The 115,343-nt window shown below is 67.3% G+C and carries 97 protein-coding genes and 4 pseudogenes; 31 read left to right on the top strand and 70 right to left on the bottom strand.

The window, feature by feature from the left end; translation table 11 throughout:
• Positions 1-42 precede the first annotated feature (42 nt).
• Positions 43-858 (top strand): TorF family putative porin, encoded by an 816-nt coding sequence (locus DD559_RS16545; protein ID WP_116470151.1) that lies wholly within the window; start codon positions 43-45, stop codon positions 856-858.
• 72 nt (positions 859-930) lie between these two features.
• Here DD559_RS16545 and DD559_RS16540 read toward each other — a convergent pair whose 3' ends face one another.
• From DD559_RS16540 to DD559_RS16410, 27 genes are all read right to left on the bottom strand, one after another.
• Positions 931-2,097 carry a deoxyguanosinetriphosphate triphosphohydrolase gene (locus DD559_RS16540; protein ID WP_116470150.1) on the bottom strand — a complete coding sequence of 389 codons (1,167 nt, stop codon included), beginning with the start codon at positions 2,095-2,097 and terminating at the stop codon, positions 931-933.
• Positions 2,098-2,137: 40 nt separating this feature from the next.
• Positions 2,138-3,787 (bottom strand): SPOR domain-containing protein, encoded by a 1,650-nt coding sequence (locus DD559_RS16535; protein ID WP_116470149.1) that lies wholly within the window; start codon positions 3,785-3,787, stop codon positions 2,138-2,140.
• A gap of 83 nt (positions 3,788-3,870) precedes the next feature.
• Positions 3,871-5,331 carry a cell division protein FtsZ gene (gene ftsZ, locus DD559_RS16530; protein WP_116470148.1) on the bottom strand — a complete coding sequence of 487 codons (1,461 nt, stop codon included), beginning with the start codon at positions 5,329-5,331 and terminating at the stop codon, positions 3,871-3,873.
• 110 nt (positions 5,332-5,441) lie between these two features.
• Positions 5,442-6,704, bottom strand: coding sequence for a cell division protein FtsA (gene ftsA, locus DD559_RS16525; protein ID WP_116470147.1), 1,263 nt, complete (start codon positions 6,702-6,704; stop codon positions 5,442-5,444).
• A complete protein-coding gene (locus tag DD559_RS16520) occupies positions 6,704-7,687 on the bottom strand; it encodes a cell division protein FtsQ/DivIB (protein WP_116470146.1) in 984 nt (327 codons plus the stop codon). The genes ftsA and DD559_RS16520 overlap by 1 nt, the downstream gene beginning before the upstream one ends.
• Entirely contained in the window at positions 7,684-8,598 is a 915-nt protein-coding gene (locus DD559_RS16515) for a D-alanine--D-alanine ligase (RefSeq protein WP_116470145.1), read from the bottom strand. The genes DD559_RS16520 and DD559_RS16515 overlap by 4 nt, the downstream gene beginning before the upstream one ends.
• A gap of 139 nt (positions 8,599-8,737) precedes the next feature.
• A complete protein-coding gene (murB, locus tag DD559_RS16510; protein WP_116470977.1) occupies positions 8,738-9,619 on the bottom strand; it encodes a UDP-N-acetylmuramate dehydrogenase in 882 nt (293 codons plus the stop codon).
• A 2-nt stretch (positions 9,620-9,621) separates the two neighbouring features.
• Positions 9,622-11,034 (bottom strand): UDP-N-acetylmuramate--L-alanine ligase, encoded by a 1,413-nt coding sequence (gene murC, locus DD559_RS16505; protein ID WP_116470144.1) that lies wholly within the window; start codon positions 11,032-11,034, stop codon positions 9,622-9,624.
• Positions 11,031-12,185, bottom strand: coding sequence for an undecaprenyldiphospho-muramoylpentapeptide beta-N-acetylglucosaminyltransferase (gene murG, locus DD559_RS16500; RefSeq protein ID WP_116470143.1), 1,155 nt, complete (start codon positions 12,183-12,185; stop codon positions 11,031-11,033). Before murG ends, murC begins: the two co-directional genes overlap by 4 nt.
• Positions 12,182-13,318, bottom strand: coding sequence for an FtsW/RodA/SpoVE family cell cycle protein (locus DD559_RS16495; RefSeq protein ID WP_116470976.1), 1,137 nt, complete (start codon positions 13,316-13,318; stop codon positions 12,182-12,184). Before DD559_RS16495 ends, murG begins: the two co-directional genes overlap by 4 nt.
• A gap of 89 nt (positions 13,319-13,407) precedes the next feature.
• Positions 13,408-14,718, bottom strand: coding sequence for a UDP-N-acetylmuramoyl-L-alanine--D-glutamate ligase (murD, locus tag DD559_RS16490; protein ID WP_116470142.1), 1,311 nt, complete (start codon positions 14,716-14,718; stop codon positions 13,408-13,410).
• Positions 14,715-15,788, bottom strand: coding sequence for a phospho-N-acetylmuramoyl-pentapeptide-transferase (mraY, locus tag DD559_RS16485; protein ID WP_116470141.1), 1,074 nt, complete (start codon positions 15,786-15,788; stop codon positions 14,715-14,717). The genes murD and mraY overlap by 4 nt, the downstream gene beginning before the upstream one ends.
• Positions 15,776-17,161: a UDP-N-acetylmuramoyl-tripeptide--D-alanyl-D-alanine ligase gene (locus DD559_RS16480; RefSeq protein WP_116470975.1), complete on the bottom strand. Its 1,386-nt coding sequence runs from the start codon at positions 17,159-17,161 to the stop codon at positions 15,776-15,778. The genes mraY and DD559_RS16480 overlap by 13 nt, the downstream gene beginning before the upstream one ends.
• A complete protein-coding gene (locus DD559_RS16475; RefSeq protein ID WP_116470140.1) occupies positions 17,158-18,573 on the bottom strand; it encodes a UDP-N-acetylmuramoyl-L-alanyl-D-glutamate--2,6-diaminopimelate ligase in 1,416 nt (471 codons plus the stop codon). Before DD559_RS16475 ends, DD559_RS16480 begins: the two co-directional genes overlap by 4 nt.
• Positions 18,570-20,273, bottom strand: a complete 1,704-nt coding sequence (locus tag DD559_RS16470) for a peptidoglycan D,D-transpeptidase FtsI family protein (RefSeq protein ID WP_116470139.1) — start codon at positions 20,271-20,273, stop codon at positions 18,570-18,572. Before DD559_RS16470 ends, DD559_RS16475 begins: the two co-directional genes overlap by 4 nt.
• Positions 20,270-20,914 carry a hypothetical protein gene (locus tag DD559_RS16465; protein WP_240610307.1) on the bottom strand — a complete coding sequence of 215 codons (645 nt, stop codon included), beginning with the start codon at positions 20,912-20,914 and terminating at the stop codon, positions 20,270-20,272. The genes DD559_RS16470 and DD559_RS16465 overlap by 4 nt, the downstream gene beginning before the upstream one ends.
• Positions 20,914-21,861, bottom strand: a complete 948-nt coding sequence (gene rsmH / locus DD559_RS16460; protein WP_116470138.1) for a 16S rRNA (cytosine(1402)-N(4))-methyltransferase RsmH — start codon at positions 21,859-21,861, stop codon at positions 20,914-20,916. The genes DD559_RS16465 and rsmH overlap by 1 nt, the downstream gene beginning before the upstream one ends.
• Positions 21,858-22,340 (bottom strand): division/cell wall cluster transcriptional repressor MraZ, encoded by a 483-nt coding sequence (locus tag DD559_RS16455; protein WP_116470137.1) that lies wholly within the window; start codon positions 22,338-22,340, stop codon positions 21,858-21,860. Before DD559_RS16455 ends, rsmH begins: the two co-directional genes overlap by 4 nt.
• A 516-nt stretch (positions 22,341-22,856) precedes the next feature.
• Complete coding sequence (locus tag DD559_RS16450) at positions 22,857-23,183, bottom strand: hypothetical protein (protein WP_165831125.1); 327 nt, start codon at positions 23,181-23,183, stop codon at positions 22,857-22,859.
• Positions 23,184-23,289: 106 nt separating this feature from the next.
• On the bottom strand, positions 23,290-24,282 hold the full coding sequence (locus DD559_RS16445; RefSeq protein ID WP_116470135.1) for a cysteine synthase A: 993 nt from the start codon (positions 24,280-24,282) through the stop codon (positions 23,290-23,292).
• Positions 24,283-24,328: 46 nt separating this feature from the next.
• Positions 24,329-24,658: an Mpo1-like protein gene (locus DD559_RS16440; protein ID WP_116470134.1), complete on the bottom strand. Its 330-nt coding sequence runs from the start codon at positions 24,656-24,658 to the stop codon at positions 24,329-24,331.
• Between the two features lie 101 nt (positions 24,659-24,759).
• The gene (locus tag DD559_RS16435; RefSeq protein WP_116470133.1) at positions 24,760-26,922 is read right to left on the bottom strand and encodes a beta-glucosidase family protein; all 2,163 of its coding nucleotides are present in this window, start codon (positions 26,920-26,922) and stop codon (positions 24,760-24,762) included.
• A 148-nt stretch (positions 26,923-27,070) separates the two neighbouring features.
• Entirely contained in the window at positions 27,071-29,065 is a 1,995-nt protein-coding gene (locus DD559_RS16430; protein WP_116470132.1) for an alpha/beta hydrolase domain-containing protein, read from the bottom strand.
• The gene (locus DD559_RS16425; RefSeq protein WP_116470131.1) at positions 29,065-29,391 is read right to left on the bottom strand and encodes an AtuA-related protein; all 327 of its coding nucleotides are present in this window, start codon (positions 29,389-29,391) and stop codon (positions 29,065-29,067) included. The genes DD559_RS16430 and DD559_RS16425 overlap by 1 nt, the downstream gene beginning before the upstream one ends.
• Complete coding sequence (locus DD559_RS16420) at positions 29,392-30,732, bottom strand: acyclic terpene utilization AtuA family protein (protein WP_206364525.1); 1,341 nt, start codon at positions 30,730-30,732, stop codon at positions 29,392-29,394.
• Complete coding sequence (locus DD559_RS16415) at positions 30,729-32,066, bottom strand: CitMHS family transporter (protein WP_116470130.1); 1,338 nt, start codon at positions 32,064-32,066, stop codon at positions 30,729-30,731. Before DD559_RS16415 ends, DD559_RS16420 begins: the two co-directional genes overlap by 4 nt.
• A 398-nt stretch (positions 32,067-32,464) precedes the next feature.
• A complete protein-coding gene (locus DD559_RS16410; protein WP_116470129.1) occupies positions 32,465-33,355 on the bottom strand; it encodes a LysR family transcriptional regulator in 891 nt (296 codons plus the stop codon).
• 354 nt (positions 33,356-33,709) lie between these two features.
• Here DD559_RS16410 and DD559_RS16405 point away from each other — a divergent pair, with 354 nt between their 5' ends.
• From DD559_RS16405 to DD559_RS16385, 5 genes and pseudogenes are all read left to right on the top strand, one after another.
• Positions 33,710-36,601: a TonB-dependent receptor domain-containing protein gene (locus DD559_RS16405; RefSeq protein ID WP_116470128.1), complete on the top strand. Its 2,892-nt coding sequence runs from the start codon at positions 33,710-33,712 to the stop codon at positions 36,599-36,601.
• Between the two features lie 29 nt (positions 36,602-36,630).
• Positions 36,631-38,310, top strand: coding sequence for a carboxylesterase/lipase family protein (locus DD559_RS16400; RefSeq protein ID WP_116470127.1), 1,680 nt, complete (start codon positions 36,631-36,633; stop codon positions 38,308-38,310).
• 404 nt (positions 38,311-38,714) lie between these two features.
• Positions 38,715-39,866, top strand: a complete 1,152-nt coding sequence (locus DD559_RS16395; protein ID WP_206364524.1) for a benzoate/H(+) symporter BenE family transporter — start codon at positions 38,715-38,717, stop codon at positions 39,864-39,866.
• A 103-nt stretch (positions 39,867-39,969) separates the two neighbouring features.
• Positions 39,970-40,178, top strand: a pseudogene (locus DD559_RS20485) (transposase); the annotation flags it as partial.
• A gap of 167 nt (positions 40,179-40,345) precedes the next feature.
• Positions 40,346-40,762 (top strand): annotated as a pseudogene (locus DD559_RS16385) (transposase); the annotation flags it as partial.
• On the opposite strand, the gene DD559_RS16380 reads toward DD559_RS16385, so the two are convergent.
• The 3 genes from DD559_RS16380 to epsC form a co-directional block, all read right to left on the bottom strand.
• Positions 40,678-42,285 carry a TonB-dependent receptor plug domain-containing protein gene (locus tag DD559_RS16380; protein ID WP_133243847.1) on the bottom strand — a complete coding sequence of 536 codons (1,608 nt, stop codon included), beginning with the start codon at positions 42,283-42,285 and terminating at the stop codon, positions 40,678-40,680. The pseudogene DD559_RS16385 and the gene DD559_RS16380 sit on opposite strands and share 85 nt — an antisense overlap.
• A gap of 66 nt (positions 42,286-42,351) precedes the next feature.
• Positions 42,352-42,771, bottom strand: a complete 420-nt coding sequence (locus DD559_RS16375) for a TonB-dependent receptor plug domain-containing protein (protein ID WP_116470124.1) — start codon at positions 42,769-42,771, stop codon at positions 42,352-42,354.
• Between the two features lie 246 nt (positions 42,772-43,017).
• A complete protein-coding gene (gene epsC / locus DD559_RS16370; RefSeq protein ID WP_116470123.1) occupies positions 43,018-44,010 on the bottom strand; it encodes a serine O-acetyltransferase EpsC in 993 nt (330 codons plus the stop codon).
• Positions 44,011-44,262: 252 nt separating this feature from the next.
• Between epsC and DD559_RS16365 the strand changes: the two are divergent.
• Positions 44,263-44,592, top strand: a pseudogene (locus DD559_RS16365) (TSUP family transporter); the annotation flags it as partial.
• Positions 44,593-44,696: 104 nt separating this feature from the next.
• On the opposite strand, the gene DD559_RS16360 reads toward DD559_RS16365, so the two are convergent.
• Both DD559_RS16360 and DD559_RS16355 read right to left on the bottom strand, forming a co-directional pair.
• On the bottom strand, positions 44,697-47,132 hold the full coding sequence (locus tag DD559_RS16360) for a TonB-dependent receptor (RefSeq protein WP_133243845.1): 2,436 nt from the start codon (positions 47,130-47,132) through the stop codon (positions 44,697-44,699).
• Positions 47,133-47,354: 222 nt separating this feature from the next.
• Positions 47,355-48,494 (bottom strand): alpha/beta hydrolase, encoded by a 1,140-nt coding sequence (locus tag DD559_RS16355; protein WP_240610306.1) that lies wholly within the window; start codon positions 48,492-48,494, stop codon positions 47,355-47,357.
• 315 nt (positions 48,495-48,809) lie between these two features.
• On the opposite strand from DD559_RS16355, the gene DD559_RS16350 reads away from it, so the two are divergent.
• Genes DD559_RS16350 through DD559_RS16340 form a run of 3 tightly spaced genes read left to right on the top strand, consistent with a single transcriptional unit; the run spans position 48,810 to position 51,954 of the window.
• A complete protein-coding gene (locus DD559_RS16350; RefSeq protein ID WP_116470121.1) occupies positions 48,810-50,024 on the top strand; it encodes a class I SAM-dependent methyltransferase in 1,215 nt (404 codons plus the stop codon).
• Positions 50,025-50,029: 5 nt separating this feature from the next.
• On the top strand, positions 50,030-50,383 hold the full coding sequence (locus DD559_RS16345) for a hypothetical protein (protein WP_116470120.1): 354 nt from the start codon (positions 50,030-50,032) through the stop codon (positions 50,381-50,383).
• A complete protein-coding gene (locus tag DD559_RS16340; protein WP_116470119.1) occupies positions 50,380-51,954 on the top strand; it encodes an FAD-binding oxidoreductase in 1,575 nt (524 codons plus the stop codon). The genes DD559_RS16345 and DD559_RS16340 overlap by 4 nt, the downstream gene beginning before the upstream one ends.
• On the opposite strand, the gene DD559_RS16335 is transcribed toward DD559_RS16340, so the two are convergent.
• From DD559_RS16335 to DD559_RS16290, 10 genes are all read right to left on the bottom strand, one after another.
• Complete coding sequence (locus tag DD559_RS16335) at positions 51,951-52,457, bottom strand: VOC family protein (protein ID WP_116470118.1); 507 nt, start codon at positions 52,455-52,457, stop codon at positions 51,951-51,953. The genes DD559_RS16340 and DD559_RS16335 overlap by 4 nt on opposite strands.
• On the bottom strand, positions 52,450-53,118 hold the full coding sequence (locus DD559_RS16330; RefSeq protein ID WP_133243844.1) for a hypothetical protein: 669 nt from the start codon (positions 53,116-53,118) through the stop codon (positions 52,450-52,452). Before DD559_RS16330 ends, DD559_RS16335 begins: the two co-directional genes overlap by 8 nt.
• A gap of 75 nt (positions 53,119-53,193) precedes the next feature.
• The gene (locus tag DD559_RS16325; RefSeq protein WP_116470116.1) at positions 53,194-54,000 is read right to left on the bottom strand and encodes an alpha/beta fold hydrolase; all 807 of its coding nucleotides are present in this window, start codon (positions 53,998-54,000) and stop codon (positions 53,194-53,196) included.
• A 1-nt stretch (position 54,001) separates the two neighbouring features.
• Positions 54,002-55,117 (bottom strand): zinc-binding dehydrogenase, encoded by a 1,116-nt coding sequence (locus DD559_RS16320; protein ID WP_116470971.1) that lies wholly within the window; start codon positions 55,115-55,117, stop codon positions 54,002-54,004.
• Positions 55,117-55,977 carry an isocitrate lyase/PEP mutase family protein gene (locus tag DD559_RS16315; protein ID WP_116470115.1) on the bottom strand — a complete coding sequence of 287 codons (861 nt, stop codon included), beginning with the start codon at positions 55,975-55,977 and terminating at the stop codon, positions 55,117-55,119. The genes DD559_RS16320 and DD559_RS16315 overlap by 1 nt, the downstream gene beginning before the upstream one ends.
• Entirely contained in the window at positions 55,970-56,575 is a 606-nt protein-coding gene (gene leuD / locus DD559_RS16310; RefSeq protein ID WP_116470114.1) for a 3-isopropylmalate dehydratase small subunit, read from the bottom strand. The genes DD559_RS16315 and leuD (DD559_RS16310) overlap by 8 nt, the downstream gene beginning before the upstream one ends.
• Positions 56,572-57,969 carry a 3-isopropylmalate dehydratase large subunit gene (gene leuC, locus DD559_RS16305; RefSeq protein WP_116470113.1) on the bottom strand — a complete coding sequence of 466 codons (1,398 nt, stop codon included), beginning with the start codon at positions 57,967-57,969 and terminating at the stop codon, positions 56,572-56,574. The genes leuD (DD559_RS16310) and leuC overlap by 4 nt, the downstream gene beginning before the upstream one ends.
• 80 nt (positions 57,970-58,049) lie before the next feature.
• On the bottom strand, positions 58,050-58,997 hold the full coding sequence (locus tag DD559_RS16300; protein ID WP_165831123.1) for an alpha/beta fold hydrolase: 948 nt from the start codon (positions 58,995-58,997) through the stop codon (positions 58,050-58,052).
• Positions 58,998-59,011: 14 nt separating this feature from the next.
• Complete coding sequence (locus DD559_RS16295; protein ID WP_116470111.1) at positions 59,012-60,364, bottom strand: MFS transporter; 1,353 nt, start codon at positions 60,362-60,364, stop codon at positions 59,012-59,014.
• A gap of 27 nt (positions 60,365-60,391) precedes the next feature.
• Positions 60,392-61,276: an alpha/beta hydrolase family protein gene (locus DD559_RS16290; RefSeq protein WP_133243843.1), complete on the bottom strand. Its 885-nt coding sequence runs from the start codon at positions 61,274-61,276 to the stop codon at positions 60,392-60,394.
• Positions 61,277-61,479: 203 nt separating this feature from the next.
• On the opposite strand from DD559_RS16290, the gene DD559_RS16285 reads away from it, so the two are divergent.
• From DD559_RS16285 to DD559_RS16275, 3 genes are all read left to right on the top strand, one after another.
• Complete coding sequence (locus tag DD559_RS16285) at positions 61,480-62,988, top strand: aldehyde dehydrogenase family protein (protein WP_116470109.1); 1,509 nt, start codon at positions 61,480-61,482, stop codon at positions 62,986-62,988.
• A gap of 127 nt (positions 62,989-63,115) precedes the next feature.
• Complete coding sequence (locus DD559_RS16280; protein WP_116470970.1) at positions 63,116-65,170, top strand: hydantoinase/oxoprolinase family protein; 2,055 nt, start codon at positions 63,116-63,118, stop codon at positions 65,168-65,170.
• A 14-nt stretch (positions 65,171-65,184) separates the two neighbouring features.
• A complete protein-coding gene (locus tag DD559_RS16275) occupies positions 65,185-67,062 on the top strand; it encodes a hydantoinase B/oxoprolinase family protein (RefSeq protein WP_116470108.1) in 1,878 nt (625 codons plus the stop codon).
• A 19-nt stretch (positions 67,063-67,081) separates the two neighbouring features.
• Here DD559_RS16275 and DD559_RS16270 read toward each other — a convergent pair whose 3' ends face one another.
• The 16 genes from DD559_RS16270 to DD559_RS16195 form a co-directional block, all read right to left on the bottom strand.
• Positions 67,082-68,590, bottom strand: coding sequence for an aldehyde dehydrogenase family protein (locus DD559_RS16270; RefSeq protein ID WP_116470107.1), 1,509 nt, complete (start codon positions 68,588-68,590; stop codon positions 67,082-67,084).
• Positions 68,587-69,738, bottom strand: a complete 1,152-nt coding sequence (locus tag DD559_RS16265) for an FAD-dependent monooxygenase (RefSeq protein WP_116470106.1) — start codon at positions 69,736-69,738, stop codon at positions 68,587-68,589. Before DD559_RS16265 ends, DD559_RS16270 begins: the two co-directional genes overlap by 4 nt.
• 93 nt (positions 69,739-69,831) lie before the next feature.
• Positions 69,832-70,731, bottom strand: a complete 900-nt coding sequence (locus tag DD559_RS16260; RefSeq protein WP_116470105.1) for a VOC family protein — start codon at positions 70,729-70,731, stop codon at positions 69,832-69,834.
• Positions 70,728-71,492: an enoyl-CoA hydratase/isomerase family protein gene (locus DD559_RS16255; RefSeq protein WP_116470104.1), complete on the bottom strand. Its 765-nt coding sequence runs from the start codon at positions 71,490-71,492 to the stop codon at positions 70,728-70,730. The genes DD559_RS16260 and DD559_RS16255 overlap by 4 nt, the downstream gene beginning before the upstream one ends.
• Positions 71,489-72,355 carry a polysaccharide deacetylase family protein gene (locus DD559_RS16250; protein ID WP_116470103.1) on the bottom strand — a complete coding sequence of 289 codons (867 nt, stop codon included), beginning with the start codon at positions 72,353-72,355 and terminating at the stop codon, positions 71,489-71,491. The genes DD559_RS16255 and DD559_RS16250 overlap by 4 nt, the downstream gene beginning before the upstream one ends.
• Positions 72,355-73,152, bottom strand: coding sequence for an SDR family NAD(P)-dependent oxidoreductase (locus DD559_RS16245; RefSeq protein ID WP_116470102.1), 798 nt, complete (start codon positions 73,150-73,152; stop codon positions 72,355-72,357). The genes DD559_RS16250 and DD559_RS16245 overlap by 1 nt, the downstream gene beginning before the upstream one ends.
• Complete coding sequence (locus DD559_RS16240) at positions 73,152-73,457, bottom strand: RedY/HapK family protein (RefSeq protein ID WP_116470101.1); 306 nt, start codon at positions 73,455-73,457, stop codon at positions 73,152-73,154. The genes DD559_RS16245 and DD559_RS16240 overlap by 1 nt, the downstream gene beginning before the upstream one ends.
• A gap of 12 nt (positions 73,458-73,469) precedes the next feature.
• Entirely contained in the window at positions 73,470-74,762 is a 1,293-nt protein-coding gene (locus DD559_RS16235) for an amidase (RefSeq protein ID WP_116470100.1), read from the bottom strand.
• Positions 74,759-76,135 carry a phenylacetate--CoA ligase family protein gene (locus DD559_RS16230; RefSeq protein WP_240610305.1) on the bottom strand — a complete coding sequence of 459 codons (1,377 nt, stop codon included), beginning with the start codon at positions 76,133-76,135 and terminating at the stop codon, positions 74,759-74,761. The genes DD559_RS16235 and DD559_RS16230 overlap by 4 nt, the downstream gene beginning before the upstream one ends.
• Positions 76,132-77,433 (bottom strand): MmgE/PrpD family protein, encoded by a 1,302-nt coding sequence (locus DD559_RS16225; RefSeq protein ID WP_116470099.1) that lies wholly within the window; start codon positions 77,431-77,433, stop codon positions 76,132-76,134. Before DD559_RS16225 ends, DD559_RS16230 begins: the two co-directional genes overlap by 4 nt.
• Positions 77,430-78,668, bottom strand: a complete 1,239-nt coding sequence (locus DD559_RS16220; RefSeq protein WP_116470098.1) for an MmgE/PrpD family protein — start codon at positions 78,666-78,668, stop codon at positions 77,430-77,432. Before DD559_RS16220 ends, DD559_RS16225 begins: the two co-directional genes overlap by 4 nt.
• Positions 78,661-79,749, bottom strand: coding sequence for a CaiB/BaiF CoA transferase family protein (locus tag DD559_RS16215; protein WP_116470097.1), 1,089 nt, complete (start codon positions 79,747-79,749; stop codon positions 78,661-78,663). Before DD559_RS16215 ends, DD559_RS16220 begins: the two co-directional genes overlap by 8 nt.
• Complete coding sequence (locus DD559_RS16210; RefSeq protein ID WP_240610304.1) at positions 79,749-80,960, bottom strand: CaiB/BaiF CoA transferase family protein; 1,212 nt, start codon at positions 80,958-80,960, stop codon at positions 79,749-79,751. The genes DD559_RS16215 and DD559_RS16210 overlap by 1 nt, the downstream gene beginning before the upstream one ends.
• On the bottom strand, positions 80,936-82,108 hold the full coding sequence (locus DD559_RS16205; RefSeq protein ID WP_116470095.1) for an acyl-CoA dehydrogenase family protein: 1,173 nt from the start codon (positions 82,106-82,108) through the stop codon (positions 80,936-80,938). The genes DD559_RS16210 and DD559_RS16205 overlap by 25 nt, the downstream gene beginning before the upstream one ends.
• The gene (locus tag DD559_RS16200; RefSeq protein WP_116470094.1) at positions 82,108-82,617 is read right to left on the bottom strand and encodes a MaoC family dehydratase; all 510 of its coding nucleotides are present in this window, start codon (positions 82,615-82,617) and stop codon (positions 82,108-82,110) included. Before DD559_RS16200 ends, DD559_RS16205 begins: the two co-directional genes overlap by 1 nt.
• The gene (locus DD559_RS16195) at positions 82,610-83,440 is read right to left on the bottom strand and encodes an HpcH/HpaI aldolase/citrate lyase family protein (protein ID WP_240610303.1); all 831 of its coding nucleotides are present in this window, start codon (positions 83,438-83,440) and stop codon (positions 82,610-82,612) included. Before DD559_RS16195 ends, DD559_RS16200 begins: the two co-directional genes overlap by 8 nt.
• A 164-nt stretch (positions 83,441-83,604) precedes the next feature.
• Between DD559_RS16195 and DD559_RS16190 the strand changes: the two genes are divergently transcribed.
• The 3 genes from DD559_RS16190 to DD559_RS16180 are packed head-to-tail and all read left to right on the top strand — an operon-like array spanning position 83,605 to position 86,398.
• The gene (locus tag DD559_RS16190; protein WP_206364522.1) at positions 83,605-84,846 is read left to right on the top strand and encodes an MFS transporter; all 1,242 of its coding nucleotides are present in this window, start codon (positions 83,605-83,607) and stop codon (positions 84,844-84,846) included.
• Positions 84,846-86,045, top strand: a complete 1,200-nt coding sequence (locus DD559_RS16185) for a class I SAM-dependent methyltransferase (protein WP_116470966.1) — start codon at positions 84,846-84,848, stop codon at positions 86,043-86,045. Before DD559_RS16190 ends, DD559_RS16185 begins: the two co-directional genes overlap by 1 nt.
• Positions 86,042-86,398 carry a hypothetical protein gene (locus tag DD559_RS16180; protein ID WP_240610302.1) on the top strand — a complete coding sequence of 119 codons (357 nt, stop codon included), beginning with the start codon at positions 86,042-86,044 and terminating at the stop codon, positions 86,396-86,398. Before DD559_RS16185 ends, DD559_RS16180 begins: the two co-directional genes overlap by 4 nt.
• Positions 86,399-86,404: 6 nt before the next feature.
• On the opposite strand, the gene DD559_RS16175 is transcribed toward DD559_RS16180, so the two are convergent.
• From DD559_RS16175 to DD559_RS16165, 3 genes are read right to left on the bottom strand one after another with little or no spacing between them, the layout of a single operon-like run.
• On the bottom strand, positions 86,405-87,451 hold the full coding sequence (locus tag DD559_RS16175; RefSeq protein ID WP_116470092.1) for an alpha/beta hydrolase: 1,047 nt from the start codon (positions 87,449-87,451) through the stop codon (positions 86,405-86,407).
• Positions 87,448-88,515, bottom strand: coding sequence for a DUF3089 domain-containing protein (locus DD559_RS16170; protein WP_116470091.1), 1,068 nt, complete (start codon positions 88,513-88,515; stop codon positions 87,448-87,450). The genes DD559_RS16175 and DD559_RS16170 overlap by 4 nt, the downstream gene beginning before the upstream one ends.
• The gene (locus DD559_RS16165; RefSeq protein ID WP_116470090.1) at positions 88,512-89,915 is read right to left on the bottom strand and encodes a flavin monoamine oxidase family protein; all 1,404 of its coding nucleotides are present in this window, start codon (positions 89,913-89,915) and stop codon (positions 88,512-88,514) included. Before DD559_RS16165 ends, DD559_RS16170 begins: the two co-directional genes overlap by 4 nt.
• Before the next feature lie 240 nt (positions 89,916-90,155).
• On the opposite strand from DD559_RS16165, the gene DD559_RS16160 reads away from it, so the two are divergent.
• A complete protein-coding gene (locus DD559_RS16160; RefSeq protein WP_116470965.1) occupies positions 90,156-90,575 on the top strand; it encodes a c-type cytochrome in 420 nt (139 codons plus the stop codon).
• 66 nt (positions 90,576-90,641) lie between these two features.
• On the opposite strand, the gene DD559_RS16155 is transcribed toward DD559_RS16160, so the two are convergent.
• The gene (locus DD559_RS16155) at positions 90,642-91,487 is read right to left on the bottom strand and encodes a DUF1838 family protein (protein WP_116470089.1); all 846 of its coding nucleotides are present in this window, start codon (positions 91,485-91,487) and stop codon (positions 90,642-90,644) included.
• 14 nt (positions 91,488-91,501) lie between these two features.
• A complete protein-coding gene (locus tag DD559_RS16150; RefSeq protein WP_116470088.1) occupies positions 91,502-92,497 on the bottom strand; it encodes a DUF1838 family protein in 996 nt (331 codons plus the stop codon).
• Between the two features lie 195 nt (positions 92,498-92,692).
• Here DD559_RS16150 and DD559_RS16145 point away from each other — a divergent pair, with 195 nt between their 5' ends.
• From DD559_RS16145 to DD559_RS16135, 3 genes are read left to right on the top strand one after another with little or no spacing between them, the layout of a single operon-like run.
• Entirely contained in the window at positions 92,693-94,303 is a 1,611-nt protein-coding gene (locus DD559_RS16145) for an FAD-binding oxidoreductase (protein WP_116470087.1), read from the top strand.
• Positions 94,300-95,301 carry a zinc-binding dehydrogenase gene (locus tag DD559_RS16140; protein ID WP_116470086.1) on the top strand — a complete coding sequence of 334 codons (1,002 nt, stop codon included), beginning with the start codon at positions 94,300-94,302 and terminating at the stop codon, positions 95,299-95,301. The genes DD559_RS16145 and DD559_RS16140 overlap by 4 nt, the downstream gene beginning before the upstream one ends.
• A 22-nt stretch (positions 95,302-95,323) precedes the next feature.
• Positions 95,324-95,851: a DUF3598 domain-containing protein gene (locus DD559_RS16135; protein ID WP_116470964.1), complete on the top strand. Its 528-nt coding sequence runs from the start codon at positions 95,324-95,326 to the stop codon at positions 95,849-95,851.
• A gap of 51 nt (positions 95,852-95,902) precedes the next feature.
• Here the strand turns inward: DD559_RS16135 and DD559_RS16130 are convergent, their stop codons facing one another.
• Both DD559_RS16130 and DD559_RS16125 read right to left on the bottom strand, forming a co-directional pair.
• Positions 95,903-96,949, bottom strand: coding sequence for a DUF1838 family protein (locus DD559_RS16130; RefSeq protein ID WP_116470085.1), 1,047 nt, complete (start codon positions 96,947-96,949; stop codon positions 95,903-95,905).
• A 63-nt stretch (positions 96,950-97,012) separates the two neighbouring features.
• Positions 97,013-99,577 (bottom strand): TonB-dependent receptor, encoded by a 2,565-nt coding sequence (locus DD559_RS16125; protein ID WP_165831122.1) that lies wholly within the window; start codon positions 99,575-99,577, stop codon positions 97,013-97,015.
• A 275-nt stretch (positions 99,578-99,852) separates the two neighbouring features.
• Here DD559_RS16125 and DD559_RS16120 point away from each other — a divergent pair, with 275 nt between their 5' ends.
• Together DD559_RS16120 and DD559_RS16115 are read left to right on the top strand one after the other, a co-directional pair.
• Complete coding sequence (locus DD559_RS16120; RefSeq protein ID WP_116470083.1) at positions 99,853-101,112, top strand: serine hydrolase domain-containing protein; 1,260 nt, start codon at positions 99,853-99,855, stop codon at positions 101,110-101,112.
• An 11-nt stretch (positions 101,113-101,123) separates the two neighbouring features.
• On the top strand, positions 101,124-102,140 hold the full coding sequence (locus DD559_RS16115; RefSeq protein WP_116470082.1) for a zinc-dependent alcohol dehydrogenase family protein: 1,017 nt from the start codon (positions 101,124-101,126) through the stop codon (positions 102,138-102,140).
• A 12-nt stretch (positions 102,141-102,152) separates the two neighbouring features.
• Here the strand turns inward: DD559_RS16115 and leuD (DD559_RS16110) are convergent, their stop codons facing one another.
• Both leuD (DD559_RS16110) and DD559_RS16105 read right to left on the bottom strand, forming a co-directional pair.
• Positions 102,153-102,749 carry a 3-isopropylmalate dehydratase small subunit gene (leuD, locus tag DD559_RS16110; RefSeq protein ID WP_116470081.1) on the bottom strand — a complete coding sequence of 199 codons (597 nt, stop codon included), beginning with the start codon at positions 102,747-102,749 and terminating at the stop codon, positions 102,153-102,155.
• Positions 102,746-104,155 carry a 3-isopropylmalate dehydratase large subunit gene (locus tag DD559_RS16105; RefSeq protein ID WP_206364521.1) on the bottom strand — a complete coding sequence of 470 codons (1,410 nt, stop codon included), beginning with the start codon at positions 104,153-104,155 and terminating at the stop codon, positions 102,746-102,748. Before DD559_RS16105 ends, leuD (DD559_RS16110) begins: the two co-directional genes overlap by 4 nt.
• 24 nt (positions 104,156-104,179) lie before the next feature.
• Here DD559_RS16105 and DD559_RS16100 point away from each other — a divergent pair, with 24 nt between their 5' ends.
• Positions 104,180-105,004: a GntR family transcriptional regulator gene (locus tag DD559_RS16100; RefSeq protein WP_240610301.1), complete on the top strand. Its 825-nt coding sequence runs from the start codon at positions 104,180-104,182 to the stop codon at positions 105,002-105,004.
• Here DD559_RS16100 and DD559_RS16095 read toward each other — a convergent pair.
• Positions 104,994-106,160, bottom strand: coding sequence for a CaiB/BaiF CoA transferase family protein (locus DD559_RS16095; protein WP_116470079.1), 1,167 nt, complete (start codon positions 106,158-106,160; stop codon positions 104,994-104,996). The genes DD559_RS16100 and DD559_RS16095 overlap by 11 nt on opposite strands.
• 65 nt (positions 106,161-106,225) lie before the next feature.
• Between DD559_RS16095 and DD559_RS16090 the strand changes: the two genes are divergently transcribed.
• The 7 genes from DD559_RS16090 (at position 106,226) to DD559_RS16060 (ending at position 112,326) form a co-directional block, all read left to right on the top strand.
• On the top strand, positions 106,226-107,185 hold the full coding sequence (locus tag DD559_RS16090) for a hydroxymethylglutaryl-CoA lyase (protein ID WP_116470962.1): 960 nt from the start codon (positions 106,226-106,228) through the stop codon (positions 107,183-107,185).
• Positions 107,182-107,886 carry an isochorismatase family protein gene (locus DD559_RS16085; protein ID WP_206364520.1) on the top strand — a complete coding sequence of 235 codons (705 nt, stop codon included), beginning with the start codon at positions 107,182-107,184 and terminating at the stop codon, positions 107,884-107,886. The genes DD559_RS16090 and DD559_RS16085 overlap by 4 nt, the downstream gene beginning before the upstream one ends.
• Positions 107,879-108,754: a polysaccharide deacetylase family protein gene (locus DD559_RS16080; RefSeq protein ID WP_116470078.1), complete on the top strand. Its 876-nt coding sequence runs from the start codon at positions 107,879-107,881 to the stop codon at positions 108,752-108,754. Before DD559_RS16085 ends, DD559_RS16080 begins: the two co-directional genes overlap by 8 nt.
• The gene (locus DD559_RS16075) at positions 108,751-109,662 is read left to right on the top strand and encodes a polysaccharide deacetylase family protein (protein WP_116470077.1); all 912 of its coding nucleotides are present in this window, start codon (positions 108,751-108,753) and stop codon (positions 109,660-109,662) included. Before DD559_RS16080 ends, DD559_RS16075 begins: the two co-directional genes overlap by 4 nt.
• Positions 109,663-109,870: 208 nt before the next feature.
• Entirely contained in the window at positions 109,871-110,668 is a 798-nt protein-coding gene (locus tag DD559_RS16070; RefSeq protein ID WP_116470076.1) for an IclR family transcriptional regulator domain-containing protein, read from the top strand.
• Positions 110,669-110,760: 92 nt separating this feature from the next.
• Positions 110,761-111,675: a polysaccharide deacetylase family protein gene (locus tag DD559_RS16065; protein WP_116470075.1), complete on the top strand. Its 915-nt coding sequence runs from the start codon at positions 110,761-110,763 to the stop codon at positions 111,673-111,675.
• A gap of 18 nt (positions 111,676-111,693) precedes the next feature.
• Positions 111,694-112,326 carry an isochorismatase family protein gene (locus DD559_RS16060; protein ID WP_116470074.1) on the top strand — a complete coding sequence of 211 codons (633 nt, stop codon included), beginning with the start codon at positions 111,694-111,696 and terminating at the stop codon, positions 112,324-112,326.
• A 10-nt stretch (positions 112,327-112,336) separates the two neighbouring features.
• Here the strand turns inward: DD559_RS16060 and DD559_RS16055 are convergent, their stop codons facing one another.
• Positions 112,337-113,083 (bottom strand): maleate cis-trans isomerase family protein, encoded by a 747-nt coding sequence (locus DD559_RS16055; RefSeq protein ID WP_116470073.1) that lies wholly within the window; start codon positions 113,081-113,083, stop codon positions 112,337-112,339.
• Positions 113,084-113,103: 20 nt separating this feature from the next.
• Positions 113,104-114,309, bottom strand: coding sequence for an FAD-dependent oxidoreductase (locus DD559_RS16050; protein WP_116470960.1), 1,206 nt, complete (start codon positions 114,307-114,309; stop codon positions 113,104-113,106).
• A 340-nt stretch (positions 114,310-114,649) separates the two neighbouring features.
• On the opposite strand from DD559_RS16050, the pseudogene DD559_RS16045 reads away from it, so the two are divergent.
• Positions 114,650-115,343, top strand: a pseudogene (locus tag DD559_RS16045) (IS3 family transposase); the annotation flags it as partial.

The raw sequence follows: 115,343 nt of genomic DNA, 5'->3' as shown, positions 1-115,343 counted from the left end.
GCGGGAACCTTCACCTCACTCGCATTCGAGAGGGAATGTTCCATGAAGACCCGTCTCGCCGCCGTAGCCTTGCTCGGTCTGGCCACTCCTGCTTTCGCACAGGAAAGCGATCCGCCTAAGCCGGTAACGGTAACCGGCAGCGTTGCACTCGTATCCGATTACCGCTTCCGCGGTGTCTCGCAGACCGACAAGCAGATGGCGGTACAAGGCGGCGTAACCGCAACCCATGAAAGCGGCCTCTATGCGTCGCTTTGGGGATCCAACCTGTCCGGCTGGGGTACGTTCGGCGGTGCCAATATGGAGCTGGACGTGGTCGGCGGCTACAAGGCTTCGCTCGGCCACGGTGCCGCGCTCGACGTAGGCGTGACCTGGTACATGTATCCGGGCGGCGCTTCCAAGACCGACTTCGCCGAGCCCTATGTCAAGCTCAGCGGCTCGATCGGCCCGGTGTCGGCGCTGGCCGGCGTTGCCTATGCGCCGCCGCAGCAGGCGCTCGGTAACTGGAGCAACACGCCCCAGAGCAAGGCCGGGGACAAGGAAGACAATCTCTACCTGTGGGGCGATGTCAGCACCGCCGTGCCGAAGACCCCGATCACGCTGAAAGCCCATCTCGGCTATTCGGACGGCAACCCCGGCCTCGGCCCGAACGGCACCAGCGTGGCACCGACCGGCAGCTATGCCGATTGGCTGGTCGGCGCGGACCTCGCCCTCGGCAAGGTCGTGCTCGGCGTCGCCTATGTCGATACCAGCATCACCAAGCGCGACGGCGCCTATCTGCAGCCGAATTTCTCCAGCACCAAGGACGGTTCGAGCATCGCAGGCAGCCAGGTGGTCTTCTCCCTGAGCGCCGCCTTCTGATCGCTCACCTTCGGACTTCCCCTCTCGCCTGCGGGAGGGGAAGACCGGTGGGCAACATCATCGTATCCCGCTCTAAAAACCCTCAGGGAGTTCGATCGAACCGCACAGTTCGCGATAGCGGGCAATCGCATAGCGATCGGTCATCCCGGCGATGAAATCGGCGATGTGTCGGCTCCGCCACGGCTCGGCTTCCGGCAGCGCGTCGCGCCATTCCGCCGGCATCCGCGCGGGATCGTCGGCATAAGCTGCAAACAGCCCGGAGACGACTCGCCGCGCCGCATCTGCTGCGGCCAATTGGCTCGGATGGTGATAGAGATTCGCGTACATGAACCGCTTCAGCCCGCGCTCGGCATCCCGCATTTCTGGGGAGAATCCGGCCAGGCACCGCCCCGCCGAACGCACCTCGTCCACGGTCGACACACCCGATTCCGCGACCCGGCGCCGGGTTTCGCCGATAAGATCGTTGACCATCGCGCCGATCTGGGAACGGATCAGCTCGCCGGTCAGCCGCTTCGCGCTCACGCCCGGGAAGCGGCCTTCCACCTCGCGCCAGGCGCCGGCGATCATCGGTACCGCCATGATCTGATCGAGCGAGAGAAGCCCCGCACGCAAACCATCGTCGATATCATGGTTGTCATAGGCGATATCGTCGGCGATCGCCGCGACCTGCGCTTCCAGCGACGGCCAACTGTCCAGCTCCAGTGGGAAGGCGGCGTCGGCAGCCGCCAGAGCCCATTGCGGCTCGTGGATCGGGCCGTTGTGCTTGGCCAGCCCTTCCAGCGTATCCCAGGTGAGGTTCAGCCCGTCCCATGCGGGATAGGGATTCTCCAATACCGTCAGCGTCCGCAGCGTATGGCCGTTATGGTCGAAGCCGCCCTTCCCTGCCAGCGCCGCCTCCAGCGCGTCTTCGCCAGCATGGCCGAAGGGCGGATGACCGATATCGTGCGCCAGGCACAGCGCTTCCGTCAGATCCTCGTTCAGGCCCAGCGCGCGCGCAATCGCTCGGCCGATCTGGGCGACCTCCAGGCTGTGAGTCAGCCGCACGCGGAAATGGTCGCCATCGGGGGCCATGAACACCTGCGTCTTGTGGCGCAGCCGCCGAAAACTGATCGAATGGATGATACGATCGCGGTCGCGCTGAAACGCGTCGCGTGGGCCGCGCGCGCCGCCCCCCGGTTCGGGATGGAGTCGACCGCGAGTCTGGCCGGGCATGCAGGCGCAGGGGGAAATGGGTTTCACCCGGTGCGCCCTAGCGGAGCCGACCGCGCTTGTCGAAGTCTCAAGGCGCGATCTTGCTCACCTTCTGGCCCGCGTCACTCTCTACCACGAACGCGGAAACCCCCTCGCCCGCCAGCTTGTTGACGAAGCCCTGCGCCTCCGCATTGGTCTTGAACGGTCCGGTCATGATCCGATTGGTCGCGCGCACCGGCGTCCACCATCCGCCACGCCCCTTGAACAGCGCAGGGGCCTTGGCGACCACCCCCTTCCAGGCGCGGTTCAGCATATCCTCGTTCGCGCCGCTGGCTACCTGTACCCAGATCCGTGCAGGATCGGCCTTCTTCGGCTCGGGCTTCTTCGGATCGGGCTTCTTGCCCTTCCGCGTATCGCCCTTGGCGGGCTTGGCATCCGCCGTCTCGGCCTTCGCAGGCCGCGAATTCGATCGCTCGACGCCCCGCCCGGACTTGCTCTCCGACGCATCTTCCTCTGCGCTGGCCGCCAAGCGCGGGGCGGGCTTGGGCTTTGCGGCTGCCGACACGCCAGACGGTGTGGTGCGCGCCGTCGTGGTCGGCAGCACCACCGTCACCGGACGGCGCACCAGCTCGCGCTCGCTCTCCGGAACGGAAATGCCGGCGATGATCGATGCAAGCGTCGAGCTCTCCGCGCCCACGCGCGCCGTCTGTGGGGGCGTGGCCGGTCGCACGCGCACCGGTGCCGGTGCCGGTGCCGGCGTAGAGGTGGGTGCTGTCGTAGGAGTCGGTAGCGTCGGCAAGGCGCGGGCCGGAGGGGCGACTTGCGCCTGCGTGGCACGGGATGGAATCGATCGCGGCGTCCGCGTCGCTGGTGCCGCCGACGTGGTCGCAGGCACGGGCACGGTCTGCGCCCGCGCCACCTGCGCCACCGACGCGCCTGGCACATAGGCCGGCATCGATGGGGCGAGCCGGGCATCTGCAAGCCGTGCCGGCGTCGGCGACAATTCGCCGAAGTGCACCGCAAAGGCCCGATCCGCCGCGGACAACGCCTGCAGCCTGCGGAAGAATGGCAGCAGATTCTTGCCCATCGCGCCCGGCATCATCGTCGCCGCGATCTTTTCCGCACCCTGAACATCGCCGTTCATTGCCAGAACGAACGCCCGGGCCCGCCAGGCCGGGCGATCCTGTGACCGTAGCAGCGCATCCAGTTCGCGCTCCGCCTCTGCGCGGTTGCCGCTGATTCCCAGCGACAGCGCATATCGGCGCACGACCTCGTCCTCACGCCGCGTCGCCAGCGCAAGCTTATAGTCGCGCTGGGCGAGCAGGGGTTGCCCCATCAGATCATAGGCGAAGCCACGATCGGCAGCGAACTCGCGGGGATCGACACCGCGCGATTCCGCCTGCTGGAACAGGCGCAGCGCCTCGCCTGGCCGTTCCATCCGTACCAGCACCGCCGCGCGCGCGCTCGCGATCCGTGGATTCGCGGCTTCCACCGCTTCCGCGCGCTGCAGCAGCGCCAGACTGCCCGAAAGATCGCCCAACCGCGTGCTCAGCCGCGCAGCAGCGAGCAGCGCGTCCACATCCCGCGGATTTTCCGCGAGCACCCGCATCTGCGTCGCGAGCGCGTCCGCATCCGGGTTGTGCTGTTGCACAACCTCATTCTGTGCGCGCAACGGAGACGCGCCGAGCAGAAGCGCCGACGCCATCGCGCCGATGCCAAGATGTCTTTTGCCGATCATGCCACGCAACCTGTTAGCGCGGCGCTGAACCGCCGCTGACCTGGGAACGGGTGGCCGGCAAACCGTGCCACCCGTGCGCCATGTTACTGGTTGTTCTGGCCGCGCAGGAAACGCGGGATATCCAGCGGATCCTTGCTCTCCTCCTCGTCGACCTTGCCACGCGAGGCCGAGGCCATGCGCTCGAACAATGTGCCGCCGGTCTTGGCGCGCGGACGCGAATCGGCATCGTCGTCGCCACCGGTCAGCCAGCGACGGCGGCCTGCCGGCGCTTCGGGGGCCGGGGCCGGGGCGGGCGCAGGGGCCGGCACCATCGCATCGGTGCCCAGCAGCAGTTCGTCGGCCGGGGGCGCCGGCGGAGTCGGCTCAGGTGCCACAAACGGCGCCGGAGCCGGAGCCGCCGCCACCGGCTCGGGCGCTGCAACCGGGGCCGGGGCCTCTTGGGGAACGGGGACAGGCGCCGGCGTTTCCGGGGTGGCAGCCGCCGCGGCGACGGAAGCCGCGTCGGCCGTAGTGCGGCGCGGGGTGGAGAAGGAGAAGACGCGCGGCTGCTCGGCCGGCGCCGCCGGACGGTTCTCGACATTGGCGTCGATGCCGGTGGCGACCACCGACACGCGGATGCGGCCTTCCAGTTCCGGGTTGAATGCCGAACCCCAGATGATGTTCGCGTCGGGATCGACCAGTTCGCGGATATGGTTCGCGGCCTCGTCCACCTCGAGCAGGCGCATGTCCTCGCCGCCGGTGATCGAGACGATCACGCCCTTGGCGCCGTTCATGCTCACGCCGTCCAGCAGCGGGTTGGCGATCGCCTTCTGGGCAGCGATCAGCGCGCGGTCGTCGCCGTCCGCCTCGCCGGTGCCCATCATCGCCTTGCCCATCTCCTGCATCACCGAACGGACGTCGGCGAAGTCGAGGTTGATCAGACCGGGCATCACCATCAGGTCGGTGATGCCGCGCACGCCCTGCTGCAGCACCTCGTCCGCCATCTCGAACGCTTCCTTGAAGGTCGTGTTCGCATTGGCGATCAGGAAGAGGTTCTGGTTCGGGATGACGATCAGCGTATCGACATATTTCTGCAGTTCCTCGATGCCCGCCTCGGCCGACTGGGCGCGACGCTTGCCTTCGAAGGCGAACGGCTTGGTGACGACACCCACGGTCAGGATGCCCATGTCGCGCGCCGCCTTGGCGATCACCGGTGCCGCACCCGTGCCGGTGCCGCCGCCCATGCCGGCGGCAATGAAGCACATATGCGCGCCTTCGAGCGACTGCTGGACCTGCTCGATCGTCTCTTCCGCCGCCGCACGCCCGATCTCGGGCCGCGAGCCGGCGCCCAGGCCTTGCGTGATCTTCGCGCCCAGCTGGATGCGCTGGGGGGCAACCGACTGCTTCAGCGCCTGCGCATCGGTGTTGGCGACCAGGAACTCGACGCCCTGCACCTCGGCGCGGATCATATTGGCAATGGCGTTACCGCCGGCACCACCAACCCCGATCACTGCGATCTTCGGCGTCAGTTCGTCCACGTCGGGCGGAAGGAAATCGATACTCATTCTATGGTCTCCCGTGGCAGCGCATCGCGCGCGCTGCACAGCCTGAAATTCTTGTCTGCACGAACCGAGGCGACGACTCTAGCCACTATCACCCCGCCGGACGCATTTCCTTAATAATTCGCCCGGAACGCTGCGATCAACCGCTGGAACAGCGCACCCGGGCTTGCCCGCGTCACCAACTGGTGCCGGCCAGGCTCCAACGCACGCAGATCGATCGGGTCGGCGGCCGCGAACTGGGCGAGGCCCGCCAGGGTCGAGAAAGCCGGTCCGCTATGGGCGCTGGGCATCGCCAGCAATCCCCGCGGCTTGCCCACCCGCACGGCGTTGCCCAGCGCCTGCTGCGCATAGTCGGCAATCCCGGCCAGTTCCGCGCCACCGCCGGTCAGCACGATCTGCCGCCCGACGGGATCCTGGAAATTGAGCCGTTTCAGTTCTTTCTGAATCTCGGTGATCAGCCGTTCCAGCCGTTGGCGGATCACGGTGTTGAGCGAAGCCTTGGTGATCCGTTGCCCCTCGCCGCCCTCCTCGGAGGTGGCGGGCGTTACTTCGATCATCTCGCGATTGTCGCGCGGGCTGAGATTCGCCGAGCCGTGGAAACACTTGGTCCGCTCCGCCCAGGCCCGGGCGGTGCCGAAGGCGGCAGCGATATCGTCGGTGATGTCCGCCGAACCCATCGGGATCGAGGCCAGCCCGGCGAGGACGCCCTGTGCGAACACCGAAACATTGGTGACGCCTGCGCCGATTTCCACCAGCGCGACGCCCAGTTCCCGTTCCTCTTCGGTCAGGCAGGCCAGCCCAGTCGCCACCGGTGCGGCGATGATCGATCGCACCTCCAGATGCGCGGATCGCACGCACAGATCGAGGTTGCGCACCGGCGAGCCATCGGTCGTCACCACGTGCACGTCCACGCCCAGCCGATCGGCATGAAGCCCCAAGGGCCGCTTCACGCCGCCCAGCCCATCCACCGTATAGCGCGTCGGCTGCGCGTGCAGCACCATCCGGCCCTGCGGATCGATGGCATCCTGGCCGGCGCGAAGCAGATCGTCGATGTCGGATTGCTCGACCCGATGGCCACCCAGATCGGCCTCCAGCTTGACGATGCTGGAAACCAGCCCGCCCGCCGAAAAGCTCACCCACACATCCTCGATGTTGAAGCCGGCGATGCGCTCCGCCTGCTCCACCGCCTCGCGGATCGCGATTTCCGTGGTCCGCATATCGGCGACATAGCCGCGCTTCACGCCGCGGCTCTCGCGCTGGCCGGTGCCGAGGACGACGAGATTGCCGTCCTCGCTCCGCTGCGCGATGAGGGCGGAAACTTTCGACGATCCGACGTCGAGCGCGGTGATCAGTCCTTCGGGTGCAACCTTCGCCATCAGCCTTCCCCCTGCCCAATGCCCGCCGAGGCCGGTGCCGCGGCTGGCGCGCCGGATGCCGGCGCCAGTACCGGTCCCGGTGCCGGTGCCGGTGCGGCAGGCTGCGGCGCTTCGATCACGCCCTGCCGCCGGACAACCAACTTGCTCTCGTCGCGCATGTCAAATCCCAGATTGCCGCGACCGAGCAATCGCTGCGCCGCATCGATCGCGGCGAATCGCTTCAGTGCCGCCGCAGCGGCAACCTCTCCCTCGGGCAACTGCAGTTTCTCGCCAGAGGTGAAGAACAGGTCCCATCGGCGATTGCCGACCCAGCTCGTCGCCTTCACCAGCGGCTTCAGGCCAGGCTGGGTATCCAGCAGCCGCTTGCGCGCCGCTTCCTGGAGATTGGCGCCATCGCCGATCATCAGCGGCAGATCGGGCATCGCTTCGGCGGAGACCGGTTCGAGCGCGACGCCATCGGCATCGATCAGCATCAGGCGCCCGTGATTCTGCCAGATCGCCGCGGGCACACGTTCGTCGATATAGATATGCAGCGTATGCGGCAGCCGGCGCGAAACGCGGGCATCCTTCACCCAGGGAAACTTCAGCAGCCGCGCGCGGACATCGCCCAGATCGACCAGCGGCATCGCCCGTGAATCCTGATCGAGCACCTGTTCATACACCGTCGCGCGGTCCATCCGCTTCAGGCCATCGATCTGGATTTCGTCCACGCGCAGGCCGGCATCGCCCACCGCCTGGGCCATGCCGACACCGATCATCTGCGGCACGCCCGCCAGGATTCCCACCGTCAGCACCACCGCGCCCACCGCGCCGACGATGCTCCAGGTGGTAACCTTGTGCAGCGTCTCCGGGCTGATCGGCAATCCGGCGATCGCCTGATCGACGATCCCCGCCCGCTGCGGCCGGCGCGCGGTACCGCGCGGCTTCGGCTTCTCGCCGCGCCGGGTGGTCGCGCGCTGCGCTTGGGCGGGCCTGCGGCTCACAATGCCTCCTCGACGATCCGTTGCACGAGCGTAGCATAGTCGATGCCCAGATGGCGCGCCTGTTCTGGCACCAGGCTCAGCGGGGTCATGCCGGGCTGGGTGTTGACCTCGAGCAGGAACAGCCCGTCGACGCCCTGCGTGTCGTCCCAGCGGAAATCGGCGCGCGAGGCGCCCTTGCAGCCGAGCAGCCGATGCGCATCGAGCGCGATCCGCTTGCACGCCTCCGCGACATCATCGGGGATCTGCGCCGGGAAGACGTGCTCGGTCAGACCGTCGGTATATTTGGCGTCGTAATCGTAGAAGCCGTTCTTTGGCTTCAATTCGGTGACGCCCAGCGCCTGGTCGCCCAACACCGCCGTGGTCAGTTCCCGCCCGCGGATGAACGGCTCGGCGAGCAGTTCGTCGAATTCCTGCCAGGGCCCGCGCGCATCCGGGTGGATCGGGTTGCCGACATTGCTCTCGGGCGTCACGATCGCCACGCCCACCGACGACCCCTCGTTGACGGGTTTCAGCACATAGGGCCGCGGCAGCGGATCCTGCCGGTACAGCTCCTCGCGCGACACCATCCGGCCGCCGGGCATCGGGATGCCATGCGGCACCAGCGCCTGCTTGGTCAGCTGCTTGTCGATCGCGATGACCGAAGTGACCATGCCCGAGTGGGTGTAGCGGATGCCCATCAGGTCGAGCATGCCCTGCACGCTGCCATCCTCGCCCGGCGTACCGTGGAGCGCGTTGAACACCACGTCCGGCTTGGCTTCGGCGAGCTTGGCGGCGACGTCGCGATCGAGGTCGATCCGGGTGACGCGGTGGCCCAGGCTCTCCAGCGCATCGGCGACGCCATTGCCCGACATCAGCGATACCTCGCGCTCGGCCGACCAGCCGCCCATCAGCACGGCGATGTGGAGGCTCATGCGATCCTCCCCCGCCAGGGGGAGGTGGCGCCGAAGGCGACGGAGGGGGCGGACGCACGATGGGCGGCGGGAGTTCCTCCCCCTCCGTCACGCTGCGCGTGCCACCTCCCCCTGGCGGGGGAGGATTTGCAGACCACACTCACTTCGCCACTCCCACGCGCTGAATCTCCCATTCCAGTTCCACGCCCGACTGCGCCTTGACCCGCGCGCGGACGTCCTCGCCCAGCGCCTCGATATCGGCGCTGGTGGCGTCCCCCAAATTGAGGAGGAAGTTGCAATGCTTCTCGCTGACCTGCGCGTCGCCGCGGCGCAGGCCCCGGCAGCCGGCTGCGTCGACCAGCGCCCAGGCCTTGTAGCCCTCGGGGTTCTTGAAGGTCGAGCCGCCGGTCTTGGAGCGCAGCGGCTGCGATTCCTCGCGCGCGGCGGCGATGCGGTCCATCTCGGTCTGAATGTCCTCCGAGGCCTTGGGGAAGCCGCGGAAGGTGGCGCTTACCACGATCGTACCCTCGGGCAGGCTGCTGTGGCGATAGGTATAACCGAGATCGGCATTGGCCAGCACGCGCCGCTCGCCCGAGCGGAGCACGATCTCGCAGTCGACCAGAATGTCGCAGGTCTCGCGACCATAGGCGCCGCCGTTCATCCGCACGAAGCCGCCGACGGTGCCGGGGATCGAGCGCAGGAACTCGATGCCGCCAATGCCCCAGTCGCGCGCCTTGGAGGAGACGAGGATGCCCGACGCGCCGCCGCCGCAGCGCAGCGTGGTGTCGTCGAGCTGCTCGACCGCGGCAAAGGCCTTGCCGAGGCGAACCACCACGCCGGGCACGCCGCCGTCGCGGACGATCATGTTCGAACCGAGGCCGAGGCCCATCACCGGGGTTTGCGGGTCCAGCGCGGCGAGGAACGCGGCGAGGTCGTCGGCATCGGCCGGCTCGAACAGCCACTCCGCCGCGCCGCCGCTCTTGAACCAGACGAGCGGGGCGAGCGGGGCGTTCGGCGTGAGTTTGCCGCGAGGCTGAGGCAGCGTCACGCATCCCCCCGCGCTGCCGCGATCGCCGGAGCCAGACCCGCCGCCCACTTCGTGATATCGCCAGCACCCAGGCACACCACCATGTCGCCCTCGCGCACCGTGCCGGCCAGCGCCTGCGCCAGCGCTGCCGCATCGGGTGCCGCCGCGACCGCGCGGTGCCCGCGATGCGAGATCTGCTCGACCAGCGCATCGGCATCGACGCCTTCGATCGGCGCCTCGCCCGCCGGATAGACGGGTGCCACATACACCATATCGGCGTCGTTGAACGACTGGGCGAACTCGTCCATCAGATTGGCAAGCCGCGAATAGCGGTGCGGCTGCACCACCGCGATCACCCGGCCGCGCACGCTCTCGCGCGCAGCCGCCAGCACCGCTCGGATCTCCACCGGATGATGGCCGTAATCGTCGATGATCGCCGCGCCGGCCACTTCGCCGACCTTGGTGAAGCGCCGCTTGACCCCGCCGAACTTGGCGAAGCCCTGCTGGATCGTCGCATCGGGAATACCCAGCTCCAGCGCCACCCCGATCGCGGCCAGCGCGTTCTGGACATTGTGGCGACCGGGCATCGGCAGCTCGATATTCTCGATAGAGCGCGTGCTGCCGTCGCGATTGCGGATGATCGCCTCGAAGCGATTGCCGCCGGCATGCGGCGTCACGTTCACGCCGCGCACATCGGCGCTCGCCGCGAAGCCATAGGTGACGATCCGCCGGTCGCGCACCCGCGGAATCAGCGCCTGCACTTCGGGATGATCGAGGCACAGCAGCGCCGCGCCGTAGAAGGGGACATTCTCGACGAACTCGACGAACGCCGCCTTCACCTTCTCGAACGAGCCATAATGGTCGAGATGCTCGGGATCGATGTTGGTGACCACCGCGATCGTGCCGTCGAGCCGCAGGAAACTGCCGTCGCTCTCGTCGGCCTCGACCACCATCCACTCGCTGTCGCCGAGGCGCGCATTCGAGCCGTATTGGTTGATGATCCCGCCGTTGATCACGGTCGGATCGACGCCGCCGGCATCCAACAAAGCCGCGACCATCGACGTCGTCGTCGTCTTGCCATGCGTGCCCGCCACCGCGACGGTGGACTTCAGCCGCATCAGCTCGGCGAGCATCTCGGCGCGGCGCACCACGGGGATGCGGTTCTGGTAGGCCGCTTCCACCTCGGGGTTGGTCCGCACGATCGCGGTAGAGACCACCACCACCGCCGCGTCGCCCAGATTCTCGGCAGCATGGCCGATGGTGACCGGGATGCCCCGATCGCGCAGGCCCTGCACGACATAGCTGTCCGCCACATCCGAGCCCTGCACCTTATAGCCAAGGTTGTGCATTACCTCGGCGATGCCGGACATGCCGATCCCGCCGATGCCGACGAAGTGAATGGTACCGATGTCGGTGGCGACGCCCTTCATGCGTAAGCAGGCCTTCCGTTCTTATTGGTTTTCTGCACCTTGCCCACCGGGGCCTTGGGTGCGTGGATCGATTCGACGAGGTCGGCCAGGTCGCGCACCGCGTCGGGCCGGCCGACGCCGCGGGCGCGTGCCGCCGCATTCTCCAGCGCCTTGGTGTCGAGCCCCAGCTTCTGCATCTGCTTGGCCAGTTCCTGCGCGGTGAAGGCGCGCTGGGGGATGGTCCGCGCGCCGCCCGCCTCGGTGATCTCGCGCGCGTTCGCGGTCTGGTGGTCGTCGGTAGCGCTGGGCAACGGCACGAGGATCGCCGGACGGCCCGCGGCGGTCAGTTCGGCGATGGTCGAGGCCCCTGCCCGCGCGATCACCAGATGCGCCCAGGCCAGCCGCTCGGGCATGTCGGGCAGATAGGTGGCGACCTCGGCAGGAATCTCGTGTTCCTGGTATTTGGCGCGAACCATCTCGATATCCTCGACGCGGGCCTGATGCGTCACCTGCAGCCGGCGGCGGAACTGTACCGGTAGCAGCGCCAGCCCATCGGGTACCACCTGGCTGAGGATCGAGGCGCCCTGGCTGCCGCCGGTCACCAGCACGCGGAACAGGCCGTCTTCCTCGAGCATCGGATAGGGCTTGGCGCGCAGTGCCAGCACCGCCTCGCGCACCGGATTGCCGGTGAGGTGAGTCTTCACCGCCCAGCCGGGCTTCATCCGCTCGACCTTGTCGTACGAGGTCGCGATCGCCGCGACCCGGCCCGCGACCAGCCGGTTGACCCGGCCCAGCACCGCATTCTGCTCGTGGATCACGGTCGGGATTCGCGCGCTGAACGCCGCCGCCAGCGCCGGGAATGCAGGATAGCCGCCAAAGCCGATCACCGCCGACGGTCGCAGCTGCTTGTACAGCTTCCGCGCCATCGCCCGGCCGGCCAGCATCTGCCGCGCCGCCTTTAGATAGCCGAGCGGCCCGCCGCCCAGCCTGCCGGCGGGCAGCACATGCGTCTCGACGCCCTCGAACAGGCCGGGGAAGCGCACGCCGCGCTCGTCGCTCACCAGCGCGACATGGTGGCCGCGCCGCGCCAGTTCCACGCCCAGCGCGGCGGCGGGCACCATATGCCCCCCGGTGCCACCGGCGGCGAGGACGTAACTACGGCGTTCGGTCATGGTTTGCTCCAGCGCGCGGTATAGGGCGAGCGCTTCAGATACGGATTTCTCCGCGTGAAAGCGAGCAGCAGCCCATAGCCGATGGAAAGCGCGATCATCGACGAGCCGCCATAGCTGATGAACGGCAGCGTCATCCCCTTGGACGGCGCGATGCCGGTGTTCACCGCCATGTTGATCAGCGCCTGCAGCCCGAACTGCGTCGCCAGCCCGGCCGCCGCCAGCATCCGGAACGGGTCTTCCTCGTCCAGCAATTTGGTCAGCACGCGGATGACGATCGAGAGATACAGCAGCGCGATCACGCCGCAGGCAATCAGCCCGAACTCCTCGCCGATCACCGCGAAGATGTAATCGGTATGCGCCTCCGGCAGGCGGAACTTGATCTGGCCGCTGCCTGGCCCCGCACCGAACAGGCCGCCGGCACTCAGGGTATCGTGCGCCATCTCCACCTGATAGCGATCGGCCAGCGCCGCTTCCTTGGTAGGAAACAGGAAATTGTCGATCCGCGTGCGCGCGGTGCCGTAGAACAGGTACGCAGCGACCACACCCGCCATCGCCACCCCGCCCAGCCCGGCGATCGCCGCCGGCGAAATGCCCGCGATCATGAGCAGGATCACCCAGACGAGCCCGAACACGATCGTCTGCCCGAAATCGGGCTGGAGCATCAGCAGGCCGCCGATCAGCGCCGTCAGCGCGCCCGTTACGATCATCACCGGAAGCTCCGGATCCTTGGCGCGGAACGACAGGATCCAGGCGGTGGTGACGATGAACATCGGCTTCAGGAACTCGGAGGGCTGAAGATCGGAAATGCCCAGGCTGATCCAGCGCTTCGCCCCGTTCACCTCGTGCCCGATTACCGGCAGCAGCGCCATCATGCCGAGGAACACCACCGCACCGGCAACCGAAAGTCGCCGGGCCGCCGCCGTTGGCAGCATCGATACGACGATCAGCACCGGCAAGGACACGCACACCCACATCAGCTGCCGCCAGAAATAATACATCGGCGGCACGATGTGCGACGCGTCCGAATAGCGACGCGCCGTCGCCGGGGACGCCGCAGCGACGGCAACGAGCCCGATCGCGATCAGCAGTACCGCCAGCAGCATCAGCACATGGTCCACTTCCCAGAACCACATGCCTGCGCGCGAGCGGCTCGCCCGGCTCAACTGGTTGGAAAGTCGCGGAAGGCCGCCCCTCGTCTCGCCCACGCCCTCGGCCCGGCGGCTCACCCGAGCGCCTCCACGGCGGCGCGAAATGCATCCCCCCGCGCCTCGAAGTCGCGAAACTGGTCGAACGAAGCGCAGGCCGGAGACAACAGCACCGTTTCGCCCGGTTGCGCGTTGGCAGCGGCGGCGCGCACCGCCGCGTCCAGCGTGCCGGACTGCGCGACGGGCATTTCACTTTGCAGCAGCCGGGCGAACAGCGGCCCGGCCTCACCGATCGTATAGGCGCGCACGACATGGCCGAAACCGGGACGGCACGCCTCCAGGCTGTCGGTCTTGGCGACGCCGCCAAGGATCCAGTGGATCCGCGCATAGGCCGCGAGCGCCGGGGCGGTCGATTCCGGGTTTGTCGCCTTGCTGTCGTTGACGAACAGCACGCCGTTCCGGGTCGCGATCCGCTCCATCCGGTGCGCCAGGCCGGGGAAGGTTTCCAGCCCCTGGTCGATCGCGGCGCGGTCGATGCCCAGCGCCTCGCAGGCGGCGATCGCGGCGAGCGCGTTCTGCGCGTTGTGCGGACCCTGCAGCGCGGGCCAGCGCGACTGGTCCATGCACACGCCCGGCGCGATCTTCGTCACGTCCTCGCTACGGCCGGAAAGCGCCACCTGCCGCGCGATGGTCGCCGAGGCGGCATCGCCGATACCGATGATGGCGGCGTGGCCCCTGGACTGCATCGCGAACAGCCGCGCCTTGGACGCGGCATAGCCCTCGAAGCCATCATAGCGGTCGAGATGGTCGGGTGTGATGTTGAGCAGCACCGCGACGTCGCAGTCGAGGCTGTGGGTCAGGTCGATCTGATAGCTGGACAGCTCCAGCACATAGACGCCGCCCTCGGGCAGCGGCTCCTGACCGAGGATCGGCAGCCCGATATTGCCGCCGAGACGCGTGGGAATGCCTGCCGTCTCGACGATGTGGTGGATCAGCGCGGTGGTGGTCGACTTGCCGTTGGTGCCGGTGATGCCGACCACACGGTGCGCCGGCAGATCGGCGCGCGCCTGCGCGAACAGCTCGATGTCGCCGATCAGCGGCACGCCCGTTTCCCGCGCGACGGTCGCCAGCGGATGTCGGTTGAGCGGAACGCCCGGCGAGAAAACGAAGCCGTCCGCTTCGATCTCAATCCAGTCGGTGAAGTCATCGACGAACAGGCGCTCGGCCTCTCCGGCACTCTTTTGCACGGCTTGCCGCGCCGCTTCGTTCGAATCCCACGCCAGCACTTCCGCCCCGCTCGCCAGCAGCGCGCGCACGGTCGCCGCGCCCGAGCGCGCAAGCCCGAGCACCGCGAAGCGTTTGCCGCGCCAGGCGGGGCTGGTGATCACCGCAGCTTGAGGGTCGCCAGGCCGGCCAGCGCCAGCACGAAGGCGATGATCCAGAAGCGGATCACCACCGTCGGCTCCGACCAGCCGAGCTGTTCGAAATGGTGGTGGATCGGCGCCATGCGGAACACCCGCTTGCCGGTGCGCTTGAAGAAGAACACCTGGATGATGACGCTCAGCGCCTCCATCACGAACAGGCCGCCGATGATGCCGAGCACCAGCTCATGGTGCGTGGTGACGGCGATGGTGCCGATCGCCCCGCCCAGCGCGAGACTCCCGGTATCGCCCATGAACACCGCCGCCGGCGGCGCATTGAACCAAAGGAAGGCCAGCCCCGCCCCGATCATCGCGCCGCAGAAGATGGCGAGGTCGCCCGCGCCCGGCACGTGCGGGATGCCAAGATAGGTCGCGTAGATCTTGTTGCCGGCGAGATAGGCGATCAGCATGAACGCCATGCCCGCGATCACCACCGGCATCGTCGCCAGCCCGTCGAGGCCGTCGGTCAGGTTCACCGCATTGCCGAACGCCACAATCGTGAACGCCGCAAAGGCGATGTAGAAATAGCCGAGATCAGGGTGCACCCAGCTGAAGAACGGCACATAAAGCTGGGTATTGCCCTCGGCGAAAATGATGATCGCGCTGGCGATGCCCGCGATCAGGAACTCGCCGATCAGCCGAACCTTGCCCGATACGCCCGCGGTCTTCTGCTTCCGCACCTTGTCGTAATCGTCGAGGAAGCCGATCATGCCGAAGCCGAGCGTCACGAACATGCACGCCCAGACATAGGCGTTGCGCAGGTCCATCCAGATCAGCAGCGCCAGCGTCAGGCTGGTCAGGATCATCAGCCCGCCCATCGTCGGCGTGCCGCGCTTGGCGAGGTGGCTCTGCGGACCGTCGGTGCGGATCGGCTGGCCCTTCCCCTGGCGCAGGCGCAGCCAGCCGATGAACTTCGGGCCGATCAGCAGGCCGATCAGCAGCGCGGTCGCCACCGAACCGCCGGTGCGGAACGACAGGTACCGGAACAGATTGAGGACGCCGGGGAAGCCCAGCTGCTCTGCGATCAGATAGAGCATGTTTGCCTTTCCGCCAGCGCCGCGACGATCGTCGCCAGCCGCACGCCGTTCGACCCTTTGATGAGAACCGCGTCGCCCGGCGCGAGCGTCGATTCGAGCTCGGCCTTCGCAGCTGCGGCATCGGCCACATGGACGAAATTCAGCCGCCCCTCAAGCGCAGCCGCCAGCGGGGCCATCGCTTCGCCCACCAAAATGGCACGGCTCACCCCAGCCTCGACGATCGGATCGGCCAGTTCGGCGTGCAGCGCATCCGCGTGGGCCCCAAGTTCGCGCATCTCGCCCAGCACCGCCACCCTGCGGCCCGGCTCGCGCGCCAGCACCGCCAGCGTCGCCCGCATCGAACTCGGATTGGCGTTATAGCTTTCGTCGATCACCAGCGCGGTGCCGTTGCCCACCGGCACGCTCAGCCGCGCACCGCGCCCGGCAAGCCCACCCAGTTCCGCCAGCGCGAGGCCCGCCAGTTCCAGATCGCCCCCCACGGCATCCACAGCCGCCAGGATCGCCATCCCATTGGAAACCCAGTGGTCACCGGGCTGGGACATAGTGAAGCTGAGCTCCTTGTCACCGATACGAGACAACACGAAGGTGCCGCCGGCCGGGGTTTGCATCATCTCCATCGCGCGCACGTCCGCGCCTTCACCAAGGCCGAACGTCACAATCCGGGTGGCATAAGGCTCCGCCGCGGCGATCAGCCGCTCCCGATACGGACTGTCGAACGGCACGATCGCGGTTCCGCCGGGTTGCAATCCCTGGAAAATCTCGCCTTTGGCATCCGCGATATCCTCGACGCTGTCGAAGAATCCAAGATGCGCCGGCGCGATCGCCGTCACGATCGCCACATGCGGCCGGACCAGCCGGGTCAGTTCGGCAAGTTCGCCCGCATGGTTCATCCCCATCTCCAGCACGCCGTAACGGGCCTCGCGCGGCATCCGCGCAAGGCTCAATGGCACGCCGGTGTGGTTGTTGTAGCTCTTGACCGATCGATGCGCGCAGCCGGGATCCACCCGATCAAGCGCCGCGAACAGGGCCTCCTTGGTGCCGGTCTTCCCCACCGAACCGGTGACGCCGATGATCTTTGCTGTCGTGCGCGCGCGCGATGCGGCGCCCAGCGCATTCAGTGCGGCAGTCGTGTCGGCGACGGCAACGTTCGGATAAGCGGTCGCGTCCGAAACGACCGCGCCGGCCGCACCCTGCGCGAACGCCTGGTCGAGGAAGCGATGCCCGTCGGTGCTTTCCCCCTTCAGCGCGAGAAACAGGTCTCCGGCGCCGACCTCACGGGAATCGAACGCGACGCCGAATACGGCGAAATCCGCCGAGGCGGTACCGGCGGTGGCCGCTGCGATCTCGTCCGAAGTCCAAAGCGGGCTCGTCACGCCGCGCACTCCCTTGCAACCGAAACATCGTCGAATGGCAGCACCATCTCGCCGACGATCTGGCCCTGTTCATGCCCCTTGCCGGCGATCAGCACGATATCGTGCGGCTCGGCCATCGCGATCGCCGCGGCGATCGCCGCGCCCCGATCGCCGATCTCGGTCGCCTGCGGCGCGCCCTTCAGGATCGCGCGGCGGATTTCCGCCGGATCTTCGGTGCGCGGATTGTCGTCGGTGACGATCGCCACATCGGCACCCACCGCCGCCGCCTGCCCCATAAGCTGGCGCTTGCCGGGATCGCGGTCGCCCCCCGCGCCGAACACCAGAATCAACCGCCCTTCGGTATGCGGCTTCAGCGCCGCGATCGCCGCTTCCAGCGCATCGGGCGTATGGGCGTAATCGACATAGACCGGCGCGCCGTTGGGAGCGATCACCGCACGCTCCAGCCGCCCGCGCACCGGCTGCAGCCGCGCGCAATTGGCCAGCGTCTGCCCGATATCGCCGCCGGTCGCGATCACCAGGCCCGCGGCGGTCAGCGCGTTCGCCGCCTGATAGGCACCGATCAGCGGCAACCGCACGAAATGGACCGCGCCGTCCGCCTCGATCTCCAGCGTCTGCCCAAGCAGCGACGGGGTGCGGCCGATCAGCCGCAGCGTCTTGCCATGCTCGCCGACGGTGATCAGCCGGTTGCCGCGCATCCGGGCGAGGTCCTCCACCTGCGGCGCATGGGGGTCATCCGCCCAAACCACCGCCGCGCCATCCTCTGCCAGCACTTCGGCGAAGAGGCGCATCTTGGCGGTGAAATAGGTCGCCATGTCGCCATGATAGTCCAGATGATCGCGGCTGAGATTGGTGAACGCCGCCGCACGCACGGGCAGCCCCTGTGTGCGATATTGGGAAAGCCCGTGCGACGACGCCTCGAACGCCAGATGCGTCACGCCCTCGCGCGCCAGCCCGGCGACGTTCGACAGGAAGGTCACGATATCCGGGGTGGTCAGGCCGGTCGATACGCGCTCGTCCGCCGTCGTCACTCCCAGCGTGCCGATCGAGGCGGCATGAAATCCCGCCATCCGCCATAGCTGGCGAGTCATTTCGACCGTCGAGGTCTTGCCGTTGGTACCGGTCACCGCTGCCGTCACCGCCGGGAAAGGGGCGAAGAACTGCGCGGCAAGGTCCGCGAAGCGCCCGCGCGGATTGGCGTCCGCGATATGCACCGCCCCCTCCACCACCGCCTCGGGCCGCGCCACGACCGCGATCGCCCCCGCCCGCACTGCCGCGGCGATGAAGTCCTCACCGTTCACGCGCGCGCCTTCGAAGGCGCCGAAGATCGTGCCCGGCGCCACCTTGCGGTGATCGATGGCGAAACCCGTGACGATCGCCGTCTCGTCTCCACCTGTCAGCATACCCAGTTTCATTCGGTTCCCGCTCCGGGCTCAGGGGACTTTTCCACCAGTGGCAGCAAGTCGCTTTCGTCGATATCGCGGTGATCGTCCGGAGCAATACCCAGGATCGCGCCAGTGCGGGCGATCAGCCGCGAAACGACCGGCGCGACGGTCCAGGCCGCCGTGGTCCGCGGGGTAGTGGCATTTGCCTTGGGCGAGTCCAGCATCGCGACCACCACATAGCGCGGCGCGTCGATCGGGAAAGCGGCAGCGAAGGTGGAGACATTGCGATGCTTGTCGTAGCCGCCCTCGCTCGCAGCCTCCGCCGTGCCGGTCTTGCCGGCTACCCGATAGCCCTGGGCCTCGCCCTTGCGGCCGGTGCCCTTCAGCACGATCAGCCGCAGCAGCTGGCGCATCCGCGCGCTGGTCGCCTCCTGGAGGACGCGGCGGCCCTCCGGCGGATGCGCGGCATCCAGTTTCATCATCGTCGCCGGCCGCCAGATGCCGCCGTTCACGAGCGCCGCATAAGCGGTCGCAAGATGCAGCGGGGTCACCGCGATGCCATGGCCATAGGCGGTCGTCATCACCGTGATCCGGCCCCAGTTCGCGGGCCAGAGCGGCCGGACCGCGCCGATCTCGATGCTCGGCCGCTGGTCGAAGCCCAGCCGTCGGAACATGTCCTGCATCTTTTCCGCGCCGAGTTCGTCGGCGATGCGCGCGGTGGCGATGTTGGAGGAATAGATCAGCGTCTCTGGGATGTTGAGCCAGCGGAACTGCTCGTCACCGGGATCGTCATGGATGGTGAAGCGCCCGACCTTCATCGGCGCGGTGGCATCGAAGCGCCGGGCCATGGACGTGATCGTGCCCGAATCGATCGCCGCGGCAACCGCGATGGGCTTGAACGTCGATCCGAGCTCATACACGCTCTGGGTCACGTTGTTGCGCGGCGGCGGCCCGCCCAGCGCATTGGGATTGAAGCTGGGAAGCGACGTCATCGCCACCACTTCCCCGGTATGCACGTCCAGCACGATGCCGGCAGCGCCGCGCGCCTGCAAGTCGGTCATCGCGCGCCCCAGCTCGCTTTCCAGCGCGGCCTGCACGCGCACGTCGAGCGATAGCATCACCGGCTTGCCGCGTTGCCCCGGATCGCTCAGCCGCGCCTCCAGCACCTTTTCCATGCCAGTAACGCCGTGCCCGGCGGTATCGAGATAGCCGAGCACATGCGCCGCCATTTCAGATTGCGGATACAACCGGTCCTTCTCTGGCGTGAATTCGATCGCAGGCTCACCAAGCGCGTTCACGGCGTTGACCAATTCGGGCAGCGCGCGGCGCTTCAGGAACGCAAAGCTGCTGCCGGTATTCAGCAGCGCGAGATAGTCGGCCGTCGAACGTTCCGGCATCAGTTCCGCGAGCTTCTGCGCCAGCACCGCCTTGTCGGTGATCACCCGATTGGGGTGGATCGCGATCACCCATGCCTCGATGCTCCGGGCGAGCGGCGTACCGTTGCGATCGACGATATCGGCACGCGCCGGCACCAGTGCGCTCGCAAGATCGCGCGACGCTGCCGGCCCCGACGACATCGCCAGAAACGCCAGCTTGGCGACGATCGCCAACATGCCCGCGCCGAACAGGATCGAAAGGATCATCAGGCGCAGTTGCGCCACCGCGACGAGCGCCGGTCGCTCGCCACTCGCGGTGCGCGCCCGCGCCGGAGGAGCTACGACGACGATCAATGCAACGCCAATTGCTCGCGCTGGGCTACTCGGCGCAGATCGTTCATCGTCGCGGCGCTGAGCAGCGGACGATCGCCGATCGCCAGGCGCGAACGGTCAACCTTCTGCATCAGGCGCTTCAGGTCCTGCTCCGGCCGCGTATCCCGCTGGGCGACCTGCACCACCGCCGCTGCCGCCGGCTTGCGCTGCGCCGTCGCCTGCACGGGCGCGGCGAGGGGCGTGCTGGCCGCCGACGCCGAGACCGCCGCCACAGCCGGGGCGGCCTGCACCGAACGGGTACCGGCCGGGATGATCAGTGCCGCGGTCTCCACCTTGGCTCCGCTCGGTTGCATGGGCTGCAACGGCGCCTGCGGCTGATCGAGCGCAGCCAGGCCAGTGGCGCTGGCGAGATATTGCTGCGGCGCCGGCGCATTCATCGCCAGCACATCGCCGTTCCAGCGTTCGATCTGCGCCAGATTGGCGCGCGTCTCAAACTCCGTTTCGAGCCCACGAATATCCTTATGCGCAGAGACGATCGCCGCCTCCACGCTGCGCAGCCGCGCGCGCTCGGCCGCGCCGTGCGACGTCACCATATAGCAGGTCGGCGCAACGATAACGCTACACAGCAACCAGCCAAGCCCCCGAAAGCCATGCATTGCCATCACGCTGCTCCTTCACTCGACCACGGCGCCGCGCCGGTCCGCCGCGCGACGCGCAACGTGGCCGAACGGGCTCGCGGATTGCGCGCCACTTCCGCCTCGCTCGGGCGCACGGCCTTGGCGGGCGGTTCAAAACTCGGTTCCGCCCGCGGACCGATCGCCGGGCGATGGCGCGAACCGGCCGGCTCGCTGCCGCTGCGCTCGCGCAGGAAGCGCTTCACCAGCCGATCCTCCAGGCTATGGAACGTGACCACCGCCAGCCGGCCGCCGGGCTTCAGCACCCGCTCGGCCGCGGCCAGCGCCTCGGCCAGCTCGTCCAGCTCCCGGTTGACGTGGATACGCACCGCCTGGAAGGTCCGGGTCGCCGGGTCCTTCTTGTCATGCGGCCGATAGCCGAGCGCCTTGCGCACGACCCCGGCAAGCTCCGACGTGCGCGTCAGCGGGCGGGCCGCAACGATCGCCTTGGCCACGCGGCGCGCGCGTGGTTCCTCGCCATAATGAAACAGGATGTCGGCGATCTCGGCTTCGTCGGCTTCGTTCAGCCACTCGGCCGCAGACATGCCCTCACCCGCCATCCGCATGTCGAGCGGGCCGTCCTGCTGGAACGAGAAGCCGCGATCGGCCTGATCGATCTGCATCGAGGAAACGCCAATATCCAGGGTCACGCCGTCCACCGGCGCCAGCCCGCGCGCTTCCAGTTCCTGCTCCATCCGGCTGAACGGCGCGTGGATCAGCACCAGCCGGCCCTCGGCTTCCGCCACCAGGGCAGCACCGCCGGCAATGGCCGTAGGATCCCGATCGAACGCCGCCACGGCCGCGCCCCGCGCGAGGATCGAACGGGTATAGCCGCCCGCGCCGAACGTGGCGTCGACATGGCGCTCGCCGGCCACGACGGCGAGCGCATCGATCACTTCATCGAGCAACACGGGGATGTGCGGCGCCGCGCTCACTTCGAGCCTCGCGCCTGCACCAGAAAGGCGCAGATTTCCTTCAGCGCCGGATCGGCGTTGGGATCATTTTCCAGCACGTCGGGCGCCCAGATATCGAACGTCTCGCCGCTGCCGACGAAGAAGGCGAGCTTCTCGATCCTGGCTTTGGCGCGGAAGAAGGGCGGCAGCACGAAGCGCCCGCTATCGTCGAACGGCACGCGCTCGACCTGGCCGAAGGCACGACGCTTCGCCGCGGGATCGGGCTGTTCGCCGCGATCGATCGCCTGCTGTTCGATCCGGTCGATGCGCTGGTACTTTTCCTTGGACCAGCTGGTGTCATGCGCGGAGAGGCACGAATCCTTCGCATGGAGGCCGATCACGATCTGGCGGACTTCGGAGTTGCGCTCGACCGCTGCGCGCAGGTCGGCAGGCACGGCGACACGACCTTTCTGATCGACCGCCTGGAGCGCAAATCCCTCGAAGAGCTCCCTGTCCACCATGCCAATCCCAAGCCAAGGCACGACTCCCCCGCCTCCGGAACCACGGCGTTCCGCGGCTTCGGCAGAGAATTTCGACAGGAGAAAAAAGGGTCGTGCCCCCCTTTTAGCCTCGCCTTTTAATCATAGAACAGCACGGGAGGCAACGGGCAGAGCGGGGATTGGACGGGATTTTCCACCACTCAGCCCCTCACGGAATGTATGTTCTCTTTATATTTCCTTTATGTTTTCCTTATGGCTGCAAGGGGTGACCGAGCGGCGCCACGGCACGCCACGCTTCGATCGGAATCCGATCGGCCCATGATTTCGAGGAGGCGGCAGGCAGATTCCCGCCGAAAGAAGGCACCACTTTGAAATAGAATGATATTTTCGCAGAGACGAAAGCGCGAATCGCACATCATCCCGATGGGGTGGATTCAACCGCGCTGCCGGTGGCGCAAAATCCCCCGCCATCCCCGTACAACGGCCATGGTGGGGCGAAATCCCGCCGAAACCCGGTCGCGGGCGATGGCGGCGCGATCAGCGGCCGGCGCTATCCTGGCGATGCGCCTGTTCGCGCGCGAGATCCTGTGCCGTAGGATCGGTCGAATCCGTGCCGGGCGCCACCCCCAGCTCGGCCAGCGGCTCGTCCCGCCCCTTTTCGGCGGAAACATTGTCGCTACCGGTAAGGTTGGCGACGACCGCGGCGTTCGACGCCCCCGCCGCGCTTACCGGCGCCTCGCGATTGGCCGAGGAATAGATCACGCTCACCACCGCGATCAGCAGGATCACCGCGGCAAGCCCCGTCATGCCCACGCGCACGCGCTGCATTGCCTGGCTAGGGTCTTGGCGGGGTCCGAGTTTCATGGCTGTGGCATAAATGTAACGCGCAAGCGGATGCTTGTCGAGCCGCGCGTCTATCACATCCCGAACCGCCTGTGTGCCAAGGGACTCCCCTTACGCATTCATCGCATCAGTCCCGCGCCAGCCAGGCCGGCACCGGCAACCCCTTCGCGGCCAGCCATTCGGCATTGTAGAGCGTGGAAAGATAGCGGAACCCCGTGTCGCACAGGATCGTCGCGATCCGCTTGCCCGGCCCGAGCGCCCGCGCCAGGCGCACCGCGCCGGCTACGTTGATGCCGGAGGAAAGCCCAAGGCACAGTCCCTCTTCGGAAAGAAGCCGGCGCACCCATTCCAGGCCTTCCTCGTCGGAAATCCGGAACTGGGTATCGATCGGGGCGCCCTCCAGGTTGCCGGTGATCCGGCCCTGGCCGATGCCCTCCGCCACGGACGATCCTTCGGCGCGCAGTTCCCCACAGGCATAATATTCGTAGAGCGCGGCACCATGCGGATCGCTGAGCGCGATGGTGATCGTCTCGTCCTTGGCCTTCAGGCCCAGGCCGACCCCGGCGATCGTGCCACCGGTGCCCGCAGCACAGGTGAACCCATCGATGCGCCCGTCCATCTGCGTCCAGATCTCCTCGGCCGTGCCATAGATATGGGCCTTGCGATTGGCGGTGTTGTCGAACTGGTTGGCCCAGATCGCGTTCGGCGTTTCTTCGGCGATGCGGCGGCTGGTGTGCACGAAATGGCCGGGGTTCGAATAGGGCGCGGCGGGCACCAGCACCAGTTCGGCGCCGAGCGCGCGCAGCGTATCCATCTTCTCGCGCGACTGCGTCTCCGGCATCACGATGATCGTGCGATAGCCCTTGGCGTTGGCGACCAGCGCCAGCCCGATGCCGGTATTGCCGGCCGTTCCCTCGACGATCGTACCGCCGGGCGAAAGCTGCCCCCGCGCCTCGGCATCCTCGACGATATACAGCGCCGCGCGGTCCTTCACCGACGCGCCGGGATTGGCGAACTCACATTTGGCGAAGATGTCGCAGCCGGTTTCGTCGCTGGGACCCTTCAGGCGCACGAGCGGCGTGTTACCGATCAGCGCCAGGCTATTCTGGGGAACATGCATGGGCCCTAGATAGGGCTGCCTGCCCCTGCCCGGCAAGCAAGGCAATCTATCGGGCCACGCCGGCCTGCTTCAGATGGGGACCCAGTCGCCCCCCGATCCAGAGGAAGAACATGCGATAATCCGACAGGAGCGACCATAGCGGATAGCGAAAGGTCGCGGGCCGATTATGCTCCACGGCGAAATGTGCGGTCCAGGCGAAGCCATAGCCGGCGATCGGCATGGCGAGGAACCACCACCCGCTCCACACGAGGCCGGCGGCGAACGCGAACAGGCTGAGCGTCGTGCCGGCATAATGGATGGCACGCGTCGCGGGTTTCCCGTGCTCGCGCAGATAGAAGGGCCAGAAATCGCGATATCGGGTGATCGTCTCGGCCATGGCATTGCACTCTATCGTCCGCCGCGCCGCTGGCAACGGCCTTCGCGACCGTCGCCACGGCCGGCCGCACCGTTTCGGGCGCGCGGCCGTGGCTGGCGGTTTCACCGGCCGAGGCGCCGTTCGGGCAAGCGGATATCCGCCGTGATGCCGGCAGCTGCGGCGGAAGGCGCGACGGCGAACCGATAGGTCCCGGCCGGGCTGCGCCAGCCTTCCGGCGTCCAATCGGCCAGCAGCTTGGGCTCGATCGGGATCGTGATCGTGCGGCTTTCGCCCGGCGCCAGTTCCACCCGCGCGAAGCCGGCAAGGCGCTGGAGGTCAGTCTCCGCCCGGCGGGTAAGGTAAAGCTGCACTACATCGGTGCCCGCCCGCGCGCCGATGTTGCGCACGGTCACGGTCGCCACGGGCTGCGCGCCGCCGCGCAGTTGCAGCCCCGATTGCTCGAATCGCGTGTAGCTTAGCCCATGCCCGAAGGCGAACAGGGGCTTGGTTCCCTTCGCCGCATGCCAGCGATAGCCGATGGCAGCGCCCTCTGCATAGGTGACGGTATCGGCAGAACCCTCCGGCTTGCCCCATCCGGGAATGTCGGTGCGCGGCAGTTGGGCTTCGTCGGCGGGGAAGGTGATCGGCAGCCGGCCGGAGGGATTGACCTTGCCCGTCAACACGTCGGCGATGGCAGCCCCACCCTCCTGACCGGGATACCAAGCCTCTACCACCGCCTTCACTTTGTCCAGCCACGGCATCTTCACCGGGTTGCCGGTTTCCAGCACCACGATCGTGTTGGGATTGGCCGCGGCGACAGCAGCGATCAGCGCGTCCTGCCCTTCGGGCAAGGTCATGCTGAAATCATTGCCTTCGCTGCTCCACGCCGTCGCGAAGACGATTGCCACGTCGGACTGTTTCGCAAAGGCGGTGGCGGCGGCGAGGTCATAGCCGCTGTCATAGTCGACCTTCGCGCCCGGCAGCGCCGCGGCCAGCGCGCGCTGCGGCGAGGACGGCATGTACAATTGGCGCGCCCAGGCCCCCATGACGCCGCGGCCCCCGAGCGGCAGGATGGTAACGGCCCCCTTCGGCGTCACCTGGCTCGATCCGCCGCCGGAAAGAACGCCGATATCGGCATGGCCGCCGATCACGGCGACCGTCTTGGCCTGGGTGAGCGGCAGGATATCACCATCATTCTTCAGCAGCACGATGCCGGCCGCCGCTGCCCCCCGCGCCGCCACGGCATGGGCGGCTTCGTCGATCGGCCCTTCGGCCAGCGGCGCATCCGCGCCCACCGCATAAAGCGAGCGGAGAATCCGCCGCACGCTCTCACGCACGCGCTCCATCGGCACGCGCCCCGCCGTCACCTCGGCCCGCAGCGGCTTGTCGAAGAACACCTGCTTGTCGAGCTGCGCGCCCGATTGCTGGTCCAGCCCCTTGGCGAAGAAGCCGACGTCATGGACCGCCCCCCAGTCCGACATCACCCAGCCGGCATAGCCCCAGTCGCGCTTCAGCACCTGGTTGAGCAGAAAGTCGTTGCCGCACGCATAGTCGCCATTGACGCGGTTATAGGCGCACATCACCGATCCCGGCTTGCCATCCGCGATCGCCAGTTCGAAGGCGAGCAGATCGCTTTCCCGGAACGCCTTCTCGTCGATCCGCGCATCGATGGTGTTGCGCAGCGTTTCCTGGTCGTTGAGCGCGAAATGCTTGATCGTCGATACCACCCGCTGGCTCTGGATCCCGCGGATCGACGCGCCGGCAAGGCGCCCGGCGAGCAGCGGATCTTCGCCCAGATATTCGAAATTGCGGCCGTTGCGCGGATCTCGCGCCAGGTTCACGCCACCGGCCAGCAGGATGTTGAAGCCCTTCTGCCGCGTCTCGTTGCCGGCGACCACGCCACCGCGAAAGGCGATCTCCGGGCTCCAGGTCGCGGCCAGCGACAGGCCCGACGGCAGGGCGGTGGAATGATCGCCCTTGCGCAGTTGCAGCGGGTTGGTGACGCCCAGGCTGGCATCGGTTTCATACAGGTCCGGGATGCCAAGCCGGGGCACGCCGGGAATCCAGCCCGCCGTCGGCTTCAGGTCCGCGCGCGGCAGCGGCGGCGTGCCCGGAAAGGCGATCGGCATGATGCCGTGCAGCAGCTGGAACCGCTCCTCATCGGTCATCTTTGCCTCGGTGGCACGCGCCTTGGCGTCCGCCGCGCCATCGCTGACGGGCACGGTCTGGGCCAGCGCCGTGCTGCTCACCAGGCTCAGTGCGAGCCATTCCAAACGAAGCTTCATCCTCTTCATTCTCCCTGTTTATCCTGCCCCGCACATAAAGGCCGGCATTGGGCCCGGTGCCAGGGCAATCGTCATTGGTTCTCGCCTGCCGGACGCATCGATCCGCGCGCCTCTGGCCGCAACGGGAATGGCGAAGGCGCGTGCCAGGCTATCGCAGCACATCGCTCTTCTCCGCTTCCTCGATCAGCCGCGCGCCATCGTCGGGCAGCAGCCAGCCTTGCACGATCTGCCCGGCCACCGCGGCGCGAACGCGCGCGACGAACCCCGCATGGTCGCGGTAGCGCGCCTCGAGCGACGGCCGCGGATCGCCCTTGGCCAGCCGCTCCGCCTCGGTGCGGGCAAAGGGGATGAAACCGCCGATAAAGCCGCAGCTGCCGCCCGCGCCATATCCCTGCGCGAGCTGGTTCCAGCCGGTATAGGTGCCCAGTGGCACCATCAGCTGCACCGACGCCACGCCTGCGGTTTCGTTGCCATCGGCATTCACGCGCGGCACCAACTGCGGGATCACGCCCCGGACCAGTGGTGGCTGGCGGGTCAGCACGCCACTAAGGTCGACGGTGCGAAAGCCTGCGCCGAAATCATAGTCCGGCAGGGCGTTGAGCATCCTGTCGGGGCTCGGCACGCCCGGAATCCTGGGCCACCCCATCGCTGCGGCATTCGCCTCCACCAGATCGCCCCGCGCCAGCATCGGATAGCGGCTTGGCGGCGGCGCCTTGCCGTCGCGGACCCACGCCACCAGCGCCGCGAGCAGCGCCCGGCGCGTATCCGAGGAAGGGTTGGGATTGAATGCCAGCGTACAGGCCGGCATTCCGGGAAACGCCCGGTCCCCCGCCAGCGGAAAGCCACCGATAGGGGAACCGCCATGGGTCACGCTGGGGAAGTAGTAACGGCGGACATTAGACGGCAGCGGCACGTCCGCCTTCGCATCGGTACCGATCAGGCCCGGTGCCATGCGCAACCCCCACAACTCCGCCGATCCGAAGGTCTCGACGATCTTCGGGCAGGTGCGCGTCGCGGTGCAACGATCGAGCAGGCTGGAAACGCCGCGACCCCGCCGCCGATCGTCGTAGCGGCTCCACCACAGGCTACCCTCGCTGCCCGGCTCGAACATGCCCGCTGCGCCGCCCGGCACGCCGAAGCGGAGGTTGAGCGGCACCTGGCGGGCGGCGATGTTCGGATTGGCGCCGTCGAACACCTGCCGCCCGTCTTCGGCCTGGTTGAAGCCCAGGGCGATCAGGCTGCGGACGAAATTGCCCGATTGCGAGGTGCCGCTCATGATCGCCCAGCGGATTCTGCCGCGTAGCGGGTTGGGCGTGCCTGCGTCGTCCGCCTTGGCACCGCGCAGAAAGGCGTTGAGGTCGCGCACCGCCGCGAAGCCGATGCCCAGCACCTTCGGATCCTTGCCGCGATAGACCAACATATAGGCCTTGGCCCTGTCGAAGCCGCCGCGCAGACACAGCTGGCGGGGATCGGGCGTGCCCGGAAACGGCACTTTGCGGCAATCGGCGAACGCCCAATCCCTGGCCGCGATCGGCGTGCGCGGTGCGGCGTCGCCGGCCTGGGCGAACAGCGTCGCCGCGCTGGTGTCGCGCGAGACCGGGATCGGCCGCGGCGTCGGGCGGCCGATCCCGCCATCGATGGGAATGCTGGCCGTGCCCGCCGCGACGCCGACAAAGCGCTGGAGCACCCAGCCGGTAAGCCCCCGAGCCGTCGGCGCGACCAGCGTCTGCACGCCCGGCTGCGGTACGATATCGCCCTGCCAGCCGCTCACCACGCGCACATGGCCGTCCGCATCGGCGGCGACGTCGCCGTTGCCGCGATTCGGCACCTCATACAGCAGCACGCCGCTGATGCGCGCGGGGTCCGCCGGAACGGCGATCGCGAACGTCGCGCGATAGCCGACCCCGCCGTTCGCGCGGCGCGGCGCGGCGGCGAGATCGGTAATGATCGCATTGCGGCGATCGCGCGGATCGACGCTGCCTTCATAATAGCCGCGCAGGATCACATAGCCCGGCGCGCCGGGCCGCACCGGCGGCACGGTGCTGCGCTGCTCCACGACGAATCGGGTGACACGCGCCTCTGCAGTGCCGGCGCCCGGCAACGCCGCCGCCGCGAGCGCCGGCAACCACCACGAACGGCCCATCACGCCTCTCCCGCCTGATCGTCCTCGTCGACCGACAGGTCGAGCAGTTGCGCCCCCAGCGACTTGCCATGCGCGTCCAGCGCCAGCGACCGCGTCACGCCGCCGCTAAGCGCGCCTTCCAGTACGAAGTTCAGCGCCCCCAGCCCCGGCAGTTCGTATCGCGTCGCCGATCGCACCTGCACCCCGGCGAGATGGCCGAGCACCCGGGCCACCGTCACCCGCCGCGCCAGTCGCGGATACTCGCCGGGATCGAACGCGATCACCGATATCTGGGCGATGTCGCCCTTGTCGCCGGTGCGGACATGCGCGCATTCGCCGAGCAGCATTCAGGCCTCCACCAGGGTGATTGCGGGCCGTACCTGCACCGCCGGGATCAACGTCGATGCCACAGCGAGCACCGGTCGCACCGCCGCCACCGCACCGCCGCCGCCGAACGGGCCATTGGTGTAGAGCGCCTCCACCTCGCGGCCGATCAGGGCCGCCGCCTCGGCGCTGTCGCTGCGCCCCACCACGCGCAGCCGCACTTCTGCGGGCTCCACCGCCGGCGCCCTCGCGCGACGATCGACCGAATCCACACCGATCAGTTCACTGCGCACGTCGGTGACCGGCGCGCCGATGATCGCCAGCCGCTGCTCCACGATCGTGCCCGCCAGCCGTGCCCGGCCGACCGCGCCCGGCCCTGCATAGGAAATCTGGCCCTCCCCGATGAACCCGTCGTCATAGCCGATCGATACCTTAAGCGTGTCTGGCCGCGGCCGCCCATCGCCGCCCGTCACCGCGATCCTGTCCGGCCCGCGCGCGGTGAAGCGCACCGATCGAAAATCGGCGACCACATCGGCCTGCGGATAGGCGCCGGGATCGAGAATCTCGTAGAGCAGCTGCTCCTTGCAGCTCGCGATGGTCAGCGCGCCGCCGGATCCGGCGACCTTGCCCAGCTCCGCGCTTGCGTCCGGCGCCACGTCGGCGAACGGAAAGCCCAGCCGGGCCAGGCCGGCCACCTGCTTGCGGTCATCATCGGCGAAATAACCGCCGGTCAGCTGGCCGGCGCATTCGAGCAGATGCCCGATCACGGTGGCGCGGCCGATCCGCGGCGCATCGTCCAGCGACCAGCCGAACGCATGGACCATCGGCCCCACGAACAGCGCCGGATCGCCGACACGCCCGGTGATCACCACCTCCGCGCCCTGCGCCAATGCCGCGGCGATCGGCCCGGCGCCGAGATAGGCGTTCGCGGAAACGATCCGCGACAGATCGGCGGTGGTGCCGGCGCGATCGACCAGCGGATAGTCCGCCTGCCGGAGCAGGCCGAGCACATCGTCTCCGGTAATCGCGGCGATGCGCAGCCCGGCCATCCCCATCGCGCGGGCCAACGCCGCCACCGCATGGGCGGCACCCGCCGGATTGGCGGCGCCGGCATTGGTGACGATCCGCACGCCATGCGCACGCGCCGCCGGCAACACCCGCCGCATCCGCTCCAACAACAGCGGGTCGAACCCCGCGGCGGGATCGCGCTGCCGCTGCAACTGCGCCGCCGCGATCGTCCGCTCGGCAAGACATTCGAAGACCAGATAGTCGAGCCCGCCGCGCTCCACCAGTTCGAGCGCCGGTTCGATCCGGTCTCCGGCGAAGCCGGCGCCAGCACCGATGCGGATATGCGCCGGGATCACAGCGGCAGCACGCCGATCAGCAGCGCGGCCCCCACCATCACCAGCGTGGCGGCGAACAGCCAGGGAATCGCGAAGCGCTGATGCGCCCCCAGTTCGATCCCGCTCAAGCCGGCGACAAGGAAGGTGGCGGGGGTAAGCGGGCTGACCGGGAAGCCGGTGGTCATCTGTCCGAGCAGCGCGGCATGGGCCATCGTCGTCGGCGCATGGCCGAACCGCGTGCCCACCTCCGCCAGCACCGGCAGCACGCCGAAATAGAAGGAGTCGGGATCGAACATCAGGCTCAGCGGCATCGACGCGACGCCGAGCAGCACCGGCAGCCGGCCGCCCAGCCCTTCGGGCACGTGCTGCGCCGCCGCCTCGGCCATGGCGCGGATCATTCCCGATCCGTTCATGATGCCGGTAAAGGCGCCGGCGGCGAACAACACCCCGGCCATCAGCAGCGCGGCACGGGCATGGGCATCGATCCGCGCCCGCTGCTGGGCGGCATCGGGATAATTGACCAGCAGCGCCAGCGCCGTGCCGATCATGAAGGCGATCACCGGTTCGACCAGTCCCGCGATCATCGTGCCGACCACCGCAAGGGTGAGCAGCGCGTTGAACGGCAGGAGCTTCGGGCGCCGGAGCGCGGCGGCATCCTCCCCCGCCGGTTCGCCCTTGGCGCCGTCCGCGGGGCCCGCGCCTGCTCCACCAGCCACCCCCGCCGCAGCGGGCAGCGGCAGGCCTGCCGCCAGCCGACGCTCTTCGCAGCCACCCAGCCACCATGCCGCCGCGAAGACGAAAACCAGCCCGGCCGCCTGCACCCCGATCATCGGCACGAACAGTTGCGCGGGGGCAATCTTCAGCGCCGCCGCCGCCCGCAGCGTTGGCCCGGTCCAGGGCAGGAAGTTGACGCCGGCCGCCAGCGAGGCGGTGCACGCCAGGACCCGCCGGTCCATCCCGAGCCGGTCATAGAGCGGCCGCAGCGCCGGTATGGTGATGAGGAAGCAGACCGCGCCCGACCCGTCGAGATGGATCAGCAGCGCGAGCAGCGCCGTGCCGACCGCAATGCGGCGGGGCCGTTCGCCCACCAGTCGGAGCACCAGTGCGACAAGCGGCGCCAACAGGCCGACATCGGCCATGATCCCGAAGAACAGGATGGCGAACACGAACATTCCCGCCACCGGTGCGATCCTGGCAATGCCCGCGAGCACCTGGTCCGGGATCGCCCCGCCCATCCCGGCAAGCATGGCCGCGACGACCGGCACCAGGATCAGCGCGGCCAAGGGTGACGTCCGGTTCGACAAGATGAGCGCGAGCAGTGCCAGGACCGCAAGGGCGCCGATAATGGCCAGCATAATCCTCCCCACCCGATCGCTGCCGGGCCGGGCAATCATGCGGGCCGAACACCCATACGGCAATGTCAAACATTCTATCGATCAATGCACTTTGCTGATCGATCAACGCCAGGCCCGTCATTCACTTTGCGGATCGCTCCATCCACATTTTCTATTTTTTGAAGGCGCTGCCGCGCCGCATAGCGGCAGCGGGCCGGCATCGCGATGACGGCTTCGAACGCGGCCCGGACGTGATCAACCGCTTCACCGGGGCGACGCCGCGCGCGATCTGCATCCGCCCTCTTCGCGCGGTTGCCGATCGCCACGGCCGCCAGACCGATATTCGAGCGAGCGTACGCTGCGGGCGCTCACCCGTCCGATCCCTCCTCGGGGTGCATGAGCGATCAGGCACCCCCTTTTTACCGTGCGACGCGCAGGAAATGGTCCAGGAAGCGCTGGGCGGCGGGCGGCAGGGTGCGATCGGCAAGCCGGGCGATGCCGATGGTGCGCTCGAACACCGGATCGATCAGCGGCCGCGCCGCGATGCGGCCGCCGTGCAACATGCGCAGCGTCGATTCCGGCAGCGCCGTGATGCCCAGCCCGGCTTCGATCAGCGCGCCCACGGTGGCAAGCTGGGTGCAGTCATAGAGCGCCCGCGTGGTGACGTTCGCCTGGAGCATCGCCGCATCGGTAAGTGCGCGCACGCTGCTGCGCGGCGCCATGGCGATGAAGGGATGTTCGGCGAAAATCGCCCAGCGCGCCGGCATCCCGGTGTCGAGCGGGCCACCCGCCGGCACCACCAGCACCATCGCGTCCTGCATCAGCGGATCGAACATGAATTTGCCGGTATCGGGCGGCGTGGTGACGGCCAGATCGAGCTGGCGTTCCTCCATCGCCTGGAACAGCGCGCCGGACAGGTGATCGCGCAGCACGATTTCCACTTGGGGATTCAGTACGCGGAAACTCGCGATCGCCGCCGGTAACAGTCCCGCCGCAACCGAAGGCAGGGCGCCGATCACCACCCGCCCCCGCGATCCCGCGAAGTTCTGGGCCAGTTCCGAAAAGGCATGATCGAAATCGGCGGTCAGCCGCTCGACGATCGGCAACAGCGCCTCCCCTGCGCTGGTAAGCGCCACGTTGCGCGAGTTACGGTCGAACAGACGGACGCCGAGCTGCTCTTCGAGCAAGCGGATCGTCCGGCTCAGCGCGGGCTGCGAAACGTTCGCCACGCGCCCGGTCTCGCTGAAGCTGCCATGCTGCGCCACCTGCATGAACAGGCGCAGGCTGGTCAGGCTGGGGGTCCGCCGCATCGCCCTCTCCCATCGATCCGCTTTTGTTATCTGTTCCGGCGATCCTTCTATTCATGGAAGAGATGTCGGCGCAAGCGACCCGCCCTGGCTATCATTCCATTCTTGTAATCGATCGATCCACTATTTCTATTTCTTTACTGAATAGTGATGCAGCATAGCTAATGGCGAGCGAAACCGGCGTGAAAAGCCGGGCGCGAGAGGGGGTTCTGAAACGCGTGCGGCGGCGGCATTGCCCGCGCCGGCCATGGGCGCTTGCCTGCGCCAAACCCGCTTTCCGTCCGCCCGATCCGATCGGTATTCGCCGCGGGGCGAGCGATCGACATCGTCCCGTCAGATAACAGATGGGAGGATGACATGAAGGCACCGAAACGGCTCTATCGGTCCTCGGCGAGCAGGAGCATTCTGGCGATCGCGTGCGTGCTGGCCCCGCCCGCCTGGGCCCAGCAGGCCGCCCCCGAACCAGCACAGACGGTGCCGGACAGCGAGGCTGTCGCCGATCCCCTGGCTACCGGGCAGGAACAGGAAATCATTGTCACCGGCACCAACATTTCCGGCGTGAAGCCGGTCGGTTCGGAAACGGTGACGGTCAGCCGTGATCAGATGCTGGCAACCGGCCTCACCGACGTTGCCTCGGTGCTGCAGACGCTGCCGCAGGTGCAGAACAATCCGAACTCCGGCGGCTCCGGCCCGGTTTATCGCCAGGGCGGCACCGCCGGCTATGGCGGCAATTCGACGCAGGGAACCGCGATCAACCTTCGCGGCCTGGGCACATCGGCAACGCTGACGCTGGTTGATGGCCGCCGCGTGGTACCCAGCGGCGCGGCGACCACCTTCACCGAAGCGATCCAGCTGCCGATCGCCGCGATCGAGCGTGTCGAAGTGGTCAGCGACGGCAATTCGGCGATCTATGGCTCGGATGCGATTTCCGGCGTGATCAACTATGTGCTGCGCAAGCACTTCACCGGCATCGAAATTACCGGTCGCGGCACCGTCACCCGTTACAATAACCAATGGGGCGGTTCGATCACCGCCGGGTACGACTGGGGCAGCGGCAACGTCATCGCCACCTATGACTATGACTATCGGGAACCCTTCGCCAATGGCCGCTCGAAGTTCCTGCGGCGCGATCTGCGGCCTTTGGGCGGGCCGGACACGCGGGCGGTCGATGCGACCCTCGGCGTCACCGGCCCGACGCTGATCGTCGGCGGCAACGGCAGCCCCTATAGCTATTACACGCTTCCCCCCGGCGCAGGCCAAGGCACCGGCTTCGCACAGCTTACCCCCGGCGCGAACCTCGTCGATTCGGCGGACTATACGGACTTCCTGGGCAAGCAGAAGCGCCACCAGGCAGCACTGATCGTCAACCAGGATGTGAACGACGCGATTTCGGTGTTCGCCCAGGGATTCTACACCAAACGCGACACGCTCAGTCGCGCCTATGGCAATAGCCGCCTCGGCAACAACATCACCATCTGCCAGGGCAGCCCCTATTATATCGGCGGAGCGCCCGCCAATGCCGCGTCCTCCAGCGCCCTTTGCGGCGGGGCACCGGGCCAGCTGGTCGCGGTCGATCCGCTGCTGTTCTTCAACGGCCCGTCCGTCACCTCCAATCCTGCCGAGACGATCAGCGTCACCGGCGGGTTCACCGGCAAGATGCCGGGCAGCTGGAAGGTCGACGGCTATTTCACCTATGCGCACGATTCGACGTGCGGGATCTGCAATTATGACAACAACGCCAATGGTGCGGCGCTGTCCGCGGAAATCACCGCCGGCCGGATCAACCCGTTCACCACGTCGCCGCTGACCAGCGCGCAATACACCACCTTCATGGGATCGAACGTCCAGCTGGCGTACAATACCTTCTACGACAGCGTCCTGAAGCTCGATGGGCCCTTGTTCGGCCTGCCCGCCGGATCGGTGCGCACCGCGTTCGGCGGCGAACTTGCCTATAACCGCCAGCATCTGGTGAACGGCAGCAACAACGCCTTCGAGAATAACCCGACCAACAACAGCTATGCGGTCACCAACGACACGACCGCCCGCCGCACGACCGCATCGGCCTTTGCCGAACTGTTCGTGCCGATCCTCAGCGCCGAGATGGGGGTGCCGCTGGTTCGCGCGCTCGATCTCGACGTGGCGGTCCGCTACGATCATTATTCGGATTTCGGCTCGACCACCAATCCGAAGGTGGGGGCCACCTGGCGGGTGGACGACGCGCTGTCGATCCGCGGCTCCTGGGGAACCTCGTTCCGCGCCCCGGCGCTCACCGATACCAACCCGCGCAATTTCTCCGCCGCGGTGATCGGGGTACCGGTGGCGAACGGATCGGGCCGCCCGGACATCGGCTTCGTGTTTCCGGGCAGTTCCAGCGCGTATCAGATCATCGGCGCCAATCCCGATCTGCAGCCGGAAACCGCCACGACCTGGTCGGCCGGCGTGGATTTCGCCCCCAAGGCTTCCGGTTTCCGGGCCTCGGTTACGTACTACAACACGCATTACAGCAACCAGATCGTCAGCCAGAATACCGGGCTGTTCCTGTCCAACCCCACCAACGCGGCGCTCTTTGCCAGCTATGTCCTGCCCGTGCGCAATCCGGCGACCTGCGTGAACGGCAATCCGGCGACCTATGATCCCGTGCTCGCCCGGTTCATCGCCGAGCACCCGGCGCTGTACAACGTCCCCGTGCTCGGCGCCTGCTCGGTCAACGTCATCGTCGACGGGCGCTCGGCCAACGCCGCGACGACCTTCCAGGACGGTATCGACGTGCAGCTGAGCTACACGTTCGAAACCGGGATCGGCCGCTGGTTCCTCAGCGCCAACGGCACCCGCATCCTGAACCAGACGCTGCAGACCGTCGCCGGCGGCATGAACCAGCGCGTGCTCGACACCTATTATTACCCGGTCAGCCTGCGGGGCCGCGGGCAGGTTGGCTGGAGCAAGTCGGGATTCGCGGTGAACCTGTTCGTCAACTATGTCGGCAGCTACACCAACACGATCCCGCTACCCAACCAGCCGCAATCGAAGGTTCCATCCTGGACCACCGCCGATCTCGGCATCAATTACACGGTACCCAAGGGCAAGACGCTGCTGGGCGGGCTGCGGCTGGGGCTCAACGTCCAGAACGTGACCAACGAGGACCCGCCGATCGTGCTGACACGCGCGGGCAACAACTTCGGTGCCTATGACGCGTCGAACGCCAATATTCTCGGGCGCGTGTTCAATTTCCAGATTACCAAAAGCTTCTGATCATGAGACTTATCACGGGAGATGCGAGCATGAAGGCATGGATGACAGCGCTGGCCTGCGGGGTCGCCGCCTGCGCGATCCCCGTCGCGGCCGCGGCACAGACCGGCAGCGCGGTGGTGACGACCCAGACGGGCAAGGTCCAGGGTGCGGTGGAAGACGGCGTCGCCAGCTGGAAGGGCATTCCCTTCGCCGCGCCGCCGGTCGGCCCGCTACGCTGGCGGGCACCGCAGCCCATCGCGGCGTGGAACGCCGTGCGGCCCGCCCTCCAGTACAGCAGCGACTGTATGCAGAAACCGTTCCCGAGCGACGCGGCGCCGCTGGGGACCACGCCAGCAGAGGACTGCCTGTATCTCAACATCTGGAAGCCGGCATCGACGGCGGCGGGCACCAAGCTGCCGGTGATGATATGGATCTATGGCGGCGGCTTCGTCAACGGAGGCGCCTCGCCCCCCACCTATGCCGGCGCCAACATGGCCAAGCAGGGCATCCTGTTCGTCAGCTTCAACTATCGCGTCGGCCGCTTCGGCAGCTTCGCACTGCCGCAGCTTACGCGCGAGAACCCGGATGGCGGCCTGCTCGCCAACTACGGATTCATGGATCAGATCGCCGCGCTCAAATGGGTCCAGAAGAACATCGCAGCGTTCGGGGGGGACCCCGCCAACGTGACGATCATCGGCGAAAGCGCCGGCGGCATGTCCGTCCATACGCTGGTCACTTCGCCGCTGTCGCGCGGACTGTTCCACAAGGCGGTCGTCATGTCCGGCGGCAATGCCCAGACGGCACGCAACGGCACGCTGAGGGACGCCGAGGCAATCGGCGAAAATCTCGCCCGCGCCCATGGCATCGATCCCGCCGCGCCCGATGCGCTGGCAAAGCTCCGGGCACTTGGCGCAGAACAGGTGACCGACGGCCTGAGCATGATGGAACTGTTCGCGCCCAAGCCCGGCCCGCGCACCTATGGCGGCCCGGTGGTGGACGGCAAGCTCCTCGTGGATCAGGAAAAAGCCTATGCCAGCGGGGATTTCGCAAAGGTGCCGATGCTGATCGGCGCAACCAGCGCGGACATGGGCGGCAAGAGCGGCTTCATGATCGCCGGCGCACGCGAGGCCAGCGCGATGGTGGCAAGCCAGAAGGTGCCGGTCTGGGAATATCGCTTCTCCTATGTGGCGGATTCGGTTGGCCAGCCGGGCGCCGGCCATGCCACCGAAATTCCGTTCTTCTTCGACAATGCCCGGATCAAATACGGTGCGGCGACGACCGCGAAGGACGAGCAGATGGGCAAGACGGTCAGCGCCTATCTTGTCAACTTCGCCAAGGCCGGCGATCCCAATGGCGGCGGGCTGCCCGCCTGGCCGCGCTTCACAGCGGCGGGGGACGAGATCCTCGATTTCGGCGCCGATGGGAAGGCGGTCGCGGGGCGCGATCCCTGGGGATCGGAGATCGATGACATCCAGACGCGCACCAAGGCGGCCCTCGCCTCGGGGCACTACAATAGCCTGACGACGCCGATCGGCACGATGCTCGACGATCCGGCCGCGCGTGCGATCCTGATGCGCCATGCGCCGGACGTGACCGGCAATCCGCGCATCGACATGGCACGCGGGCAAACGCTCGCCGGTATCCAGGCCTATTTCCCGGCCCAGCTCACCGATGCCAAGCTCCAGGCGATCGACACCGATCTGGCGCAGATCCCGGGCAAGAAGCAGTAACCGGCCGCGCCGGGAGCATTTGGCAGGGCACGACCGCCGCATGCTCCCGCCGGCTTCGGCGCGCGTTCCAGAACGGATCGATCGGCTCGGCGCGCGCCTATGCCGTGCTGATAGAGTGCGCCCGGGGATGAGCCGCCAGCCGCGCTTGCGCAGCCTCGCGGCGAACAAGACGGTCGCGCCGACCCGCGCTTCGCGGACAATCCCGCCGTGCCGGGCCAACCTGGCGTCCACTTTCTGCGCCGGCGCACCGGTAATGGACGATGCCGGCTTCATCGTCGGATCCTATGCGGGATCGACCGAAAGTTGCGCTCGCCCACCCGCGCCAAGCGCTAGCCTTTGCGCCGCGCGACGTTCACGATCGCGCGCTGGTCCATCTTTATAGAGAGCGCTTGCCCATGCATCGAATGCCGCCGCCTTCCGCCTGGATTTCCGCGTTCGTTGCGACGTTGGTAGGGTTCGGCGGCACCGTCGCGCTGGTGATCCAGGCGCTGCAGGCGCTCGGCGCAACGGGGGCACAGATCGGGACCGCGCTCACCGCCCTTTGCCTCGGCATTGCGATCGGCAGCGCGGTGCTGTCGATCCACCAGCGGGTACCGGTGATCCTCGCCTGGTCGACGCCCGGCGCTGCGCTGCTTGCCGGCGTGTCGGGCCTGTCCTGGGAAATCGCTGTCGGCGCGTTCGTCTTCGCGGCGCTCGTCGGAATCGCGTTCAGCCTGATTCCGGCGCTCGGCCGGCTGGCGGCGGCGATACCCCATGCGATCACCGCGGCGATGCTGGCGGGCGTGCTGATGCCCTTCTGCCTCAACCTGTTCCGGCTGGGCAGCATCGATCCGCTGCTGGTCGCGAGCCTCGTCATCCTCTTCCTGGTCGCCCGGCAGCGCATCCCGGTCTATGCGCTGCTCGTCGTGCTCGGTGCCGGCATCATGCTCGCCCTTGCCCGCGGCCAGATCGGGGCCGTGGCGCCCGGCGCGGTGTTCGGCAGCCTCGTGCCGGCGCCGATCGCGCTCGATGCGGGCGCGCTGGCGAGCATCGGGCTGCCATTATTCTTCGTGACGCTCGTGTCGCAGAACCTGCCCGGCCTCGCAGTGCTGCGGGGGGCGGGATATCCGGCGCGGCCCACGCCGCTACTGCTTGGGGCGGGGCTTGCCAGCCTCGCCGCGGCGCCGTTCGGCGGCCATGCGGTCAACCTGGCAGCGATCACCGCGGCGATCTGCACCAATGAGGAGGCAGATCCCGAGCCGCGCCGCCGCTGGAAGACGGGGTTGCTCTATGGCGGCTTCTACCTGCTGCTGGCCGCGTTCGCGCCGGTTTTGGTGCGGCAGTTCCTGGCATTGCCGACAACGCTGATCGCGGCGCTGACCGGCATCGCGCTGCTCCCGCCCCTTGGCGCCGCGATCGGCAGCCTCGCCACCGCCCCGCAGGACCGCGACGCCGCCATCCTGACCCTGCTCGTCACGGCCTCGGGCGTCTCCATGTTCGGGCTGGGATCGGCGCTGTGGGGCATCGTCGCCGGGCTCCTCGCGCTGGGCGCCGCCCGCTTGCTGAAACGCCAATAGCCCCGGAAGAGCACGGGTACCGAACGGCAAGGCGCTGATCAAGACCGAGCGCGGCTTCGGCTCTCAGCGGGCGGCAGAGGGTGAATCGCTATTCTGAGGGCGCGTCGGCCCGGTGACCGCGGGCGCGATATGGCATTCGCGCCCGATCTGCGCGCCTTCGCCAGCGGCCGAAACTTCGCCGCGTGGCTCGGCTTGGTCCCACGGCAGCAATCGACCCGCGGCAAGACCCGGCTCGACGGCGTAAGCAAGATCGGCCCGGCCGATATCCGCAAGCTTTTGATCGTTAGCGCGATGAGCAGGATCCGTCGTTCCTATCCCTTGGCAAACAACCAGCCAAGGAATGTTTTAAAGTTCAGCGTCCCGCCGGCAGAAAACGCGCGCAGACGCACGATATGCACCGTCACGACTTCGCGACAAACCCGCTTCCAAGCCGGCGTTATAGGCGCCGTGGCGGGTGCCAGCGAGGTTGACGGCGAACGGGCAAGAAGGTTGTCGGGCGCAAGCGACACATCGCCGTCGATACCGATGGCCGGCTGCTGATGGTCAATCTGACCACCGCCGACATTTCGAACAGCGCGGGTGCTCAAATCATCCTCGAGGAGATCCGCAAGCGCTGGCCCTGGATCAAGCATCTCTTCGCCGATGGCGCCTATGATCGGCTCAAACTCATGGACAAGGCCAGCTATCTCGACTTCGTCGTCGAGGTCATCCGCCGCAGCGACCAGCAACACGGTTTCAAGGCTCTGCCCCGACGATGGGTGGTCGAGCGGCCCTTCGGCTGGATGATCCGATGGCGCCGGCTGGTCCGCGACTACGAGCGGCGCATCAACATTTCCCAGGCCATGATCCTCGTCGCCATGGGAGATAATCTCCTACGCCGAAACGCACATCCATGATTTTCCAAACGGACTCTGACCAGCTTGGTATGCGGCTGCAACACTTCCAGTTCGCCGATCTTGTCGCCGCCGAAAAAGGCCGATCCCGCGGCCAGCAGCGACATGCCATTGGCCCCGAAGAGCTGCGACGGGGTGGCGACGACATCGGTGACCTTGGTCCTGGAATAGTTGAACGCCAGCGTCGCGCCGAGCCTGCCGAAAGGCCCGAGCGTGCGGCTATAGTCGGCGACGAGATCGAAGCCCCTGGTCTCGGTGTTGGCGGCGTTGATGAAATATTCCGCCTGCTCGATGTCCGAGAGCCCGTTCGCCGCGAGGATCGCCGAGATGCCCGGGCCGAACAGGCGTCCGGTACGCTCGATCCGATCCCGGATGCGGATGTAATAGCCGTCGAGCGTGACCGACAGCGCAGGTGCCGGGGTGAACACCAGGCCGAGCCCGGCATTCAGGCTCTTCTCGGCCTTGAGCGGCTTCGCACCGAGCAGCCGGCCGACCGTCGAGGTGGCGGTGACCAGCTTGGCCACGGTCGGGCGCAGCTCGGTCTGGCCGGTCGCGGCGTTGAAGAACGAGGAAGTACGGCCGTCAGTTTGCGCATAGCCGATCTGGGTCAGCGACGGCGCGCGGAAGCCGGTGCCCACGGTGCCGCGCAGCGCCAGCGTCGGCGTCAGCTCATAGCGGCTGTTGAGCTTGAAGCCGGTCGGGCTGCCCGATCCGTCGCCATAATGTTCGGTACGGATCGCGACGCCGATATACCATGCGTCGGTGGGGTAGAGGCCGATATCGACATAGCCGGCATAGACCTTGCGACTGATATCAGCCTGGTCGGCCGGCGACAGGACGATCGCGCCCTGCACCACCGGCGAGGCGACGCGCCCGACATTCCAGTCATATTGCTGGTCGCCCGGCCGGAAGGTGTAGGTCGCAGGCTGGTAGGCGAGCGGATCGCCTGCAAAGGTGCGGAAGCGATCGAGCCGATATTCACCACCGATCGAGATTTCCAGCGGCTTGGCCAGCCCGATGTCGATGCTGCGGTGCAGATCGACATTGTGGGTCCATTGGCGGAACTCGAAATTCGCAAGGTTCGACCATTTGGTCGGGCTGGCGGCCCCGAGCGATGGCCGGACGGACAGGTTCGAAAACTGGTGGCTGAAGTTGCGGCCAAACGACGAGGAAACGTCGAAATCCCAGCCCGCCAGCGTACCGCGCAGGCCGGTCACGAACTGGAAGTCGTCCTCGGCGATGTTGTTGAGCGGATAATAGCCGTCGGGGAACAACGCGGTGAAGTTCGCGGTGCTGTTGGGACGGCGGAAATTGTTGCCGATCTGGGCATCGCGCTCGCCATAGGTGCCGAAGCTGTAGAGGCTGACATCGGCGGACAAGGGCAGCTTGGCGTTGTAGCTGAGGTTGAATGCCTTGATCTGCGGGTCGCCACTATGCGCGCCGTCGCGGATCCACTGCGCGTTGCGGGCATTGGCGGCGGCGATGTTCGCATCGACCTGCGCACGGGTGAGGCCGCTCGTCGCCACCACCTGGTCGATGGTGCGCCCGGCGGGCAGGCCGTAGAGGTTGGTGTCGGTGGCCGGCAGGTTCCACTAGGCGCCGCCCGGCTTGCGGATATCCCCGCTCAAGATCAGGAATCCGCCATTGTCGCCGATCTTCGTGCCATAGCGCAGCGTGCCCTTCCAGCTATCGGGATCGCCCTTGGCATCGTAGAGCGTCCCATAGGTGATATCGCCGCTCAGCCCCGGCTTGTCCGCCAGCTGGATGTTGATGACGCCGGCGATCGCGTCGCCGCCATATTGCGCGGCGGCCGAATCCTTCAGCACCTCGATCCGGTCGATCGCGCTGGTCGGGATCAGGTCCAGGTCGACCGGGTTGGCGCCCGACGTGTCGGTCGGGCTGTTGTTGAGGAACGCGCCGTTATGGCGCCGCTTTCCGTTGACCAGCACCAGCGTGTAGGCCGGGGAAAGGCCCGATTGGTGACGGGCGCCCGATCGAGAAGACCCCGGCATTGGTGGCACCGAAATTGAGCGAAGGCAGCGGCCAGCGTCGTGGTTGCAAGAAAGGCTGTGGTTATTTTCATCGTTGCGACCCCCGGAATTTTCAGGAGCCGTTTATTTCCCATATTCTTGATGGGAAAATAAATTCCAACGCGCGATCGATGACAATCGCTCAACTGAAGCAAAGCTTTCGCATGAAAAAACTGATGCTTTCAACACCGACCCGATGCCGCCGTTCCTCTTCGCCGTCGCCGTTCGCTAAATGAGACCGCGCGGGGCGTCAGAGTCCGCTTCGTCGACGACATTGCCCCTGGGCAGCGCGGAGACGTCGCCCCGCGCGCGCTCGGCAAAGGCCTGGTGGATCACGCTGCCCGGCGGCACGCTCTCGGTGAGCCAGACATTGCCGCCGATCACCGCACCCGCCCCCACCGTGACGCGCCCGAGGATCGTCGCGCCTGCGTAGATCACCACGTCGTCCTCGACGATCGGGTGCCGCGCCACGCCCTTGGTGAGGGTACCGTCCTTCTCCGAGGGGAAGCTGCGCGCACCCAGCGTGACCGCCTGGTAGATGCGCACGCGCTCGCCGACGATCGCCGTCTCGCCGATCACGACGCCGTTGCCGTGATCGATGAAGAAGCTGCCGCCGATGCTGGCGCCGGGATGGATGTCGATGCCGGTCTGCGAATGGGCGATCTCAGCGATCACGCGGGCGATCAGCGGCGCGCCGTGCCGATACAGGCTGTTCGCCAGCCGATAGGGAATCACCGCCTGGATGCCGGGGTAGCAGATCAGCACCTCGTCGACGCTGCGCGCCGCCGGATCGCCGGCATAGGCTGCCTCGATATCGGTATCGAGCACGCGGCGGATGGGCGGCAGTTCCTGCGCGAAGGCCGCGATGATCCGCCCGGCCTCCGCCCGCGCCGCGGACTCCGGAGTCGTGCAGCGCGCGACGATCTCGAGCTGCACCTGGTCGCGCAGCGCCGCCAGCGCCCGGCCGAGCGCCTGCTCGACATAGCTGGCCTCATTGTCGACCTGCACCGAGCTCGGCCCCAGCCGCAGAGGAAATAGCGCGCCCGAAAGATCGGACAGGATCAGCTCCAGCCGCCGTCGCGAGGGGAAGCGCACCAGCGCGCAGGGGCCCGGGCGATAGGCGGCGCGCCAATCCTCGCGGGCCGCGAACAGCCCGGCAGCGATCTCCGCGACGTTCCATTCGTCCGCATCGGGGCTGCCCTCTCCGTACGTCCCCGTCATCGAGCCGAGACCGACCCGCCCCGGTGGATGCCGGGGGCCGCTTCCGTAAAACCGCAATGCACTGTCATGGCCGACACGATATTCCCACCGGTTCGGTATGGAAGCGATAAGAGCTACGCCGCGTGAAAGGCGAAGTTGCTCCCCCTCACCGGGTGCACGCCCCTATCACCATGGCGGCCACGGCCTGTGATCCGCCGGTCCGCATCCGATTGCCGGTGTCGTTTGCTCCCGGCAATCCGATTGCGAGGCCCTATGATCCTGGCGGATATCAATCCCTTGTACTCGATCGCCGGCGTGCTAGTCGGCCTTCTCGTCGGTGTGACCGGTGTCGGCGGCGGATCGCTGATGACGCCGCTGCTGGTGCTGGCGTTCGGCTTCCCCCCCGCGACCGCAGTGGGGACCGATCTGCTCTATGCCTCCGCAACCAAGTCGGTCGGCACGGTCGTTCATGGGGCGGGCGGTACGGTGGACTGGAAGGTGGTCCGCCGGATGGCGCTTCTGCAAGGCTTGGCAGGTCGAGCCAGCCCGCTTCTCGTCAATCTCGCCCACGCCGCCCTAAAGGCTGCCATAGGCCGGAATATTCTTCGAAAGACGGACCGGCAGGCAGCGTGCCATCAAAAGGGCGAGTTGCCCCTGCCGTACAGGGACGTTCCAGGGGCCGGACGCCCGGCCCCTGGGGGTCGGTGTCAGAACTTCACGCGAACCTGCACGCCGCCGGTCCGCAGTTCGGGCAGGCCGACGAGCAGCGCCGAATAGTTGTTGGTATATTCGAACATCGGCGTGAACATGAAGTTGTCGTATACGCTGACATATTTCTTGTTGTTCAGCAGATTGGTGACGAACGCTTCCACCGAGACGATCCCCCGGGTGATCCCGGCCCGCGCGTTGAACACGTGCCGATCGGGCGTGCGGACGATATTTGCCTGGTTGGACCAGACCCCGGACTTGTAGTTCCAGTCAAGCCGACCGAACCAGGTGGTATCGTCCATCCCGCGGACATTGCCACCCAGCTGGATCGCACCCACCGCCGAATATTTCGAACTGTTCGGCTGTTCCTTGCCGGTATAGTCGGTGATGCCAGACAGCGTCGTCAGCGAACGGTTGGTGAAGGCGTTGATGTGGCTCAGATTGACGGCACCGCCCAGTTCGAATGTCACCAGGTCGCTGGCCCGCCATGATGTCTGGGCCTCGACGCCGTACAGATCGACCGACCCGGTATTGGCGCTGCCATAGAAGAAGGCGCCCGCACCGCCCACGACGACGACGATCGAGTTGATCTGGTTCCGCCACGGCGAATAATAGCCCGCAAGCGAATAGGTGAGCGTATTGTCGAACGCCCGCCCCTTGATGCCCGCTTCGTAGTTGGTCACCTTTTCCGGCGCCACGCGCAACGTCACGCCCGCTGCAAGCGCCAGCGCCTGCACCTCTGGGGTCGCCGTGATCAGGCCGGTGCTGAACGCGCCGGGGTTCACGCCCTTCGCCACCGACGCGTAGAGCATCGTGTTCGGCGTGACGTCGTAATTGACGATCACGCGCGGCAGGAAGTTGCGGTAGGTCGAATCCACCAGCAACGGGCCCAGCCCCGACGGCACCGGCGCACCAGCGCGCGGATTATAGGCATAGGAATGGTCGATCTGGTACCGGCCCTCTACGCTGACCGACAGCGCGCTGGTGAGGTCGTAGGTGGCGCCGAAGAAGAAGCCGAGCGTCTTTGCCCGATCGGTGCCGCCGCCGGCGGCGAAGACCGTCGTGCCTAGCCCGCCATTGCCGCCGCCGATCGAGCCGCGGTTGCGGCCATCGAGCAAGCTGACGCCAGCCACGCCGCGGAACGGCCCGGAATCATAGGACAGGCGGCCTTCGACCGAATAGTCCTTCGAGATCCGTTCGCCGAGATAGGGAAAGTCGAAATAGGGCCGCGAACCCGGGCCGCCGAAAGGATTGGCCAGCGCGCTGGTGTCGTAGGTGTCGAGGTCGGAGAACTGGCTCCAATTCTCGTTGTTATAGCCGGCCAGCACCGTGGCGGTCAGATCGGGCGTCAGGTCGATATCGAGGGTGCCGTGCAGGTGGAAATAGCGGCGCACCATGCCATAGCCCTGCACGCCCTCGGACGGATCGAGCACGCGGCCGATCGGGCTGGACAGGAACTTGTTGATCACGCCATCCGGCAGGCGGTTGGTAGACGGCTGGTTGGCCAGCGACGGCAGCGTGCCGCAGATGAACGGGTTCTGCACCGGGGCGCCGGTTGCGCTGAAGCCGCTCAGCGTACAATTGGACTGGCCCTTGTAGATGAGGTTGCCCGCCGCATCCCGCACGTCGATCGCGGAAATGCGCGTGCTGGCTGAAATGCCGTCTTGATCCTTGGAATAGGCCGCATAGACCTTCGCCTTCAGCCACGATGCCGGCTTGGCGGCGATCAGCAGCGACCCCGAGGTGCTCTTCTGATCGCCCAGCGTGCCACCATCCTTGGCGACCCAGGAACCATCCTTGCCGAAGCGATCGAAGGTCGCGCGGAAGGTGAGTGCCTCCCCGGCGATCGGCCCTTCCAGCTCGGCGCGGAGACGATAGTTCGAACGGCTGCCCGCCATGGTGGTGATGGCCCCGCCCCAATTGCCGGTCGGCACCTTGTTCACCACGTTGATCGCGCCGGCAAAGGTGTTGCGGCCGAAATAGGCGCTTTGCGGCCCGCGCAGCACTTCGATCCGCTCGGCCGCGCCCACGCTGTTCAGCGCGCTGGGGGAGGAAACCGGCACGCCGTCGATAAAGGTCGATGTCGTCGTCGCTACCACCGTCGACGGCGTGAAGCCGCGGATGATGACGCCCTGGATCGTGCGATCGGCGCGGCCGGAGGAATTGTTATTGACGTTGAAGCCCGGCGTATTGGCGGCAACATCGGTGATCGAGACGATCGAGCGCTTCTCGATCTGGTCCGCCGTAAGCGCGGTCACGGTCACCGGCGTCTTGAGGATATCTTCCTCCCGCTTGCGCGCGGTGACGACGATGACGCCTTCCTTCTCGGCGTGTTCCGCCTTGGGTTCTTCGTGCGTGTCCTGCGCAAATGCCGTCACGGGCTGACCGATCGCAAGAATCGTCGCGATCGCTGCCATAGATGCCAAATTCTTCATGAAGCCCCCGTCCCTGATTTTGTGATGGCCGCCGGTGCAGATCGTGCGCCGCACTCCAAGCGCAGGCCATGGATAATCAAAGACTGACTCGCGACATAATCTCTTAATAAAAGCTATCCGTCAGGCGAATATTCCTTCTGAAATTACGTATATCTTTTCAGAAAAGCACATGGAGGCCCGCGCCATAGGCGAAGACCACCAGTTTTTATAATAAAAATTACTCTACTTCGTCTTGAAAATACCCTGCGCAAAATCGTGCAGATAATCGCGCCAATTCGTCCAGGTGTGGCCACCCTCGCTTTCGACATAGCGATACTGGATGCCGTAGCGGTCCAGCATCGCCCGCGTCGGCGCCACCGCCGCGTGCAGGAAATCGGTCTTGCCCATCGCGAAATAGACCGGCGTCCCCGCCTTGGCCCGCTCGCGCAGCTTGACATCATTGGCGGCGACAAAGCGCTCTTCCTGGCCCGGCTGGTAAAAGCCCATGCTGAACACGCCGATCGGCCCGAACGTCTTGGTGTTGGGCAGTCCCCAGGCGAGCGTATGGGCCCCGCCCATCGACAGCCCGGCCATCGCGCGGTGGGCCGGATCGGCGATGCTGCGATAGTCGCGATCGATCAACGGCACGAGGTCCTTGAGCAGGTCGTCGCCGAAATCCTTGTTCATGAACAGGTCGCTGCCCGGCTTGAACGTGGTGTGGCCGGCCGGCATCACCACGATCATCGGCACCGCCTTCCCGGCGGCGATCAGATTATCGAGGATGTAATTGGCGTGCCCCCGCGACGTCCAGCTGTCGTCGCTGTCCCCGGCGCCGTGCACGAGATAGAGCACCGGATAGCGACGCGTACCGTTCCTTTCATACCCCGGCGGCGTATAGACATGCGCGCGGCGCACTTCGCCCAGCGATCCGGACCGGTATTCGATCGTGGCAACCGCTCCGTGCGGCACCGCGGCATCAAAGCGCTGGAACGCGCCCTGCGGCCCCTGCACCTCGACCACAGACGACACGCCGCGATAGTTCATCGAGAACCGGTCGGCCTGGGGATCGGCAAGGGTCATGCCGCCGATGCGATAGCCATAGGCATAGGTGCCCGCCGGCACCGGCACCGGGGTCGTTGCGGACCAATAGCCCAGCGAGTCGCGCGTCATTTCCAGTCCGGCCGGCTTGCCGTCAAAGCCCGACGGAATGGCCTCGATATCGGTACTGACGACACGGGGATCGGAGGCGTCCGGTGCACAAAGACGGAAGCGCAGCCGGGAATCGGGGAGTTGCTCGACCGGCTGATACATGAGCGGATTCATGAAATTCGGCTTTTCGCACGCGCGCGGCGCTTCCTGCGCGGTGGCAGCCGTGGCGAGCATACACGTCGAAAGCGCCGTCGCTATCAGACCGGGCCGCATCATTCGTCTTCCCCTCAAGCCATGTTGTTATGCGGGATTAGGATGGAACCGGCGGGCGATTGCATCGGCAGCCGAAACAATTGTCCGCACAGTGACCAAACGGGCCGGCCGAACCGGGCCCGGATGCGCCCCGCGGTGGCGCCTGGCGACTGTCCTATCCGCCAGTCGAACAGGCGACGTGCGGCTGCTGCATTGGCAGGGGCGAGAGAGCTACCTAAGCTGCACGCAAGCAGGCGCTCCGGCAGGTCGCGGATGGGGCAGCCGAGGGAGGCCTTGATGCTCAACACGTTTCAACAGGCGCCGCACGCGGTGCTCCCCAAGGCGACGCCGCAGCAAGCGGCGCGCCAGGAATTCGCCAAAAGCCTGAAGCAATATATCCAGCAGGGGCTGCTGCCCGGGCTGCAGCCGGTCTATCGCGGCCGCGCCGCCCGGCGTTTCGAAAAGGAAACCGGCCGCGCCCCCGCCGATCGCCACGATATCCGCAAGGCAATGGTGCCGGACCCCTATTTCCAGCATTATGCCGCGGTCAACCGGATCAGCCAGGAACTGCTCTGGGACAGCGTGATCGACAGCATCGACGGCGATGCCGACACGCTTCGTGCCGAAGCGGCGACGGCATCGGCGGCGAACGCGGGCAAGCTGGTGGTGCCGGATAGGTTTGACGTGCCCCGCTATGTCAGCGCGCTCGACATTCACTGCATGCCGGGCGGCTATGCCGGCGCGCCGGGGGAGCAGGACGTGACCTTGGGCGCGCTCTATGATCGCGGCGTCTTCCTCTATGCGATGGGCTATACCGGGCCGAACAACGACGACATGGGCCGGTCCGTCTGCAACTATATCAAGCGGCGGCTGGACGGGTTTTCGCCCAGGCGCATCCTCGATCTGGGCTGCACCGTCGGCCATTCCACCCTGCCGTACAAGGAACTCTTCCCGGAGGCGGAGGTGTGGGGCGTCGACGTCGCTGCGCCGCAGATCCGCTACGCCCATGCCCGCGCCGGCGCGTTCGGCCTGGACGTCAACTTCGCGCAGATGAACGCGGAGCGCACCGATTTCGAGGATGGCAGCTTCGACCTGATCGTCAGCCACATCCTGCTGCACGAAACATCCGGCAAGGCGATGCCGAAGATCTTCGCCGAATGCCACCGGCTGCTCGCGCCTGGCGGTTACATGATCCACGCCGACCTGCCGCCCTTCGACCTGATGGACCCGTTCACCCAGTTCATCCTGGACAACGAGACCTATTATAACAACGAGCCTTTCTGGGGCGCGATGCGCGAGCTGGATCAGGTGGCGCTGGCCAGGGCGGCGGGCTTCCCGGCGGACAGCATCCGCTTCGACACCGCCCCGATGGCGGTACTGGAATTCGCCGCGGCCGCAGCGGCGGGATACAGCCAGGATGCCGCCGACAGCGTCGCGGATCGCGAATTCACCGCAGGCGAATTCGCCCCCGGCGGCGGCTGGGAAGTGCTGATCGCACAGAAGGACAAGTGAGCAGCATGACCGACACGAGCAAGATGCGCCGCGACGCCCGCGGCAAGCGCCCCGGCTTTTACGACACGCCCGGAATGGACCAGGTGATGTCGATGGTGATGGTACTGGCCAGCGAGGTTTCGGTGCTGGCCGACGATATCGACCTGATGCAGCGCGTCGCCGCCGGTCAGGGCATCGACCTGAAGGCCGGCATGGCCGCGATCGAACTCGACCAGGCGGCGCTCGAGGAGCGCGAGGCGCGGCGCCAGGCGCTGCTCGATCGTCTTTTCTACCTGATGCGCAAGGAAGCGCACGAACTGGCGGCGCAGGAAACCAGCGACTCCTACATCCGCACGATCGACGAGATCGCGCTCGGATGACCGCCGTGCTGGAGCGACCGGAAGTGCTCGCCGCGATCGAGGCGATCATCGGCCCGGCGCAGGTGCTTACCGGCGATGCGATGCTCGCGCTCGCAACCGACGTCTATCGCCGGGCAGAACTGCCGCTGGCGGTGGTCCGGCCGGGCAGCGTCGAGGAATTGCAGGCGGTCGTGCGCGCGGCCGCCGGGGCAGGCACCCGTCTGTCGCTGCGCGGGGGCGGCGCGTCCTACACCGACGGCTATATCCCGTTCGCGCCCGGCATGCTCCTGCTGGATCTGGCGCGGCTCGATCGGATCGTGCGGATCGACGCGGAAAATGGCCATGTCACGGTGGAGGCCGGGGTCACCTGGGCCGCGCTGCGCGACGCCCTGGCCGAACAGGATCTGCGCACGCCGTTCTGGGGGCCGTTTTCCGGGCTGGCGGCGACGGTGGGCGGATCGATGTCACAGAACACGATCAGCCACGGCTCCGGCGCCTATGGGATCTCGGCCGAGTCGGTCCTGTCCTATGACGTGGTGACCGCCGACGGATCGCTGCTCTCGACGGGGGCGGCTGCGGCGGGCGCCGTCCCGTTCACCCGCCATTTCGGACCGGACCTCACCGGGCTGTTCAGCGGCGATTGCGGGACGCTGGGGATCAAGGCGCGGGTGACGCTGCCGGTGATCCGCCGCCGCCTGGCGCATCGACCGATCTCCTTCGCCTTCGCCGATCTGGCCACGATGCACGAAGCGATGCGCCGCGTGGCGATCGAGCGGATCGAGGACACTCATTTCTCGCTCGATGGCGCCCTGTCGCAGGGCCAGATCGCGCGACAGGATCGGGCCGGTGCGACGCTGGACTTGGCGCTGTCGATCCTGCGAAGCTCCCCATCGCTGGTCGCTGGGGCCAGGCAGCTTGTGCGTGCCGCCACCTCGGCCCGGCGGGCGATCGGCGCTTCGGCGTTCATGGTGCATTACATCGTCGAAGGGTTCGACGATGCCGAGGTGAAGGCGCGGCTGCACCGCATCCGCACCCTCGTCTTGGGCCTGGGGCGGGAGATTCCCGCCACGGTGCCGGCGGTCGTGCGCGGCATGCCGTTCGCGCCGCTGTTCAACACGCTTGGGCCGGCGGGCGAGCGCTGGGTGCCGCTCCACGGTATCCTGCCCAACCGCAACGTGGCGGCGTTCGAGCGGGCCTATCGCGCGATGCTGGCGGACCGCGCGGCCGAGATGGAACGTCTCGGCATCTGGCTGGGCGGAATGTTCGCCACCGTCGGGTCGGGCGGGTTCCTGTACGAAATCGCGATGTACTGGCCGGATGCGATCACCGAGTACCACCGGGCGGCGGTGCCGGCGGACTATCTCAACAGCCTGCCGGTCTACCCGCCCAACCCGGAAGCGCGCGCCTATGTCCACCAGCTGAAGGCGGACATCATCGCACTGTTCGTGGAACATGGCGCCACCAACTTCCAGCTGGGCAAGGCCTATCCCTATGCCAGCCGGTTGCAGGCGGAGCCGCTGGCGTTGGTCCGGGCGCTGAAGGCGGCGCTGGACCCGGGCGGGCTGCTCTCGCCCGGCAATCTGGGGCTTTAAAGCGCGACGCCTTCGGGCGTGGACCGTTCCTGCTCGGCCGGGTCGGTTTCGACCAGGTTGAGCAGGATACCATCGACATCGCGCAGACATACTTCCAGCTGCGCGCGATGGGCCATGCGGAACAGCTCGGGCTCCGGCGACCAGCTCGCCCCCGCCGCGCGCAGGGCCGCCAGCGTTGCGCGGATGTCGCGGACATAGAAGACCAGCGCGACCTCGCCGATCTGGGCGGGGCCCGTGCGCAAGGGGGGCGCCTCGGGAGCCAGCGCCGGATCGATCCGGAACAGGCCGATCATCCCGAAATTCGGCCCGCCGCGCTTGACGATCCGTACCGCCAGCGGCCCATGCCCGGCAAAGCCGAGGATGGTCGAGGCGGACGAGTCGTCCAGCACCCCTTCCCAATATATCTGGGTATAGCCGAGCGTGGCATAGAAATGCGCGGCACGCTCCAGGTCGCGCACGAAGATCGTGGCGCGAATCAGCGAGGATACAGCCGGTTCAGCCATGGATCGCGGCCAGTTCGTACCATTCCTCGATCCAGGCCCAGTGCATGCGCAGGAAAACCCCGTCGGCCCGCACCCACAGGTCTGCCGGCGGCCAGTCGGCGCGCCAGCGCAGGGCATAGCGGCGCGCCGGGAAGCTGCCGGCGGTGACCGTCACCTGCGTCTCGCCCACAAAGGCGACGTCGATCGTCATCGCCTGGGTACCCAGCGCCTCGTCGCCATTGGGCGAGACCGAGTTGGTGACGGCGGCGATCGGCAGGAACCGGCCCGGCTGGTCGGTGCCGCGCAGCATGGTGATCAGCGCGTCGCCCTGCAGCGGGTGGAGCCCGAGATAGGGCAGCCGGCCGGTGGTGGCGATACGCTGCTCGGGCACCGACCGCCCCTCCAGCCTGCCCGCGACGCGGACCATGCCGTCTTCCACGTCGAACCATTGCGCCGCCGCGCATCGGCCGGCGAGATGGATGCGACAAAAGCCATCCAGCGGGCGCCATGCGGCATCCATCGCCAGGGTCACATCCCGCACCAGCGCCGGTGCATCGATCTCGCACATCGCACGCAGGATGTGGCCGCCTGGATGCGCGATCAGCTCGAACCGCTCGCGCCCCGTCTCCACGCCATCGGCGCCGCGATACGCGATCGTGCCGGAACGGAGCGATGTGGGCATGGGCATTCCTCCGCTGGCGGTCGACACGGGGACGATCGGTGTCGGCATCGTCATCGCCTGCGACCAGGCCGTCGATCAGGGCAGCGTCGCGACGAAATCGGCGATCGCGTCCGCCCAGGCCTGCGGCGCCTGGTCGACAATGTCGATGCCACCGCCAGGCAGCGTGACCAACGGAATATCGGGCCGCAAGGCATGCGCCGCGACGGCCGCTTCATGGATCATGTCGCCGCTGTTGCTGAGGATCATCGCCGGTACGGCCAGCGCCCGGATCGCCGCGACATGATCATAGTCGAACGCGGCATGGTGCCCGTACCAATAGGGACCGCGCGCCACCAAAGCCTGGGTCACATACTCGCTGATCCTGGCGAGATCGACGGTGCCGGCAGCGAAGCGCTCGCGCGTCGCGAACAGCTCGACCATGTGCTGCCCGCCCGGCAGCGGCCCGAATTTCTTCTCGCGCTCGGCGAAGCTGTCGCGCATCGCCAGCCGCTGCGCGTCGGGCATCACCATCGTCCCGCCCATCACCAGCCCGCGCACCCGGTCCGGGTGGCGCACCGCGGTCTCGGTCGCGACCAGCGAGCCGGTGTGGTGTCCGCCGACCACGGCGCGGTCGATCCCCAGCGCATCGAGCACCGGCAGCACCACCTGCGCGAAGTCCGCGATGCCGGGCACATGCGCGGTCGCGTCGGACATGCCGAAGCCCGGCATGTCGATCGCGATCGGCCGCAGGCCGTGCGCGATCAGCGGCGCGAACACGTTCGAGAACTGGTCCGAATGCATCACCGCCTGGTGGAGCAGGACCAGCGGCACGCCTTCGGCCGCGGACTGGAAATGGATCTGGCCGAAAGGCCCGTCGGCATAGGCACGGTGCAGGGCGGTCATGTCAGGGTACCATGATCTGGCGGATGGCACTGCCATCGGCGAGGTTGTCGAGCAGGTCGTTGATGTCCGCCAGCGGCCGGACCGAGGTGAGCAGCGCCTCGACCGGAAGCTGCCCCGCGCGCCACAGCGCGATGTAGCGCGGCAGATCGCGCGCCGGCACCGACGAGCCCATATAGCTGCCGATCAGCGTCTTGCCCTCGGCAACCAGCGTCACGGCGGGAATGGCGAAGGTCTCCGCCGGATTGGGCAGGCCGACCGTGACGATCCGCCCACCCCGCCGCGCCGCGGCATAGGCCGCCTGCAGCACGGCCGCCTTGCCGACGGTTTCGATCACCACGTCCGGCGCGCCTTCGGCAAACAGGTCCGCAAACGCCTCGCCCGGCGCCAGCGCAGAGGCGCCCAGCCGCTCGGCAAGGTCGCGCTTCTCGGGCGAAGGATCGATCGCGACCACCGGCGCCGCACCCGAGGCAAGCGCGGCCAGCAGCGCCGATAGGCCGACGCCGCCCAGCCCATAGATCAGCACGGATTCGCCGGGCCGGACAGCGGCGGAGTTCATCACCGCCCCCGCGCCGGTCAGCACCGCACAGCCGAACAGGGCGGCGATCTCGGCGGGGATGTCGGCATCCACCTTCACCGCCGATCGGCGATCGACCACGACATGGCTGGCAAAGGCCGAGACGCCCAGATGGTGATGCACCTCGCCACGGCCATCGTGCAGCCTGCGCCCGCCGTTCAGCAACCGCCCCTCGCCATTGGCGGCCGCACCCGCCCCGCACATGAACGGTTCGCCCGCCCGGCAACGAGGGCAATCGCCGCACGAAGGCAGGAACGCCAGGATCACCCGATCGCCCACCGCGAAGCCCGGATCGTCCACCGTCCCGGTCTGTTCGACGATGCCGGTCGCTTCATGGCCGAGCGCCATCGGCATCGGGCGGGGCCGGTCGCCATTCACCACCGACAGGTCCGAATGGCACAGGCCGGCGGCATAGATGCGGATCAGCAATTCGCCCGGCCGCGGCGGATCGAGCGTCAGCCGCTTGAGTTCGAGCGGCGCATGCTCCCGATAGGGTCTGGCATGCCCGCCCGACTGCGCCAGCACCGCCGCGACGATCTCCATCACCGGTCCCGCCCCCATTTGCGATCGAACGCCCAGACGTCCTCGAAGCCGATCATGCTGCAGAAGGTCTTGAAGTCGAACAGCGGAATGTCCGCCGGCTCACCGTCCAGATCATCGCGCAGCCGAACCAGGGCCTGCTCGATCGCGGCGGCGGAAACCAGGCTGGTCAGCGACGGGTAAATGGCGAACGCAAAGCCGATATCGGCCAGCACATCGCCCTTCATCGGCGGGGTCAGGCCGCCATTGGCCATGTTGCACAGGATCGGCTGTTCGAACGTCTCGCAGACCTTGCGCATCTCCTCTTCGCTGGTCAGCGCTTCGGGGAACAGAATGTCGGCGCCCGCCTTGGCATAGGCTTCCAGCCGGCGCAGCGTGCCGTCCAGCCCTTCGGACTGGCGGGCATCGGTGCGCGCGATGACCAGCATCTGGTCGCGCGCTTCCACGGCGACCTTCACCTTGTCGGCCATGTCCTCGACGGAAACGACGCGCTTGTACGGCGTGTGGCCGCATTTCTTGGGGAATTCCTGATCCTCCAGCTGGATCGCGGAAATGCCCGCCGCTTCATAGCCGCGTACCGTGTGGTCGACGTTCAGCAGGCCGCCAAAACCGGTATCGGCATCGGCGATCAACGCCGCGCTGCACGAACGGCGCACGGTGCTCATCCGATCGAGCATCTGGTTGTAGCTGACCAGCCCCGCATCGGGCAGGCCATAGGCAGAGGCGGTCAGCCAATAGCCGCTGCCATAGACCACGTCGAAGCCGACGCGCTCGACCATGACGGCGGTGATCATGTCCTGCACGCCGGGGACGACGAAGAACGTGCCGGTCGCCAGCTTGTCGCGCAATCTTGTGTCAGCCATCTGCCTGTTCCTTCTGCCAGAGCCAGGGGAACGCGGCGCGCTGCCCGGCTTCATAGTGTTCGATGTCGTGCGCGTGGAGGGCGCGGATGCGGGCGATTTCGTTCCAGCCGTTCAGCAGCGCCTCGCGCCGTTCGTCGGGGACGGGGAAGGCGATCGGCGCTTGGCCTTCCACGGTCAAAGTGCGGGCGCGCAGATCGACCTGGAAGCTGCGCCCATCCCGCGCGGCATCGTGCAGCGCGGCGACCCGGTCGGCGGGCAGCACGATCGGCAGCAGCCCGTTCTTGAAGCAGTTGGAATGGAAGATCTCGCCGAAGCTCTCCGCCACGATCACCCGGATGCCAAGGCCGGCCAGCGCCCAGGGGGCATGTTCGCGGCTGGATCCGCAGCCGAAATTGGGGCCGGCGATCAGGATCGGCGCGGCGCGCTCCTGCCCCGGCGCCAGCGCGAAACCCTCGCCGCGCCGGTCGTGAAAGGCATAACGGCCAAGCCCCTGCTTCTCGGTAATCAGCAGGAAGCGCGCGGGGTAGATGATGTCGGTGTCGACATCGGCATCCGGCAGCGACCACGCCGCGCCAGCAACGGAGACGAGCGGTGTCATGCCAGCGTCCTCACATCGACGATTCGCCCGGCCAGTGCGGCGGCGGCCGCCATCGCCGGGCTCACCAGATGGGTGCGGGCGCCCGCCCCCTGCCGCCCTTCGAAATTGCGGTTCGAGGTGGAGGCGCAGCGGGCGCCGGCGGGCAGGCGATCGTCGTTCATCGCCACGCAGAGTGAACAGCCCGGCGCGCGCCATTCGAAGCCCGCGGCCAGGAACAGCGCGTCGAGCCTCTCCGCCTCCGCCTGCCGCTTCACCGCCATCGATCCTGGGACGACCAGCGCGCGGACGCCCGGTGCCACCTGCCCATTGCGGGCAATCGCGGCGGCAGCGCGCAGATCCTCGATCCGGCCATTGGTGCAGCTGCCGATGAAGACATGGTCGATGGGCAGGCCGTCGATCGGCGCTCCCGCCTCCAGCCCCATATAGGCCAGCGCCTTGGCCGCGCCTGCGTCCGGCACGATGCCGTCCACCCGCATCACTTGCCCCGGGCTGGTGCCATAGGTGATCTGCGGCGCGATCGCGTCCGCCGCGATCGTCACCTCGGCATCGAACACGGCGTCGGCGTCGCTGGGCAAGCTGCGCCAATAGCGGACCGCGGCGTCCCAATCGGGACCATGCGGCGCGCGCGGGCGGCCCTGCAGATAGGCGAAGGTGGTGTCATCCGGCGCGACCAGCCCGGTGCGCGATCCGGCTTCGATGACCATGTTGCACAGGGTCATCCGCCCCTCCATCGACAGGGCACGCACCGCATCCCCGGCAAACTCCACCGCAAAGCCGGTCGCCCCGGCCGCGCCGACGGTGCCGATAAAGGCCAGCGCCATGTCCTTCGCGCTGACGCCGGGCGTCAGCGCACCGGTGAAGGTCACCCGCATCCGCCGCGCGCGTTCCTGCCACAGCGCCTGGGTGGCCATCACGATGCCGCACTCGCTGGCCCCCACCCCGAACGCCAGCGCGCCGAACGCGCCGTGCGTGGAGGTGTGGCTGTCACCGCAGACCAGCGTGATGCCGGGCAGGGTAAAGCCCTGATCGGGACTGATGACATGGACGATCCCCTGCCCCTCGCCCGCCAGCGCCAGATATTCGATGCCGAAATCCGCGCAATTGCGCTCCAGCAGCGCGACCTGCGCCGCCGCCATCGGATCGGCGAAGGGCTGGTCGCGGTGGCGGGTCGGCACGCTGTGATCGGCCACCGCCAGCTGCGTCGCGGGGCGGTGCACCGCCAGCCCGTCCTCGCGCAGCATCGCGAAGGACTGCGGCGTGCTTACCTCGTGCAGCAGATGCCGGTCGATATAGAGCAGGGTCTGCCCGTCGCCGCCCTGGGCGATCGCGTGCGCGTCCCACAGCTTGTCGTACAGGGTGCGCGGCGCGCCGGCGGGGGGAGCGAGGTGGGTCATGGTCCGCGCATGGGGTGACCCCGCCGCCCGCGCCCTGCAAGCGCGGGACGCCCGCTCTCCGCTCTACGGACAGTCGCGGATCAGCGGGGGTTCTTCAACCAGGCGAGAACCCGTTCGGCATAGCGATCCGGCACTTCGACCGGCGGATAATGCCCGACATCGTCCAGCGCGACGAACGACCGTGACTTGGCATTGGCGAGGTAGCCGTAGAGCTTGTCGCCCAGATAGGGCGGCAGCACCGGATCGCGCATCCCCCACAGGATCAGCACCGGCGCCTTCACCCCGGCCAGCCGCGCCATCGTCGCGTCCTTGTTCGAGGTCAGCGCGGTCAGGCCGGTATAGTTGGGCTCGATCCCGCGCAGGTTCATCGCGTAATAGCTGTCGACCTGATGCTCGGTGATCCGCGACTTCTCGCCCCACAACCATTCGAAATAGGTCCGCCAGAAGGCGCGATCCTCCAGCCCGTTTTCCTTGGCGCGGGCATTGGCGGCGATCATCTCCGGCGTCAGCACCGGCTTCAGGCCGTTCACCGCGTCCGTCGGCGTGTTCGACAGGACCAGCGCATCGACCCGCTCGGGATAGGTCGCGGCAAAGTAATAGGCGAGCGTGCCGCCGCTGGAGGTGCCGAGGACGGTCACCCTGTCGATCTTCAGCGCATCGAGGAACATCCGCACCATCGCCTCGGGCGAGCCGACGGCGGCCAGCGCTTCCTTGGTCAGCGGGCCGGACAGCGACTGGGGCGGCTGATCGAAGCGGACGATGCGATAGTGCCGCACCAGCCGCGCCACCACCGGATCCCAGCTGTTCAACGAACTGCGCGATCCGTGGAGGAGGAGCAGCACCGGCCCCTTGCCCTCGTCGCGATAGCGCAGCTCGACACCGCCGGCGATCTGGAGATAGCGGTCGCCGGGCTTGCCCAGCTTGGCGCGCAGTTCTGCCAGCGGCACCGGCTTGGGCTTTTCCGCCGGTTGCGCCTGGGCCGGCGCGATCAGCAGCAGGGCGGCAAGGGCGACGATCCAGTGGCGCATTGCCAGTATTCCCTTCAGCGCTTCGGCGCGAAGCACATCAGCAACGCCCCGCAGAGGTTGAGCAGGCCCGGCACGACCCCGAAGACGACCATCACGCCGATCATCGCGCTTTCCGACTGCGGCAGACCCGCGACGGCCCGGGCGCTGTCGAACCCGAAGGCGCTGAAGATCAGCCCGGTGAGCAGCGTCCCGCCAAGCGCGAAGGCGATCTTGTCGGTGGCGATCCAGACGGCGGAATAGAGCCCGGCGCGGCGCTCCTCCTCGGCCGCCACATCGGCGACCATCGAGAAGCCGAGCATCGCCCAGCCCGAATTGCCGACCGCTGCCAGGAACGACAGCGCAATCGCCGCGCTCGCCCCCCAGGACGCGCCGAACCCCCAGATGAAATAGAACAGCCCGTGAAGAATCGCCCCGGCGATATAGCAGTTCCGCTTGCCGAACCGCGCCGCCAGCGCGACCCAGATCGGCTGGGCAACGAGAATGCCCGCACAGGCCGCGATCACCAGCGCGCCGACCAGCGTCAACGCATCGGGACGGCCCATATTGTAGCTGAGGAAGTAGAGCAGCGCGGCATAGGACATGCCCTGCCCCACCAGCTGGAGCAGGTTCGCGCCCAACAGGACGGAGAATTTCGGGGCCAGCAGCGCGCGCGCCGCCTCGCCTGGCGTCATCCGCACGCGCCTGGGCTGCGCAGCCACCGCCGCATTCCCGCGATTGGCGGCGCGGGTGCCGAACCAGGCGGTCAGCAGCGCGATCGGGCAGATCACCGCCAGCGTGATCGCCATCGTCTGGTAGCCATGCTCGCCGCCGCCCGCCTGCTGGACCAGCGCGGGTGCCACCCCGCCGGAGACCATCACCCCCACCGCGGTGAACGCAAGCCGCCACGCCATCAGCACGTTGCGCTGGCGCGGGCTGGAGGTCAGCTCGCCCGACAGCGCCAGATACGGGACCGAAAAGCTGGCGAACACCATCATGTACAGGCTGAACACGATGGCCACATAGCCGATGCGCAGGCCGTCCGATCCGTGCGGCACATGGAACAGCAGCAGCATCGCCGCCGGGGCGCCCAGCGCGCCGATCAACAGCCAGTTGCGGCGCGGAAACCGCCGTTCCCAGCGATCGGAAAGGATACCGACCAGCACATCGCTGCCGATCCCCCACACCAGCTTGGGCACGAAGATCGCCGCCCCCGCCAGCGCCGGCGCGATGCCGAGCACCGAGGTCATGTAGAACAGCAGCAGCAGCGAGGGCAGATCGCGGAACACCTGCCCCGCAATCTGGCCGACGCTATAGCCGATCAGCGGTAGCATGGCGGTACGCCGCGCGGGCGCTGCCTCGAAAGCGTCGTGGGCCGTCGCGGCGGTCATATCGTCACTCCTGAAACACGAAGGGGGTCATTTGCGGGCAAGCCGCACGGGTCCGGTTTCGGCGCGTCGCAGGTCGAGCGCGCGGCGGGCGTGCGCATCCCGGGCGAAATGCGCCTGCAGAAACAGTTGGGCAAGCGAAGTCGCCTCTGCCAGCTGCGCGGTCTGGGCGGGGCCGGGCATGTCGCGGCAGATTTCGCCCCCGAAATAATGGTCGACCCCCGCCAGCACCAGCGCATAGCGGTCTCCCCCCGGTTTGGCGGCCTCATAGGCGGCAAGGTGACCGCGCCAGCCGGCGGGATCGGTGCCGCCGAGCGGCACGTCCCGATCGCCTGTCTGGATCAGCGCCGGCGTCGCCAGCGTCGCATAACCTTCCGCCGTGATGAAGCCCGGCAGGATGCCAGGCGGCGAGAAGGCGACGACGGCGGCCGCACGCGGATCGCGCTGGACGCCCGTCAGCCCCCCCGGCATCGCCGCTTCCGCCCCGCCCTGGGTCAGCGCCGTCAGCGCGCCGTAGCTATGGCCGGCGGCGACGAAGCGCGGCGCGGGTATCGCGGCGGAGAGCGCGCGCATATCCTCGATCCGCGCTTTCCAGCTGGCGAGGCCGGCAAATTCCTTGGTGCGCGGATGATCGGTCGAATCGACATGCAGCGGCGCGAAGATTTCGTAGCCGGCGGCGGCAAGCGGCCGGAGCAGCTTGGCATATTTCCACGGCGCCGACGCCGCACCATGCGAGAAGGTCATGGTGCCGCGCCGCCCGCCCGTCGGCGACCAGTGCCACACCTCCACCGCGCGCCCGCCCGGCGCCTGCAACATGATCTTGTCCGGCTCGGCGCTTGCAGCAAGGCCCCGCGCCGGGATCAGCGCCGCGCCCAGTCCGGCCGCCAACAGCGTGCGACGAGAGACTATTGCCAAGTTCCCCGCCTCCAATTGCCGACTCCTTGCTGCAGTTGCACAATGATCCACGCTTGTGGTGCGGACTATCCGCACGCAAGCCCGCATGCGGCGAGCGCATGCGGCACATCTATCCGCCTGCCGGAGAGCCGGGTGCGCCTCGCCTTCTCGCGCGCGCGGTTTCATGGTGGCCTTCGCCGACAAGATTTGAGGATATTCCTGGCATGCTCGACCTTCCCCAGCCCGCGCTCCGCCCCGACGTTCAGGCCTTTCTCGAACGGCGCGGCCGCGGCGAGGGGCTACTGATCGGTGGCGAATGGCGCAGCGCAGCAGGCGGGGCGACCTTGCCCACCGTCGATCCAGCCACCGGCAAGGAAACCGCGCGAATCGCGGCGGCGGCGGCGGCGGACGTGGACGCTGCCGTTTGCGCCGCACAGGCGGCGTTCGACGGCTGGCGCACCACCACCCCGGTCCACCGCGCCCGCATCCTGTGGGCGATCGCCGACCGGATCGAAGCCCATATCGACGAGCTCGCCGAGCTGGAGACGCTGGACCAGGGCAAGCCGCTGTTCGTCGGTCGCTGGGCAGAGATCCCCGGTGCGGTGAACCAGTTCCGCTTCTATGCCGGCCAGGCGATGGCGATCGAGGGGCAGACGCTCAACAGCTCGATTGATTATCAGCCTGCGGGCAAACAGGTTTCGACCTGGACGGTGCGCGAGCCGGTAGGCGTGGTCGCGGCGATCGTGCCGTGGAATTCGCCGCTGGTGCTGACCGCGATGAAGCTGGCCCCTGCCCTCGCCGCCGGCTGCACGCTGGTGCTGAAGCCCGCCGAGGATACCTCGCTCAGCGCGCTGCGGCTGGCCGAGCTGATGGTCGAAGCCGGGTTGCCCGCGGGCGTGCTCAACGTCGTCACCGGGCTGGGGTCGGCCACCGGCGCGGCGCTGGCCCGGCATCCGGGCGTCGACAAGATCGCCTTTACCGGCTCCACCGCCACCGGCCGCGCGATCCTCGATGCGTCGAAGAGCAATTTCAAGCGCGTCACGCTGGAACTGGGCGGCAAGTCGCCCGCGATCGTGATGCCCGATGCCGATCTGGACCTTGCCGTCCCCGGCGTCGCCAATGCGATCTTCTTCAACGCGGGCCAGGTCTGCATCGCCGGATCGCGGCTCTATGTCCACCGCTCGATCTTCGACAAGGTGGTCGATGGTGTCGCCGCCTATGCCCAGGGCCTGTCGATGGGCCACGGCCTCGATCCTGCCACCCAGATGGGGCCGCTGGTCTCGACCCGTCACGCCGAACGCGTCGCCGGCTTCGTCGACGGCGCGCGGGCGAGCGGGGCGACGATCCTCACCGGCGGCGAGCGCAGCGGCGCGGCGGGCACCTTCGTCTCCCCCACCGTCGTGGTCGACGTGAAGCCGGATATGGCGATCGTGCGCGAGGAAGTGTTCGGTCCGGTACTGGTCGCCCAGCCCTATGACGATGTGGCCGATGTCGTCGCCGCCGCGAACGACAGCGATTACGGCCTGGCCGCCAGCGTCTGGACCCGGTCGCTGTCGGACGCGCACCGGATGAGCGGGGCGATCCGCGCCGGCACGGTATGGATCAACTGCCACGCGATGTACGATGCCTCGCTGCCGATCGGCGGCGTCAAGCAATCCGGCTGGGGCCGCGACAGCGGGCGCCAGGCGCTGGAAAGCTACCTCGAATGGAAGACCGTCTGCGCGGTGATCTGATCGGCCATGTTCGCATGGCGGAGACTCGGCGCAGAGCGCGCTGTCACCCTGCCCCGGCTGCGGCACATTCCCGCGATCAACGGGCCGTCCCGGCGGCGGCCCGCCAGCGGTTGGGAAAGGGTTGCGCGTGGCATATCGCCTTGGGGTCGATGTCGGGGGGACGTTTACGGACCTTTTGCTGCTAGAGGAAGAAAGCGGCGCCTTCTGGCGGCACAAGACGCCGTCGACGCCGGCTGACAGCTCGGTCGGCATTCTGAACGGGGTGGAGGCGATCTGCGCCCGGGCGGGGATCACCCCCGCCGACGTCGAAGTCTTCCTGCACGGCACCACCGTCGCCACCAATGCGATCCTGGAAGGCAAGGGATCGCGCGTCGGCCTGATCGTGACCGAAGGCCACCGCCAGATCATGCAGATCGCGCGCAGCTTCGTCCCCGGCGGTCTGGCCGGCTGGATCGTCTGGCCCAAGCCCGAACCGCTCGCCGCGCTGGAGGATACGTTCGAGATCAAGGGCCGGATGGACGCCTTCGGCAACGAACTCCGCCCGATCGACGATGCCGACATTCGCGCCGCGCTGGAAAAGGTGAAGGCGCGCGGCGTCGAGGCGCTGACCGTCAGCCTGATGAACAGCTATATCAACGGCGCGCACGAACGGCGCGTCGCCGAACTGGCGGCGGAGATCCTGCCCGACGTGCCGCTGTCGCTCAGCCATGTCGTGCTGCCCGAAATGCAGGAATATGAGCGGACGCTGACCACCGTCGCCAATGCCGCGGTGCGTCCCGTCGTCGGCCGCTATGTCCGCAATCTGCGCGCCAAGCTGCGCGACGCGGGCATGGCCGGGCGCATCTCGCTGCTGCGCTCGGACGGCGGGCTGATGTCGTCCGAAGCGTCGGAAGAACATCCCGTCGCGCTGCTGATGTCCGGCCCGGCGGGCGGCGTCACCGGCGCCTTGTGGGTCGGCAAGAATGCCGGCATCCGCAACATCCTGACGCTCGACGTCGGCGGCACCTCGACCGACGTGGCGCTGATCGAAAATCTGGAAGCGCGCCGCGTGCGCACCACCGAAGTCGGCAGCCTCTCGGTCCGCGCCTCCGCGCTGGACGTGAAGACGGTGGGCGCCGGCGGCGGATCGATCGCCTATGTCCCCGAACTCACCCGCGCGCTGCGCGTCGGCCCGCAATCGGCGGGCGCGGTGCCGGGGCCGGTCGCCTATGGCAAGGGCGGCACCTTGCCGACCGTGACCGACGCCAATGTGGTGCTCGGCTATCTGCCCGAAGCGCTGCTCGGCGGCACGTTCAAGCTCGACAAGCCGGCCGCGGAAAAGGCGGTGCAGACCATCGCCGACGCGCTGGGCATCGGGCTGTACGAAGCCGCGCGCGGCATCATCGACATCGTCAACGAGAATATGTTCGGCGCGCTGCGCATGATCTCTGTCCAGCAGGGCTATGATCCGCGCGACTTCGCCGTGATGGGCTTTGGCGGCGCGGGGCCGCTGCACGTCAACGCCGTCGCGCGGCTGATGGGCAGCTGGCCTGCGGTGTCGCCGGTATCGCCGGGCGTACTGTGCGCACTGGGCGACGCGACCACCCAGATGCGCTCCGAGACTGCGCGCTCCTTCTCCCGCCGGTTCAGCGAGACCGACGAGGCGGAAGTCCGCGCGATCCTCGACGAAATGGCGGCACAGACCCGCGACGCGCTGATCGCCGACGGCGTGCCCGAGGCCGAGCTGACCAGCCTGTTCGAAATCGACGTCCGCTATGAAGGCCAGGCGTTCGAAGTGCCGCTGGCGATCGATGCCGAAACGCTGGCCCGCGACGGGCTGGCCGGGATCACCGCGCGCTTCGATGCGGAGCACAAACGGCTGTTCACCTTCAACATGGAATCGGCGCACGAACTGGTGAACCTGCGCGCCGTGGCGCTGGGCAAGCCGCTGGAGCTGGAGGCGGCCGAACTGCCGCAGGGCAATGGCGATCCGATCGAGGCGAAGCTGCGCGATCACCAATTATGGATCGACGGCGCGCTGCGCCCGGCGGTGATCTATGATCGCGCCCGGCTGCGCCAGGGCGACTGCATACCCGGCCCCGCGATCGTGATCGAAATGGATTCGACCACGCTGATCGAGGCCGATTGCACCGCGCTTGTCGACCGCGTCGGCAACATCCTGATCACCCCCACCAACGCCTGAAGGAGCAGCCCGCGATGCGCGCCCAGATCATCCAGAGCAACCCCGCTCCCTTCGCCCCCAAGCCGATTGATCCCGTCACGCTGGAAGTGATCGAAAACGCCCTGCGCAACGCCCGCGTCGAAATGGATGCCACGCTGGTGCGCACCGCCATGTCGCCGGGCATCCGCGAACAGGGCGATGCCTTCCCGCTGATCGCCGACCATCAGGGCCGGATGATCGTCGGCCAGTTCGGGTCCTATATCGGCCCGTTCCTCGACGGCTATGACGGCACGATCGAGGATGGCGATATGATCCTGCTATCCGATCCCTATTCGGTGGGCGGCGCGATCAGCCATTCCAACGACTGGCTGGTGCTGCTGCCGGTGTTCAAGGACGGGCGGCTGATCGCCTATACCTCGATGTTCGGGCACCAGAGCGACATTGGCGGCATGGTCGCCGGTTCGATGCCGATCCACGCCACCTCGATCTTCCAGGAAGGCGTGCGCATCCCGCCGGTAAAGATCTACAAGCGCGGCGAATATAATACCGACCTGATCAACCTGATCATGACGCAGGTCCGTACCCCCGACTGGTGCAAGGCCGACTTGAACGCGCTGATCGCCGCCTGCCGGGTCGCCGCCCGCCGCGTCGTCGAAATGGCGGAGCGGTTCGGCGACGACGTGTTCGTCGCGGCGACCGACGAACTGCTTCAGCGAAACTACCGCGCGATGCAGCAGCTGATCGAAACCTCGGTCGGCGCGGAGCCGGTGAGTTTCGAGGATTATATCTGCGACGACGGCATGGGCTTCGGCCCGTACAAGATCAAATGCACGATGTGGCGCGACGGCGAGAAGGTCGTCCTCGATTTCGCCGGCACCGATCCGCAGAGCCCGGCATCGGTCAATTTCTTCCTTAACGAAAATATGCTGAAGATGTTCTTCGGCATCTACATGATCATGGTGTTCGATCCCCAGATCCTGTTCAACGACGGCTTCTACGATCTGATCGACGTGCGTATCCCCAAGGGATCGCTGCTCAAGCCCGAATTCCCCGCCGCGCTTTCGGGGCGCACCCATGCGCTGGGCCGCATCTTCGACGTGCTCGGCGCGCTGCTCGGGCAGAAGACGCCGGAATTCCTCAACGCCGCCGGCTTCTCCTCGTCGCCGCACCTCTTCTATTCCGGCACGGACAAGCGGGGGAAGTATTTCCAGCTGTTCCAGATCGGTTTCGGCGGCATTCCGGGGCGGCCGCTGGGCGACGGGCCGGACGGGCATTCACTGTGGCCGGGCTTCACCAACGTGCCCAACGAATTCCTCGAACGCTATTTCCCGATGGTGATCGAACGCTATGAAACCGCGGCGGATTCGGGCGGGCCCGGCCTGCACCGCGGCGGCAACGGCATCCACATGACCTATCGCTTCCTGGAGGCGGGGCAGATCGCCATCCATGACGATCGCTGGTTCGTGCCGCCCTGGGGCGTCAATGGCGGCCAGCCGGGCGCCCGCGCGCGCAAGATCCTGGAAAAGGCCGATGGCACCCAGACGATCGTCGGCAACAAGCAGGAAGACATCGCCGTCGATGCCGGCGACCAGCTGCACTTCGTCACCTGGGGCGGCGGCGGCTGGGGCGATCCGCTGGAACGCGATCCCGCGCTGGTCGAAAAGGAAGTACGCCAGGGCCTCGTCACCGTCGAAGGCGCCCGCGCCTACGGCGTGGTGATCGCTGGCGGCGTGGTGAATGCCGGCGCGACACAGGCGCTGCGCGATGCGCTCCGCCACGACCGCCCCGACACGCTGCCCACCTTCGACTATGGGCCGGAGATCGAAACGCTGCGGGCGAACTGCATGGCGGAAACCGGCCTGCCGGCACCCCGCCAGCGGCTCTGGACCGCGACCGCACTGGCGGCCGAGTAACCGGCGAACCGGCGCGGCGTCAGAGCCGCGCCGTCACCGCCTTGGTTTCCAGATAGGCGTCGAGCCCTTCCTGGCCGAATTCGCGGCCCCAGCCCGATTGGCCGAAGCCACCGAACGGCACATTCGTCCCCACCGCGCCGTGACAGTTGATCGATACCTGCCCCGCGCGGATCCGCGACACCAGCCGGTGCGCGGTGGACAGGTCGCGCGTCCAAACACTGCCGGAGAGGCCATAAGGGGTGTCGTTCGCCAGCGCCGCGATCGCGTCCAGATCGGCCCCGCCAAAGCTGCGCACCGCCATCACCGGCCCGAAAATCTCCTCGCGCACCACCGCCATATCGGGCGTGGTCGCGGTGAAGATGGTCGGTTCGATGAAATTGCCCGGCCGGTCCAGCTTCCTGCCGCCCGCGACCAGCACCGCCCCGGCCGCCTTGGCGCCTTCGATATGGCCCATCACCTTGGCGGTGTGCGCGTCCGAAATCATCGGCCCCAGCATCGTGCCCGGCGCCAGCCCGTGTCCCAGGGCCATGCCACCGGCGAACGCCACCAGCCCCTCGACGAACGCGTCGTGAATATCCTGGTGCACGAAGATGCGCGTACCGGCCATACAGTTCTGGCCCTGCAGGAAGAAGGTCGCCATCGCCACGCCGGGGATCGCGATCTCCAGATCGGCGTCGGGCATCACCACCACCGGCGATTTGCCGCCCAGTTCCAGCGACACCTTCTTCAGATTGCCCAGCGCCGCCTGCACGATGCGCCGCCCGGTGGCGGTCGATCCGGTGAAGCTGATCTTGTCGACGCCAGGGTGCTCGGCCAACGCCGCGCCGGCATCGGCGCCCAGCCCGTTGACGATGTTGACCACGCCGTCCGGGAAGCCCGCATCGAGGATCATCTGCCCCAGCGCCAGCGCAGACAGCGGCGTTTCCTCCGAAGGCTTCATCACCACCGTGCAGCCAGCAGCAAGGGCCGGCGCCAGCTTCAGGATCGCGGTGGACAACGGCACGTTCCACGGCACGATCTGCCCCGCCACGCCCACCGGTTCGCGCAACGAATAGGTCAGCGCCTCGCCCGCAGCGGCGATGTGGCGCGGCGGCGCCATCGTCGTGCCTTCGATCCGCAGGATCGCGCCGGCATAATAATCGATCATCTCGACATTATTGGCCACCGTCAGCTCGGCGATGAACATCGGCATGCCGTTGTCGATCACGTCCAGTTCGGCGAGCAGTCGCGCATTGTCGTGCAGGATGCGGGCGAGGCGCTGCATCAGCGCGATCCGCTCCGCCGCCGCCATCCGCCGCCACGGCCCTGCAAACGCCCGCCGCGCCGCCGCAACCGCGCGGTCGATCTCTGCCGCGCCGCCCATCTGCACCTCGGCCAGCGCCAGGCCCGTCGCCGGATCGCGGGTGGTGCGCGTGCCCGCACTGCCCTCCACCCATTGCCCGCCGATCAGCAGCCGGTGCGGCTGGGCCAGAAAGGCGCGGGTGGCGTCGGAAAGGGCGTGCCCGTCAAAGGGGGTGGCGTTGGTCATACCGGCACGGTCCTGCAATCATAGGTGAACAGCCCCAGCGATTCCTCGTCGCGCATCTGGCCCAGGCCGAACAAGTCGCTGTCCTGCCCCTGCATGCGATCGGCGTTGGCGTTGCTTTCGGCCTGGATGAAGGTCGCGCGCTCATGCCGCGCATCGACATAGCGGCGCAACCCTTCCGGCACGTCCGCCGCGGCGGCCAGCGCGCGCGCAAGCACCACCGCATCCTCGATCGCACAGGCCGCGCCATGCCCCAGAAACGGCGTCATCGCGTGCGCCGCATCGCCGAGCAGCGCGACCCGCTCATCGACCACCCAATCGGGCAGCGGGCTGCGCGCGTTGATCGCCCATTTGAACAAGGGCTGGCGCGAGGCAGCGGCGATCAGCGCCTGCACCTCATCCCCCCAACCCGCATAGGTGGCGGCCAGTTCGGCCGGTTCGGCCGGGATCGTCCAGCCTTCATCGGTCCAACCCGCCTGCCGGGCGAAGAACACCATGTTCAGCCAAGCATTGCCGCGCACGCCGTAGCGGGTGATCATCCGCCCCGGGCCGATATGGATGCCGGGATAGTCGGTCAGCGCGCGAATGCTGTCGTCCACCGGCGCCATCGCCCGCCACGCGACATGGCCGGTGAAGATCGCCGGCCCGCTTTCGAACCGGCGACGCACGACCGACTTCACCCCATCCGCGCCGATCAGCGCATCGCCTTCCACCCGCTCCCCACTCGCCAGGATCGCCGCGGATCCTGCGGTGTCGACCACCCCGGCATTGGTGCGCAGCTCCACCCCGGCGCGTTCTGCCGCCTGGAGCAGCAGCTTGTGCAGATCGGCGCGATGCACGGTAACATAGGGCGCACCATATTTGGCCCGCTGGCTGGCGCGCTCCATCGGCACTAGGATGCGATCGTCCTGCCAATGCTGGATGCGCTGGCGGCTCGGCTCGATGCCGGCCGCGGCCACCGCCTCGCAGATGCCGATATGGTCGAGGCCCTTTATCGCGTTGGGCGACAGCGTCACCCCTGCGCCGATCTCCCCGAACACCGGCGCGGATTCGAGCAGCACCGTCTGCATCCCCGCCTGCGCAATGGCGGTAGCGGCGGTAAGCCCGCCAATGCCGCCACCGACGATCACGATCCGTTTGGCCTTGCTCACCGTCTCACTCCCCACCCATCAGGCCGCCCTGATAGGACGTTCGGGGGGCAAGACTCAAAAGCCGCACGAAAAATGCTCGCCTTGCGGAGAGCGTCAGCCGATCTCGACCAGTTCGACCAGCTCGCCCGTCGGCCCCCGCAGGGTCATCGCGCGCCGCCCGGCATAGAGCGGCCCCTCGCGCACGACCGGCGCGGCGATGCCGGCAAGGTCCAGCGCCGCCAGATCGCGCACCGCCAGCGTCACCAGCGCATTGCCCGGCGGCAATGCCCCCGGCCGGCAGGGCCGCGCCACCGTTTCGGCGGGGAATCCGTCGATCTCGACGATCGGCAGCCGCCCCTTCTGCACCACGGTGATCGTGGTCATATGATCGGCGGGCAGCCCGAACGCCTTGTTGATCATGGTATAGGGCAGCACATGGGTGTCGACGATGTCGAGGTCCAGCGTCTCGGCATACCAGCGCACACTCGCCAGCCGATCCGGCGCGGCGAGCACCGCGACGAAGATGTGGTCGGTCGGCGACTTGGCCTTGGGCAGATCACAATTCGGCATGTCGGCCGCGACCTCGTTCAGATACAGCATCTCGCCGCCGCTGCCGAACACCTGCATCGGGACGAAGAACGGCATGCTGGCGATCGATTTGGGCGGGCCGATCACTTCGAAGCCGCTGCCGGCGAGCCGATCGGGCAGCGAAAACACGTCCTGCACGGTCAGCTCATAGGCCGCCCAGCCATAGCTGCGCATCGGCAGATAGCCGTCCGGTACGGGGGCCTCGACCAGGCGGATACAGCACGGCGCCCCGCTGGCCGGCTGCAGCGTCGCCATGCGGGCGCCGGCACTGGCGGGGCAGCCCCAGCTTCCGGCGAGATCGCCGGCCAGCACGCCCTGTTCCACCAGCATCAGGCCAAGCCGCCCCTGATAATCGGCCAGCGCCGCATCCAGATCGGGCACCGTGACCAGCCCGCCCAATATCGTGCCATGGGTGGGGGCGTTCATGCGAAATCGGGCTTCCTGCGGGCGAGAAAGGCGGAGACGCCCTCCGCAAAATCGGGTTTGGTGAACGCCGCCGCGAACCAGTCGCTCGTCTCGGCATCATCCGCCGCCTGCCCATCCAGGATGCGCCGGATCACCTGCTTGCCGTGGCGGACGCTGAACTGCGAATTGGCCGCGATCGTCTCGGCCCATTCCAGCGCCGCTTCGGTGGGATCTTCGGCGATCGTCTCGACCAGCCCGATGCGCAGCGCTTCCGCCGCATCGATCAGTGCCCCGATGAAGAGGATGCGCTTGGCCTGCCCGGGCCCGACCAGGTCGAGCAGCAGCTTGGTATCGTGTAGCGAATAGACCAGCCCCAGCTTGGCCGGGGTGATCCCGAACCGTGCGGCCGGGCCCGCCACGCGCAGATCGCAGGCAATCGCCAGCCCGCAACCGCCGCCGATGCAATCGCCCTCGATCGCCGCGACCACCGGCTTTGCCGCCCGTGCCAGCCGCAACTGCGCCGTCGCGATCGCCGCCTGGTTGCGGGCGCGCCATACGGGATCGGTGGCACCTTCGCCGAACTCGGCTATGTCCGCACCTGCACTGAATGCGCCGGGCTCGGCAGGGCGCAGCAGTAGCACGCGGATCGCCGGATCGGCCTCAGCCTCGGCGATGCGGTCCGGCAGGGCTTCCCACATTGCCTGGGTGAACGCATTGCGCTTCGCCTGACGATCGATCAGCAGATGCCCCACCGCGCCCGCACGCTCCAGCCGAATGGTCATGCAGGCTCGACCCGCGCCAGATGCTCGGCAATCTCGCGCCGGGTCGCGATCCACACGCCCTTGCAGGCGGTGACGTGGCGCAGGAATTCCTCCAGCGCCCAGATGCGGCCCGGCCGCCCGATGATGCGCAAATGCAGGCCCAGCGACATCATCTTCGGGTTGCCCGCATCACCTTCGCGGACCAGCTGGTCGAAGCTGTTGCGGGCATATTCCAGCCACTGCGTCGGCGTCATCGCCGGATCGGTCCACATCTTCATGTCGTTGGTATCGAGCTGATAGGGCACGATGGCAATCGGCCGGCCGGGCACGGTATCGCGGTCCCAGAAGGGCACGTCGCCCGAATAATCGTCCATATGATAGGTGAAGCCCTCCTCGATCAGGAGGCGGCGGGTATTGTCCGTGTGCAAATACCGGCTCAACCAGCCATAGGGCCGCACGCCGACGGTGCTTTCGATCGAAGCCACCGCCTTGCGGATGAAGGCGCGTTCCTGTTCCTCGTCCATCTTGAACTGGTGCACCCAGCGCCAGCCATGGCTGACGGGCTCATGGCCGAGTTCGGCGATGGTGCGGGCGATTTCGGGATGGTTTTCCAGGCTCATCGCCGCCACCGTCCAGCTTGCCTTCACGCCGTAGCGTTGCAGCAGGGCGGCGATGCGTGGGGCACCGGCCTTGATGCCGTAGAGATAGTTGGATTCATTGCCATAGTTGCGAATGGGCGCCTTCACGTGGATACCCAGTTCGTCCACCGGCTCCGGCCCGCGATCACCGCGCAGGATCGACGCTTCCGATCCTTCCTCGACATTGACGACGATCGACAGCGCGATCCGGGCGCCGTTCGGCCAGTCGATCCGTTCCTCGCGCATCAATGCATCTCCTCCCCGCCGGAGACGTTGATCGCCTCCCCTGTGACATACACGGCGTCGTCGGACGCCAGCCAGGCACAGGCGCCGGCGGTATCGCCCGGCAGGCCGGGCCGGCCGAGCGGGTTCCTGCGCTTCATGTTCTCGACATAGGCATCGACGCTGTCGAACCCGAGCAGGCGCGAGAAATAGGCGTTCTGTTCCGCCCCCAGCGCGGTGGTCACGTGATTGGGGCATATCGCATTGACGGTGATGCCGTGCGCGCCCAGCTCGATCGCGCTGGCGCGGGTCAGGCCGATCATGCCGTGCTTCGAACTGACATAGGCGGGCAGATGCGGAAACCCGGATTTCGCCGCCTGGCTGGCGATGTTCAGGATCCGCCCGCCCCGGCCGCCCGCGATCATCGCCCGCGCCGCAGCCTGGGTGCAATAAAAGGCGCCCGAAAGATTGACGCCGATCACCTTGTCCCAATCGGCCGGATCAACCTCGAGCAGCGGCCGCATCATGAAGCCGATGCCCGCATTGTTGACGAAGATATCCAAACGCCCAAACGCCGCCACCGCACCGTCGACCAGCGCCGAGCAGGCGGCCGCATCGCTGACGTCGCAGGCGATGGTCGCGACCTTGGCGCCGCGCCCGCGCAAGTCCTCGGCGACGCCCTCCGCCTCGGCGGTGATGGCGATGTCGGAGACGACGCAGTTCGCGCCCTCCTCGGCAAAGCGCTGGAGGATCGCCTGGCCGAGCCCCTTCTCGCGCCCCGATCCGGTGACGACGATCGTCTTGCCCGCAAAGCGCGCCATCACAGGTCCTCGGTCAGCAGGAACTGGGGATTGTCCGCGAAGTCGCCGAATGCCGCGGCGACCTTCTGAAAGGCTTCGGTCGAAACCTCGGCCACGAACGGATCGATCCCGACAATATCGATGATCTCGACATAGGCGTAAGGTGCCGGCGCGCTCGAACCGAACAGACCCGTCGTCCGGTGCACGGTGAAGGCCTTCACCGACGACAGTGCGTTGACGCCGGGAAGGTCGACGCCCCTGGCCCAGGCTTCATAGGCAGCGGGATCGACGCCGGGCTTCAGGTTGAACAATACGACGATGCGCATGGTCACGCTCCTTCAGGACAACAGGATAGGGGATGGTACGAAGCCGATGTCGATCCGGCGGGCGAGGCGCAGCAGCGCGCGGTCCGCGCCGGGCGCGCCGATCAGCTGCACCGCGACGGGCATACCGTCCGCGTCGGTGCCCGCGGGGACGACCAGCGCAGGCAGGTCCGCCACATTGGCCAGCGCGGTGAACATCGCCTGGTTGGCGGGCGGCCGGTTGGTATGTGCAAATGCCACCTGCGGCGTGGCGGGGGTCAGCAGCACGCCGTCCTCGCCGATCGCCGCCAGCAGCGCGGCGCGGGTGCGGGCCAGCACCGCCGCCGACCGTTCGGCATCCGCGCGGGCGGCATGATCGAGCAGGAAGCGCAGTTCGGGGGACAGCCGATCGCGTGGGGTATCGCCCAGATACGCCGCCAGTTCCCGCGCTACGCGGACAAAGCCGGCCGCCTGCACGCTGGCCGGGCCATCCGGCAGGACCAGCGTCTCCGCCGGCAGTCCCAGGGCGGTGCGGGCGCGGGCATGGGCGATCGCGATCGCGGGTTCACAGGCGTCGATCAGCGCCGCCTCCGGCACCAGCAGCCGGGCGGGATTCTCGCCCTGCCCCAGCGCCGGTGCCAGCACGTCCAGCACCACCGCCAGATCCCGGATCGACCGCGCCAGCGGGCCGATCGTATCGAGCGCGCGGCTGAGCGGGACGAGCCCGTCTTCGGGCACCTCCCCGTTGCTCGGCTTCAGGCCGTAGATACCGGCATAGGCCGCCGGAATGCGCACCGATCCCATGGTGTCGGTGCCCAGTGCCGCGGTGCACAGCCCCGCCGCGACCGCCGCCCCGCTGCCACCCGAGGACCCACCCGGCGTGCGATCCGGCGCATGCGGATTGGCCACCCGGCCGAAGAACGGATTGTCCGATGTCGCGCCAAGGGCTGCCTCATGCATGTTGAGCGTGCCCAGCACGATGGCGCCTGCATCCCGCAGCAGCGCCACGGCCGCCGCGTCCCGGTCGGCAAGGATGCCGCGCCGCGCGCCCATGCCGGCATTCCATTCCAGCCCGGCCACCGCCAGATTGACCTTCACCGCCACCGGCACGCCCTCCAGCGCACGCGCGGTGCCGTTCCGCCAGCGCGCCGCGCTTTCTGCCGCCGCCGTGAGCGCGCCGGCCCGATGCAGCGCGACGAAGCTGCGCAGCGCCGGATCGATCCGCTCGATCCGCGCCAGATGGTTCGCGAGTACCGCCTGCGGATCGGTGCGGCCGGCGGCATAGGCCGCACGCAATGCCGCGCTATCGATCCGGTGCCAGTCGGTCACGCGCTGCGCTCGTCGATCAGGCGGATCGGCTTCTGCCGCACCTCGACCTGCGTGACCCCAGCCGTTTCGCCCGGCCCCACCAGCGCGACCACCACTTCCACGCCCAGCCCCTTGCGCAGCATCGCGCTCAGCTCGCCCGCGTCGCTGCCGCCGCGCGTCTCCAGCGTTACCCGCATGTCCTCGCGCCCGGTCGCGTCGCGCGTCAGGTGGCAGACAAATTCGCCGGTCAGATCGGCCCGGTTCTCGATCAGCGCGCCGATCGCGTGCGGGAACACGTTGATCCCGCGCAGCTTGACCATATTGTCGCTGCGGCCCTTGAACCCGGCGATCCGCTTGAACGCCATGCCGGTCGCATTGGTGCCGGTCAGTTCCTGCGTCACGTCATGCGTGTTGAAGCGGATGCAGGGGGCGATATCGTCCTTGAACAGACAGGTGACGACCATGTCGCCCAGCCCGCCCGGCGCCACCGGCGTCGCGCTGTCGACGTCGAGCAGCTCCAGATACTGCGCGTCCTCCCACACATAGAGCCCGTCGCGTTCCGGCCCCTCGCCCGCGATCGCCCCGGTATCGCCGACGCCGTACCAGTCGAACGCCTTGGCCCCGCCCCAGGCGCTTTCGATCGCGCTGCGATCATCGGAGCCGAGATGGCCGCAGATCATCTTGATGGCGATCCGGTCGGCCAGCCCCTCGGCCCGCGCCACGTCCGAGAGCTTGCGGATATAATCGACAAAGCCGACCAGCGCGGTGACGCCGAAATCCGCCATCAGCGCCACCTGCGCCGTCGATCGAGTCTCGATTCCCGTACCCGCCGAAAGGAACAGCGCATTGGTGAAATGGGTGACGGCCTCGCGGACGTAGTGGCCGCCGTTGATCATGCCGTGCCCATAGACGGACTGCACCACGTCGCGGTGGCCCATGCCCTGCCAGCGATACATGCGGCCGACGAGCAGATTGGTGACTTCCCGCCCCTTCGGCCCGAACAGCAGGGGCTGGGGCCGTCCCGTGGTGCCCGATGTGGTGTGGAAGATCACCGGAGGCCGCGCCGGATCATCGGCCAGTCCGGCAAAGTCGCCGAACGGCGGACGCGCGGCGACCGAGGCCATCAGGTCGGTCTTGTCATACACCGGCAGCAGGACGATGTCCTCCAGACTGCGGATATCCCCCGGCTCGATCCCCTTGGCGCCCCACAGCCGCTGGTAGAAGGGGATCTGCCACCCGCGCCGCATCAGCGTGGCGAAGCGCTGGTTCTGCAGCGCGAACAGTTCGTCGCGGCTCATGCCGGTGTAGCGCGCGACGAAAGCGTCGCCGACCGGATAGTCCGCCAGCATCTGGCGCGCGTCGAAGGATTCGAAATAGCTCGGGGGCGTCATCATGGCTCCGGACAGGCGAAATAGCCGAGCGGATCGGTGAAGATCCTGGGATCGGCTTGGGGGGCAAGCTCGGCGGCAAGCGCCAGCTTTGCGCGGGTTTGATCTGGGCGCATCGGCGCATCGGGATGGCCTAGTGTGTTCGGGATGGCGCGCTCGATGGTCGTGCCGTCGGTCAGCGTCACCACCACCCGCTGGGGGCCGAGCGCGTTGGGATCGGGATTGCCGTCCAGCGTGATCCGAACGCGCGCGGCCAGCGCCAGCACTGCGGGATGGTCCAGGCTTTCGGAAGTGAAGCGGCGCGGATCTATCCGCCCGTCCAGCAGCATCTGCGCCGTCAGCAGCGGCAGGCACAGCCGGGCATAGCCGGGGGCCATCCCCACCACCGGCGGGCGGCCGACCAGCCGGGCGATCAGCGGCGGCGCGAACAGCTCGATCGTGGCGATCCGCTCCGCATCGATGGCGCCTTCGCGCAGCAGCGTGTCGATAGCGGCAAGCAGGCCATGGCTGGCCCGGCCCGAGGGCCAGGGCTTGATCGAACATTCGGCGATCCGCCACACCGATCCGGCCTGGGCCGTGTAGTTGCCCAGTTCACCCTCATCGAACAGCTTGAGGTATCCGAACGGCCCCTCCAGCGCATCGTGCGGGCCGCTCAGGCCGGCCGCGACCAGGTCCACGGCCGCAATGGCGGCCCGCGCGGCATTGGCGACCTGCAGCGGCAGCGCGATCGATCCTTCGACATGCGCCTGCATCGTGCCCGCGATCTGGGCGACGGCGAGACCCAGCACATCATCGAACCGTTCGATCCCCTCGATCCGCGCCACGGCGAGCGCCGCGCCGACCGTGCCGGCGGTTGCCGGGCGGAAGAAGCGCAGCGGTGTCCGCGCGATCAGGCCCAGCCCGCTCGCCACATCGACCCCCACGGCAAGCGCGGTGAGTGCCGCCTCGGGATCGCAGCCGCCCCGCCGCCCGATCGCCGCAAGCAGCGCGGCAGTGACGGTGGACAGCGCATGGACCACCGCCGGCTCGTGCAGCGCATCCCATTCTAGGCAATGGATCTGAAAGGCGTTGACGAACGCCGCGCCGGTGGCGGGCAGCTTCTCAGATCTGCCGAGGATACGGCAATCGTCGCCCGCGCCCCAACGCGCAGCCGCGGCACGCACGCCATCAGCACCCGGCGCGCGCGCCCCCGCTGCCCCCACCGCCAGCGTATCGGCCAGCATCCCCAGCGCCGCCGCGCGAACCGGCGGGGGCAGCCGGTGTTCGGCGCGGGCAAAGGCGATCAGCTGCGCGGTGGCGCTCACAGCCAGGCCTCCAACCAGTCGAACAGCGGCGCCGTGTCGTCGGCCTCCAGCACCGCCGCGATACCCGCCTCCACGCCCGCGGCATCGATGCCGCCCCACGCCATCAACGTGCGCGCCTTGGCCACGATATCGGCATCCGCCATCGGCCGCTCGGGATCGCCGAACGTGTCGGTTATCAGCACCGATCCTGTCGTACTCGTCACCCGTGCGCCGAAATGCTCGGGATAGGCGGCGGTCAGCGCCGGTTCCTCAACGACCCGCACCAGCGCCCGCTCCGGCGCCAGCGCGGCAATCGCCTCAGGCTCGAAATCAGCGAGTTGCGGCACGCCCCGCGCCATCACGATCGCAACGGCATGTTGCAGCGAGAATTTGGCCTGCACCACCGATTGCGGATCGGCGCGGTCGCAAAAGGTGAGCGCGTCGCGATAGGCGCCGACGATGATCTCACCGCTCAGCTTGCCTTGATCCTTCAACGCCAGCGCGGCATCGATCGTCGGATGGGCGTGGCGACACGCCCCCCACGGCTTGAAGCTGACTTCTTCGATCCGCCAGCCCTTGCCCAATATCATCGGGCGCGGTGCCCGGCAGGCCGCCGCGTACAGCCCTTGCGGCCCTTCCAATATCTGGCGCGGCCCCCGCGCGCCGTGGCGTGCATGATGCGCAGCCGCCATTCCGGTCGCGCGGGCATGGGCGAGGTGCCATTGCTTGCCGTCGCCGGGCGCGTGCCGCATCTGCCACAGCCCGCCCGTCACCGATCCCGCCAGCCCCAGCGCGTCCGCCGTCGCGGCTGCGTCCAGGGCAAGCAACGATGCCGCCGCCGCCGCTGCCCCGAAGCTGCCGGCGGTCGCGGTAGGGTGCCAGAAGGCATAATGATGGGCGTCCAGTGTGGCCGCGACGGCCACCATCGCCTCATAACCGCGCACGCCCGCCTCCAGGCACGCATCCATGCGCGCGCCCGCGCGGAGCGCAGCCGGCCAGATCACCGGGCCGGGATGGACGATGCCGGTGCGATGGATATCGTCCATCTCCAGCACGTTGCCCAGCCACGTCGCCCGCTCGATCGCGCTGCCACCGGCACGCCGCTGCAACGCCGCCGTGTCCGACATCCGCGCACCGGCGGCACAGCCCAGCCAATCGAGCAGGTGCAGCCGCGCGCGCTGCCGCATCGCGAACGGCACCAGCCGGCAAAGATGCGCGGCGAGTTGCTCGGTCAGGCTGGCGGCCGGTTCAACCATGCGCGTCCAGCTCCGGCGCGGGCACAGGCGCCCAGTCGAACTGGCTGGCGAAGCGGATCGCAGGGGCGATCTGGTGGCCCCCCTCCGCTGCCACGATCAGCCGACGCTCGGCGATCTCCGGCGCGGCCAGCGCCTCGCGCAGATCGAGCACGGGGGCATAGGCGACGTCGATCGCCGCCATGAATGCCGTCCATTCGTCCTGCGTCCGCGTGGCGAAGGTCTCGCGCAGAAAGGCGATCAGCGGCGCCTGTGCCTCGCCCGCCGGGGCGCCGGCCATCGGGATCAGGTCCTCGCGCCCCAATGCCTCCAGCAACGCGGCGGCGAATTTCGGCTCGCGCCCGGCCAGCGCGACATGACGCCCGTCGCTGGTCGCATAGACGTTATAGAACGCCGCCCCGCCCAACGAGCGCTGGCTGGCCGAGCGCGGCGCCACCCCGCCATGGATCGCCTCGCCCACCACATGCGCGCACCAGGGCAGCAGCGAATCGAACATCGCGACGTCGATATGGTCGCCCCGGCCGCTCTTCTCGCGCCCGATCAGCGCCATCAGCACCGCCGACAGGCCGGTCAGTCCCGCCGCCATATCGGCCGAGGGCACCCCCGGCACCACCGGCGCGCCATCCGGCCCGTCGTTCAGCGACAAGAACCCGGCCAGCGCCTGCACCGCCATGTCATGCGCCGGATGATGCGCCCGCGCGCCGCTCTGGCCAAAGGCGGAGATCGAGCAATAGACGATCCGCGGATTGCGCGCCGCCACCGCCGCATAGCCAAAGCCAAGCCGCTGCATCACGCCGGGGCGAAACCCCTCGACGAACACATCGGCGCTGTCGATCAGCGCCCCGAGCGCGTCGCGCCCGGCATCGCTCTTCAGGTCGAGCGCCACGCTTTTCTTGCCGCGATTGGTGTTGCGGAACCAGATCGACTGGCCGCCCTCGAACGGTTCCAGCCCGCGCGCCGGATCGCCCGCCGGCGGCTCGACCTTGAGTACCTCCGCGCCCTGATCGGCGAGCATCAGCGTCAGCATCGGCCCCGGCAGGAACTGCGAGAGATCGACGACGCGCAGACCATCCAGCTTGCCCATCAGAGCACCCCCCCGGCGCGCAAGGCCGCGATCTCCGCCGTATCGAAGCCCGCTTCGGCCAGTACCGCATCGGTATCCCCGCCCAGCAGCGGGGCGGCGCGCGCGGGCAGCCGATCGCCGTCCAGCCGGATCGGATTGGCGAGCACGCGCAGGTCCGCGCGATCGACATGCGCCACCGTGTCGATCATCGCGGTTTCGGCCAGGAACGGATTGTCGAGCGCGCCGGCCAGGTCATAGACGGGCGCCACCGGCACCGCGCCCGCCAGCCGATCGACCCATTCCGCCACGGTAGCGGTCTGGAACCTTGCTTCCAGCAGCTCGGTCAGCACCTGCCGGTTCGCCAACCGCGCCTTGGGGCTCGCGAAGCGCGGATCTTCGGCCATCTCCGCGCAGCCCATTGTCCCGATCAGCCGCAGCCAGAATTTGGGCATCTGCGCCATCACGAACAGCCAGCCGTCGCGCGCCCGGAACAACTGGCTGGGCACGACGGAGGGGTGCGCCGATCGCGGCGCCCGGCCCGTCACATCGCCCTCGTTCAGATACCAGGTTGCCGGATAGCTGGTCTGGTGGAGCGCAGTGGAGAGCAGGTCGACATCCACGTCGCGCCCCGCGCCGGTCTTCGCCGCATCCAGCAACGCGGCCAGCAGCCCGACACACATCATGCTGCCGGTCATGAAATCGACCATCGACAGGCCGAAGCGCACCGGCGGCCCGTCCGGCTCGCCGGTCATCGACAGATACCCCGCCTCGGCCTGCATCAGATAGTCATAGCCCGGCCATGTGGCGCGACTGTTGTCGCGGCCATAGGCGGACAGATGCGCGCACACGATCGCCGGGTTCGCCACCGCCAGCCTGGCATAGGTCAGCCCCAGCCGCTCGGGCAGGTCGCCGCGCAGATTGTTGGCGACGGCGTGCGCGCCCGCCGCCAGCCGGTGCAGCACCGCCCGCCCCTCCGCGCAATCGATGTCGAGCGTCAGCGATCGCTTGTTGAGGTTGAAGGTCTGGAAGAACAGGCTTTCCTTCTCGCGCAGGAAATGCGGCCCCACCGAACGCGCGGTGTCGCCCGCGCCCGGCGTCTCGATCTTGATGACCTCCGCACCCAATTGGGCGAGCAGCATCGTGCCATAGGGCCCGGCGCCATATTGCTCGACCGAAAGGATCCGAACCCCGGCAAGCGGCAGGCGCATCAGGCGGGGTTCCGCTTCAGCCACTGCTTTGCGATGATCATGCGCTGCATTTCGTTGGTGCCTTCGCCGATGCACATCAGCAGCGCGTCGCGATAGTAACGCTCGATTTCATATTCCTTGGAATAGGAATAGCCGCCGAAGATCCGCATCGCCTCTTCGGCATTGCGCACCGCCGCCTCGGACGCGAAATACTTCGCCATCCCGGCTTCCATGTCGCAGCGCGCGCCGCGGTCATAGGCCTGGGCCGCCTGTTCGACGAGCAGCCGCGCCGCCTCCGCCCGCGTCACCATCTCACCCAGCTTCAGCTGGATCGCCTGGTGCTGGGCGATCGGCTTGCCCATGGTCTTGCGGATCTGGGCATATTCGGTCGCCAGCCGCAGCGCGCCGAGCGCCAGGCCCACGCCGCGCGCCGCGACGTTGATGCGGCCCAGCTCCAGCCCGCCGGTCGCCTGGAAGAATCCTTCACCCTCCACGCCGCCGATCAGGTTCGCCGCCGGCACGCGATAGTCGATGAAGTTCAGTTCGGCGCTGTCGATCGCCTTGTAGCCCAGCTTCACGAACTTCTTACCAACTTCAAAGCCCGCCCCCTTGGGCACGATGAAGAAGCTCATCCCCTTGTACCGCGGCTCGGCGGCGGGATCGGTCTTCACCAGCATTGCGAAGCAGCTGCCTTCGACGCCGTTGGTGATCCAGGTCTTGGTGCCGTTGATCACATAGTCGTCGCCGTCGCGCACCGCCTGGGTACGGATGCCCTGCAGATCGGTGCCGGCATCCGGCTCGGTCAGCGCCAGCCCGCCACGGATCTCGCCGCTCGCGAATTTGGGCAGCCATTCCTGCTTCTGCGCTTCCGTGCCGAAGCGTTCGACCGCGGCGGCCATGATCAGGTGCGAATTGACGATGCCGGTGATCGCCATCCAATAAGAGGAAATGCGCGAAATGATCCGCGCATAGGTGGTGGCGGGCAGGCCGAGCCCGCCATATTCCTGGCCGATCGTCGCGCCGAACAGGCCCATTTCCTTCATCTGTTCGACCAGAGCGGCCGGCCAGATATCGTTGTGGTCATGATGCATGACGACCGGGCGCACCTCGCGCTCGATCCACAGGTCGATGGAATCGAACAGCGCCGCTTCGTCGGCGGGATCGATGGTGCGGATTTTGTGGGTGCTGGTCATCAGTCGTTCACCGGACCAAAGCCGCGCTTCCAGATCAGCATGGTGCGGTTGAAGGTGCACACCACTTCGCCGCGCTGGTTCTTGCCGGTCGTCCGCACGGTCACGATCCCCTGTTCGGGCCGCGAAGAAGACTCGCGCTTTTCCAGCACTTCGCTTTCGGCATAGAGCGTGTCGCCGCAGAATACCGGGTTGGTCAGGCGAATATTGTCCCAGCCCAGATTGGCCACCGCCTTCTGGCTGACGTCGGAAACGCTCATCCCCACCATCAGCGCGACGGTGAACGGCGAACAGACCAAAGGCTTGCCGAACTCGGTCTTCTTGGCGAATTCATAATCGAAATGCGCCGGATGCGTGTTCATCGTCAGCAGCGTGAACCACACATTGTCGGTATCGGTGATCGTCCGACCCGGGCGATGTTCATAGATATGGCCGGGGACGAAATCCTCATAGGATCGGCCGAAAGTTTCCCGAAACCGCCCGGGGGCGACTTCGATCACGCCGTCACGCATGTGTTTGCTCCGCTTGGCTCAGGATTCGCAAATACCGGCGCATGATCGGAGCCTCGAGCATGCGTCCCTCGTGGCGAACGGCCGCGCCGCCGGCCGCGGCAAACGCCGCCGCCGCCGCCTGCGCGCCCGCAATTTCTTGGGGTGTTGGGGCCAAGCCGGCGCGGATCGTCGCGACCTGCGCCGGATGGATCGCTGCCTTTGCCGCGAAGCCCAGCACGCGGGCGCGGCGGGTTTCCTCGGCAAGGCCGGCAGCGTCATCGAGATGGACGAACGGCACATCGATCGCCGGCACCCCGGCTTCGGCACAGGCGAGCAGGAACTGGCAGCGCGCGGTGAGCAAAGGCTCCCACGCCAGCGCCACCCCCAGCTCGCCGGCCAGATCGCCGCCGCCAAACATCGCCGCCGCCACACCGGGCACGCCAGCGATGGCGTGTGCGCGGCGCAGCCCCTTCGGCGTTTCGATCAGCGGCACGATCGGCGGGCAGGCATCGCCCAGCGCCCCCCGCACCACGTCTATCGCCTCGGCGCTCTCCACCTTGGGCACCAGCAGCAGCGCGGGCAGCGTGCAGGCATCGCCCAGCGCCACCAGATCCTCCAGCCCCGCCCGCGTCGTCACGCCATTGATGCGCAGCGACAGACCGGGCGTGGCGGGATCGGAGAGTGCGGCGATCGCGGCAGCGCGGGCCGCTGCCTTGTCGGCCGGCGGCACGGCATCTTCCAGATCGACGCACACCGCGTCCGCCCCGCTCGCCAATGCCTTGGCGAAGCGGTCGGACCGCCCGCCGGGCACGAACAACAGGGTCATCAGGCGTTCGACGGACACGGGTTTCAGAACTTCCTCGCTATTGCAGAGCGGGTTTGTGCGGGCAGCGGCGGCGGGCGGTCCATGCGGAGATCGCGGGATCGCCGCCTGCCGGACAAAATCGAATGCAGGCTGGCGCGCCGGCCCCCGCGGCATAGCCTGTGGCCCAATCGATAGGGGAAACCATGCACGCACGCGCGCCACGTTCGGAATTTCGCCCCGGCGGCAAGCCGCTGGTCGCGGCACTGCTCGGTGTCACCTGCGGCGCCTCGCCCCTCCCGTTCAACGTGCTGCCGCTGATGATCGGGCCGATCCACGCCGATCTGGGCTGGAGCTTCGCGCTGATCAGCGCGGGCGTGACGGTGCTCGGCGTCATCGGCGCGCTGATGGCGCCGCTGTTCGGTGCCGCGGCCGATCACATCGGGGTGCGGCGGGTCGCCCTCTGGTCGCTCGCCGCCTTCGGGATCGGGTTCGGCGCCTTCTATTTCCTGCCAGCCAACCCAGCGGGCTATATCGCCTGCTGGGCGGCATTGGGGCTGATCGCAATCGGGTCCAGCCCGGTCACCTGGAGCCGGGCGATCAGCATGTGGTTCGATCGCCGCCGTGGCCTGGCGCTGGCGATCATGCTGATGGGGACTAGCCTGTCCGCGCTGATCGTCCCCCAGATCGCCCAGCGTGCGATCGAGGCGGGCGGCTGGCGGGCGGGGTTCCCGGCGCTGGCGGTGCTGCCCCTGCTCGTCGCGCTGCCGGTCGCGCTGCTCTGGTTCCGCGAACCCCGCCCCGAGGAGCGGCCGCCCGGCGTGACCGATGCGTCGGGCGCCCTATGGGGCCTCACCCTGGGACAGGCCGTGCGCAGCTACCGTTTCTGGGTGCTGATCACCTCGATCCTGCTCATCGCCTTCGCCTATGGCGGCGCGCACATCCACATGGTGCAGATCGTCGCGATGCACGGCGTCACGCCCAAGGTGGCGGCGGGCGTGATGGGGCTGGTTGCGATCGGCATCCTGTCGGGCAGGCTGATCGTCGGCTTCCTGTTCGATCGACTCTGGGCGCCCGGCGTCGCCTTTCCGGCGCTGTTGCTGCCTGCCTTCGCATGCCTGCTGCTGATGGGCACCGGCACGTCGCTGACTTGGCTGATGCTGGCCGGCTACCTGCTCGGCGTCGCGGCGGGGACGGAGGCGGACGTGATCGCGTTCCTCGCCGCCAAATATTTCGGCATGGCGCATTTCGGCCGGATCTACGGCATGCTCTACATGCCGTTCGGCGTGGGCTCCGCGATTTCGCCCATCCTCTACGGCGCCGTGCGCGATGCGACCGGCCGCTATGATGCGATGCTGATGGCGGCGATGCTGCTGTTCGCGACCGGCGGCGCCCTGCTGCTCACCCTCGGCCGCTATCCGCGCAGCGCCGAGCAAGGGGTATCATGATGAAGCAAGACGTTCCTCCGCCCTATACCGCCGTCACCCAGCACGCGATGTTCCCCAAGCCCGCCCATGACGAGGCGGCGCGCTACAATTTCCTGGCGAACTTCAACAAGCACATGGCGGGCACGCTCGGCGCCGGCAACAAGCTGGCCTATGAAACCCGCGTGCTACCTGCCTTCCGTGCCGAACATGGCCGCAATCCGCAGGACCGGTTCGAAGTGCGCCACGCGATGAACCGCGACCCCTGGCACCGGCTGTGGTCCGCCTGCCGCCGCAATGCGATGGAGATGCGTCAGCAGAACGGACGCTCGATCGTGCTGCGCCAGCTCGACGCGCTGGATGCGCTGGCGCGCGAGTTCAACGCCGGGCGCGACACGCTGACGCTGAATCCCAAGGTGGCCGTGCCCCGCTATCAGGCCGCGGTCGACATCCACTGCATGCCCGGCAGCTATCATGGCGAGGAACGTCCCGGCGACGTTTCGGCCGGCGCCAATTACGACAGCGGCCTGTTCGCGACGACCGGCGGCCAGCTAGGGGCGCTCAACGATGGCGGGGGGCAGGCGCTGGTCGAATGGATCCGCCGCGAGCGGCCCGGCTGGAGCCCGCGCCGCATCCTCGATCTGGGCGCCACCATCGGCCACAATATCGTGCCGCTCGCGCAGGCGTTCCCGGAAGCGGAGGTGGTCGCGATCGACACCGCCGCGCCGGTGCTGCGCTACGGCCATGCCCGCGCGCAGGCGCTGGGCGTCCGCAACCTCCGCTTCGTCCAGATGGATGCGGAGCATATGGAGGCGTTCCCGGACGGCCATTTCGATTGGGTGCAGACGACGATGTACCTGCACGAACTCTCCGGCAAATCGCTTCCCGCGATCATCCGCGAAGGCGTCCGCGTGCTCGCCCCCGGCGGGCTGATGTTCCATCTGGAGCAGCCGCAATATAGCGACGACATGCCGGTGTTTGAGCAGTTCCTGCGCGACTGGGATGCGTTCAACAACAACGAGCCATTCTGGTCGGCGATGCATGCGCTCGATCTGAAGGGCATCATGGCGGAGGCGGGCCTGCCCCGCGACTGCCAGTTCGTCACCGGCGTGCGCGCCGTGGCGGATCGCAGCATCTTCCCCGACGCGCCCGCGCCGGACGAAGAGGATTATGGCCGCACCGCCAGGTGGAACGCCTATGGCGCATGGAAACCCGCAGAATGACCGAGATCGACTGGATCGCCCGCGCCGGCACCCGCGCCAAGGGCAAGCGCCCCGACTTTCTGGGCGATCCCATCGCCGAACGGATGCTGTCGATCCTGCTGGCGGTGGCCGGCGAGGTATCGGTGCTCAAGGAACGGCTCGATACGGTCGAGCGGCTGCTGGAGGCAAAGGGCACGATCTGCCGCGAGGACATCGAAACCTACGCGCCCGATGCCGATGCCGCCCATGCGCGCGGCGTGATGACCAAGGAATATGTCGGCCGCATCCTGCGCGGAATGCAGCAGGACATGGAATCGATGCAGGCGGCGGAAAAGCCGCTCGCCGATGTCAGCGCCGACCTGCGCGACAGCTGACCCGCCTCAAGGTTGCGGGCCAAGCTTCCGGTCGAAATAGTCGATCGTCGCGGCCAGTGCCTTGCGGTGCGCCGCGGCGGTGGCTTCCGAGGTCGTGGCGAACCAGCCGTGATTGGCACCCGGCAGGATCAGCGTCTCCACCGGCACCCCGGCCGCCTTCAGCTTGGCTGCCATGACCTCGCTCTGCTGATAGGGCACCGCCATGTCGGCGTCGCCATGGATCAGCAGCATCGGTGCGTCCGATGCGTCGACATAGATGACCGGCGATGCCCATGCCCGCTGCGCCGGGGTACATTGCGCGACCGTGCAGCCCAGGAACAGCCGCGTCGGATCCTCGGGCGGCTGGGGCGGAATTTTGATCGGCCCTTCAAAGTTGAAGTCGTAAATGCCGAACCAGCCAACCGCCGCCTGCACGCAGTTGGAGGGCGATGGCGGCGGCGGGGTGCCGCCAGCCCGGCGGCGCGTTTCGTCCACCGGTTCGAATTCGGCCACACCGCATGTCGTCGCGGCCAGGCCGATCAGATGGCCGCCTGCGGATTCACCCCAGATACCGACCTTCGTCGCCTCGATTCCAAATGCCGCATCGTGCGCGCGCAGCCAGCTGATCCCGGCCTTCACGTCCCGGATCGCCGCCGGCAATGCCGCCTCTTTGGCCAACCGATAGCTTACCGCCGCTACGACATAGCCGCGCGCCGCCATCCGGGCGAGCACGCCGGGCCAGTCGGCATAGCCCGAGGCGCCCTGCGGCGCTCCTTCCACCCATGCGCCGCCATGCACCCAGACCAGCAGCGGACGCTTCGCCGCCGCCGGTTTGACAGGACGGAAAATGTCCATGCGCAGCGGCCGATAGCCCGTCGGCCGGGCGAAGATCCGCTCGCTGTGGAGCACCGTGCCGCCCAGCATCGGCGTGTCTGCCGGCAGATCGGAGGGCGGCGCCGGCTTGCCGCGTTCCTGGATCGGCACGCTCGCCGCAACCGTCTCGGCGCTTTGCGCGCGAACGGAAGGCGCAGCCAATAGCATCGCCGCCGCAACGGCAGCCAGGGGTGCGCTCACTTGCGCACCTGGCCGAAGGCGGCAACCCGCTCCGCGGCATTCGCGCGGATATCGGCGTAAAACAGGCCCATGTCATGGAAATGCATGCTGCCTCCCGGCAACGGTTTCAGGTCCAGTTGGGGATCGGGTTCGGCCACCAGATAGCCATCCGCCTCACAGCGGGCCGCGACCAGCCCTCCCCGCAGCGGCAGCACCGGCCCGGCACCCGGCTCGCCCGGCACCGCGCCCTTGCTCGCCGCGCGGCCCGCTGCCGGGCGCGCACGATCGAAGGTCAGCGGATTGATGCACAGCGCACGCTTGCCTGGAATATAGCCATATTTTGCGACGAAGTTCTTCGACATCATCGCGGCTGCGGGTGCCCGCGCCAATTCCGGCAGGACGGTGTTCCACCCGATCACGCAGCCGGTCTGCGCAGGTCTGTCGCACGGCTGCAGCGTCTTGTAGCGCGTGCCGAAATCGCCTTCGAGCAGGTTGATCCCCACGACATAGGCCGCGACCATGTGCTTCGCGAGCGGCGTGCCGTCGATGCGCCGCTCCAACAGCTGGGCGATATGCCAGGCCCCCTGGCTATGGCCGACCAGGATGAAGGGGCGGCCGTGATTGTCGCGCTTCAGATACGCATCGAACGCGCGCTCCACATCCGAATAGGCGAGATCGAAGGCCGGCCGCCCTGCACCGTCGAGCTGGAACACCGCGCGGCCGGCCGCCTGGCGGTATCGCGGTGCGAACACCCGGCAGCATCCGTTGAAGATCGCCGCCTGGCGCGCGATCACGCTGCCGTCGGTCCAGCCATTGGTCTCGGCGTCGCTCAGATCCTGATTCCACGCCGTGGCGCTGCTAAACGTCGTAGGGTGGACATAGAACACATCCACCATCGGTGCCTTTGCCAGCCCCGACGCGCCCTGCGGCACGGTCGCGGCAACACCCTCGCGCCCCGGCCGCGCGGCCCAGCTCTCGGCCTTGGCATAATCGGGCGCGGGGGGGGCGGCGGCGGGGTCGAAGGCCTGCGCCAGCACCGGCGTGCTCCAGCCCAGCAGCGCTGCGGCGGTGATCGTGCGGATCATGCGGTCAGCACCTCGATGGCGACGCGCTCGGACGATTCCAGCGCGCCTTCCAGCCCCCGCGCGCCTTCCGCCGTATGCTCGCCGCAGAAATGCAGCCGTCCCATAGGCGCCGCCATCGCCTTGGCGAACGCCGTCACCTGGCCCGGCTTGAAATAGGCGATCTGCCCCAGCGTGAACCGTTCCTGCGACCAGCTGAACATTGCCGCCCCCTTCACCTTGCCCTTGGCGGCTGGGCGCAGCGCCTCCAGCCGCGCGACCACATTCTGCAACGCTGCTTCCTTGCCCATGCTGTCCCACAGCTGCGCCAGATTGCCGCGCGCCTGCACCGTCAACCCGCTGACCTGGCCGGGATCGGCGCCGAACCGCTGCGGCAACACCACGCCCAGCTGATCGTTGGTGAACATCGAGGGCGAGAGGCCATCATTTAGCCAGAACGGCTCGCTCACCGTGAGGAAGGCGATGGTCAGCCCGTTATAGCCCAGCGTCTGCACCGCCTGCGCCTGTGCGCCGGTGAAGCCCGGCGTTACCGCGATATTGCGCAGCGTGGAGAAGGGCAGCGAGCACACCGCTCGGCCCGCACGGTACACCGAGCCGTCGGCGCAGCGGACCTCGACGCCACCGGGCTGGACGTCAATCGCCACGACTTCCTTGCCCAGCAGGATATCGCCCTTGATCAGCTTCGCCATGCCCAGCGGCAGGTGAATATTGCCGCCCTTCACCGCCAGCGATCGCTTGCCCGCGGCCATCTGCGTCTTGATGAAGCCATCGTTGAACTCCATCATCAGCTGCGACATTTCGAACGCGTTCATCCCGTAATAGGGCGACACGTCGTTCGCCAGCCGGATGGCCGCATCGCTCAGCCCCTGCGCCTTCAAAAAGGCGTGGAGCGAAATATCGAGCGCCGTGTTTGCGGGATCGTTCCAGGTGCTGAAGTCCGCCAGCCGGTTATGCTGCGCGACCAGCTTGCCCACCACCTCACCGGGCAGGCTGGCCTTCAGCGCATCCGGGAAGGGATTGGCCGGCGATCGCGCCCATTCCTCCCGCGTCAACCTTTTGCCGTTCAGCCAAAGCTCCTGCGGGGGGCCACCATAGAAGCGCGGCGTGATGTCGACCATCTCCACCCCGGCACGCTGCGCGGCATCCAGCCCGCGGCCATAGCCCTCGCCCATCGAATTGAAGCCCATCTCGGGATAGCCGGGCTGGTCGAGCAGGGTGAACACCCGCCCCCCGACGCGCTGGCGCCCTTCCAGCACCAGCACCTTCTGGCCTTCCTTCTCCAGCAGCGCGGCGGTGTTCAGGCCGGAGACGCCGGCGCCGAGCACGATCGTGTCGATGCGCTTCTCCGCCTTGCCCTGCGCGCGGGCCGATCCGATCGCCAGCGTTGCGCCAGCGGCGGCCATCCCGATGCTAAATCCCCGACGCGTAAGCTCCACCCCAGCCTCCCTGAAACTTCTGCATCTTGGAGAGTGCACCGCAGCGGTCATGCCGTCGAGGTGGCGCCGCCCCTTGCTCGCTTGTCGGATAATCGCCCCCGCCCCTTTTGACGTGCAGGTCCGCAGGCTTAGGCGATGGACACCCCTGTTCAGTCTGGGTCAATTCCCGCAATACGACAGGAACGTAGGATTTTCAGGATGATGCGTATGCGTTCACGGGTTCCGTTTTTCGCCTTGGCCTTCTCGGCCGTCGCCCTAGTCGGCGCGCTGGTGGTGCCACGCCCCGGTGTCGCTGCTGCGCCCGCGGCACCTGCCGGCAACGCCGCCACCGGCGCCAAGCTGTTCCTGCAATGCCGCGCCTGCCACACTGTCAATCCTGGCGGCGCCAATGGGGTCGGCCCCAATCTGGCGGGCGTCATGGGCGCCAAGGCCGCCAGCAAGCCGGGCTATACCTATTCTCCCGCGCTCAAGAACGCCGCGCTGCGCTGGGACGCGGCGACGATGGATGCCTGGCTCACCCGCCCGGCCAAGGTCGCGCCGGGCAACAAGATGGCCTTTGCCGGCATGGCCAACCCGCAGGCGCGCGCCGACGTTATCGCCTATCTGGGAACGCTCAAGGCGAAGTGATCGCCGCTGGACGACAAAAAGGGGCCGGATCGTCGATCGCGATCCGGCCCCTTTTTCGCGCGCCGATCAGGCGGGCTTGTAGATCGGATCGAGCAACCCGCCTGGATTCTCCAGTATCTCCGGCCACTTCTCCCGCGTCGCCTTGGTCCAGCGTTCGGGCAGGTCCGCCATGGTCACGCCGAAACGGCCATTCCCCACCGCGCTCAGATGGCCGGGATGCCCGGCCATGTTCATCCACGGCCGCCAGTCGACAAAGTTGGTGAAGTTCGATTCGGCCGGCACCCGCTTCACGCCGGGCTTCAGCAGATCGGAAACGCGCGCGTGCATCGACACGGTTTCGCTGTAGCGGAAAGGCTTGGGCGCGCCGGGGATCGGCGCCTGGGTGCGCGTGACGTCGGTGAACCAGATATCGTCGCCGCGCACTTCGGGATCGCGGACATGATGATCCGATACCATGCCCGGCAGCACCCGCGAGAATTGCAGCTGCAAATCGGGCAGGATCGCATAGCGCGACGGCGGCAAATTGGTGCGCGGATCCTTGGCGATCTTGCCGGTATAGGGGATCAGGAACTCGCCCGGCGCCTCCCCCGTCTTGGGGTCCAGGAAATGCGCGATCTCCCCGCTGAACACGTCGAACCCGCCATCGGCGCGCGCCCGATAGCGGGTGAAGGTCACGCCGATCACGTCCCACAGCGGCGTCACCTCGGAATCGACCACCCCGAAATAACAGCCGCTGATGTAACTGATCACCAGCCGCTCATCGAGCGCCCCGCGCATCAGGATATAGGCGAGCAGCTTGCCTGCTGGCGATTGCACATCCAGCGTCCGCGCCGCCGCAGCAGGCGGTGCCGCCGCCGCAAGCGCGCCGACGCCGATCAGTCCCAATGCCCCACGGCGGTCGATTCCAGACATGGTGTCCCCCTGCTTCAGCGCTTGATCGCGGCGGGCGGCTGCGGCGGGGTCCAGCCCTCGGGCACCGGCGCCGGCTTCTGGAAACGGGCATAGTTTTCGAGGCTGGAATAGGACGGGCCATAATCCTCGGTCGGCGCATGCAGCCACTTCTCGTCCATCGCGCGCGCAGCAGCCACGACGTCGGGGGAAAGCCCCTTCTCGCCCTTCGGCTCCGAACCATAGTTGCAGACATAGCTGATATGGCCCGGCGCCTGCCCCATCAGCATCCAGGGCAGCCAGGGCGTGATCCGCGACCACGAACCGACATGCGGGATGTGCGTCAGCCGCGGGTTCACAACGTCGGCGCGCTTCATGAAATAGGTGAAATATTCCGAAACCCGGTTCATCGGCCCCGAAGATTCGCGCACCCATTTCTCCGGGACCAGCGCGTTCGGGTAGAACAGGTCGATGGCGGTGTTGAGCAGGATATTGCCCTCGCCATCCTCGCTCCAGTCGAGCAGCAGCGGCTGGCGCGGCGGCTTGTCCTTGTTGAGCCCGCCATAGGACGGCGGCTCCGGCGCGAATTCGCTGATCGTGAAGTTGAACGGATCATTGGCGATCGGAACCACCGGCACCTTTTCATTGGTATAGGGGTTCAGCCAGCGCTTCATAATCTCGCCGGTCTTCAGGTCGCGGTAGAACACCACTTCTCGCAGCATCTTGCGATAGCTGCCGTCTTCCAACTTCTTCAGGCGGGTAAAGCTGAAGCCTTCGACCTTGAACAGCGGGCGGACGCGCTCATTCTCACGCACGCCGTACGCCGTGCCCTTGATCCAGCCGCATTTCTCCTTGGACGTATCCAGATCGCCGTCCAGCCGGGCAAAGGTGTCGCGGTTCCACTTAGGATCCTTGAAGTCGATCGTGGTCTGGAAACCAGGCTTGGGGGCCGCGGCCAGCGCCGGTGCCGCCGCCACGCCCATCGCCGCGCCCATCAGGCCCAGTCCCTCGCGCCGTGTAAAACCCGTCTTCATCGCGCTTCTCCCAGGGGTATCTCTATCACCGCCCAAGCTGCCTCACCCCTGATGGCCGAGTCATCCGCTCGTCCGGGCCTATCCGCACAACGGATAGCGCCCCGAATGCGTGACGCAATGCCGCGCGCACCGCTCAATTGTCCTGTCGAATCCAAGGCAGGGAAACCCGCCGGCCCAACCCAGAGAGGGACAGACATGCAGACGGATGCGCTGGCATCGCTTTCCAATTCGACCATCGCCGATCTGCGCGACACGCTGGGTGCCATTGTCGGCACCGATCATGTCCTGGACGATCATGATTCGCTGGCGCTGGTCAGCGAGGATATCTGGCAGAAGTCGCCGCACCTTGCCGCGCTGATCGCCGCGCCGGGGTCGCTGGAGGAACTGCGCGCCGTGGTCGCCGCAGCGGCAGACGCGCGCGTGGCGATCGCGCCGCGCGGGGCGGGGATGAGCTATACCGGCGGCTATCTGCCCGCCAACGATCGCACGCTGTCGATCGACATGCGCCGGATGAACCGGGTGCTGCACATCGACCCCGACGACATGGTGGTGACGGTCGAGGCCGGCTGCAGCTGGTCCGATCTGCGCAAGGCGCTCGCGCCGCACGGGCTGCGCACGCCGTTCTGGGGGCCGTTTTCCGGGCTCTACTCCACCGTCGGCGGCGGGATGTCCCAGAACAACGCGATGTGGGGTGGCGCGCGCTACGGCACCAGCAGCGAGAGCCTCGTTGCCCTCACCATCGTTACCGGCGACGGCCGCATCCTGAAAACGGGCGCGCGCGGCCTGGAAGGAAACAACCCCTTTTACCGTCACTTCGGCCCCGATCTCGCCGGCCTGTTCTGCGGCGACAGCGGCACGTTGGGCGTGAAGGCGGAACTGACGCTGCGTCTGATCCGCACGCCGGCATTCGAGGACTATGCCTCCTTCTCGTTCAAGACCGGTGCGCAGATGCTGCGCGCGATGGCAGAGATTACGCGCGCCGAACTCTCGTCGGAGATGTGCGCCTTCGACCCCGGCCTCACCAGGGTGCGGCTGCAGCGCCAGTCGCTGCTGTCCGACGTGAAGACGCTGGGCGCGGTGATCGGCAAGCAGAAGAACCTCGGCAAGGGGCTGCTTTCCGCCGCCAAGGTCGCGTTTGCCGGCCGCAACTTCATCGAGGAGGAGGAATATCCGCTCCATGTGATGACCGAAGGCCGGTCGAAGGAAGGGGTCGCCTCCGACATGGCCGCGATCCGCGCCATCGTCGCGGCCGGGGACGGCGCCGAGATCGAGAACACCATCGCCAAGGTGATGCGCGCCCAGCCTTTCCCCGAACCCAACTCCATCCTCGGCCCCAAGGGCGAGGCCTGGGTATCGGTGCACGGTCACGCCTCGCTTTCCACCGCCCCGGCGATGTTCGACGAGATCGACGCGATGTTCGCCAGCCGCAAGGACCTTTTCGAGGCCAACGGCGTGCATTACGGCTATTTGTTCACCTCGCTGTCGACCAATGCGATCACGGTGGAGCCGGTCTTCTACTGGCCTGAAGCCTATCGCCCGGTGCACAAATCGATGGTCGAGCCGGCGCACCTGGCCCGCCTGCCGCAGCTGCCCGCCAATCCGGCGGCGACGGCCGTGGTGAACGATGCGCGCAACGCGTTCAAGGATATCGCCGCCCGCTATGGCTGCGCGCATTTTCAGGTCGCGCGCACCTATCCCTATCGCGAAAGCCGCGACGACGCCTCGCGCGGGCTGCTCGATGCGGTGAAGGCGGAACTGGACCCACACGGCATCCTCAATCCCGGCGCGCTCGGCTTCCCGGCATGAGCGCGTATCGCGCGATCCAGTTGCAGCGCTTTGCCGATACCTTCCGCGCGGCGTGCGAAACCATCACGCTGCCGGAAGCTGCGCCCGCGCCGGGCGAGATCCGGGTGCGCAACCGGTTCTGCGGCGTCAACGGCATCTTCGATACCCAGATCGCCCGCAATGCCGTCGACTATGTCCGCATCCCGCTGCCCAGCTTCACGGGTGTCGAAGCATTGGGGGTCGTCGAGTCGATCGGCGAAGACGTGACCGGGCTGGAACTGGGCGATCCGGTCGTCACCACGCGCTTCGGTCGGGGCTATCGCGAAGTCGCGGTCGGCCCGGCAAGCGAATTCGTGTCGGTGCCCGACGCCACCGCGGACATGCTTGCCCTTACCTCCACCGGGGTATCCGCCTTGCTTGCGCTCGAACATATCGGTCAGGTGCGGGACGGCGAGACAGTGGCGATCTCCGCCGCGGCCGGAGGCTTGGGGCACCTGCTGGTCCAGCTCGCCCTGCTGCGCGGCTGCACCGTGTTCGCGGTCGCCGGGGGCCAGGCGAAGGGCGATTTCCTGCGCGCGATCGGCGCCCACCGGGTGATCGACTATCGCCGCGAGGATGTCGCCGCCGTGCTGCGGGACGAGGCACCGCGCGGGATCGACGTGGCGATCGACACGGTCAGCGGCGCGATCTTCGATGCGTTCCTCGCCAATATGGCGCCGCACGGGCGGCTGGTCGTCGCGGGCGCGGCGGCGGATCTGGACGGCAAGCCGGAGATCGTCACCGGCCCGCGCATCGCCCATTCCATCTACTACAAGGGCGTCTCCGTCCGCGGCTTCATGAACGGGCTGCTGACCGACCATTGGGCACCGGCCCGCGCGAAACTGTTCGCGCTGCATGCCGGGGGCCAGATCGCCGTCACCCGCGATGCGCGGCCATTCGACGGCCTCGATTCGATCCACGATGCCGTCGAATGGCTCCTGTCCGGCCAATCGATGGGCAAGGTGATGGTTTCTCTGTGAATTTTTCTGCGGGAGATAGATGATGATCGACGAACTGAACAAACCCGGCGTCCGCGAAGCGATGCCGATCCTTGCCAGCAACGAGGGCGTGTGGGAAGGCTGGTATCGCTATTACGACGCCTCCACCGGCGCGCTGATCGACCAGCATCGGTCGCGGCTGATCTGCCGCCTGTTCACCGATGAAGGCGGCGTCGATCGGTATCACCAGACCAACTATTATTTCTGGGAAGACGGCCGCACCGAAACGCGCGACTTCCCGGCCTGGTACGAGAACGGCCGTATCTGGTGGGACAATGATCTGATCAAGGGCTGGGCCGCGCACATGCAGCCCGACGATTTCGGCCGCTCCACCTGCCTCAACTGGGTGCGCAAGAACGAGCCGGGCATCTATTTGTACGAGATGATCCAGAACAACGACGCGCGCACCCACCGCGCTCGCACCTGGCAGTGGTTCCGCGACGGCATCTGCTACCAGCGCACGCTGATCGACGAAAAGTTCATCACGCCGGACTGGCAAAACTTCACCGACCATTCGGCCCCGAAGAACTGATAAAAAATGGGGGCGTCCACCAGGCGGTGGGCGCCCCCATTTCCATCCGCCTCAGCGGCCCTTCTGCTTGCGTGCCTCAGCCAGCGGCGAGACATAGCCCGGCGCTTCCGGCGGCACGTCCTCGGCATAGGCCTCGAGCGTGCCGCGTACGCCTTCGTCGGGCCCGTCGGTCGGCTCTTCCAGCAGATCGGGGCGATCGCGCTCGACCCGCTTGAGGACAACCTTCGGAATATCCTCCTCGGTGCCGGTGATCTTGTAGCTGAACATCCGGCCCATCAGCACCCCCTCGACGCCGCTCTGCCCCATTTTCATCCACGGCCACCACGGCCCCTGGCGCGTGAAGCCGGCATGGAAGCGCGCGGAGGCCAGGCTGCGGTCGTCGATCTCGGCAGTCGGCGTGAACACGGTGAAATGCTCGGACGGATTGACCCGCCGACCGGTAGAGGCCTTGGGCCAGCCCTCCGGCGTCACGGGGTTGGTATATTCATGGGCATAGTCCCAACCGAGCAGATACTGGTCGCCCACGCGGTGCCACGGCAGAAGGAACGGCGCGCCCTTGGCGGCCTTGCCCTTGCCCATGTCGTTGTTCACCGTCTCGCTGTCGCCGACCTTGAACACCTTCTGCTCCAGGCCCAGCGTGCCGCGCCAGCGATCGTTGAGGAAGGGAAACACCTCGCATTTCTCGCCGGTCCAGGGATTGTCCCACACGTCGATGATCTCGCCCGTGTGCAGGTCGGTGAAATAGCCGCATTCCTTGCCCAGCACCTTCACCGAACCGTCCGGCTGCAGGATGTTGCGGTTGTTACCGAAGCCATAATAGCCGAACATCGGCACCGCGCGCTTCGACCCGACGATCGCATATTGCACACCGTAATAGCCGGACTTCACCGCCTTCGGCCCGATCGTCCCCCACAGCTTGGCGAAGCCGTACAGATTCTCGCGCGGGTCCATCACATCGAGCGGGCGAAGATGCGGATTGCGCGACTGCGGGGCCGCGGCGGCGCCGACCGGCGGCACCATCCCGGCCGCCGCCCCCATTCCCAGAAAACCCAGCGCGGACCGCCGCGACACGGCGTTGTGCATCGTCTCGAACAGCATCGAACCTCTCCCTCCAACGCAAAAGGGGCCGGTTTCCCGGCCCCCTCGCGATACTCGCAGCAATCAGAATTTCGCGCCGACCGTCAGCCCGACACGCCGGCCCTCGCCCTGGTAGATTTCGGGCACGCTGAAGGCGAACGGCACGCCCGCGCGCGGCTGACCGATGGCGTTGGCGGCATAGAGCACGTCGAAGATGTTATTGGCCCACAGCGCGATGCTGTAGCGGTCATTCTCCACCGCGATACGGCCGCTGGTCAGCGTGCGTTCGCCGAAAAAGGCGGTGTTGGGCAGGTTGTAGGGCGCGTCGCCGGTGTGGCTGACGTCCGCCCGCGCTGACAACCGCCACGTATCGCCCAGCGGCACATCGACCGCGCCATAGACGTTCCACGACAGCTTCACCGAACGCTGCGGACGCTTGCCTTCCAGCGAGGTCACCGCACGGGTGCCGCTGGGCGTGGTGACCAGGATCACCGGCGGGCACCCCGGGGCCGCCACCGCCGCCGCGCCGGTGCCGATCACGCACTGCCCGACGATCGACGCATCATAGGCGCCGGCCTGGAACTTCGGATCCGAATAGACCAGGCTGCCGCCCAGCTTGAAATAGTCGGTGGGTCGCAGCTCGCTCTGCACTTCGAAGCCGGTCGTCTTGATGTTGCCGGCGTTGCGCACGATGCGGGTGGGGTTCACCGCCGTCGGGTTCAGCGTGAACGCCGAAACCTGCGCGTTGGTCCAGTCGACGCGATAGACCGATGCGTTGAGCAGCAGCAGGCGATCGAACAGCTCGCTCTTCACGCCCGCTTCATAGGTCCAGTTCGTTTCCTCCTCATACGCCACCTCGTCCGCCAGGATGCCGGTCGCGCTCACCGGATTGGTGGTGTTGAAACCGCCCGAACGCACCCCCTTCGCTGCCGTCACATAGAAGAAGATGTCGCGCGTCGCCCGATAGTCGACGGTGAACCGGGGCGTGAAGCTGTTGAAAGTCCGCGCGAACGGCGTTCCCGCCACCGGGAAGGTGCTCGGGGCCGGAACGGTGGTGCCGGAGATGACCGGGTTGATGCCGGGCTGGCTGAGCGGGTTGGACGTCGAGAAGACCTGGGCGCGCTTGCGATCGATATTGTAGCGGCCCTCTGCGCCGAACCGCACATCGCCCAACCGATAGCCGAGCGATCCGAAGATCGACATCGTCCGCGTGCTGGCAGCCGTGTAACTGGCATAGAGCGCGTCCGACAGGCTGTTCGTCAGGAACGGGTTCGCGGTGAAGTCATAGGCGCCGATCCCTTGTGCTGCGGGCGCCGTCGTCTGGCTCACCTGCACCAGCCGTTCGTTCGCCGCCAGGCCGGTGCGATCGGCGGCAATGCCCAGCGCAGCGAGCGGGATGCGCGAATTGAAGAAACTGCCGCCGAAGATCCACTGGAACGGCGAATTGTTGTCGGATTGCAGCCGCACTTCCTGGCTGAACGTCCGCACGCGCTCGCGGTTCGAACTCAGCAGGTTGACGTTCTGCAGCCGGGTATAGGCGCCCGCCGGCGAACAGGATGCCCCCAGGGTGCACACGCCGAACACCGTGCCGGCGGCCGAAACATCATAGTCGTTATAGGTGCGGTTCTCGGCTTCGGTAAAGCCGGTGACGCTGGTTACCGATACGCCGCCGCGCCGCCAGTTCAGGTTCAACGTCGCCTGGCGCGCATTGGCGACGGTATCGGGCGCGTTGGCGGTGATCGAACTGACGTCCTTCGCCTTCAGCTCGCCGCAATACATGGTGCGCACGCCGGTCGCGGCGTTGACCGATCCGCAATTGAACGATGCCAGCGGCAGGGCGCTGACCGCCGACAATTCCGTCGCCGAATGCGATGCGAAGGCAGAAAGGCGCGCGGTGAATTCCGTCGTGGGGCGGAATTCCAGCGCGCCGGTGACGGCATATTTCTCGGTGCCGGAAAGATTGTCGTCCGGCGCGGCGCTGTTCTTGCCGAAACCGTCATAGGTGACATAGCCACCGGCGACGCGCACCGCCAGCGTGTCGGTGATCGGTGCCGAGATCGATCCGCGAAGGCGATAGTCGTCGTTCACGCCCACGGTCGCCTGCACATTGCCTTCCAGCCGCTCGCTCGGGCGTCGCGTGGAGATCGACATGGCACCGGCAAAGGTGGAACGCCCGAACAGCGCGCTTTGTGGGCCCTTGGCGATTTCGATCTGGCCGACGTCGAGCACCGAAAGGAGGTCGATCGTGTTGCGGCTGGTCTGATAGATGTCGTCGATGAAGACGCCGACATTGGCTTCGACGTTCAGGTCGTTGGTGGTGTTGGCCGGCGCCTGGCCGCGAATATAGATGTTGGTCAGCGTGCCGCCCGAAATCGTGGTGATCGCGACGCCCGGCGTGGAGTTGGTCAGATCGTTCAGGCTGGCGATGTTGCGTTCGTTCAGGTCTTCGGCACTGAGCGCGGTGATCGCGATCGGCACGGTCTGAATATTCTCTTCGCGAAGACGGGCGGTGACGACGATTTCGTCCGGCTTGCCGGTCTTCGCGGCATCGCCGGTTTCCTGCGCGAACGCGGCCTGCGGGATGGCAGTGGCGGCGATCCATGCACATGCCGATAGCGTGGCGAGCGTATAACCCCGATCGTGTTTCATTATATAACCCTCCCTGATCGCGCCGCCCGCAAGGCGGCAGCCGCACGTCGCAACACGGGGCATGCGCAGGCGATGAGAAGATCGGGGTCTTGGGACACGGCTCCCCAAATGCCATGTCGGTCCCCGCTCCGCTCCTTGCGCGAAGCCCGGTTGCCGCGACCTTGGCATAGTCGGCTTTGTCGCCGGCTCCTTGGCACCTCTCGCGGTGTGACCGCTCTACGATCAGTTACCGCCGCTGGATTGCCTGCAGCGGCATAAATCCCGATGCCGGTCGCATGGAGAAGCCCATCGCATCGGCGCGCCCCCTGCGCACTCGCCGCGGATGGACGGCGCTTGCCGCCGTCGCTCTGCTGTCCACGCTTACCGCCGCCCGCGTTCAGGACGACGAGGCGCTGTATCGCGAACGCTTCGCCGCGCTGATGCAGAATGGCGGCGTGATCCTGAACTATACTCCGATGGAGCCGGTTGCCGGTGCGCCCGCGCCGCGCCCGCTGCCCGTGGCGGCCACGCCCTCCATCGCGCCGCAGGCGCTCGACGCCGCCGTCGACTATGCCGCGCGGATGAACTCGACCGCGCTGATCGTCTGGCGTAACGGAAAGATCGAACGCGAAGCATATTTCAAGGGCCAGGATCGCACCAGCCAGCTGGTATCCAAGTCGCTGTCCAAGCCGCTGGCCGCCATCGCGGTGGGCCGCGCGATCCAGCTCGGCAAGATCCGGTCGCTGGATCAGAGCGTCGCCGATTTCATGCCGGAATGGCGCGGCACGCCCAAGGCCGCGATCACGGTGCGCTACCTGCTCGACATGCGCTCCGGGCTGCTGGAACAGATGGCCAGCGCGGATCCCGATCATCCCATCAACCGCGCCTATATCTCGCCCCAGCTCGCAAAGGCGCTGATCAGCTATCCGCTGACCCATACGCCCGGCACGCATTACGGCTATGCGAACGCGGTGGCGGATCTGGTGGGGTTGGTGATCGAACGCGCGACGGGCGAGCGCTATGTCGATTTCATCGGGACGCGCATCCTGGCGCCGATCGGTGCGCCGGGGGGCCGGATCTGGGTGGATCACCCGGGCGGCCTCGCCCATGCCGGCTGCTGCATGACGCTGCCGGCGGAAAGCTATCTGCGCCTGGCCATCCTGCTCGCAGAGGACGGCGTGGCGGGCGGCAAGCGGCTGCTGCCGCGCGGCTATGTCTCGGAAATGGCGCGCGGCACGGCGCAGAACCCGCATTATGGCCTGAGCGTGTGGATCGCCGGGCCCTATGTGTCGCGCCGCGGCTTCGCCAATCCCGCCAAGCCGGGGCCGAAGGTGCTCCACGCCGCCCCCTATCTCGATCGCGACCTGTTCCTGTTCGACGGCAATTCGAACCAGACCGTCTGGATCTCGCGCAGGGCGCGGACGGTCGTGCTGCGGATGGGCGACAATCCGCCGGCACAGCCCGAATGGAACAATAGCCACCTTCCCAACCTCCTCCTCGGCAACATCCGCTGGAAGGCGGGCGAACGTCGCCCCCTGCCCCAGCCCGCCCAGTGAAAGAAAAGCCCATGAAAGCCTTTCGCATCGGCCCGCAGACCGGCCTGGATTCGCTCATCCCTGACACCCGGCCCGATCTGGTGCCCGGCCCCGGCGAGGTGATCGTCAAGGTGCGCCTTGTGTGTCTCAACCACCGCGACATGCTGGTGCTGGAGGGCAAATACGGCCCGCGCCGCCCAGAGGACCGAACGCCGGTCTCCGAAGGCATGGGCGAGGTGCTTGCCATTGGCGACGGCGTCGCCGGTCTGACGGTGGGTGCCCGCGTGGTCGCGCCGCATTTCGTCAGCTGGATCGACGGCGATTTTCAGCGCAGTGCCTTTGCGCACGATGTCGGCATCACCCATGACGGCTGGTTGGCCGAGCAGGTGCGGGTGCCCGCCGCGGCGCTGGTACCCGTACCCGACAGCCTGAGCGACATGCAGGCCGCCCCCCTCGCCTCCTCCGCGCTGACCGCGTGGAATGCGGTGGTCGAAGTCGGCAAGGTGAAGGCGGGCGACATCGTCCTCGCGCTCGGCACCGGCGGCGTTTCGATCTGGGCGCTGCAACTCGCCAAGGCAGCGGGTGCGCGCGTCGCGATCACCTCGTCCAGCGACGATAAGCTCGCTCTGGCCCGCAGTCTGGGTGCGGACATCACGATCAACTACCGCACGACGCCCGATTGGGAAAAGGCGCTGCTCGACGCCACCGGCGGGGCGGGTGCCGACATCATCGTCGAGACCGGCGGTCAGGCGACGCTGGCCCAGTCGATCGACGCCGCCGCCACCAATGCCCGCATCGTCATCATCGGCGCTCTCGCGGGCAAGGCCAATGAAGGGCTCGCCAATTTCAGCACGATCATCGGCAAGAACCTGGTGCTGACCGGCATCGCGGAAGGCAGCCGCGCGATGCTCGCCCGGCTGGTACGGGCGATCGAGCTGCACGGCATCCAGCCGGTAATCGATCGCGAATTCGGCTTTGACGAGGCGCTGGAGGCCTATCGCTATCTCGCGAGCGGCAGCCATGTCGGCAAGGTGCTGGTGCGGCTGTAGCCGCGCGGTGCGTCAGCCCCCGAAATAGGCCCAGGGGCGCCGCGCCGCATCGGCGGCGCGGAACGCCGCGATCGCGTCTCGGCGTTGCAGCGTCAGGCCGATCTCGTCCAGCCCGCCGATCAGCATTGCCTTGGCTTCCGCATCGATGGCGAAGGGCCAGTGCCGGGAGGCGCCCGATACGGTCTGGCCCGGTAGGTCGACGGTGATCGGGCCGGGCTCGGCCGCGATCGGCGCAGGGTCCAGCGCGACCGGCACGATGCCGTTGCGCACGCAATTGGCGCGGAAGATCGGGTTGAAGCTCGGCGCGATCACTACGCGGAAGCCATATTCGGCCAGCGCCCAGGCTGCATGTTCGCGGCTGGAACCACAGCCGAAATTCGCGCCCCCCAGCAGGATCGACGCTCCGGCGAAGCGCGGCTCGTTGAGCACGAAATCCGGATTCGGCACGCGCCCCTTCCGCTCGGTATAGCGCCAGCCGGCGAACAGCCCGTCGGCCAGCCCATGCTTCGATACCGAGGTCATCTCGCGCGACGGGATGATCGCATCGGTATCCACATTGTCGCGGATCAGCGGGACGGCGAGCGAGGTCACTTGCGCGAAAGGCGTCATGCAAGCGTCCTCGGATCGACGATCGCGCCGGCGATGGCGGACGCCGCCACGGTTTCCGGCGATGCCAGATGCGTGCGGGTGCCCGGCCCCTGCCGGCTTTCGAAATTGCGGTTGGTCGAACTGATCACGCGCTGCTGCGCGCCAAAGCTCTCGCCGCCGGCAAAGAAGCACATCGAACAGCCGGCCTCGCGCCATTCGAAGCCGGCCGCCAGGAAGATGCGGTCCAGCCCTTCGGCCTCCGCCGCCGCCTTGACCATGCTCGATCCCGGCACACAGATCGCGCGGATGCCGGGCGCCACATGCCGCCCTTGCAACAACGCCCCCGCGCGGCGCAGGTCGCTCAACCGGCTGTTGGTGCACGACCCGATGAACGCCGCGTCGATCGGCAGCCCGATCAGCGGCGCTCCGCTCTCCAGCCCCATATAGGCCAGCGCGCGGTCATAGGCTTCGCGGGTGTCGCGCCCCGCCACCGCGTCGAACGCCGGCACCGTGCGATCCAGCCGCACTGCCTGTTGCGGGCTGGTTCCCCAGGTCACCATCGGGCACACCTCACCCGCGTCGACGTGCAGTTCGACATCAAACACCGCGTCCTCGTCGCTGGCCAGGTCGCGCCAATCCGCCACCGCCGCCTCCCACGCCGCGCCGCTGGGCGCATAGGGGCGGCCCTTCAGATAGGCGAACACCGTCTCGTCCGCAGCGATCAGCGCGGAGAAGGCGGAAAACTCGGTCGCCATGTTGCACAGGGTCAGCCGCCCCTCGACATCCAGCGCGCGCACCGCCTCGCCGGAATATTCGACGACATGGCCCTTCGCGCCGGCCGATCCGAAGCGGCCCAGCAGGTGCAGCGCCAGGTCCTTCGGCGTCACGCCGGGCGCCAGCCGACCGTCGATCGTGATCCGCATCGTCTTCGGCTTCTGCACCCGCAGCGTGGAGGTGGCGAGCGCATGTTCCGCCTCGCTCGATCCGATGCCCCAGGCCAGCGCCCCCAGCGCGCCCTGGCTGCAGGTATGGCTGTCCGGGCAGACGAGCGTCACGCCGGGCAGCACGATGCCCTGTTCGGGCGACAGCACATGCACGATCCCCTGCCGCGAATCGCCCAGGTCGAACAGGGTGATCCCCGCCGCCCGGGCCGCTTCCCGCGTCGCGACGATGAAGTCGCGCCCCGTCGGCATGGTCGTGCGATCGGTGCGGCCGGGCAGCGTATCGACGACATGGTCCATCGTCGCGAAGGCGTGAGCCGGCGCGTGCACGCTGCGCCCGGCATCGGCCAGGCTCTTCAGCGCGATCCCGCCGGTGCGTTCGTGCAGCAGCACCCGATCGATCAGCACCAGCCCGGTGCCCCCGCCCAGGTCGGCGATCCGATGCGCGTCCCACATCTTGTCGAAGGCAGTGCGCGGCTTCATCATGGCGCCGGCGTAGCGGCGCATCCTTTGATTTGCCATCATGCTATATCAAATGCATCCGACCAGCGGAGACAGCGAATTTCAGCCAGCCCCAAGTCCGGTATCGATCGCGCAAACGCCGTACCGCTCTATCACCAGATTTTCCTGGCGCTGCGCGACGATATTCTGAGCGGCCAGAGGCCGGCGGGATCGCTGCTGCCGACCGAACATGAACTGGCCGAGCAGTGGGGCGTATCGCGCATCACCGCCCGTCGCGCGCTCGACGAACTGGCCCAGCAGGACATGGTCGAACGGCGGCGACGCACCGGGACGCGCGTGATCTTCCGCGCCGCCACGCCGCCGATGGACGCCGATCTGGACCAGGCCGTCGAAGCGCTGATCGCCTTTGGCCGCGATACCGGGGTGCGCGTGCTGTCGGCCGCCCAGGAGGCCGTGGACGCCGAGGGCGCGGCAGCCCTCGCGCTCGCACCCGGCGCGTCGATCGTCCGCGCGGTTCGGCTCCGCCTGCAGGGCGACGAACCGCTGGGTCTGGTAGTCAGCCAGGTGCCCGCAGCCGCCGCCATGGGCCGGATCGATGCCGCCGCCCTCGCCGCCAAGCCGATGCTCGCGCTGCTGCAGGAGCTGGGCCACCGCCTCCAGGGCGGTCACCAGACCATCTCCGCCCTCTCCGCCGATTTCGCGCTGGCGACCACGCTCGCGATCGAACCCCGCGCGCCCGTGCTGCGCATCGAACGCGTGGTGACCGGCGCGGGCGGCGCACCGATCCTGCGCACGGTGGCACAGTATCGGGCCGATCGCTACCGGCTGCGCCTGGACCTGCATGGCCGCAGCGCGCCCGATCTCACCCCCTGATCGTGGCGATCTCCGCGTCCGAATAGCCGATCTCGCGCAGGATCGCGTCGGCATCGGCATCGATCGCCGGAATGTCGTGCCACAGGCCCGGCCGCGCGCCGTCGAACTCGATCGGCAGGCCGGGCAGCCTGGTCGCCTCGCCGCCGGGGATGGTCACGTCGACCAGCCCGCCGCTGTTCAGATGGGGATCGTCGAACAGTTCGTCCGGCCGCGCGATCGGCGCAAAGGGCAGCCCGAGCCGCTCCAGCTTCTCGACCAGTTCGCCGCGCGGCATCGTCTGGAACAGCCCCCGCACCCGCGGCAGGATCACGTCGCGCGCCAGCACCCGCTGGTTGTTCAGCGCATAGTCGGGATTGTCGCCCAGATCGGCGAGGTCGAACGCCGCGCAGAAGCTTTTCCACTGCCCGTCGCTGACCACGCCGACAAACAATTGCTCGTCGGCGCGCGCGGTTTCGAACACGTCATAGATCGCCCAGGCGGACACGCGCACCGGCATCGGCCCCGCGGCCTTGCCGGTTACGGCCTTCTGCGCCATGTGCTGCCCGACCAGGAACGCCGTGGTTTCATACAGCGCGCATTTCACCTCGCCGCCCGTGCCGGTGCGATGCCGCCGCTCCAGCGCGGCCAGCACGCCGATCACCCCGAACATGCCGCCGGTGATATCCACCACCGACGATCCCGCGCGCAGCGGGCGCCCCGGCGGACCGGTCATATAGGCAAGCCCGCCCATCATCTGGGTCACTTCGTCCAGCGCGGTGCGATGCTCGTACGGCCCGGCAAGGAAGCCCTTCGCCGAACAATAGATCAGCCCCGGATTGGCCGCCACCAGCACGTCAAAGCCGAGCCCCAGCTTGGCGAGCGTGCCAGGCCGGAAATTCTCGATCAGGATATCGGCCCTCGCCGCCAGCCTCGTCGCGACCTCCCGGCCGTTGTCGCTCTTCAGGTCCAGGCAGATGCTGCGCTTGTTGCGGTTGAACATCGGGAAATAGCCCGCGCCCGATCCAAGCAGCTTGCGGGTCTGGTCTCCGCCCAGCGGCTCCACCTTCACCACATCGGCACCCAGATCGCCCAGGATCACGCCGATCGAGGGGCCCATCACCATATGTGAAAACTCCACCACGCGGATACCCGCCAGCGGCAATGCGTCCCGATCCATCTTCGCTCCTCGACAGCCTTCTGCCATTTGATATAGATTGAATACAAATGGACAAGGAACCGGGAATGGCTGACCGCGCATCGGACAACGACATTCTGGTCAGCGAAGTCGGCCCGCGTGACGGGCTGCAGAGCATCACCCCGATCATGCCGACCGCCGCCAAAAAGGCGTGGATCGCCGCAGAAGCCGCCGCCGGGGTGCGCGAGATCGAGGTGGGCAGCTTCGTGCCCGCCAAGCTCCTGCCCCAGCTCGCCGACACCGCCGAAATCGTCACCTATGCCAAGACGATTCCGGGCCTGACGGTCGCGGTACTGGTGCCCAATGCGCGCGGTGCCGCCGCCGCGATCGGAGCGGGGGCGGACAAGATCACCCTGCCGCTCTCCGTCTCCGAAACCCACAGTCTCGCCAATCTGCGCCGCACCCATACGCAGGTGATCGAAGAGGCGCGGGCGATCGCAGCGATGATCGCCGACCTCCCGGCCGCACGGCGCCCGCATTTCGAAGGCAGCCTGTCCACCGTCTTCGGATGCACGCTGGAGGGACCGATCCCGGATGCGCAGATCGCCCGCCTCGCGGGGTCCCTGATGGAGGCGGGCTGCGACGAGGTCGGCCTGTCCGATACCACGGGCTATGCCGATCCAGCGGCGGTGCGCGACAGGATCCGGCTGGTGCGCGGCGTGGTCGGCAATGCGGCGCTCACCGGCATCCACCTCCACAACACCCGCGGCCTGGGGCTCGCCAACGCCCTGGCGGCGCTGGATTGCGGTCTCACCACGCTGGACGCCTCGCTGGGCGGCATCGGCGGCTGCCCGTTCGCGCCGGGCGCCAGCGGCAACATCGTGACCGAGGATCTGGTGTTCATGCTGGAGGCGATGGGCCTGCGCACCGGCATCGACATCGACGCTTTGCTCGCGGTGCGAGAGATCGTCACGGCGGCCTTGCCGGATACGGAGATGTTCGGGTTCCTTCCCGACGCGAAACTGCCGCTGGGCTTCACCCCCGCGGCGATGCGGAGGGCAGCATGAGCACGAACCCGTCGATTCCCGGCACCCGGATGGTCAGCGATGGCCGGACCGCGCGCGAAATCTTCGATGCGGTGATGCACAATCCGGCCCGCGCCAAGTTCGGCTTCGGCGAGCGGCTGGCGATCGTCAATGTCGATTTCCAGAACGCCTATACCCGGATCGACCAGTTCAAGACGGCGTATGAAACCGATCCGCGCCAGATCGAATGGACCAACACCATCTCGGCGCTCGCCCGCAAAAAGGGGATGCCGGTGATTTGGACGCGCGTCGCCTATCACGCCACTGCCGCCGATGCGGGCGTGTGGGGCACCCGTTCGGATACGCCGGACAGCCTGCAGAACATCAAGCACGGATCGCCCCGCCACGCGTTCGACGATCGATGCGAGATCGATCCCGCGGTCGACATGATCTATGACAAGCACATGCCCTCGGCGTTTTTCGAAACGCCGCTGCAAAGCCTGCTCGTCTGGCACAAGGTGGATACGGTGGTCGTCACCGGTGGATCGACCTCGGGCTGCGTCCGCGCCACGGCGGTGGACAGCCTCAGCCGGGGCTATCGCACGATCGTCCCGATCGAGACGTGCGCCGACAAGCATGAAAGCTACCACTTCGCGAATCTGACCGATCTCCAGCTGAAATATGCCGATGTCGAACCGGTGCAGACGGTGATCGACTGGCTGGAGGCGCAACGCGATGCGTGAGGGCGAACCGGACCCCGGCCTCTACGATTTCCGCCCCTATCGCGCCCCGCCGACACTTGCATGGCCGGGCGGCAAGCGGGTGGCGGTGTGGATTTCGCCGAACATCGAATTCTACGAACTCGATCCGCCGGCCAACCCGCATCGCAAGAGCTGGGCACGGCCGCATCCCGATGTGGTCGGCTATGGCCATCGCGATTATGGCAACCGCGTCGGCCATTGGCGGATGGCGGAGATGATGAGCAAGCACGGCTTTCCCGGATCGGTCAGCCTGTCGGTGGCGATGTGCCAGCACCATCCCGAAATCGTCGCGGATGCGGCGGCGCGGGGCTGGGAGTTCTTCAGCCACGGCATCTACAACACCCGCTACAGCTATGGGATGGACGAAGCGCAGGAACGCGCGATCATCGAGGATTCGATCCGCACCGTGCGCGATGCGACGGGGCAGACGATCAAGGGCTGGCTCGCCCCCGCGCTGACGCACACACCGCGCACGCTGGATCTGATCGCCGAATATGGCCTCAGCTATACCTGCGACCTGTATCACGACGATCAGCCGGGCGAAGTCCATGTCCGCCAGGGCCGCCTGATCTCCATGCCGTACAGCCTGGAAGTCAACGATCACTATGGCTTCTTCGTCTACAACATGAGCCCGCGGGCCTATGCCGATACGCTGATCCGCCAATATGATCGCCTCGCCGACGAGGGCGGCACGGTGATGTGCATCCCGCTCCATGCCTATCTGATCGGCCAGCCGCATCGCATGGGCGCGTTCGAGGCGGTGCTCCGGCATATCGTGGCGGATGGCCGCGCTTGGATCACCCGGTCGGGCGACATCGCCGACCACTATCGCGCGCAGGTGCCCGCATGACGCTCGATCCCAGCTATCTCGAATATCCACTGCGCCGCCACGGCATGGACCATGATTTCTATCCCTGGTCCAACCTGTTCGAACGCCCGCCGATCGCCTGGCCGTCGGGTGCGGGCGTGGCGGTCGCCGTGGTCGTCAGCCTGGAATGGTTTCCGATCCTGCCCACGGACGCGCCGTTCCGCGCACCGGGGCACATGGTGACCCCCTATCCCGATTATCGCCACTATACCGCACGCGAATATGGCACACGCGTCGGGCTGTACCGGATGCTCGATGCGCTGGATCGGGTGGGCGCCAGGGCATCCTTCGCCACCAATGCCGCCATCGCCGATCGCTATCCCGGCATCCTCGCCGATCTGCGCGCGGCCGGGCACGAGATCGTGGCACACGCCACCGACATGAACGGCACGATCGCGACCGGCCTTGCCGAAGCGGACGAGCGCGCCCTGATCGCCACCGCGCTCGACACGATCGCGCGGGTGACCGGCGAGCGCCCGACCGGTTGGATGTCGATCGCACGGTCGCAATCCTTCCACACGCCGCGACTGCTCGCCGAAGCCGGCCTGCGCTACATGGCGGATTGGGTGAACGACGAGCTGCCCTATGGGTTCGAAACCGGTGCAGGGCCGATCGTCAGCGTGCCGGTCAATCACGAATTGTCGGATCGCCAGATCATCACTGTCCAGCAGCATTGCGCGGACTCCTATGCTGAACAGATGCTGGATGCGTTCGCGCTGCTGCGATCGGAAGCCGGCCGGTTTGGCGGGCGGATGCTGCCGCTGCATGTCACGCCTTATATCCTCGGCCTGCCTTATCGGATCGGGGCATTCGAACGTCTTCTCGGGGCGCTTTCGGAACAGCCGGACGCGGCGTTCCACACGCTGGGCGAGATTGCCGACGCCCGCTGATTCGCGAGTCGCGGGCGGGCGCTAGGTAGTTGCTTTGGGCTCGGAACCGCCGTTTGTCGTGAAAACGGGCAATCGATTGTCGGGGTGCGCAAAAATCGTGCAAATGTTTGCCGCTCCACGACATATCCGCCCTGCAAATCGGCTAATTTCTGTATGAAATGCTAATTTTTTGGGTGCATGGACGTCTTAAAAGAGTCATCCTGCGTGCATGGAAAAAGGTGTACCGATCCGGTCGCTCGCTCGCGGTATCGCCGTCCTTCAGGCGGTGAACCGGGGCGGTTCGCTCTCCATGATGGAGATCGCCCGCGCATCCAATGTGCCCTATCCGACGGCGTGCCGTATCGTGCAGACGCTGTTGTTCGAAGGGCTGATCGAACAGGAACCGGTGCGGAAGCGATACCGCCCGACCGGCCTGGTCCAGACCCTCGCCCACGGCTTTCAGGGGCATGCCGGCATCGTCCAGGCGGCGCGCCCGCACATCGTCGAACTCACCCGCCGGGTGATGTGGCCTATTTCGCTTTCGACCCATGTCGGATCGAACATGGTGATCCGCGATTCGACCCATTCGCTGACCACGCTCACCTTCAGCGATTATTATCCCGGCTATTCGATCCCGATCCTCCATTGCGCCTCAGGCCTCGTCTATCTGGCGAACATGACGGAAGACGAACGCGCCGGCATCCTCGCCTCGCTGCAGCGGCTTCCCGATCTCGTGCCGGTGCACACGATGCGGATGATCGAGGAGGACGCACTGCTGGAGAAGATCCGCGGCCAGGGCTATGCCACGCGCGGCAACAACCACTTCACCCGCAATCCGGGCAAGACCTCGTCGATCGCGGTGCCGATCTTCGAACATGGCCGCGTGGCCGGCGCGATCACCCTCGCCTTTTTCTCTTCCGCGATTCGGATGGACGATGCCGTGCGCCAGTTTCTGCCGGTGCTGCAGCAAACCGGACTGGCGATCACCACCGACCTCGCGCCGCACATCGCCGCCGCCGCCGAATAGCCACCTGTTGAATAGTCGGCGTGCGCGGAGGTGACCCCGGGCGGCGGCGCGGCGATCCTCCGTGCGTGATCCGCACCGGGAGATGAAGTTCCGTGGAATATCCGTATAGCGCGCTGCCTGATCGACTGCCCCTCAAATGGCCGAACGGCGCTCGCGTCGCGCTGATCCTGACGTTCAATCTCGAGACCTGGGATCTCACCAAGGATACCACCCGGCCCTATTATGCCGGCGGCCCGGCGATCCTGCCGGACACGCTGGCGGGCGACACCCCCGATTTCCCCAATTTCACCTGGCGCGAATATGGCCAGCGGGTGGGAATCTGGCGGCTGTTCGACCTGTTCGACAAGCTGGGGGTCAAGGCCAGCTGCACGACCAACGCCGTGACCTTCGAACGGCGCGGGGCGATGACCGATGCGGTGCTCCAGCGCGGCTGGGAATTGCTGGCGCACAACTGGGAGCAGGGCGAGCTGCTGACCGACTACGCCAAGGATCCGGCACGCGAGCGCGAGATCGTTCTGCGCACGCTCGACCAGTTCGAGAAATATACCGGGCGCAAGGCCAAGGGCTGGCTCAGCTCTTCGCTGCGCGGCACGCTGCAGACGGCGGACATTCTCGCCGAATATGGCTGCACCTTCTACTGCGACATCATGAACGACGATCAGCCCTATCTGCTGAAGACGCCGCACGGCCCGATCGTCTCGACGCCCTATTCGAACGAAATCAACGACTTTACCTTCATCACCCGCAAGAACTTCACCACCGATCAGTTCGCCCAGGCGTTGATCGAGGAACTGGACGTTCTGTACGAGGAAGGCGCCACCACCGGCCGCATCATGAACGTCGGCCTGCACCCGCATGTATCGGGCCGCGCGCATCGCATCCGCGCGATCCGCGAATTCATCGAACATGCCAAGTCGCTGCCGGGCGTGTGGTGGGCCACGCGCGAGGAGATCGCCGACTGGTACCTTGCCAATCACGAGAGCCACATCCCCGGCCAGCTCGGCTGAGCAGATAAGGAAACGACCATGACGGCCACAACCGATCTGGCGGGGGATTATGCCTCCGCCGGCTTCGGCGGCACGCTCGCGCCCGGCGAGCGGCCCACCCTGCTTATCATCGATCTGGTGATGGCATATCTTGATCCGGCATCGCATCTGTATGCAGGCGTCGAAACCGAACTGGCCGCCAATGAACGGCTGGTCGCCGCCGCACGCGCCGCCGGCATCCCGGTGATCTTCACCAATATCGAGTATCGCGAAGACGGATTCGATGGCGGCCTGTTCTACCGCAAGGTGCCCGCCCTGCGCGCGTTCGCGCCGGGATCGCCGCTCGGCGCCTTTCCGCCCAGCCTGCAACCGCGCGAGAATGAGCTGGTGCTCAGCAAGAAATTTCCGTCGGCGTTCTTCGGCACTCCGCTCGCCGCGATCCTCACCGCGGCGCGGATCGATACGCTGTTCATCACCGGCTATTCAACGTCGGGCTGCGTGCGCGCCACGGCGTTGGATGCGTTGTGCAACGGCTTCCTGCCGTTCGTGGTGCGCGAAGCGTGCGGCGACCGCGATCCACGCGTGCAGGAAGCGAACCTGTTCGACATTCAAGCGAAGGTGGCCGAGGTCATCGGCGAGGAACAGGCGCTGGCGGCAATCGCCGGCGCCTGAATGGCCCCTGTCAGAACTCAGCCATCAATCTGCCGAAGCCCGGCTTGCGATCCTGAATACCGTTCTGGCGGAGCGCATTCCAATAGGTTGCGGTGTTGATCGCGATCACCGGCTTTTGCAGGAAGGTCTCCGCCGCCGCAGCCAGGCGCATCATCGATAGATTGGTGCCGACCTGCACGATCGCATCGATGTCATCGCCGTCGAGATCGAGGATCGTCTGGCGCAGCTGGGCCGGCGTCACCCGGGCGATGTGCAGCCAGCTCTGGCAGCGCAGCGGCGTATCGCGCACCATTTCGATGCCATAATCGCTCATGAACCGGCCAACCTGTTCGTTGGCGACCGGGAAATAGGGCGACAGCACCGCGATCCGCCGGATACCGCCATAGGCCTTGAACGCTTCGATCAGCGACAGCGCACCGGTACACAGCCGGGTGCCCGCCACGTCCTCGACGGCCTTGGTCCATTTCGCCGCCCCCTCCGCGCCGCCGTAAAAGGTGACCGCGGACATGCCGAGCACGAGATAATCCGGCGCACATGTCATCACCGCGCGCACCGCATCATGCGTCGCCGCATCGATGGCATCGGTGCCCCGCAGAAAATCCGCATCGGAGAGCGCGGTCGGGTTCTGCACGATGATCCGGCTATAGTGGTTGGTCACCCCTTCCACCCGGAGATCATCGAAATCGGGTTGCACCACCGTATTGGTGGACGGGCCGAGTACCCCGAACACCTTGCGCCATCCGAGCACGTCCGTCATCGTCGTTCCCCCTCAAGGCATTAATCGATCGCCGCAGCGTCGCGGACGCTGGTGATCATCGATTGCCGCAGCAGATAGGTGCGGCGCGCTTCATCGTTCGTGCTGAGAGCCCGCATCTGATCGCGCACCATGCGATAGGCCTCGCTTTGCCCTGCCTTCATCAGCTCCATGTTCTGGATGGTCTGCTGCTGGGTGAAGTCGTGCGTCACGGTGCGTCGCTGCCGGTCGTAGCGATCCAGCGCCGCCTCGCCGCCGCGCCCCTGCAACACCGGCAGCAGTTTTTCGGTGAGGTTGAACGCGTCGTGAATGCCGCTGTTCATGCCGAAGCCGCCCAGTGGATTGTTGAGATGTGCCGCATCGCCTGCCAGGAACACGCGGCCATGGCGGAAGCTTTTCGCGACCCGCTGGTGCACGCGATAGATGGTGCGATGGAAGGTCCGCACATCCGCGCCATGGCCGATCAGCCGTTCGAAAATCGCGTTCTTGTTGGCGTCCGAGGTCAGCACCGCATTGTCGCTCTGGTCGAACGTCGGCACCAGCACACGCCACAGCTTCGGCACCTTGAGCAGCACCAGCCACTCCTCGGGATCGGCAACATAGTTCACATGCGCCAAGCCGGGAATCGCGGCTTCCAGCGGCTCGTCCGTGCTCAGCGTCAGGAATTTTTCGGGATAGGTGAACCCATGGAATTCCGCGCGAAGCCATTTGCGTACGATCGAGGAAGCACCGTCCGCCGCGATGACATAATCCGCGCGCACCCGGCGGATCTCCATCGGGGTTTCCAGCGCAAGATCGACGCCCCTGTCGTCCTCGGCGAAATGGACCAGCCGGTGGTTGAACTGCACCGCGGCATTCGGCGTTTCTTCCAGCCGTTCCGCCAGCATCCGCGACAAATGATATTGCTCGCACTGGATGCGGTAGGGATGGCGGGTGACGTCCGCGATCTCGGTCAGATCGAATGCCAGCACTTCGCCGCTGCGCCGATCGCGCCAGTGATAGATCGGGGCCTTCAGGCCGCGTTCGATCAGCCTGGGCGTGATATCCAGCTGCTCCAGCATTTCCAGCGTCGGCGGATGGAAGGTGGAGGCGCGCATGTCTGCCGCGCAATCTTCGCCCTTTTCAACCAACATCACGTCGATCCCTTGCCGGGCCAGCAACATCCCTGCGACGCAACCAACCGGGCCGGCACCGACCACCACCACTTGAACGCGATCGCGATCGCTCATTTCGGACATCGCCCCCAACGGATCTGTTTGAACCCGAGAGATACGGAGGCCATTCCCCGGCGGCGACGACGACTGCGGAACTATCCGCGCAACGGACAGTGTGGGGGTCACCGCCGCGCTAAAATCCGTGCCAGAGTTGGCGCTCGCGGAACGCACCGTACCATGGCCCGGGGAAACAGGCGTCTCTATCGAAGCGCGCATCGGTGACGGCGATCCGCTGCAACTCGCGTTCGATCACGGTGAGATGCTCAGCCTAGAGGTGGTTCGGGGAATTTGGACAGCGGGGATAAGTGGATTGCCGCTCTGACAGCGGCCATGCTGGCCGCAAGGAGAAGGCAAGATGAGCAAGCGCCCCCGGCGTAACCACAGCCCTGCGTTCAAGGCGAAAGTGGCACTTGCTGCCGTGCAGGGCGAGCTGACGCTGGCGAACGATTTTTGGCCGGTGCGCTCGGGAAGGCAGGTCTGTTGCCGAGCGCAAAGCGATGATCGACCGCGGTCATGCGCTGCCGCTGACCGCCCAGGCGCGGCAGCTCGGCATCAGCCGCGGCAGCATCTACTATCTGCCGCGGGCCGTATCTTCGGCCGATCTGAAGATCATGCGGCGGATCGACGAGCTGCACCTGCTCTACCCGTTCGCCGGCAGCCGGATGCTGCGCGATCTGCTTCGGCAGGAGGGCGTGGGCGTCGGCCGGCTGCATGTCGCGACGCTGATGAAGCGGATGGGGCTGGAGGCACTGTACCGCCGGCCGAACACGTCGAAGCCGGCACCAGGCCACAAGATCTATCCGTATCTGCTGCGCAAGCTGGCGGTGACCCGGCCGAACCAGGTCTGGGCGACGGATATCACCTACGTGCCGATGGCGCGGGGCTTCGTCTATCTCGTCGCTGTCGTCGACTGGTTCACTCGGCGCGTGCTGGCATGGCGCGTGTCGATCTCGCTCGATGCTGCGTTCTGCATCGAGGCGCTGGAGGAAGCGCTGGCCCGCTATGGCAAGCCCGCCATCTTCAGCAGCGACCAGGGCTCGCAGTTCACA

Origin of the sequence: Sphingomonas pokkalii, from assembly GCF_003096275.1 — a bacterium.
GTDB classification, from domain to species: Bacteria; Pseudomonadota; Alphaproteobacteria; order Sphingomonadales; family Sphingomonadaceae; genus Sphingomonas; species Sphingomonas pokkalii.
This window is presented reverse-complemented; position numbering and strand designations above follow the sequence as displayed.

Excerpts from the sequence above, each read along its gene's own strand:
- DD559_RS16375 (WP_116470124.1), bottom strand. The coding sequence starts at position 42,771 with ATGCCGGGGTCTTCTCGATCGGGCGCCCGTCACCAATCGGGCCTTTCC.
- DD559_RS16135 (WP_116470964.1), top strand. The coding sequence starts at position 95,324 with ATGATCGACGAACTGAACAAACCCGGCGTCCGCGAAGCGATGCCGATC.
- DD559_RS16190 (WP_206364522.1), top strand. The coding sequence starts at position 83,605 with ATGCACGCACGCGCGCCACGTTCGGAATTTCGCCCCGGCGGCAAGCCG.
- DD559_RS16180 (WP_240610302.1), top strand. The coding sequence starts at position 86,042 with ATGACCGAGATCGACTGGATCGCCCGCGCCGGCACCCGCGCCAAGGGC.
- DD559_RS16355 (WP_240610306.1), bottom strand. The coding sequence starts at position 48,494 with ATGCTCGCCACGGCTGCCACCGCGCAGGAAGCGCCGCGCGCGTGCGAA.
- DD559_RS16085 (WP_206364520.1), top strand. The coding sequence starts at position 107,182 with ATGAGCACGAACCCGTCGATTCCCGGCACCCGGATGGTCAGCGATGGC.
- DD559_RS16115 (WP_116470082.1), top strand. The coding sequence starts at position 101,124 with ATGAAAGCCTTTCGCATCGGCCCGCAGACCGGCCTGGATTCGCTCATC.
- DD559_RS16050 (WP_116470960.1), bottom strand. The coding sequence starts at position 114,309 with ATGAGCGATCGCGATCGCGTTCAAGTGGTGGTGGTCGGTGCCGGCCCG.
- DD559_RS16155 (WP_116470089.1), bottom strand. The coding sequence starts at position 91,487 with ATGTCTGGAATCGACCGCCGTGGGGCATTGGGACTGATCGGCGTCGGC.
- DD559_RS16475 (WP_116470140.1), bottom strand. The coding sequence starts at position 18,573 with ATGAAACTGGGTATGCTGACAGGTGGAGACGAGACGGCGATCGTCACG.
- DD559_RS16430 (WP_116470132.1), bottom strand. The coding sequence starts at position 29,065 with ATGGGCCGTTCGTGGTGGTTGCCGGCGCTCGCGGCGGCGGCGTTGCCG.
- DD559_RS16410 (WP_116470129.1), bottom strand. The coding sequence starts at position 33,355 with ATGCGGCGGACCCCCAGCCTGACCAGCCTGCGCCTGTTCATGCAGGTG.
- DD559_RS16205 (WP_116470095.1), bottom strand. The coding sequence starts at position 82,108 with ATGACCAGCACCCACAAAATCCGCACCATCGATCCCGCCGACGAAGCG.
- DD559_RS16165 (WP_116470090.1), bottom strand. The coding sequence starts at position 89,915 with ATGGCCGCCGCTGGCGCAACGCTGGCGATCGGATCGGCCCGCGCGCAG.
- DD559_RS16125 (WP_165831122.1), bottom strand. The coding sequence starts at position 99,577 with ATGAAACACGATCGGGGTTATACGCTCGCCACGCTATCGGCATGTGCA.
- DD559_RS16295 (WP_116470111.1), bottom strand. The coding sequence starts at position 60,364 with ATGACCGCCGCGACGGCCCACGACGCTTTCGAGGCAGCGCCCGCGCGG.
- DD559_RS16405 (WP_116470128.1), top strand. The coding sequence starts at position 33,710 with ATGAAGGCACCGAAACGGCTCTATCGGTCCTCGGCGAGCAGGAGCATT.
- DD559_RS16320 (WP_116470971.1), bottom strand. The coding sequence starts at position 55,117 with ATGGAGATCGTCGCGGCGGTGCTGGCGCAGTCGGGCGGGCATGCCAGA.
- DD559_RS16120 (WP_116470083.1), top strand. The coding sequence starts at position 99,853 with ATGGAGAAGCCCATCGCATCGGCGCGCCCCCTGCGCACTCGCCGCGGA.
- DD559_RS16185 (WP_116470966.1), top strand. The coding sequence starts at position 84,846 with ATGAAGCAAGACGTTCCTCCGCCCTATACCGCCGTCACCCAGCACGCG.
- DD559_RS16465 (WP_240610307.1), bottom strand. The coding sequence starts at position 20,914 with ATGGCAATGCATGGCTTTCGGGGGCTTGGCTGGTTGCTGTGTAGCGTT.
- DD559_RS16270 (WP_116470107.1), bottom strand. The coding sequence starts at position 68,590 with ATGACCAACGCCACCCCCTTTGACGGGCACGCCCTTTCCGACGCCACC.
- DD559_RS16150 (WP_116470088.1), bottom strand. The coding sequence starts at position 92,497 with ATGAAGACGGGTTTTACACGGCGCGAGGGACTGGGCCTGATGGGCGCG.
- DD559_RS16415 (WP_116470130.1), bottom strand. The coding sequence starts at position 32,066 with ATGCTGGCCATTATCGGCGCCCTTGCGGTCCTGGCACTGCTCGCGCTC.
- DD559_RS16545 (WP_116470151.1), top strand. The coding sequence starts at position 43 with ATGAAGACCCGTCTCGCCGCCGTAGCCTTGCTCGGTCTGGCCACTCCT.
- DD559_RS16495 (WP_116470976.1), bottom strand. The coding sequence starts at position 13,318 with ATGTGGTTCTGGGAAGTGGACCATGTGCTGATGCTGCTGGCGGTACTG.
- DD559_RS16455 (WP_116470137.1), bottom strand. The coding sequence starts at position 22,340 with ATGGTGGACAGGGAGCTCTTCGAGGGATTTGCGCTCCAGGCGGTCGAT.
- DD559_RS16400 (WP_116470127.1), top strand. The coding sequence starts at position 36,631 with ATGAAGGCATGGATGACAGCGCTGGCCTGCGGGGTCGCCGCCTGCGCG.
- epsC (WP_116470123.1), bottom strand. The coding sequence starts at position 44,010 with ATGACGGGGACGTACGGAGAGGGCAGCCCCGATGCGGACGAATGGAAC.
- DD559_RS16275 (WP_116470108.1), top strand. The coding sequence starts at position 65,185 with ATGCGCGCCCAGATCATCCAGAGCAACCCCGCTCCCTTCGCCCCCAAG.
- DD559_RS16255 (WP_116470104.1), bottom strand. The coding sequence starts at position 71,492 with ATGACCATTCGGCTGGAGCGTGCGGGCGCGGTGGGGCATCTGCTGATC.
- DD559_RS16055 (WP_116470073.1), bottom strand. The coding sequence starts at position 113,083 with ATGACGGACGTGCTCGGATGGCGCAAGGTGTTCGGGGTACTCGGCCCG.
- DD559_RS16230 (WP_240610305.1), bottom strand. The coding sequence starts at position 76,135 with ATGATGACGCCCCCGAGCTATTTCGAATCCTTCGACGCGCGCCAGATG.
- mraY (WP_116470141.1), bottom strand. The coding sequence starts at position 15,788 with ATGCTCTATCTGATCGCAGAGCAGCTGGGCTTCCCCGGCGTCCTCAAT.
- DD559_RS16220 (WP_116470098.1), bottom strand. The coding sequence starts at position 78,668 with ATGGTTGAACCGGCCGCCAGCCTGACCGAGCAACTCGCCGCGCATCTT.
- DD559_RS16425 (WP_116470131.1), bottom strand. The coding sequence starts at position 29,391 with ATGCTGCTCGGCGAATGCGCGCATGTCCGCACCGGCGACAAGGGCGAC.
- DD559_RS16075 (WP_116470077.1), top strand. The coding sequence starts at position 108,751 with ATGACGCTCGATCCCAGCTATCTCGAATATCCACTGCGCCGCCACGGC.
- murG (WP_116470143.1), bottom strand. The coding sequence starts at position 12,185 with ATGACCGAACGCCGTAGTTACGTCCTCGCCGCCGGTGGCACCGGGGGG.
- DD559_RS16300 (WP_165831123.1), bottom strand. The coding sequence starts at position 58,997 with ATGCGCCACTGGATCGTCGCCCTTGCCGCCCTGCTGCTGATCGCGCCG.
- DD559_RS16395 (WP_206364524.1), top strand. The coding sequence starts at position 38,715 with ATGCCGCCGCCTTCCGCCTGGATTTCCGCGTTCGTTGCGACGTTGGTA.
- ftsZ (WP_116470148.1), bottom strand. The coding sequence starts at position 5,331 with ATGAGTATCGATTTCCTTCCGCCCGACGTGGACGAACTGACGCCGAAG.
- DD559_RS16240 (WP_116470101.1), bottom strand. The coding sequence starts at position 73,457 with ATGCGCATCGTCGTATTGTTCAACCTGAAGCCCGGCGTCGATCCCGCT.
- DD559_RS16140 (WP_116470086.1), top strand. The coding sequence starts at position 94,300 with ATGAGCGCGTATCGCGCGATCCAGTTGCAGCGCTTTGCCGATACCTTC.
- DD559_RS16445 (WP_116470135.1), bottom strand. The coding sequence starts at position 24,282 with ATGCATGTTCCCCAGAATAGCCTGGCGCTGATCGGTAACACGCCGCTC.
- DD559_RS16450 (WP_165831125.1), bottom strand. The coding sequence starts at position 23,183 with ATGAAACTCGGACCCCGCCAAGACCCTAGCCAGGCAATGCAGCGCGTG.
- DD559_RS16250 (WP_116470103.1), bottom strand. The coding sequence starts at position 72,355 with ATGCGCGAGGAACGGATCGACTGGCCGAACGGCGCCCGGATCGCGCTG.
- DD559_RS16345 (WP_116470120.1), top strand. The coding sequence starts at position 50,030 with ATGACCGACACGAGCAAGATGCGCCGCGACGCCCGCGGCAAGCGCCCC.
- DD559_RS16245 (WP_116470102.1), bottom strand. The coding sequence starts at position 73,152 with ATGGCGCGCTTTGCGGGCAAGACGATCGTCGTCACCGGATCGGGGCGC.
- murC (WP_116470144.1), bottom strand. The coding sequence starts at position 11,034 with ATGAAGGGCGTCGCCACCGACATCGGTACCATTCACTTCGTCGGCATC.
- DD559_RS16160 (WP_116470965.1), top strand. The coding sequence starts at position 90,156 with ATGCGTTCACGGGTTCCGTTTTTCGCCTTGGCCTTCTCGGCCGTCGCC.
- DD559_RS16330 (WP_133243844.1), bottom strand. The coding sequence starts at position 53,118 with ATGCCCACATCGCTCCGTTCCGGCACGATCGCGTATCGCGGCGCCGAT.
- ftsA (WP_116470147.1), bottom strand. The coding sequence starts at position 6,704 with ATGGCGAAGGTTGCACCCGAAGGACTGATCACCGCGCTCGACGTCGGA.
- DD559_RS16090 (WP_116470962.1), top strand. The coding sequence starts at position 106,226 with ATGGCTGACCGCGCATCGGACAACGACATTCTGGTCAGCGAAGTCGGC.
- DD559_RS16145 (WP_116470087.1), top strand. The coding sequence starts at position 92,693 with ATGCAGACGGATGCGCTGGCATCGCTTTCCAATTCGACCATCGCCGAT.
- DD559_RS16335 (WP_116470118.1), bottom strand. The coding sequence starts at position 52,457 with ATGGCTGAACCGGCTGTATCCTCGCTGATTCGCGCCACGATCTTCGTG.
- leuD (WP_116470081.1), bottom strand. The coding sequence starts at position 102,749 with ATGACGCCTTTCGCGCAAGTGACCTCGCTCGCCGTCCCGCTGATCCGC.
- DD559_RS16360 (WP_133243845.1), bottom strand. The coding sequence starts at position 47,132 with ATGAAGAATTTGGCATCTATGGCAGCGATCGCGACGATTCTTGCGATC.
- DD559_RS16200 (WP_116470094.1), bottom strand. The coding sequence starts at position 82,617 with ATGCGTGACGGCGTGATCGAAGTCGCCCCCGGGCGGTTTCGGGAAACT.
- DD559_RS16315 (WP_116470115.1), bottom strand. The coding sequence starts at position 55,977 with ATGGCTGACACAAGATTGCGCGACAAGCTGGCGACCGGCACGTTCTTC.
- DD559_RS16350 (WP_116470121.1), top strand. The coding sequence starts at position 48,810 with ATGCTCAACACGTTTCAACAGGCGCCGCACGCGGTGCTCCCCAAGGCG.
- DD559_RS16070 (WP_116470076.1), top strand. The coding sequence starts at position 109,871 with ATGGAAAAAGGTGTACCGATCCGGTCGCTCGCTCGCGGTATCGCCGTC.
- DD559_RS16105 (WP_206364521.1), bottom strand. The coding sequence starts at position 104,155 with ATGATGAAGCCGCGCACTGCCTTCGACAAGATGTGGGACGCGCATCGG.
- DD559_RS16535 (WP_116470149.1), bottom strand. The coding sequence starts at position 3,787 with ATGATCGGCAAAAGACATCTTGGCATCGGCGCGATGGCGTCGGCGCTT.
- DD559_RS16340 (WP_116470119.1), top strand. The coding sequence starts at position 50,380 with ATGACCGCCGTGCTGGAGCGACCGGAAGTGCTCGCCGCGATCGAGGCG.
- leuC (WP_116470113.1), bottom strand. The coding sequence starts at position 57,969 with ATGACCCACCTCGCTCCCCCCGCCGGCGCGCCGCGCACCCTGTACGAC.
- DD559_RS16130 (WP_116470085.1), bottom strand. The coding sequence starts at position 96,949 with ATGCTGTTCGAGACGATGCACAACGCCGTGTCGCGGCGGTCCGCGCTG.
- leuD (WP_116470114.1), bottom strand. The coding sequence starts at position 56,575 with ATGACACCGCTCGTCTCCGTTGCTGGCGCGGCGTGGTCGCTGCCGGAT.
- DD559_RS16440 (WP_116470134.1), bottom strand. The coding sequence starts at position 24,658 with ATGGCCGAGACGATCACCCGATATCGCGATTTCTGGCCCTTCTATCTG.
- DD559_RS16060 (WP_116470074.1), top strand. The coding sequence starts at position 111,694 with ATGACGGCCACAACCGATCTGGCGGGGGATTATGCCTCCGCCGGCTTC.
- DD559_RS16095 (WP_116470079.1), bottom strand. The coding sequence starts at position 106,160 with ATGGATCGGGACGCATTGCCGCTGGCGGGTATCCGCGTGGTGGAGTTT.
- DD559_RS16260 (WP_116470105.1), bottom strand. The coding sequence starts at position 70,731 with ATGAACGCCCCCACCCATGGCACGATATTGGGCGGGCTGGTCACGGTG.
- DD559_RS16170 (WP_116470091.1), bottom strand. The coding sequence starts at position 88,515 with ATGATCCGCACGATCACCGCCGCAGCGCTGCTGGGCTGGAGCACGCCG.
- DD559_RS16285 (WP_116470109.1), top strand. The coding sequence starts at position 61,480 with ATGCTCGACCTTCCCCAGCCCGCGCTCCGCCCCGACGTTCAGGCCTTT.
- DD559_RS16215 (WP_116470097.1), bottom strand. The coding sequence starts at position 79,749 with ATGGGCAAGCTGGATGGTCTGCGCGTCGTCGATCTCTCGCAGTTCCTG.
- DD559_RS16435 (WP_116470133.1), bottom strand. The coding sequence starts at position 26,922 with ATGAAGCTTCGTTTGGAATGGCTCGCACTGAGCCTGGTGAGCAGCACG.
- DD559_RS16080 (WP_116470078.1), top strand. The coding sequence starts at position 107,879 with ATGCGTGAGGGCGAACCGGACCCCGGCCTCTACGATTTCCGCCCCTAT.
- DD559_RS16325 (WP_116470116.1), bottom strand. The coding sequence starts at position 54,000 with ATGACCGCCCTGCACCGTGCCTATGCCGACGGGCCTTTCGGCCAGATC.
- DD559_RS16515 (WP_116470145.1), bottom strand. The coding sequence starts at position 8,598 with ATGAGCCTCCACATCGCCGTGCTGATGGGCGGCTGGTCGGCCGAGCGC.